Annotated in this window: 107 protein-coding genes and 1 pseudogene (2 of these 108 running past the window's edge); 49 read left to right on the top strand and 59 right to left on the bottom strand. The window is 70.9% G+C overall.

Translation table 11 applies throughout. The features are described from left to right. The 18 genes and pseudogenes from ACIBSW_RS12120 to ACIBSW_RS12035 form a co-directional block, all read right to left on the bottom strand. A protein-coding gene (locus ACIBSW_RS12120; RefSeq protein WP_354717735.1) for a YcaO-like family protein crosses the window boundary here: on the bottom strand, positions 1–117 show its start. 1092 nt of this gene lie to the left of the window's left edge; 117 of the gene's 1209 nt are visible here — the first part of the coding sequence; it begins with the start codon at positions 115–117; the stop codon falls past the left edge of the window. Positions 118–134: 17 nt separating this feature from the next. Then, on the bottom strand, positions 135–950 hold the full coding sequence (locus ACIBSW_RS12115; protein WP_354717737.1) for an ABC transporter permease: 816 nt from the start codon (positions 948–950) through the stop codon (positions 135–137). Then, on the bottom strand, positions 937–1902 hold the full coding sequence (locus ACIBSW_RS12110; RefSeq protein WP_354717738.1) for an ABC transporter ATP-binding protein: 966 nt from the start codon (positions 1900–1902) through the stop codon (positions 937–939). The genes ACIBSW_RS12115 and ACIBSW_RS12110 overlap by 14 nt, the downstream gene beginning before the upstream one ends. Continuing rightward, positions 1832–2194, bottom strand: coding sequence for a PqqD family protein (locus ACIBSW_RS12105; protein WP_354717739.1), 363 nt, complete (start codon positions 2192–2194; stop codon positions 1832–1834). Before ACIBSW_RS12105 ends, ACIBSW_RS12110 begins: the two co-directional genes overlap by 71 nt. 194 nt (positions 2195–2388) lie before the next feature. Further along, positions 2389–3627 (bottom strand): annotated as a pseudogene (locus ACIBSW_RS12100) (radical SAM protein); the annotation flags it as partial. Positions 3628–3727: 100 nt separating this feature from the next. Next, entirely contained in the window at positions 3728–4048 is a 321-nt protein-coding gene (locus tag ACIBSW_RS12095; protein WP_354717743.1) for a hypothetical protein, read from the bottom strand. 83 nt (positions 4049–4131) lie between these two features. Then, positions 4132–4473 carry an aroma-sacti cluster domain-containing protein gene (locus ACIBSW_RS12090; protein ID WP_354717745.1) on the bottom strand — a complete coding sequence of 114 codons (342 nt, stop codon included), beginning with the start codon at positions 4471–4473 and terminating at the stop codon, positions 4132–4134. Positions 4474–4631: 158 nt separating this feature from the next. Further along, positions 4632–5243 (bottom strand): GAF domain-containing protein, encoded by a 612-nt coding sequence (locus ACIBSW_RS12085; protein WP_354717747.1) that lies wholly within the window; start codon positions 5241–5243, stop codon positions 4632–4634. Continuing rightward, entirely contained in the window at positions 5224–6108 is an 885-nt protein-coding gene (locus tag ACIBSW_RS12080; RefSeq protein WP_354717749.1) for a S8 family serine peptidase, read from the bottom strand. Before ACIBSW_RS12080 ends, ACIBSW_RS12085 begins: the two co-directional genes overlap by 20 nt. Next, a complete protein-coding gene (locus tag ACIBSW_RS12075) occupies positions 6099–9011 on the bottom strand; it encodes an AAA family ATPase (RefSeq protein ID WP_354717751.1) in 2913 nt (970 codons plus the stop codon). Before ACIBSW_RS12075 ends, ACIBSW_RS12080 begins: the two co-directional genes overlap by 10 nt. Beyond that, a complete protein-coding gene (locus tag ACIBSW_RS12070; protein ID WP_354717753.1) occupies positions 9008–9190 on the bottom strand; it encodes an aroma-sacti cluster domain-containing protein in 183 nt (60 codons plus the stop codon). Before ACIBSW_RS12070 ends, ACIBSW_RS12075 begins: the two co-directional genes overlap by 4 nt. 2 nt (positions 9191–9192) lie before the next feature. Beyond that, positions 9193–9468, bottom strand: coding sequence for a LuxR C-terminal-related transcriptional regulator (locus ACIBSW_RS12065; RefSeq protein ID WP_354717754.1), 276 nt, complete (start codon positions 9466–9468; stop codon positions 9193–9195). Beyond that, positions 9465–10406, bottom strand: a complete 942-nt coding sequence (locus ACIBSW_RS12060) for a hypothetical protein (protein ID WP_354717756.1) — start codon at positions 10404–10406, stop codon at positions 9465–9467. The genes ACIBSW_RS12065 and ACIBSW_RS12060 overlap by 4 nt, the downstream gene beginning before the upstream one ends. Before the next feature lie 95 nt (positions 10407–10501). Next, positions 10502–11269, bottom strand: a complete 768-nt coding sequence (locus ACIBSW_RS12055; protein ID WP_354717758.1) for an AfsR/SARP family transcriptional regulator — start codon at positions 11267–11269, stop codon at positions 10502–10504. Positions 11270–11338: 69 nt separating this feature from the next. Then, entirely contained in the window at positions 11339–11890 is a 552-nt protein-coding gene (locus tag ACIBSW_RS12050; RefSeq protein WP_354717914.1) for a GNAT family protein, read from the bottom strand. A 46-nt stretch (positions 11891–11936) separates the two neighbouring features. Continuing rightward, complete coding sequence (locus ACIBSW_RS12045; protein WP_354717760.1) at positions 11937–13862, bottom strand: RiPP maturation radical SAM C-methyltransferase; 1926 nt, start codon at positions 13860–13862, stop codon at positions 11937–11939. After that, positions 13849–14106, bottom strand: a complete 258-nt coding sequence (locus ACIBSW_RS12040; RefSeq protein ID WP_354717762.1) for a hypothetical protein — start codon at positions 14104–14106, stop codon at positions 13849–13851. Before ACIBSW_RS12040 ends, ACIBSW_RS12045 begins: the two co-directional genes overlap by 14 nt. A 55-nt stretch (positions 14107–14161) precedes the next feature. Then, on the bottom strand, positions 14162–17107 hold the full coding sequence (locus ACIBSW_RS12035; protein ID WP_354717764.1) for a BTAD domain-containing putative transcriptional regulator: 2946 nt from the start codon (positions 17105–17107) through the stop codon (positions 14162–14164). A gap of 170 nt (positions 17108–17277) precedes the next feature. On the opposite strand from ACIBSW_RS12035, the gene ACIBSW_RS12030 reads away from it, so the two are divergent. From ACIBSW_RS12030 to ACIBSW_RS12010, 5 genes are all read left to right on the top strand, one after another. Next, positions 17278–18342 carry a cellulose-binding domain-containing protein gene (locus ACIBSW_RS12030; protein WP_354717766.1) on the top strand — a complete coding sequence of 355 codons (1065 nt, stop codon included), beginning with the start codon at positions 17278–17280 and terminating at the stop codon, positions 18340–18342. 133 nt (positions 18343–18475) lie between these two features. Then, entirely contained in the window at positions 18476–19288 is an 813-nt protein-coding gene (locus ACIBSW_RS12025; protein WP_354717768.1) for a hypothetical protein, read from the top strand. Positions 19289–19359: 71 nt separating this feature from the next. Continuing rightward, positions 19360–21618 (top strand): tetratricopeptide repeat protein, encoded by a 2259-nt coding sequence (locus tag ACIBSW_RS12020; RefSeq protein WP_354717770.1) that lies wholly within the window; start codon positions 19360–19362, stop codon positions 21616–21618. Between the two features lie 145 nt (positions 21619–21763). Beyond that, positions 21764–22867 carry a phospho-N-acetylmuramoyl-pentapeptide-transferase gene (gene mraY, locus ACIBSW_RS12015; RefSeq protein ID WP_354717772.1) on the top strand — a complete coding sequence of 368 codons (1104 nt, stop codon included), beginning with the start codon at positions 21764–21766 and terminating at the stop codon, positions 22865–22867. A gap of 87 nt (positions 22868–22954) precedes the next feature. Continuing rightward, positions 22955–23770: a hypothetical protein gene (locus tag ACIBSW_RS12010; RefSeq protein WP_354717774.1), complete on the top strand. Its 816-nt coding sequence runs from the start codon at positions 22955–22957 to the stop codon at positions 23768–23770. A gap of 1 nt (position 23771) precedes the next feature. Here the strand turns inward: ACIBSW_RS12010 and ACIBSW_RS12005 are convergent, their stop codons facing one another. Genes ACIBSW_RS12005 through ACIBSW_RS11995 form a run of 3 tightly spaced genes read right to left on the bottom strand, consistent with a single transcriptional unit; the run spans position 23772 to position 25458 of the window. Further along, positions 23772–24356 (bottom strand): NIPSNAP family protein, encoded by a 585-nt coding sequence (locus ACIBSW_RS12005; protein WP_354717776.1) that lies wholly within the window; start codon positions 24354–24356, stop codon positions 23772–23774. After that, entirely contained in the window at positions 24353–24778 is a 426-nt protein-coding gene (locus tag ACIBSW_RS12000) for an Rrf2 family transcriptional regulator (RefSeq protein ID WP_404799305.1), read from the bottom strand. Before ACIBSW_RS12000 ends, ACIBSW_RS12005 begins: the two co-directional genes overlap by 4 nt. Positions 24779–24822: 44 nt before the next feature. Further along, entirely contained in the window at positions 24823–25458 is a 636-nt protein-coding gene (locus ACIBSW_RS11995) for a hypothetical protein (protein WP_354717780.1), read from the bottom strand. Between the two features lie 442 nt (positions 25459–25900). On the opposite strand from ACIBSW_RS11995, the gene ACIBSW_RS11990 reads away from it, so the two are divergent. From ACIBSW_RS11990 to ACIBSW_RS11980, 3 genes are all read left to right on the top strand, one after another. After that, positions 25901–26086, top strand: coding sequence for a hypothetical protein (locus tag ACIBSW_RS11990; protein ID WP_354717782.1), 186 nt, complete (start codon positions 25901–25903; stop codon positions 26084–26086). A 95-nt stretch (positions 26087–26181) separates the two neighbouring features. Next, complete coding sequence (locus ACIBSW_RS11985) at positions 26182–26700, top strand: SigE family RNA polymerase sigma factor (protein WP_354717784.1); 519 nt, start codon at positions 26182–26184, stop codon at positions 26698–26700. Further along, the gene (locus tag ACIBSW_RS11980) at positions 26700–27290 is read left to right on the top strand and encodes a hypothetical protein (protein ID WP_354717786.1); all 591 of its coding nucleotides are present in this window, start codon (positions 26700–26702) and stop codon (positions 27288–27290) included. The genes ACIBSW_RS11985 and ACIBSW_RS11980 overlap by 1 nt, the downstream gene beginning before the upstream one ends. 23 nt (positions 27291–27313) lie before the next feature. On the opposite strand, the gene ACIBSW_RS11975 is transcribed toward ACIBSW_RS11980, so the two are convergent. Continuing rightward, positions 27314–28294, bottom strand: coding sequence for a hypothetical protein (locus ACIBSW_RS11975; protein ID WP_354717788.1), 981 nt, complete (start codon positions 28292–28294; stop codon positions 27314–27316). Positions 28295–28455: 161 nt separating this feature from the next. Here ACIBSW_RS11975 and ACIBSW_RS11970 point away from each other — a divergent pair, with 161 nt between their 5' ends. Beyond that, positions 28456–29019, top strand: coding sequence for a hypothetical protein (locus ACIBSW_RS11970; protein WP_354717790.1), 564 nt, complete (start codon positions 28456–28458; stop codon positions 29017–29019). Positions 29020–29130: 111 nt separating this feature from the next. Continuing rightward, complete coding sequence (locus ACIBSW_RS11965) at positions 29131–30090, top strand: TIGR03557 family F420-dependent LLM class oxidoreductase (RefSeq protein WP_354717792.1); 960 nt, start codon at positions 29131–29133, stop codon at positions 30088–30090. 9 nt (positions 30091–30099) lie between these two features. On the opposite strand, the gene ACIBSW_RS11960 is transcribed toward ACIBSW_RS11965, so the two are convergent. Then, complete coding sequence (locus ACIBSW_RS11960; RefSeq protein WP_354717794.1) at positions 30100–32100, bottom strand: catalase; 2001 nt, start codon at positions 32098–32100, stop codon at positions 30100–30102. 228 nt (positions 32101–32328) lie between these two features. Between ACIBSW_RS11960 and ACIBSW_RS11955 the strand changes: the two genes are divergently transcribed. Continuing rightward, on the top strand, positions 32329–32724 hold the full coding sequence (locus ACIBSW_RS11955) for a DUF6582 domain-containing protein (protein WP_354717796.1): 396 nt from the start codon (positions 32329–32331) through the stop codon (positions 32722–32724). A gap of 22 nt (positions 32725–32746) precedes the next feature. Here ACIBSW_RS11955 and ACIBSW_RS11950 read toward each other — a convergent pair whose 3' ends face one another. Next, positions 32747–33703 (bottom strand): class I SAM-dependent methyltransferase, encoded by a 957-nt coding sequence (locus tag ACIBSW_RS11950; protein ID WP_354717798.1) that lies wholly within the window; start codon positions 33701–33703, stop codon positions 32747–32749. Positions 33704–33705: 2 nt separating this feature from the next. After that, entirely contained in the window at positions 33706–34671 is a 966-nt protein-coding gene (locus ACIBSW_RS11945) for an iron-containing redox enzyme family protein (RefSeq protein ID WP_354717799.1), read from the bottom strand. A gap of 73 nt (positions 34672–34744) precedes the next feature. Between ACIBSW_RS11945 and ACIBSW_RS11940 the strand changes: the two genes are divergently transcribed. Further along, positions 34745–34960, top strand: coding sequence for a CDGSH iron-sulfur domain-containing protein (locus tag ACIBSW_RS11940; protein WP_354717800.1), 216 nt, complete (start codon positions 34745–34747; stop codon positions 34958–34960). 34 nt (positions 34961–34994) lie between these two features. Here the strand turns inward: ACIBSW_RS11940 and ACIBSW_RS11935 are convergent, their stop codons facing one another. Next, positions 34995–35639 carry a hypothetical protein gene (locus ACIBSW_RS11935; protein ID WP_354717802.1) on the bottom strand — a complete coding sequence of 215 codons (645 nt, stop codon included), beginning with the start codon at positions 35637–35639 and terminating at the stop codon, positions 34995–34997. Positions 35640–35761: 122 nt separating this feature from the next. Here ACIBSW_RS11935 and ACIBSW_RS11930 point away from each other — a divergent pair, with 122 nt between their 5' ends. Then, entirely contained in the window at positions 35762–36205 is a 444-nt protein-coding gene (locus ACIBSW_RS11930) for an Hsp20/alpha crystallin family protein (protein WP_354717804.1), read from the top strand. A 55-nt stretch (positions 36206–36260) separates the two neighbouring features. On the opposite strand, the gene ACIBSW_RS11925 is transcribed toward ACIBSW_RS11930, so the two are convergent. Further along, positions 36261–37445, bottom strand: coding sequence for a zinc-dependent alcohol dehydrogenase (locus tag ACIBSW_RS11925; protein ID WP_354717806.1), 1185 nt, complete (start codon positions 37443–37445; stop codon positions 36261–36263). 161 nt (positions 37446–37606) lie between these two features. Here ACIBSW_RS11925 and ACIBSW_RS11920 point away from each other — a divergent pair, with 161 nt between their 5' ends. After that, positions 37607–38107 carry a hemerythrin domain-containing protein gene (locus ACIBSW_RS11920; RefSeq protein WP_354717808.1) on the top strand — a complete coding sequence of 167 codons (501 nt, stop codon included), beginning with the start codon at positions 37607–37609 and terminating at the stop codon, positions 38105–38107. A gap of 25 nt (positions 38108–38132) precedes the next feature. On the opposite strand, the gene ACIBSW_RS11915 is transcribed toward ACIBSW_RS11920, so the two are convergent. Continuing rightward, entirely contained in the window at positions 38133–39209 is a 1077-nt protein-coding gene (locus ACIBSW_RS11915; protein ID WP_354717810.1) for an NAD-dependent epimerase/dehydratase family protein, read from the bottom strand. A gap of 64 nt (positions 39210–39273) precedes the next feature. Between ACIBSW_RS11915 and ACIBSW_RS11910 the strand changes: the two genes are divergently transcribed. Both ACIBSW_RS11910 and ACIBSW_RS11905 read left to right on the top strand, forming a co-directional pair. After that, positions 39274–39894: an ElyC/SanA/YdcF family protein gene (locus ACIBSW_RS11910; protein WP_354717812.1), complete on the top strand. Its 621-nt coding sequence runs from the start codon at positions 39274–39276 to the stop codon at positions 39892–39894. Between the two features lie 54 nt (positions 39895–39948). After that, positions 39949–40653, top strand: a complete 705-nt coding sequence (locus ACIBSW_RS11905; protein WP_354717814.1) for a glycosyltransferase family 2 protein — start codon at positions 39949–39951, stop codon at positions 40651–40653. Here ACIBSW_RS11905 and ACIBSW_RS11900 read toward each other — a convergent pair. Beyond that, on the bottom strand, positions 40640–41569 hold the full coding sequence (locus tag ACIBSW_RS11900; protein ID WP_354717816.1) for a hypothetical protein: 930 nt from the start codon (positions 41567–41569) through the stop codon (positions 40640–40642). The two genes, ACIBSW_RS11905 and ACIBSW_RS11900, sit on opposite strands and share 14 nt — an antisense overlap. Before the next feature lie 56 nt (positions 41570–41625). Between ACIBSW_RS11900 and ACIBSW_RS11895 the strand changes: the two genes are divergently transcribed. After that, complete coding sequence (locus ACIBSW_RS11895; protein ID WP_354717818.1) at positions 41626–42375, top strand: TIGR03089 family protein; 750 nt, start codon at positions 41626–41628, stop codon at positions 42373–42375. A gap of 25 nt (positions 42376–42400) precedes the next feature. Here ACIBSW_RS11895 and ACIBSW_RS11890 read toward each other — a convergent pair whose 3' ends face one another. After that, complete coding sequence (locus ACIBSW_RS11890) at positions 42401–44770, bottom strand: bifunctional diguanylate cyclase/phosphodiesterase (RefSeq protein WP_354717820.1); 2370 nt, start codon at positions 44768–44770, stop codon at positions 42401–42403. A gap of 215 nt (positions 44771–44985) precedes the next feature. On the opposite strand from ACIBSW_RS11890, the gene ACIBSW_RS11885 reads away from it, so the two are divergent. Genes ACIBSW_RS11885 through ACIBSW_RS11875 form a run of 3 tightly spaced genes read left to right on the top strand, consistent with a single transcriptional unit; the run spans position 44986 to position 47392 of the window. Continuing rightward, positions 44986–45795 carry an oxygenase MpaB family protein gene (locus ACIBSW_RS11885; RefSeq protein ID WP_354717822.1) on the top strand — a complete coding sequence of 270 codons (810 nt, stop codon included), beginning with the start codon at positions 44986–44988 and terminating at the stop codon, positions 45793–45795. A gap of 14 nt (positions 45796–45809) precedes the next feature. Beyond that, positions 45810–46421, top strand: coding sequence for a DUF6230 family protein (locus tag ACIBSW_RS11880; RefSeq protein WP_354717824.1), 612 nt, complete (start codon positions 45810–45812; stop codon positions 46419–46421). A 14-nt stretch (positions 46422–46435) separates the two neighbouring features. Then, positions 46436–47392: a DUF6114 domain-containing protein gene (locus tag ACIBSW_RS11875; protein WP_354717826.1), complete on the top strand. Its 957-nt coding sequence runs from the start codon at positions 46436–46438 to the stop codon at positions 47390–47392. Here the strand turns inward: ACIBSW_RS11875 and lepB are convergent. Both lepB and ACIBSW_RS11865 read right to left on the bottom strand, forming a co-directional pair. After that, the gene (gene lepB / locus ACIBSW_RS11870; protein WP_354717828.1) at positions 47325–48011 is read right to left on the bottom strand and encodes a signal peptidase I; all 687 of its coding nucleotides are present in this window, start codon (positions 48009–48011) and stop codon (positions 47325–47327) included. The genes ACIBSW_RS11875 and lepB overlap by 68 nt on opposite strands. Beyond that, complete coding sequence (locus ACIBSW_RS11865) at positions 48004–48873, bottom strand: oxygenase MpaB family protein (RefSeq protein WP_354717830.1); 870 nt, start codon at positions 48871–48873, stop codon at positions 48004–48006. Before ACIBSW_RS11865 ends, lepB begins: the two co-directional genes overlap by 8 nt. Positions 48874–48990: 117 nt before the next feature. On the opposite strand from ACIBSW_RS11865, the gene ACIBSW_RS11860 reads away from it, so the two are divergent. The 5 genes from ACIBSW_RS11860 (at position 48991) to ACIBSW_RS11840 (ending at position 54004) form a co-directional block, all read left to right on the top strand. Beyond that, positions 48991–49830 (top strand): oxidoreductase, encoded by an 840-nt coding sequence (locus tag ACIBSW_RS11860; protein ID WP_354717832.1) that lies wholly within the window; start codon positions 48991–48993, stop codon positions 49828–49830. 13 nt (positions 49831–49843) lie between these two features. Continuing rightward, positions 49844–50440: a TetR/AcrR family transcriptional regulator gene (locus tag ACIBSW_RS11855; RefSeq protein ID WP_354717834.1), complete on the top strand. Its 597-nt coding sequence runs from the start codon at positions 49844–49846 to the stop codon at positions 50438–50440. 83 nt (positions 50441–50523) lie between these two features. After that, positions 50524–52560 carry a GGDEF domain-containing protein gene (locus tag ACIBSW_RS11850; protein WP_354717836.1) on the top strand — a complete coding sequence of 679 codons (2037 nt, stop codon included), beginning with the start codon at positions 50524–50526 and terminating at the stop codon, positions 52558–52560. Positions 52561–52592: 32 nt separating this feature from the next. Further along, positions 52593–53555, top strand: a complete 963-nt coding sequence (locus tag ACIBSW_RS11845; protein ID WP_354717837.1) for a pyridoxal-phosphate dependent enzyme — start codon at positions 52593–52595, stop codon at positions 53553–53555. 116 nt (positions 53556–53671) lie between these two features. After that, positions 53672–54004 carry an STAS domain-containing protein gene (locus ACIBSW_RS11840; RefSeq protein ID WP_354717839.1) on the top strand — a complete coding sequence of 111 codons (333 nt, stop codon included), beginning with the start codon at positions 53672–53674 and terminating at the stop codon, positions 54002–54004. A gap of 6 nt (positions 54005–54010) precedes the next feature. On the opposite strand, the gene phoU is transcribed toward ACIBSW_RS11840, so the two are convergent. Then, the gene (gene phoU, locus ACIBSW_RS11835; RefSeq protein WP_354717841.1) at positions 54011–54652 is read right to left on the bottom strand and encodes a phosphate signaling complex protein PhoU; all 642 of its coding nucleotides are present in this window, start codon (positions 54650–54652) and stop codon (positions 54011–54013) included. Between the two features lie 290 nt (positions 54653–54942). Between phoU and ACIBSW_RS11830 the strand changes: the two genes are divergently transcribed. Both ACIBSW_RS11830 and ACIBSW_RS11825 read left to right on the top strand, forming a co-directional pair. After that, positions 54943–55572 (top strand): sugar O-acetyltransferase, encoded by a 630-nt coding sequence (locus ACIBSW_RS11830; protein ID WP_354717843.1) that lies wholly within the window; start codon positions 54943–54945, stop codon positions 55570–55572. A gap of 126 nt (positions 55573–55698) precedes the next feature. Beyond that, the gene (locus tag ACIBSW_RS11825; RefSeq protein ID WP_354717845.1) at positions 55699–56136 is read left to right on the top strand and encodes an ATP-binding protein; all 438 of its coding nucleotides are present in this window, start codon (positions 55699–55701) and stop codon (positions 56134–56136) included. Between the two features lie 2 nt (positions 56137–56138). Here the strand turns inward: ACIBSW_RS11825 and ACIBSW_RS11820 are convergent, their stop codons facing one another. The 6 genes from ACIBSW_RS11820 to ACIBSW_RS11795 are packed head-to-tail and all read right to left on the bottom strand — an operon-like array spanning position 56139 to position 61856. Beyond that, positions 56139–57710, bottom strand: a complete 1572-nt coding sequence (locus ACIBSW_RS11820; RefSeq protein ID WP_354717847.1) for a SpoIIE family protein phosphatase — start codon at positions 57708–57710, stop codon at positions 56139–56141. Beyond that, positions 57707–59062: a sensor histidine kinase gene (locus ACIBSW_RS11815; protein WP_354717849.1), complete on the bottom strand. Its 1356-nt coding sequence runs from the start codon at positions 59060–59062 to the stop codon at positions 57707–57709. Before ACIBSW_RS11815 ends, ACIBSW_RS11820 begins: the two co-directional genes overlap by 4 nt. Further along, on the bottom strand, positions 59059–60126 hold the full coding sequence (locus tag ACIBSW_RS11810) for a SpoIIE family protein phosphatase (RefSeq protein ID WP_354717851.1): 1068 nt from the start codon (positions 60124–60126) through the stop codon (positions 59059–59061). The genes ACIBSW_RS11815 and ACIBSW_RS11810 overlap by 4 nt, the downstream gene beginning before the upstream one ends. Further along, the gene (locus ACIBSW_RS11805; RefSeq protein WP_354717916.1) at positions 60114–60545 is read right to left on the bottom strand and encodes an ATP-binding protein; all 432 of its coding nucleotides are present in this window, start codon (positions 60543–60545) and stop codon (positions 60114–60116) included. Before ACIBSW_RS11805 ends, ACIBSW_RS11810 begins: the two co-directional genes overlap by 13 nt. A 19-nt stretch (positions 60546–60564) precedes the next feature. Next, the gene (locus ACIBSW_RS11800) at positions 60565–60999 is read right to left on the bottom strand and encodes an STAS domain-containing protein (RefSeq protein ID WP_354717853.1); all 435 of its coding nucleotides are present in this window, start codon (positions 60997–60999) and stop codon (positions 60565–60567) included. Continuing rightward, positions 60999–61856 carry an STAS domain-containing protein gene (locus tag ACIBSW_RS11795; protein WP_354717918.1) on the bottom strand — a complete coding sequence of 286 codons (858 nt, stop codon included), beginning with the start codon at positions 61854–61856 and terminating at the stop codon, positions 60999–61001. The genes ACIBSW_RS11800 and ACIBSW_RS11795 overlap by 1 nt, the downstream gene beginning before the upstream one ends. 175 nt (positions 61857–62031) lie before the next feature. On the opposite strand from ACIBSW_RS11795, the gene ACIBSW_RS11790 reads away from it, so the two are divergent. Next, positions 62032–62394: a metalloregulator ArsR/SmtB family transcription factor gene (locus tag ACIBSW_RS11790; protein ID WP_354717855.1), complete on the top strand. Its 363-nt coding sequence runs from the start codon at positions 62032–62034 to the stop codon at positions 62392–62394. Continuing rightward, entirely contained in the window at positions 62391–62891 is a 501-nt protein-coding gene (locus ACIBSW_RS11785; protein WP_354717857.1) for an SRPBCC family protein, read from the top strand. Before ACIBSW_RS11790 ends, ACIBSW_RS11785 begins: the two co-directional genes overlap by 4 nt. 28 nt (positions 62892–62919) lie before the next feature. On the opposite strand, the gene ACIBSW_RS11780 is transcribed toward ACIBSW_RS11785, so the two are convergent. Continuing rightward, positions 62920–63489: a TetR family transcriptional regulator gene (locus ACIBSW_RS11780; RefSeq protein ID WP_354717859.1), complete on the bottom strand. Its 570-nt coding sequence runs from the start codon at positions 63487–63489 to the stop codon at positions 62920–62922. A 47-nt stretch (positions 63490–63536) separates the two neighbouring features. Here ACIBSW_RS11780 and ACIBSW_RS11775 point away from each other — a divergent pair, with 47 nt between their 5' ends. Next, positions 63537–66698 carry a cytochrome P450 gene (locus tag ACIBSW_RS11775; RefSeq protein ID WP_354717861.1) on the top strand — a complete coding sequence of 1054 codons (3162 nt, stop codon included), beginning with the start codon at positions 63537–63539 and terminating at the stop codon, positions 66696–66698. 44 nt (positions 66699–66742) lie between these two features. Here ACIBSW_RS11775 and ACIBSW_RS11770 read toward each other — a convergent pair whose 3' ends face one another. Next, positions 66743–67606 (bottom strand): SCO6745 family protein, encoded by an 864-nt coding sequence (locus ACIBSW_RS11770; protein ID WP_354717863.1) that lies wholly within the window; start codon positions 67604–67606, stop codon positions 66743–66745. 125 nt (positions 67607–67731) lie between these two features. Here ACIBSW_RS11770 and ACIBSW_RS11765 point away from each other — a divergent pair, with 125 nt between their 5' ends. Beyond that, the gene (locus ACIBSW_RS11765) at positions 67732–68979 is read left to right on the top strand and encodes an MFS transporter (protein ID WP_354717865.1); all 1248 of its coding nucleotides are present in this window, start codon (positions 67732–67734) and stop codon (positions 68977–68979) included. A gap of 43 nt (positions 68980–69022) precedes the next feature. On the opposite strand, the gene ACIBSW_RS11760 is transcribed toward ACIBSW_RS11765, so the two are convergent. Then, the gene (locus ACIBSW_RS11760; protein WP_354717867.1) at positions 69023–69508 is read right to left on the bottom strand and encodes a hypothetical protein; all 486 of its coding nucleotides are present in this window, start codon (positions 69506–69508) and stop codon (positions 69023–69025) included. A gap of 425 nt (positions 69509–69933) precedes the next feature. On the opposite strand from ACIBSW_RS11760, the gene ACIBSW_RS11755 reads away from it, so the two are divergent. Beyond that, on the top strand, positions 69934–70290 hold the full coding sequence (locus ACIBSW_RS11755; protein WP_404799304.1) for a hypothetical protein: 357 nt from the start codon (positions 69934–69936) through the stop codon (positions 70288–70290). A 94-nt stretch (positions 70291–70384) separates the two neighbouring features. Here the strand turns inward: ACIBSW_RS11755 and ACIBSW_RS11750 are convergent, their stop codons facing one another. The 4 genes from ACIBSW_RS11750 to ACIBSW_RS11735 form a co-directional block, all read right to left on the bottom strand. Continuing rightward, positions 70385–70516: a hypothetical protein gene (locus ACIBSW_RS11750; RefSeq protein ID WP_354717871.1), complete on the bottom strand. Its 132-nt coding sequence runs from the start codon at positions 70514–70516 to the stop codon at positions 70385–70387. Positions 70517–70583: 67 nt separating this feature from the next. Continuing rightward, entirely contained in the window at positions 70584–70931 is a 348-nt protein-coding gene (locus ACIBSW_RS11745; protein ID WP_354717874.1) for a lipopolysaccharide assembly protein LapA domain-containing protein, read from the bottom strand. A 35-nt stretch (positions 70932–70966) separates the two neighbouring features. Next, positions 70967–75859, bottom strand: a complete 4893-nt coding sequence (locus ACIBSW_RS11740; RefSeq protein WP_354717876.1) for an AAA family ATPase — start codon at positions 75857–75859, stop codon at positions 70967–70969. A 302-nt stretch (positions 75860–76161) separates the two neighbouring features. Further along, positions 76162–77361: a cellulose binding domain-containing protein gene (locus ACIBSW_RS11735; protein ID WP_354717878.1), complete on the bottom strand. Its 1200-nt coding sequence runs from the start codon at positions 77359–77361 to the stop codon at positions 76162–76164. A 250-nt stretch (positions 77362–77611) separates the two neighbouring features. Between ACIBSW_RS11735 and ACIBSW_RS11730 the strand changes: the two genes are divergently transcribed. Then, on the top strand, positions 77612–78385 hold the full coding sequence (locus ACIBSW_RS11730) for a cellulose binding domain-containing protein (protein WP_354717880.1): 774 nt from the start codon (positions 77612–77614) through the stop codon (positions 78383–78385). A 22-nt stretch (positions 78386–78407) separates the two neighbouring features. On the opposite strand, the gene ACIBSW_RS11725 is transcribed toward ACIBSW_RS11730, so the two are convergent. Together ACIBSW_RS11725 and ACIBSW_RS11720 are read right to left on the bottom strand one after the other, a co-directional pair. Beyond that, positions 78408–80228, bottom strand: a complete 1821-nt coding sequence (locus ACIBSW_RS11725) for a family 43 glycosylhydrolase (RefSeq protein ID WP_354717882.1) — start codon at positions 80226–80228, stop codon at positions 78408–78410. A gap of 15 nt (positions 80229–80243) precedes the next feature. Next, positions 80244–81878, bottom strand: coding sequence for a glycoside hydrolase family 27 protein (locus tag ACIBSW_RS11720; protein ID WP_404799303.1), 1635 nt, complete (start codon positions 81876–81878; stop codon positions 80244–80246). Positions 81879–82131: 253 nt separating this feature from the next. Between ACIBSW_RS11720 and ACIBSW_RS11715 the strand changes: the two genes are divergently transcribed. From ACIBSW_RS11715 to ACIBSW_RS11690, 6 genes are all read left to right on the top strand, one after another. After that, positions 82132–84216 carry an RICIN domain-containing protein gene (locus tag ACIBSW_RS11715; protein ID WP_354717884.1) on the top strand — a complete coding sequence of 695 codons (2085 nt, stop codon included), beginning with the start codon at positions 82132–82134 and terminating at the stop codon, positions 84214–84216. Positions 84217–84242: 26 nt separating this feature from the next. Continuing rightward, complete coding sequence (locus tag ACIBSW_RS11710) at positions 84243–85010, top strand: class I SAM-dependent methyltransferase (protein WP_354717886.1); 768 nt, start codon at positions 84243–84245, stop codon at positions 85008–85010. Between the two features lie 73 nt (positions 85011–85083). Then, complete coding sequence (locus ACIBSW_RS11705; RefSeq protein WP_354717888.1) at positions 85084–85470, top strand: DUF6394 family protein; 387 nt, start codon at positions 85084–85086, stop codon at positions 85468–85470. A gap of 11 nt (positions 85471–85481) precedes the next feature. Further along, entirely contained in the window at positions 85482–87239 is a 1758-nt protein-coding gene (locus tag ACIBSW_RS11700) for an NAD-binding protein (protein ID WP_354717890.1), read from the top strand. 40 nt (positions 87240–87279) lie between these two features. Further along, positions 87280–88593 (top strand): PQQ-binding-like beta-propeller repeat protein, encoded by a 1314-nt coding sequence (locus ACIBSW_RS11695; RefSeq protein ID WP_354717892.1) that lies wholly within the window; start codon positions 87280–87282, stop codon positions 88591–88593. 76 nt (positions 88594–88669) lie between these two features. Next, positions 88670–91765: a DUF3427 domain-containing protein gene (locus ACIBSW_RS11690; RefSeq protein WP_354717894.1), complete on the top strand. Its 3096-nt coding sequence runs from the start codon at positions 88670–88672 to the stop codon at positions 91763–91765. A 12-nt stretch (positions 91766–91777) separates the two neighbouring features. Here the strand turns inward: ACIBSW_RS11690 and ACIBSW_RS11685 are convergent, their stop codons facing one another. Continuing rightward, positions 91778–94048, bottom strand: a complete 2271-nt coding sequence (locus ACIBSW_RS11685) for an ATP-dependent Clp protease ATP-binding subunit (RefSeq protein WP_354717896.1) — start codon at positions 94046–94048, stop codon at positions 91778–91780. A gap of 201 nt (positions 94049–94249) precedes the next feature. On the opposite strand from ACIBSW_RS11685, the gene ACIBSW_RS11680 reads away from it, so the two are divergent. After that, complete coding sequence (locus ACIBSW_RS11680) at positions 94250–95029, top strand: hypothetical protein (RefSeq protein ID WP_354717898.1); 780 nt, start codon at positions 94250–94252, stop codon at positions 95027–95029. Positions 95030–95048: 19 nt separating this feature from the next. Here ACIBSW_RS11680 and ppk2 read toward each other — a convergent pair whose 3' ends face one another. Then, on the bottom strand, positions 95049–95942 hold the full coding sequence (ppk2, locus tag ACIBSW_RS11675; protein WP_354717900.1) for a polyphosphate kinase 2: 894 nt from the start codon (positions 95940–95942) through the stop codon (positions 95049–95051). A gap of 73 nt (positions 95943–96015) precedes the next feature. After that, on the bottom strand, positions 96016–97470 hold the full coding sequence (locus ACIBSW_RS11670; protein WP_354717902.1) for an AbfB domain-containing protein: 1455 nt from the start codon (positions 97468–97470) through the stop codon (positions 96016–96018). A 375-nt stretch (positions 97471–97845) separates the two neighbouring features. Between ACIBSW_RS11670 and ACIBSW_RS11665 the strand changes: the two genes are divergently transcribed. After that, the gene (locus ACIBSW_RS11665; protein ID WP_354717904.1) at positions 97846–99072 is read left to right on the top strand and encodes a cellulose binding domain-containing protein; all 1227 of its coding nucleotides are present in this window, start codon (positions 97846–97848) and stop codon (positions 99070–99072) included. Positions 99073–99132: 60 nt separating this feature from the next. Here the strand turns inward: ACIBSW_RS11665 and ACIBSW_RS11660 are convergent, their stop codons facing one another. Further along, positions 99133–100458 (bottom strand): PHB depolymerase family esterase, encoded by a 1326-nt coding sequence (locus ACIBSW_RS11660; protein WP_354722244.1) that lies wholly within the window; start codon positions 100456–100458, stop codon positions 99133–99135. A gap of 253 nt (positions 100459–100711) precedes the next feature. Here ACIBSW_RS11660 and ACIBSW_RS11655 point away from each other — a divergent pair, with 253 nt between their 5' ends. Then, a complete protein-coding gene (locus tag ACIBSW_RS11655; protein WP_354722245.1) occupies positions 100712–101665 on the top strand; it encodes a PaaX family transcriptional regulator C-terminal domain-containing protein in 954 nt (317 codons plus the stop codon). Between the two features lie 33 nt (positions 101666–101698). Here the strand turns inward: ACIBSW_RS11655 and ACIBSW_RS11650 are convergent, their stop codons facing one another. Continuing rightward, entirely contained in the window at positions 101699–103090 is a 1392-nt protein-coding gene (locus ACIBSW_RS11650) for a non-reducing end alpha-L-arabinofuranosidase family hydrolase (protein WP_354722246.1), read from the bottom strand. Positions 103091–103602: 512 nt separating this feature from the next. Here ACIBSW_RS11650 and ACIBSW_RS11645 point away from each other — a divergent pair. Further along, entirely contained in the window at positions 103603–105027 is a 1425-nt protein-coding gene (locus ACIBSW_RS11645; protein WP_354722247.1) for an endo-1,4-beta-xylanase, read from the top strand. Positions 105028–105088: 61 nt separating this feature from the next. Here ACIBSW_RS11645 and ACIBSW_RS11640 read toward each other — a convergent pair whose 3' ends face one another. Both ACIBSW_RS11640 and ACIBSW_RS11635 read right to left on the bottom strand, forming a co-directional pair. Beyond that, a complete protein-coding gene (locus ACIBSW_RS11640) occupies positions 105089–105268 on the bottom strand; it encodes a hypothetical protein (RefSeq protein ID WP_354722248.1) in 180 nt (59 codons plus the stop codon). Then, positions 105268–105423 carry a hypothetical protein gene (locus tag ACIBSW_RS11635; RefSeq protein ID WP_354722249.1) on the bottom strand — a complete coding sequence of 52 codons (156 nt, stop codon included), beginning with the start codon at positions 105421–105423 and terminating at the stop codon, positions 105268–105270. Before ACIBSW_RS11635 ends, ACIBSW_RS11640 begins: the two co-directional genes overlap by 1 nt. Before the next feature lie 238 nt (positions 105424–105661). Here ACIBSW_RS11635 and ACIBSW_RS11630 point away from each other — a divergent pair, with 238 nt between their 5' ends. Further along, positions 105662–105985, top strand: a complete 324-nt coding sequence (locus ACIBSW_RS11630; RefSeq protein ID WP_354722250.1) for a plasmid stabilization protein — start codon at positions 105662–105664, stop codon at positions 105983–105985. Positions 105986–106088: 103 nt separating this feature from the next. Next, entirely contained in the window at positions 106089–106433 is a 345-nt protein-coding gene (locus ACIBSW_RS11625) for a DUF6325 family protein (protein ID WP_404799319.1), read from the top strand. Between the two features lie 11 nt (positions 106434–106444). Here the strand turns inward: ACIBSW_RS11625 and ACIBSW_RS11620 are convergent, their stop codons facing one another. Further along, positions 106445–107323 (bottom strand): CBM35 domain-containing protein, encoded by an 879-nt coding sequence (locus ACIBSW_RS11620; protein ID WP_354722251.1) that lies wholly within the window; start codon positions 107321–107323, stop codon positions 106445–106447. Between the two features lie 147 nt (positions 107324–107470). Between ACIBSW_RS11620 and ACIBSW_RS11615 the strand changes: the two genes are divergently transcribed. From ACIBSW_RS11615 to ACIBSW_RS11605, 3 genes are read left to right on the top strand one after another with little or no spacing between them, the layout of a single operon-like run. After that, positions 107471–108277 (top strand): class I SAM-dependent methyltransferase, encoded by an 807-nt coding sequence (locus ACIBSW_RS11615; protein WP_354722252.1) that lies wholly within the window; start codon positions 107471–107473, stop codon positions 108275–108277. Continuing rightward, complete coding sequence (locus ACIBSW_RS11610) at positions 108274–108447, top strand: hypothetical protein (protein WP_354722253.1); 174 nt, start codon at positions 108274–108276, stop codon at positions 108445–108447. Before ACIBSW_RS11615 ends, ACIBSW_RS11610 begins: the two co-directional genes overlap by 4 nt. Positions 108448–108456: 9 nt before the next feature. Beyond that, the gene (locus ACIBSW_RS11605) at positions 108457–108972 is read left to right on the top strand and encodes a hypothetical protein (protein ID WP_354722254.1); all 516 of its coding nucleotides are present in this window, start codon (positions 108457–108459) and stop codon (positions 108970–108972) included. Here ACIBSW_RS11605 and ACIBSW_RS11600 read toward each other — a convergent pair. From ACIBSW_RS11600 to ACIBSW_RS11590, 3 genes are all read right to left on the bottom strand, one after another. After that, positions 108965–110251 (bottom strand): MFS transporter, encoded by a 1287-nt coding sequence (locus ACIBSW_RS11600; RefSeq protein WP_354722255.1) that lies wholly within the window; start codon positions 110249–110251, stop codon positions 108965–108967. The two genes, ACIBSW_RS11605 and ACIBSW_RS11600, sit on opposite strands and share 8 nt — an antisense overlap. Then, on the bottom strand, positions 110252–110848 hold the full coding sequence (locus ACIBSW_RS11595) for a PadR family transcriptional regulator (RefSeq protein WP_354722256.1): 597 nt from the start codon (positions 110846–110848) through the stop codon (positions 110252–110254). A gap of 135 nt (positions 110849–110983) precedes the next feature. Further along, positions 110984–111427 carry a cupin domain-containing protein gene (locus ACIBSW_RS11590; RefSeq protein ID WP_354722257.1) on the bottom strand — a complete coding sequence of 148 codons (444 nt, stop codon included), beginning with the start codon at positions 111425–111427 and terminating at the stop codon, positions 110984–110986. Positions 111428–111539: 112 nt separating this feature from the next. Here ACIBSW_RS11590 and ACIBSW_RS11585 point away from each other — a divergent pair, with 112 nt between their 5' ends. Next, a protein-coding gene (locus ACIBSW_RS11585; RefSeq protein WP_354722258.1) for a polysaccharide deacetylase family protein crosses the window boundary here: on the top strand, positions 111540–111604 show its 5' end (the start). It continues 817 nt past the right edge of the window; the window shows 65 of its 882 coding nt (coding positions 1–65); the start codon lies at positions 111540–111542; the stop codon falls past the right edge of the window.

The raw sequence follows: 111604 nt of genomic DNA, 5'->3' as shown, positions 1-111604 counted from the left end.
AATCGCCCGGTCGGTGCCGGGCAGGGCGATCTTCGCCCGGTCCGCGCCGGTGATCCGGTCCGCGATCCCGTCGAGCGGACCGGCGGACGATTCCCGCCGAGTGACAATGGACGTCATGGGTGTTCCTTTCGGGCTCACATGCGGGAGGCGCGCCGCAGCAGCGCCGCGCTCGCCGCCATGTAGCTGACCGGGGCGAGGACGCCGAGCACGAGCAGTGACTGTCCGATGGCGCCGAAGCCGAACGCGGTGGCGTCGCGCATGCCGGTCACGCCGTAGGTGACCGGGTTGACGACCGAGATCCAGCGCAGCAGCTGGGGCATGTCGTCGACCGTGTACAGCGATGGGCTGGCGAACAACAGGACCGAAAGCGAGGTGTTGGTGATGATGTTGAACAGCTGGAAGTCGCTGATCAGCAGCGCCACGATCAGGTAGAACGCGTTGAAGGCGGCGGCGGTGACCACCAGCATCACGCCCAGGGCGATCCAGTTCGAGAGGTCGAGCGAGACGCCCAGCACGAGGAGTCCGACCACCAGGGCGAGGCCCGCCTGCAGCACGACCACCCCGACCCCGACCAGGATCTTGCCGGCCAGGTAGCTGGAGCGCCGTAACGGGTACGACCACAGCTCGGTCGAGACGCCGCTCATCTCCTCCTGGAACAGGGCCATCCCGGAGATCAGCGACGCGCTCAGGATCGCCGACATCAGCACCATCGGCAGCAGGAAGACCTCGTACGCCAGGATCTGACCGCGGTAGCTGATCTCGCCGACCAGGTTGCTCAGCGAGGTGTTCATCAGCAGCAGGTAGACCAGGGTCGGCATCAGGGACAGCACGAAGTTGACCCGGTTGCGGGTCAGCAGGGCGAACTCCCGGAAGACCATGCCCTTCAGGTCGGTGCCGGCCGGGATCTCGCGGATGGTGGCCGGCGGATGCCGGAAGTCAAGACTGGACATTCGTCCTCTCCTCGGTGCGGGTCAAACTCATGAAGACGTCCTCCAGGGAGTCCGTCTCGACCGAGATCCGCTGCAGGGCGATGCCCGTGGCGCGGCACTGCTCCGCCAGGCGGGGCAGCAACGAGTACGCGTCCTCGTCGGCGCCCGGGTGCACGTGGACGTCGAGCCCGGTCCGCTCCGCCTTGCAGCCCTCGGCCACCGCCCAGGTGGTCACGGCCTCGGCGGCCCGCTCGTCGAGGATGGTGACGACGACGTGCGCCGCGCCGAACTCGTCGACCAGGTCCCGTGGCCGGGCGAACCGCAGCAGGCGGCCCTTGTTGATCACCAGCACCCGGTCGCAGTTGCGTTCCAGCTCGTCGATGTTGTGGCTGGCCCACAGCACCGTGACCCGGTACTCGCTGCGCAGCCACTCGACGAGTTCCCAGATCATCCGGCGGCCGGCGACGTCCAGCGCCGCGGACGGCTCGTCGAGTATCAGCAGCTGGGGCACGGCGAGCAGGGCCCGCGCCAGTTGCAGGCGCTGCTTCTGCCCGCCGGAGAGCTGGAAGGCGAGCTGGCGCATGGAGTCCTTGAGCCCGAGGAACTCGGTCAGCTCGGCCACCCAGGGGCCGACCTCCCGCCAGGACAGGCCGCGGAAGCGGGCCGCGATCCGCAGGCATTCGATGCTCGGCAGCATCATGTCGAGCGGGGCGCCCTGGTGCATCGCGGCGATCCGGGCCTTCGCCCGCATCGGCTCGGCGACCGGGTCGAACCCGAAGACCGCGACCGTGCCGGCGGTCGGCTGGGAGACCCCGCAGATCATCCGGATCAGCGTGCTCTTGCCGGCGCCGTTGGGCCCGAGCAGGCCGACGACCTCCTCCGGTTCGATCGCGAACGAGACGTCATCGATGGACGGGGCCGGCGCCTTCGGGTATGTCTTCGTCAGTCCGTCCGCTACCAGCGCGCCGTCCATCTGCCCTCTTCTCGGTGTCAGCGATCACCATGTTCTGCTTGGCCAGCCCGTACAGGAAATGCTCCACGTCGCCGCGGATCGCCCGGTACGCGGCCGGATCGCCGCCGGCCAGCCGGTCGGTGAGCTCTCGCGCGATCTGGTGTGTGTCCATGCCGCTTGCCATCAGCGACCAGATGGAGGAGCCGGTGCCGTTGAGCGACTGGAACTGTCCGGCGTCGACGTGGTAGATCCGAATCGTGTCGTCCCCGGCCCAGACGACGCTGTCGGAGACGGTGAAGCTCACCCCGGTCATGCGCTCACTCCCACGATCGGCAGAAGCGTGAGCGCCTGTTCGCCGCGCCAGTCCTCATAGGCCGGATGGACGGAGCCGTCGCCCGGTCTGATCGGTATGAAGGCGCCCGGGTCCTGGATCAGGTCCCGGTCGGCGCCCAGCGCCCGCCAGATGGTCGAGATCTGCGAGTGCCGCAGGATCCGGCACAACGCCCGGGAGTTGCGGCGCAGGTCGCCGGAGCGGGCCATGTGGAAGGCCCGGCAGCCGCCGCCGCAGGCGCCCTTGATGTAGCAGCGCTCGCAGTCGGTGTGCACCGAGCCGCCGAAGACGGAGCTGTCGCGCAGCTCCTTCATGTTCGGCGCCTCGAAGAGCTGGTCGAGCGGCGTCTCGCGGATGTTGCCGGCCAGCTCGCCGAGCCCGGTGACCAGCTTGCACGGGTAGACGCTGCCCAGCGAGTTCACGTAGATCTCGTTGCCGCCCATGCCGCAGTTGCCCTTGATGTTGCACGGCTTGACGGCCTTGAGCGAGTCGTCGATGAGGTACTTGGCCGTCGGCTCCGTCCACATGAAGGTGTCGGTCTTCAGGTAGTCCTCCCACTCGAACGACAGGTTGTCGTCCTTGCCGCGGCCGAGGTCGCTGTGGTGCTGGACCCGGATGTGCTTGATCCGGAACCGGTCGCCGAGCGCGGCGACCTCGTTCATGTGGTCGACGTTGTCGGAGGTGATCACATGGTTGATCACGGGGGTCACCCCGGCCGCGTTGAGCAGCGTCAGGCCGCGGATCACCTTGGCGAAGGTGCCCTTGCCGCGGGTCGCCTCGTGGCGCTCCATGGTGCCGCCGTCGACGCTGATGGTGACCCGGTCGAAGATCTCGGCCATGGTCTCGGCGATCTCGGCCGTACGGATGTAGGTGCCGTTGCTGATGATGTTGGTTTTGAGCCCTAGCTCGCGGGCCCGGCGCACGACGTCGAACAGGTCCCGGCGCATCATCGGCTCGCCGCCGGTGAAGACCACCGTCTTGGCGTCGGTGGCGGCGATCTGCTCCATCAGGAGCATGGACTCCTCGTGCTTCAGCTCGCCGGGCAGCTTGCGCAGCGACGAGTCGTAGCAGTAGGGGCACCGCAGATTGCAGCCGTCCGTGATCGCGTAGTAGACGACGTTGAGCCGGGGCTGGGGGGCGATCTCGCCGGGTGTCCAGCCGGGCAGGTAGACCAGGTAGTTCAGTACGAGGTGGGCCAGGGCCCGGTCGAGGTCGCGCTCGGTGGGAAACGGCCCCGAGCCGGAGACCTGCGGCCGTACGCCCCGGGCGAGGTCGCACAGCAGTGCGTCCTGCTCGGCGGTCAGCAGCGTCCAGGAGGCGAGGTGCGCGTTGAGGGCGAAACGGCGGGTGGCTGTGCGGAAGAGGACGACGTCGTCGGGAACCGTCAGGTCGTCGATCTGGTCTGCGATGTGCATTGCGTCCGGCACCTCCTGCGAGTGCGACGTTCGGCGGTTGGGGCGGTCAGGTTCCGCGATCGGTGGGGAAGGCGGCTGCCTTCCCCACCGTCACCGGTGCTCAGGCGCTGCTGCCGGACCCCCCACCGCCGCCGGTGCAGAGGCAGGCGCACTCGGCCACCGGCGGTAGCGACATGCCCTCGACCTCGGCGGTCTCCTGGGCCCGCGGGCTGTCCCAGCCCATGGCGCGGACCATCGCGCTGGAGAAGCCGCGCTCGTCGAAGCTGTGGCCCTGCACCTCCGGGGAGGTGCGCACGTCGATGAACGCCTGTACCTGCTCCGGGGTCAGGGTGTTGATGATTTCTTCGGTCGCCGGCGAGGCACCGCCGGAGTAGATTCCGTGCCGGCGGAGTTCCTCGACCGGCTTGAATACATCGGTCATGCGAGACTCATTTCCTGAAACGGCCTGAGGAAAGGGCGTGACACCATTTCCGTCCGGGCTTTTCGACGGGCGGGAAAACGCGTTCAGTTGCTGCTGCCGCCGCCACCGCCGGAGCCGGTGCACAGGCAGGCGCACTCGGCGACCGGTGGCAGCGCCATGCCCTCGACCTCGGCACCGACGTGCTCCACCCGGGGCTGGTCCCAGCCCATCGCGCGGGTCATCGCGAGCGCCAGGCTGCCGTCCTCGACGGGCTGGGACTGCACGTCAGCGGCCTCGAGCGCGTCCACGCGCTGCTTGACCTTGATGAACACGTCGACCTGTGGCGGGGTGAGCGTGTTCAGGACCTCCTCGGTCGCGGCCGGCACCGTGGCGCCGATCAGCCCCTGGCGACGGAGTTCGTCGACCGGGCGGTAGACGTCTGTCATGGGAACACCTTTCTCGTTGGCGGATGGCCCGTCATAGCGGGCCGTTTGCCTCTGCGAGAATCATTGTGTTGAGCGGGATCCCGGGTCGACAACCCTGCGAATCTGGGGTCCTTGACATCGCGTTTACATTCTTTTCCCGGGTCGTGTGAAAAAAGGCTTCATGGCCGGTCGAGAAGGTCCACGGAGGCCGCCAGCAAGGTGAGCGCGAGCGGGTCGACGGCCGAGCTCACCGGCCGGCCGGCCCAGCGGGCGACCAGCGACTCCAGCCGCTCGGCGGGACGACCCGCCCGCTCGTGCCGGCGCAGCAGGGCCAGACCCAGCGCCGCCTGGACGGCCACCAGCCCGAGCAGTTCCATGTCGTGCAGTTCCCGCCCGGGCGCCGGCGGCGTCAGGGAGTAGCGGTCCAGGACCTCGAGCACGCCGATGCACTCGCCGTCGGCGATCAGCGGGGCCGCCATGATGGTGCTGGGTACGAAGCCGGTGGAACTGGCGGCGTCGCGGGCGAACTGGTCGGAGCCGTCCAGGTCGTCGGCGATGACCGGCTGGCAGCTCGCGACGACCCAGCTGGCGATGCCGGTACCGGCCGGGAAGCGGGTGCCGATGAGCTGCTCACCGCCCGAACCGGTGACGGCGGCGAAGATCAGCTCGCCGGTGCCGGGGTCGACCATGAATACCGACGAGGCGGCCGCGCCGTAGACGTAGCGAGCGACCTCCACAATGGATTGCAGTAGTTGGCGTTCGGTCACTCCATCAGCGAGGTCCTGCGACATCGGCTCCTGCCTCCTTCACGACGTTGGCGGCACAGTGGTACAGCACGCTCTTGAGCTGGAACGGGGTGAGCCACGGATGCTTGCTCAGGATCCGGGCGCAGATGCCGGCGATGTGCGGGGCGGCGAAGCTGTTGCCGGTGCTGCGCCCCTGTAGCCCTCCCGGCCGCGGCACCGGCACCCGCGCCCCGCGCGCGTGGAAGTCGACCGGCGGGCTGGCGTTGTAGTAGTAGGTCATCGGATCGTCGTCGTCGTGACTGGCGACCGAGACGACCGAGGAGAAGTTCCACGGGTAGCTCTCGACCGGCAGGTTGTGCGCCGACACCACCAGTAGGCACCGGCGGAAGTAGGCCCGGTCGGCGAGTTCGGCCAGCCGCGGCCGGAATTCCGGCCGGGTGGTCGACAGGCTCATGTTGATCACGTCGAAGCCCTGGTCGATGGCGTGGTCGAGCCCGGCGAGCAGCGCGGATCCGCTGCCGAACCTGCCGTCGGTCAGCACTCGCACGGAGGAGATCTCGGCGCCCGGCGCGATGCCGCGGATGATCCCGGCGCAGGCCGTCCCGTGTCCCGCCGTGTCCACCGGCACGCACTCCTCCAGCCGGAGCTGCCCCTCGTCGCCGCTGGCGACCTGCCACCCGCGGGCGATCGGCGCCACCAGCTCGTGGGTGCCGTCGACGCCGCTGTCCAGCACGGCGACCGTGACGCCGCTGCCGTCGGCGCCGCCCCAGGCCCACTCCGCGTCGATACCGGGAAACGCGCTGATCGAGAAGGACTCGCTGCGCGCGGCCGTCGCCGGCATGCTCCACGCGGGCAGCCCCGGGAACTGCAAGGGCCGCCGGCGACGCCACTGCGGTTCGGTCACTGCCATGCCCGGATCCTTCGCAGCGGGAGCAGGGCCCCGATCGCGGCATACCGGTCGGCCGCGAGGCCGGCCAGGGTACGGGCGGCGACGTCGTCACCGCAGCGGCGTTGTGCCATCGCGAGATCGGTCAGGACGTCGGCGCACAGGCAGGCGTCGTCGGTGCGTTCCAGCAGCGCGCGGATCCGTGCGACGTCGACGTCGATGCGCCGGCCGGTACGGGCGCCCGCCAGCACCTCGTTCGCCCCGCTGATGATCCGTCCCCGTAGGTCCATCCGGTCGTGGTCATCGCCGAGCGCGCGGACCTCCGCCATCGCCCGGTCGTCGGGGCCGCGGCGCAGGCGCTCGCGGACCGCCAGCGCCCGCAGGGTCAGCGCGGCCGGGCGGTGCCCGGCGGTCTCCAGCGATCGCGCCGCCGCGGCCAGGTGGCGCTCGGCCCGTTCGTGCTCGCCGGCCAGCGAGGCGACCATCCCGGTGCCCTGCTCGACCAGGACCCCGGTCATCGTCAGCCGCAGATCGTCGGCCGCCCGGCGGGCACCGGCCAGCGCCGCCCAGGCCCGGTCCAGCTCGTCCACCAGGGCGAGCAGTCGCGCCTGGACGACCTGTACCGGCGCGAGCAGGCTGCGGTCGGCGGCGAACAGCAGGGCGACGTCGTCGACGAAGGCGAGCCTCTCCCGGACCGGCATCGGCGACCACTGCGCCAGCTCGCAGATCGCCGCCCGCAGCCGGTCGCTCTCGTAGTCGTCGGCCATCGCCTCGGCGTGTGTGAGCGCGCTGCGCGCCGAACGTTCGGCGTCCAGGAAACGGCCGTCGGCCACCTCCAGGAGCATCCGCACCTGCTGGAGCCGGCTCCAGCCGAGGTGGTCATCCTGCTCCCCGCCCAGCTCCTGCGTCAGTTCGGCCACCGATTCCCCGGCGGGCTCGCCGGCCCGTACCGCCAGCAGCGAGCGGTGGACGCGGTGCAGCCGGTCGGGTGATCCGTCGACCACCTCCCGGGCGCCCGCCAGATCCCCGGCGAGCAGCAGCGCGTCGCTGAGCCGGATGGTCGCCACTCGGCGGTGCGGGTCGTCGTCGCTGGTCGGCAGCCGCTGGGCGCGCCGGAGCAGGTCGAGCGCGGTCGGCAGGTTCCGGCGGCGCAGCGCGAGGGTGCCCTCGGCCAGCAGCACCTCGGCCGCCTTCGCGGCGTACCCGGCCAGCTGCGGGTCGTCGGGGCGCAGGTCGCGCAGCAGGCCCACCACGGCGCCGAGGTGCACGGCCGGGTTGACGTCCTGCTCCGCGAGCCGGCGGTGGAACTCCAGCCGTTCCCGCTTGTCGAGCCGGCCGTAGACCACCCCGTGCACCAGATGCTGCTCGAACCGGTAGCTGCCCGGGCGCGCCCCGGCGAGCACCATCTGCCGGCCGATGAGGTCGTTGAGCAGGTGCGGCGCCGGCGCGCCGCCGAGCACCGCCAGCTGTTCCAGCGTGAAGTCGGTGCCGATCACCGACGCCATCTCCAGCAGCCGGGCGCTGTCGGCGGGCAGCCGGTCGATCATCGCGCCGATCAGCGCGACGATCGACGGCGGTACGTCGCCGGGCGCGTAGCCGAGCGCCAACGTCTCCACCATGAGCTCGGCGTAGAGCGGGTTGCCGGCGCAGTCGTCGACCACCCGGTCGAGTACGTCCATGCTCTGTGCCATGACCTCGGCCGACTCGGTGGCCGTCATCAGGTGGCCGACCAGGTCGACCGTCTCGGGCTGGGACAGCGAGGCGATCTCCAGCAGGCTCCAGGGGACGTCGTCCATCGGCAGCCGGGGCAGCTCGTGCCGCGACACGCAGATCGACAGGACCGGCTGCCCGCGCAGGCTGGTGATCAGGTCGGTGACGATGCCCAGCAGGGCCGGCTCGGCCCAGTGCAGGTCCTCCCAGACCAGCACGGCGGGGCGCGGCGCGATGTGGGCGAGCGCCTCCCGCATCGCCCAGGAGATCTCCTCGAGGCCGGGCCCGGTGCCGCCGTTCACCGGATGCGCGGGGGCGTGGATGAACGACAGCACCTCCAGCAGCCGTCCGCCGCGCACCCCGGCGACGCGGTCGGCCAGTTCGCCGTCGTTGAGCAGGGTGTCCAGCACCTGGCCGAGCGGGCCGTACCCGCCGGGTTCGGCGTGCGGCAGGCACCGCCCCACCGCGGCCAGGGTGCGGCCGTCGCGTCGCCGGATGTGCTCGACGGCGTCGCGGACGAGCCGGCTCTTGCCGACGCCGGGCGGCCCGACGAGCAGCACCGCCCGGGCGTGACCGGCATCGGCCACCTCCCGGAAGGCGGCCAGCAGCCGGGTCCGTTCCGGCTCCCGGTCGACCATCGGCACCCGGGCACGCTCGACCGGCGGCCCGCCGGGCAGGGCGTACGCCCGCCACGCGGGCGTCGGCTCGCGTTTGCCCTTGAGGGTCAGCGGCGGCAGCGGTGCGACGGCCGCGTGCGGCTGGACCAGCCGCGCCATCGTCTCGTTGACGAGGATCTCGCCGGCCGGGGCGGCGCTCTGCAGGCGGGCGGCCAGGTTGACCACGTCGCCGACGATGCGTACGCCGGCCCGGGCCGAATGGGTGACCAGCGCCTCGCCGGCGGCGAGCCCGCAGTGGATGGCGGGATTCACCCCGCCGCTGCCGGCCACCACCAGCCGCGACACCTCGTCCCGCATGCCGAACGCGGCGCTCAACGCGCTGAGGGCGTCGTCCTCCCGGGCGCGTTCCACACCGAACACCGCCATCACCGCGTCGCCGATGAACTTCTCCACCACGCCGCCGTGACGCTCCACGGCGGTGACGCAGATGTCGTAGTAGCTCTCGAGGAACAGTTGCAGCGGCTCGGGGTCGAGGCGCTCGGCAAGGGAGGTCCAGCCCACCAGGTCGGTGAACAGCACCACCACGAGCCGCCGGCTCACAGGAGCTTCAACTCCTGCCCTTCGACCTCCGGCTGCGTCGCCCGGAGCCGCTCTTGCACCTTCACCAGTACCTGGACCTCGTCCTCGGTCAGGGTCGACAGCACCTCACGCTGCGCGTCGGTGAGGAGCTCCACGGGCTGACCCGCTTCCCTGAGGGCTGTGATGGCGTCGAACGACATTGCTACCCACCTCCTGATGACGTGTTGTGCGCGCACTGGCACTGGCACCGGCGCGGCGGCCAGGCCAGGACGGAGAGGTAACCGTGCACGTAGCAGTAGGCGACCAGCTCGGCGCGGTTCTTGCAGCCGTACCGTTCGAGCAGCAGGCTGATCCGCTCGCTGACGGTGTGGGGGCTCAGGTACAGCTCCCGGGCGGCCAGGGTCGTGGTGTAGCCGCGGGCCAGCATCGCGATCAGCCGCAGGTCGCCGTCGGACATGAGCTTGCCGGCCGTCGTCATGCCGCGGCCCTTTCCCGCAGGGCCCGGGTGTGCAGGTCGCTCACCATCGCCGCGGCCAGGAACGTCACGCCGCCCGGCCAGGCCGCCCGGCCCTCGAACCAGAGCCAGTCGCCGTCCGCGTTGACCTCGAGGAAGACCAGGTCGCCCCCGGCGGTCTCGAGCAGGTCGAACGCGCCGTAGCGCAGCCGCCAGGCGGTGGCGAGCCGGTGCACCAGCCGCGCCACCGCGCGGGAGGTCCGGGTGCGGGCGACCACGACCCCGGCCGGGTCGCACCAGATCGCCGCGGGGGAGCTCTTGCGGACGTCGAAGGAGCACATCGCGCCGTCGAGGTAGTAGACGCGCAGCTCGCGGGCGTGGGGCACGTACTGCTGGACGATCACCGGGGTCCGTCCGCCGACCCACCCGGGTGGCTCGTCGCGGCGGCCGACGATCTCGGCGGGGTATGGCTCGGCGTCGTCGGCGAAGTGCGGTCCGACCGCCTTGACCGTGGTCGCGGACGCCGCGCGGCGCAGGGGCGCGGCGGCGGGGTCGGTGGTGACGGTCGTGCGGGGCACCGACACCCCGCGGCGCTCCGCGTCGACGAGCTGGTCGACGTGCCCCGGTTCCCGGCCCGGGAGCGCCACGGCCGCCACGGCGGCGATCTGCCCCAGGAAGGACGACCAGGACCGCAGATCAAAACCGTTTCCCGTGTACGCCCACAGCACCGGCGCGCCGGCGTGCCGGATCCAGGCGACCGTGGGACGGACCCGCCGGTGCCCGACGGTCAGTACGCCGGTCCCGAGCTCCATGGTGATGGTGGTGGTGGACAGCTCCGCGGCCGAGATCCGCACCGTGGGAATCCCGAGCGCGCCGGCGAGCAGGCCCGCCACGGCGTCCAGCTCCCGGCAGGCGCTGGCGTCCACCAGCACGACGGCGGACACCACCCGATCCTGTCCCATGAGCCCACCTCAAGTAGATGACCTTTTCTGAAAGCTAACGACCGTCACTCAGAGGCCGCTCATAGAACACTCATAGTCATGAATGCCCTGGCCGGTCAGGCGACCTCAAGGGGCGCCCAGCGGTCGAGGGCGGGGTCTCCGCGCAGGATGGCGAGTTCGAGGGTCCGCAGATCGGCGCCGGGGGAGATGCCGAGATCGACGTCGAAGCGCACCCGGGCCCGGCGGTAGGCCTCCAGCGCCTCCGCGCTGCGGCCGCTGCGATGCAGGGCGAGCATGTACAGGCTCAGCAACCGCTCCCGCAGCGGATGCTCGGCGACCAGCCGGGGCAGCTCCGCCAGCAGCTCCCGGTGGTGCCCGAGCTCCAGGCCGGCGGCGAAGCGGTCCTCCACCGCCGACATCCGGGCCTCCTCCAGCCCGCGGCACAGCGACTCCAGCGTCCGTGGCGACGCGGTGCCGTGCAGCGCGGGGCCGGACCACAGGCCGAGCGCGTCGTCGAGCACCTCGATGCGGCGACGAGGATCGGCGTCGGACCGGGCCCGGCGCAGCAACTCCCGGAACCGGTACACGTCGAAGTCACGGGCGTCCGCGTGCAGGACGTACCCGGCGCCGGCACCCTCGAGCTCGGCCGACGCCCGGCCCTCGGTGAACACGTTGCGCAGCCGGGACACGATCACGTGCAGCGCGTGCCGGGCCGTGCGCGGAGGGGACTGTGACCAGATCAGATCGGTGAGCCGGTCCACCGGGACGATCTGGTTGAGCTCGAGGGCCACGATGGCGAAGAAGAGACGTTGCTGGCGAGGGCCGAGACACACCCGGCGGCCCTCGTCCCACGCCCCGACCAAGCCCAGCAACTGGAATTCCACGGCGCCAGCATGGGCCGGGGGTTGGATCGACCGCTGAACAGCCGCTGGAACGAAGCCTGGAAACCGCGGTCAGACCGGGCCCGAGGCGCCGGGGTCGGCGCGCAGGAGGCCGTACATCAGCATGTCCCGCCAGGCGCCCTCGCGAAACCGCGCGCCGCGCAGCACACCCTCCCGGCAGAATCCGACCCGTTCCAGCGTGTGCTGCTCGGCGATGTTGTCGGCGTCGGTCTGCGCCTCCAGCCGGTGGGCGAGGGTGCAGCCGAACAGGTGCCGGACGATCGCCTGGTGCGCCAGGGTGCCGATGCCGTGTCCGCGATGCTCCGGAAGCAGCGCGAGCCCGATCTCGTAGCAACCACCGGGCGGGCCGCCACGGTCCTTCGCCTCCCAGCTCGCGATGCCGAACACGGACTCCACGCCGGTACCGGGGTCCTCGCCGACGACCGCGAGCGCCGTGGAGTCGGTACCGACGTACCCGTCCTTCTCCCAGCGCTGGCGCCGGACCCGCGGGTCCCGGAAGCCCGCCCACACGTAGCGCCCGGTGACGCTCGGATCCGAGCCCAGCCGTTCGAGAAAGGACAGATCCCGCTCGCGAAACGGGCGCAGCGTCACCTGATCTTCCATAACCACCCCCGTACGGTAAAAATCTCAGCATCGTCGGTCGGCCCGGTCACCGGATCGCTCCCGCCGGGAGCGCCAGGGCCAGGGCGGACGAGCCGTCGCGGAACATCAGGCCCCGCTCGGCGAACCCGTCGAACGCCTCCTCGATCGCGTCGACGGGCAGCCGGCGACCGATGCGCTCCCGTACCGCGGTCGCCCCGATCGGCCGGTCGACGCAGGCCAGGTATACCTCGGCGAGCTCGCCCTCGAACGTGTACGTGCCCTCCGCCCCGGGCCGGCGGCCGTCGTAGATCTGCAGGTAGCCCGGCGCCGAGAAGTAGGTGAGCGTGGGCGGCGTGGGGCGTTCCCAGGCCTCCCGCCAGGCCGCGGTCGCCGTCCGGACCCCGGCGTACGCCTCGTCCGGGAGCGGGTCGGCGAGCGCGTACTCGAAGAAGTAGGCGACCTTGTCGAGATCGAAGCTCTCCGGATAGACGTACCGGTAACCGCGCTCGGGACCGCGTTCCTTCACGCCGGAGTCGGGATCGGTGAAGAGCGGGCTGAACCGCTCCAGCCAGACCCGGCCGGCGCCCACCGGGGGCCGCAGGTGCACCAGGTGCGGGATGACGTCCGCCTGCCGGCGGTAGTCCTCGGCGGACTCGCCGGGAAAGCCCCAGAGGATGTTCCAGGAGATCACGATGCCGTAGTACTGCCCCCAGCGGAGCACGTTCACGTTCTGCCCGGCGCGCACGCCCTTGCGCATGAGCTCGAGCACCCGGGTGCTCAGTGATTCCAGGCCCGGCTGCAGGTGTGTCACGCCGCCCTGCCGGAGCAGCCTCAGCTGGTCCCGGCTCAGATTGGCCTTCACCTCGTAGAAGATGTCGTACGTGGTGCCCGCGGCGATCAGCTCGGGGAAGAGCTTCGACAGGTACGCGGTGTCCAGGATGTTGTCAACCGCCTCGAACCGGAAGCTGTGGTACCGCCGCGACTGGGTGGCCAGCTCGTCGGCGACCCGGCCCGGCGACTTGGCCCGGAACGCCATGCTGGAGCCGTTGAGCCCGCAGAACGTGCAGTGGTGCTTCGCGCCCCACCAGCAGCCCCGCGCCGACTCGAACGGAATACGGACGGTGCGGCGACCGGCGCGCGGATGGATCCCCAGCGCCTCGGCGTGCGCGAAGTACTCGTCGTAGTTCGGCGACGGCGACTCATCGAGGCGACCGTACGGCGCTCGCGCCGCGCAGGCCGACACCGTGCCGCCGCTGCGGCACACGACGCCGGGCACCGCGCCCGGATCGGCGCCGGTGGCCAGGGCGGCGAGCAGCTCGGGAAAGGCCACGTCGCCCTCGCCGGTCACGGCGTAGTCGATGCAGCCGGCGCGGCGAACGTACTCCTGGCCCATCTCGCCGTCGAAGTTGGCTCCGCCGAACACCGTGACGACGTGCGGGAACTCGCCCTTCAACCGGCGGGCCAGCGCGAACGAGGCGGCGTTCTGCTGGAAGGTGCAACTGAAGCCGACGACGCGGACCTCCTGCCACGGGAACCCGTCGACCAGCTCGTCCAGGTACGCCGGCACGTCGAAGTCCCGGATCCGCAGCAGCTGGTCGCGGCTCACCGTACCGGATTCGCCGGCGAGGTCGAGGCCGGCCGAGACGTCGTCGAGCAGGGCGCCGTCCGGGTCGGGGGCCGCATCGCCGAAGGCCGCCACGGAGAAGAGCCAGTCGCCGATCATGTGCCCGCGCTGCTCGCACAGCGACCGGTAGGTCTCGCCACCGATCCGGTGCGCGAAGTCCAGGTTGGCGTGCAACGTCCGCGCGGCGTATCCGTGCCCGGTGGCGATCGCCTGGAGCAGTCCCAACTGGATCGACGGCCGGTCGGCCACCATGAACGGCATCGACACGATCACCACCGGCCAGGCGGCCCGCTGTGCGGCGGTCGGCGCCGCCTGCGGTGCCGGCCGGGTCAACTCCAGCGGGACCGGCTCGGTATCAGGACGTCTCACAGATGACCGGAGTCGGAGGCGATACCGCCTCGGCAACGGCGCCGGGGGTGAACGACGCCTCGAACTGCTCCCGGATCGACGCCACGGCGCTCTGCACCTCGTCGCCCGCCGATGAGCAGTCGCGGACGGCGCTGCTGCCGGCGGCGAGCGCCGCGGAACCCGCGGCGACGGCCGGGGCGCCCAGGATGGCGCCCACCGCCAGCCCGCTGAGAATGACGCGCGATGCACCAGACCTGTCGGACATCTGTTCCTCCATTGGCCGCGTCCCCGCCGCGGTTCGGACGCTACCACGACGACCGTCAATGCTTGCCCGGTGCGGCCTCCGGGGCGCCAGCCGAACGGTCCATTCTGGTACCCGCCAGATGGTCGAGTTTCGACCGTACGGTGACGGCTTCCGGGTGCCCCAGATCGTCGAAGATCTCGATCGCCTGCTGCCAGACCGCCCGCGCCGCGTCGCCCTCGCCCTCGCCGGAGGCGCGGTGGGTGTCACCGAGCCGCAGCAGCGTCATCGCCACCTGGTACCGGTCGCCCAGGTCGTGCCAGAGGGCGAGCGCCTGCGCGTAACAGGCGGCCGCCTCGTCGTAGTGGCCGAGCTGATGGTGTGCGTAACCGAGGCTGTCCCAGGTGTCGGCGTGACCAGGCCAGTCACCGGAGTCCTCGTGCAGGGCCAGCGACTGGTGGCAGTACTCCAGGGCCTGCTCGTGATAGCCCAGCTGGCTGTGGTACCAGCCCACCCAGTTCAGCGCGTCCGCCTCCCCGGCCGGATCGGCGGCGAGCCGGAACAGCTCCAGCGCCTGCCGGGCCTGCTCCAGCGCCTGCTGGAAGTGGCCCTGGCGCTCGAGGACCCGGCCGAAGTTGAGGTGGATCCGGGCCTGGCCGGGCAGGTCACCCAGCCGTCCGAAGAGCTGGAGGGCCTGCCGGGCGTGCGCGCCGGCCAGCTCCAGCCGGCCCAGCTGGAGATTCGCCAGGTTGAGCAGCCGGTGCGCCTGGGCCTGACCGCCGAGGTCGCCCAGCCGCCCGGCCGCCTGCAGGGCCGCGCCCATCGTCGCCGACCAGTCGTGCCAGTGCCCCTGGTAGTTCAGGAAGGCGGTCATCGTCCAGGCGAGGCGGTACACGTACGTGTCATGACCGGTCGCGGTGGCCAACGTGATCACCGACAGCAGGTTCGGATGGGCCGCGACGAACCAGGCCATCGCGCGGTCCGAGTCGGCGAACTCGACGGTCACCACCGCAGGCGAGGGCGGGTCCACCTCCAGCGGTGCCCGGTACGGGTAGAGCAGCCGGTCGGCGGCGTGCGCGGTGTGCAGATAGTGCTCGAGCATCCGCAGCAGGGCCGCCTCGCGTTCGGCCGCCTCGCCGGGGGCGCGGGCGAGCTCGGCCGCATAGGCGCGCAGCAGGTCGTGGAAGGTGAACCGGCCCGGGGCGCTCTCGTCGATCAGGTGGGCGCTGCAGAGCGCGGCCAGCAGCCGGCGGGCCTCGGGCACCGGCACGCCGGCCAGGCTGGCGGCCGCGGCGACCGAGATGTCCGGCCCCGGATGCAGCCCCAGCAGCCGGAACAGCCGGGCGGCCGGCTCGGCGAGCAGATGGTACGACCAGGACAGCACGGCCCGGGCGTCGACGGTCGCGTCCTCACCCACGAACGCGTCCAGGCCGCCCCGCGCCTGGCCGAGGTCGCCGGCGAGCGCGGCCAGCGAGAACCGCGGCTGGGCCACGGCCCGGGCGGCCACGATGGCCAGCGCCAGCGGCAGCCTCGCCGAGGCGGCGACGATGTCGTCGACCGCCTCCGGCTCCACCTCGACGCGTGGCGGACCGAGCCGCCGCCGCAGCATCTGGCGGCCCTCATCGGCGGTGAGCAGGTCGACCGGAACCGCCGCGGCCCCGGCGGCGACCAGCCCGGACAGCCGGTTGCGACTGGTCACCACGACGAGGCAGCCGGCCGATCCGGGCAGCAGCGGGGTCACCTGGTCGGTGTCCCGGGCGTTGTCCAGCACCACCAGGACCCGGCGCCCGGCGAGCAGGCTGCGGTAGAGGGCCGCCTGCTGCTCGATGGTGGCCGGCACGCGGCGGGCCGGCACGCCGAGCGCGTCGAGAAACCCGCGCAGCGCGTCACCGGGCTCCAGGGCCGAGCGGCTCGGGTCGAAGCCACGGAGATTCACGTAGAGCTGACCGTGCGGGAACCGGCCGCTGATCCGGTGTGCCCAGTGCAATGCCAGCGAGGTCTTTCCCACCCCGGCGGTGCCGGTGACCACGGCGATCACCATTCCGTCGCCGGCGCTACCCCCGCTGCCGTCGGCCAGCGCGTCGAGCCGGCGCAGCTCGTCGACCCGGCCGACGAAGTGCGGCGTCGCGTACGGCAGCTGGGCCGGGACCGGCGCGCTGGGGACGGGCTCCGCGGCGGCCTCGACCGCGGGCCGGCCGGCGACCGGTGCGTCGACCCCGGGATCGTTGGCGAGCAGGCGTTTGTACAGCTCCTGCAGCTCCGCCGACGGGTCGACGCCCAGCTCCTCGCGCAGGTGCCGGGCCAGCGCGTGGAAGGCGGCCAGCGCCTCGCCCCTGCGCCCGCTGCGGTACAACGCGGACATCAGCGATCCCCGCAGGCGTTCCCGCAACGGGTACTCGGCGACCAGGCGGTTCAGCTCCGCGACCAGGTCCTGGTCGTTGCCCATGACGAGGTCGATCTCGATGCGCTCCTCGAGCAGGCTGATCCGGCGCTCCTCGAGACGCGTCCGCTCCGCCTCCAGCGACGGGCTCGCCAGGCCGTCGAACGCCGGGCCGCGCCAGAGCTGTATCGCGGCGCGCAGGGCTTGTAGGGCCCCGGGGATCTCGCCGGCCGCCTTGGCGGCCCGGGCCCGTCCGACCTCCCGGTCGAACACCTCGAGATCGAGGCAACCGGGCGGCAGCGACAGCCGGTATCCGACATCGGACCAGGTCAGCAGCGACGGCGAGCGGACCGAACGGACCGGCTCGAACGCGCGGCGCAGGCCGGAGACGTACTTCTGGACGAGGTTCACCGCGTAGGCCGGCGCGGCCTCACCCCAGACCGCCTCGATCAGCTGCTCGCGGCGCACCGGCCGGTTGGCGTGCAGGGCGAGCAGCGCCAGGACGACCCGCTGCTGGACCGGGCCCAGGGCCAGGCGGGTGTCACCCTGCCAGGCCTGCAACGGGCCGAGGACCTCCACACGCAGCGCCGGGCCCGCCGGGACGCGGGCCGGCGTCCCCTCGTGATCCTCGTCCGGCGCACCCAAGGCCGCCCTCCCTGCATCGACGATGTCCACAGTCTACGAACGATCCAGACCATTCCAGCCGTCGAGCGACTCCACTCTGGCCGAAACTTGCCGAAACCGATTTCGTAAGTCAGAGTGAGGCGCAATAAATGGATGACTATCGATTCAATCCAGTCCGGAAGGAGACCGGGATGCTGCAACGGGTACGCCGTACCGTCGTGGTCGCGCTCGCCACCGTCGCCGCCGGAGCGGCGATCGGCGGGGTGACGTCCGCGCAGGCCGCCGCGGCGGGCTGCCGGGTGAGCTACACCGTCGGCAGCCAGTGGGGCGGTGGATTCAACGCCGATGTCGCCGTGACCAACCTCGGCGACCCCCTCACCGGCTGGACCCTGCGGTGGTCGTTCACCGCCGGTCAGGCGGTGACGCAGGCATGGAACGCGGTAACCACGCAGAGCGGCTCCACGGTCACGGCCGTCAATGCCGCCTGGAACGCGAACCTCGCCACCAACGGCACCGCGACGTTCGGCTTCAACGGTTCATGGAACAACGGCGGCAACCCGGTGCCGGCGAGCTTCACCCTGAACGGAGTCGTCTGCACCGGCGCCACCACGCCGGGACCCACCGCCACGCCGACCACCCCGCCGACCTCCTCGCCGCCCACGTCCACACCGCCGCACCGCACCGTGCGCGCCTACTGGCTGCGGCCCACCGACGTTCCGTACGACCAGCGGTACGTCGACGGCATCGCCACCGTGATGCGCGAGGCCCAGCGCTACTACCGGCAGGAACTCGGCAAGACGTTCACCCTCAACAACCCGGTCGTCGAGGTCGTCAACGGCGACCACCCCCGCTCGTGGTACGAGAACACGCCGAACGGCAACGAGTGCTACTGGTGGGTCGTCTTCAACATGCAGCAGGAGCTCCTGCGCAAACTCTCCCTGCGCGCGCCGGACAGCCGCTGGATCAACGTCGGCGAGATCAGCGCCGAGGCCTCCTGCTCCGGCGGCGGGGGAGGCGGCGGCTGGGTCATCCTCAGCGGCCACGACGCCGACGGCGCGGCCGGCATCAACGGCCCGATGAACCGCTGGTACGGCGGCATGGTCCACGAACTCGGGCACGCCTTCGGCCTGCCGGACTCGACCTCGACCGACGGCACCCCGATGTCCGCCTCCTTCTACAGCTACCCGAACACGCACTTCAGCCAGGCGCAGAAGCAGGGCATCCTGAACGGCCCGTACGGCAGTTTCCTGTCCTGACCCGGAGACCAGGGAATCGGCGGCCCGGGGGATGCCCGGGTCCGCCGATCTACTGAGTGTCCACGACTCACGCGTGTCCAATCCGTCGCTATCGTGTTGTTTCCACCAAATAGCCACGGAACCAGGGGATCCCATGACGAAGCTGCGGATCGGCCTTCACCCGACTCCTTCCGAGTACAAGCGGTGGCTGCCCAAGCTGCCCACCCCGTGGTTCACGCGGGTGTTCCACTCCGGAGGCAAGGGCCTGCCGTCCTACGACGCGATCTCCGGCCTGCCGGACCGCACGATCCGGCACATCAGCTACAAGGACCGGGTCGGCCCGGCCGCGATCACCGCGTTCCTCGACTCCATCCCGGCCCGGACCAAGGTGTGGCTGACCTGGCATCACGAGGGCGACATCGACTGGGCCGACGACATCGACGGCTACGTCGGCTACTGGAAGCTGCTGCGCCGGACGGTCGACGCCCACCCGGCCCGGCCGAACGTCACCCTGATCAACGTGCACACCCTGTACGCCTCGCGGTACAAGCGCCGCGAGATGGACTGGCGCCGGTTCATGCTGCCGGACCTCGCCGACGTCGACAGCTGGGACTGTTACCGGTCCGCCGGCGTCAACGCCTACGAGGCTCCCGAGGCCCTGCTCGGCCTGCCCATCGCGGCGCGACACGAGTTCGGCGTGCGCACCCACATCACCGAGTTCGGCACCCACCCGACCGACTGGGACACCGACGGCCGCTGGCAGGCCACGTGGTACCGCGAGGCGTGCGCCTACCTGGACCGGGCCGGCGTGGAAGCGGTCGGATTCTGGTGCAACGCCGACGGTCAGTTCGACTACCGGCCGACCAAGCCGCGGGTGCTCGAGGAGTGGAGGGCGCTGATGAACCACTACAACTCACCCGCTGCGGTGGCCCCGACCAGCCCGGTGAAACGCTTGATGACCGCGTAGTAGTTCCACGGCGCGGGTCGCGCACTGTCAGAATCAGGCCATCAGCCTGTGGCGACAGGAGGAGTACGCCGGTGTCGACACACTCTCCTGACTGGCCGACGTCAATGGAGAATCCCGCGCAAGGACTGGACGTCAGGATCGCCCAGGGGTGGCAGGTAGGTGATCACAATACTCAGCACAACCACTTTCACGGCCTGAATGCGATCTCGTGGCCGCACCGCATCGGTGCCCTGCCACCTCTGGCAGATCGCCGCCTTGACCGTCAGGCCGACCACGCTCTTGCCGCTGCCGGAGCAGGGTGCCAGGTTCTCTCGGGCTTGGGCGGGGTCGGCAAGACGCAACTTGCTGCCGACCTGGCCCACCGGCTGTGGGACCAAAAGAGCGTAGATCTTCTGGTATGGGCGAACGCAACGTCCCGCACCAATGTCGTAGCCCGCTTCGTACAGGCTGCCTTTGACATTCTCGGCATCGAGGATCCAGACCCGATCCACGCAGCAGAACGGTTCGTCGCCTGGCTGGCCGGCACCGATCGTCGATGGCTGATCGTATTCGACGACCTCGCCGATCCAGCCGATTTGAATGGCCTGTGGCCACCCACCGCACCGACGGGGCGCACCGTTGTGACCACCCGCCGCCGTGATACGGCCCTGCTCGCCGGGCGGCACCTGATCGACGTCGGCGTGTTCACACCGACCGAGGCCGACCGGTACCTGCGCGACAAACTCGGAGATCAACCCGAGAGGTTGACCGATGCTGATGCCCTCGCGGCCGATCTCGGCTGTCTGCCGCTCGCGCTGGCCCAGGCCGCCGCCTACATCACCGACCGGGGCCTGGACTGCGCCGGCTACCGCCGTCGCCTGGCCGACCAGCGGCGGCAGTTGCCCGATCTCGCGCCGGACGTGCTACCGGACGAACACCGAGCCTCGGTAGCAGCGACCTGGACGATTTCGATCAACACGGCCGACCGGTTGCCGCCCAAGGGAGCGGCGAGGCAACTGCTGCAGCTGGCCGCGATGCTGGATCCGAACTCGATACCTCTCACCGTGTTCAGCACTGACTCGGCCACCGGCTACTGCGCCCGATATCGGGGCGTGCCGTGCGACGCCGACGATGCCCTGGACGGGATCCGGCTGCTGCAGCGGTTCAACCTGGCCACCGTCGACGACGCCGCAGGCATCGTGCGGGTGCACGCCTTGGTGCAACGCGCCGTACGCGAAGACATGGACTCGGCCCGCCGTTGCATGGCGGCGAACAGCGCTGCGGATGCCCTCCTGCAAGTGCCGATCGTCGCCCAGCACGAAAGAACATTCGCGCAACTGCTGTGGTCCAATACCGCGGTGCTGCGCACGGTCGCCGGGACATGTCTCGTGGACCCCGTCACGGGCGTACACCCGATCCTCGTCCGCGCCGCTCACCTCATCGGTAATACAGGTCAGGAAACCACCGCGCTCGATTACGTCCGCCAACTTCATCCAACCGTCGCAGCGAGCCTCGGCGACACCCATCCAGATGTTCTGGTGATTCGCAAATGGATCGCCTACTGGACCGGACACGCCGGCCACTGGGCCGACGCCAGGGACGCCTACAAGGAGCTGCTCCCTGACGTCGTCGAGGTCCTGGGAGCCTCGAACCCGGAGGCCTTCGATGTCCGTCTCAGTATCGCGTGGTGGCAGAGTATGGCGGGCGACGCCGCAGGCGCGGTCGACGCGCTCAGCGAACTCCTTGCCGACCAAGCACTCATCCAGGGCCCGGAACACATCGACACCCTTCGGACCCGGACGCAGCTGGCTCGTTGCCGTGGCCAGGCCAATGACCCGAGCGGTGCCGTCGCCGAACTGGTGGAACTCTTCGCCGTTCAGACAAGGGTCCTGGGCCCCGACGATGTCTACACCCTTATCACCCGGAACAACATCGCCCGCTACCGCGGTGAGGCAGGAGACATAGCCGGCGCTCTCGCTGAAACCCAGGAGGTCGTAAACGCGCGTTCACGGACCCTCGGCCCAGACCATCCACACACCCTCGCCAGCAGGGAGGGTGCCGCCATCTGGCAATGGAAGTCTGGTGCCCGAGACAGCGCTACCGCAGCACTCAAATCGCTTCTCGATGACAGGGTTCGAATTCTAGGAGCCGATCACCATCACACCCTGCTCACTCGCCACAAGCTTGCCCGTTGGCGAGCCGAGATCGGAGACTCCGACAGTGCCGTCGCGGCATTCCAACAGCTATTCGCAGATCAGGTGCGCGTACTCGGCCCTGACCACCCCGAGACCCTGGCCACCGAGGCTGAACTCGCGCACCTACCGAAACGGGCCGCCGATCCGGCCGAATAGACCGTCAAAGGCGTCCTAGCGCGGCGGATCCAGGCTGTGGGGTCTCGGTCTGCCCGGTTGCGGTCGGATGGCAAGATCCGCCCGTGATCGATGACGCTGACTTGTCCGACGCCATGACCAGTCCGGATCTCACGGAGGCCCGCCCGTGAGGGCGGTCATCGTCGCGGCGGCGGTCGCGTTCGTCGTCTCCCTGTTCGGCACGCCGGTGGCGATCCGGGTCTTCACCGCGCTCAAGGCCGGACAGCCGATCCGTTCCCTCGGGCTCGCCTCGAACGAGGGCAAGACGGGCACCCCCGCGATGGGTGGCGTCGTGTTCATCGTGGCGACCCTCCTCGCGTACGTCGCCGGGCACTTGGCGCTGACCACGCTGCCCAAGCGGCAGATCGCGCAGGAGTTGCCGACCATGACGGCCCTCGTCCTGCTCGGCCTGTTCGTCTTCTGTGGGGCGATCGGCTTCGTCGACGACTTCCTCAAGGTGCGCCGGCGTAACTCCGACGGCCTGTCCGCACGGGTCAAGCTGCTCGGCCAGGCGATCGTCGGCGGCGGGTTCGGTGTCGCCGCGCTCTACGAGGCGAGTACCAACGGACAGACCGTGGCCAGCGAGCACATCTCGTTCATCCGGGACATCAGCTGGCTGGACGTCGGCAAGGTCGGCTCGGTGATCGTGTTCGTCTTCGTGATCACGGCGATGTCGAACGGCGTGAACCTCACCGACGGGCTCGACGGCCTGGCCACCGGCGCGTCGACCCTGGTGCTCGGCGCGTACGCGCTGATCGGGTACTGGCAGTACCGGCACTGGTGCGCCGACGAGACGTACGCCCGCGCGAACGACTACTGCTACCAGGTCCGCGATCCCCTGGAGATCGCCATGATCGCGGCCGCGGCGGCCGGCGCCTGCGTGGGCTTCCTGTGGTGGAACACCTCCCCGGCGCGGATCTTCATGGGTGACGTGGGCGCGCTCGGGCTCGGCGCCCTGATCGGCGGGCTCGCGGTGGCGACCCGGACCACGCTGCTCTCGATCCTGATCGGCGGGCTCTTCTTCATCATCACGGTCACCTGGGTGATCCAGATCGTGTCGTTCCGGACCACCGGCAGACGTGTCTTCCGGATGGTGCCGCTGCACCACCACTTCGAGCTGGCCGGGTGGAGCGAGGCCAACATCGTGGTCCGATTCTGGATCGTGGCCGGCGTCTGCGTGGCGGTCGGCCTGGGCCTGTTCTACTCGGATTTCCTGGCGGCCGTCGGATAGGCCACCGAACGTCAGGGCAGTTACAAGCATCGATCACCTGGTAACGTCGACGCCCGCAATCATCCATAAAGGATCTACGGGGGATCGATGTCGAGGATGCGAGTACTGGCCGCCCTTGTCGTCACGGCGGTCGTCGGGGTGATGCTGCCCGCGGCGGCGGCCTCGGCCGCGACGCCGCTGCGGGCGAACATCTCCTGCGACGCGGAGACCGGCGAGATCTCCACCTGGGTCTCCGGCACGTTGTTCGCGCCGGGCCCGGCCAAGCCGGTGGCCGTCGAGTTCCAGCGCCGCACCGGCGTGCGGGTGACGGCCACCGCCAAGACGACCCTGTCGCCGATGGCGCAGCCCTTCAAGGTCACCGCCACGTCCACGACCGCGGGCGACATCAGCGCGGTCGGCTACACCGGCGCCTTCGACCCGGTGACCGCGCTCTTCTACCGCGAGCAGCTGACCGTGACCTTCAAGGACCCGGCGACCGGCGCCTACTACACCACCCGCGAGGCCACCTGCGACTACGATCAGCGGACCACGGTGGCGCTCACCTGCGACCCGGTGGCCGGGACCGTGACCGCCGTCGTCAACGGCGTCAACGGTAGGGCGGGCGACACGATGGGCGGCGGGTCCGCGTCGCGGGTCTCCTACCACATCGTGACGATCAGCCAGGCGCGGCCGAACGAGCCCGGCTTCCGCGGCGAGTCGCTCGGCGGCGCGTGGGACGTCGAGCACCGGGTGACCAAGGCCGCCGACGGCAGCTGGGCCGACACGGGTTACGTGCACACGATCACCAGCAACCCGTATCGCTACGCCGAAGAGGTGACGGTCGGCGTCTTCGACGCGTACGGCGCCCGCGTCGGCACCGCCACCGGTGCGTGCACCCTGTTCGACGGTTCGCAGACTCCCTGAGTCAGCGAAGGCTGGAGCGCTCAGTCGGGGAGAGGCGGAGGTGTTCGGTCCTCGTCACCTCCGCCGGGACGTCCACGTGCAGGGGTGACCGGGTGAGCCACAGGAGAGCGTGCTCACCCTCGCGGACCGGCAGCGCGGGGAAGTCGTTCGCGGCGTACTCGGTTCGCAGCACCGCCACGGTATCCGGCGGGCGCGCGGCGGGGTCGGGGAACGGGCCGGACCAGTACCAGATCGTCGCGTGCAGGATCGAAGCCGGGCCGGCGTCGCCGCGGTCGGACACCGGGACCGCGACGATCTCGCGGAGCAGCAGGACGTCGTCGGAGTCGAGCATCGTGGCGTTCGCGGCCGGCCCGTGCTCGGCCCACACCGGGCCGGTGTAGAAGGCGGTCAGGCCGGCGCGGCGTGAGCGCATGTCGGGGAATCCGCGCAGCCAGACGAACTGGTCGGGCCGGTCGAGATCGCGGAACTGGCCCAGTACCGCCATGCCCAGCTTCTCCTGGGTCTCGACGAATTCGCGGTCGAACAGGTCGATCAGCTCGTCGCGGCGGCCCTCGCGCAGGGCGTAGCGGCGCAGTTCGACGATCACGTCAGGATCCTTTCGAGGACGTCGTGGATGCTCCGGCGCGCCAGCTCCGCCCGGAACGCGTTCGTGGCGTCCTCGTAGAGGTCGGTCAGCACGGGCCGGATCCCGTTTCCGACCGGGCACTGAAGGTTGGGCTCGGAATGGTGGAGAGCGAGCAGCGGCTCCGGTGAGACGGCGAGCCAGACGTCCAGCAGGGTGATCTCGGTCGCCGGTCGCCCGAGGGAGAAGCCCGCGCCGTTGCCGCGGCGCGCGGTCACCAGGCCGGCCCGCTGCAGGTCGCCGAGGCTGCGCCGGACGATGACCGGGTTGGTGTTGACGCTGGCCGCCACCTCTTCGGAGGTGAGGACGTCGCGGCCCCGCCGACGGGCGAGCTCCAGCCACGCCAAGGCGTGAGCCGCGATCGTCACTCTGCTGTTGGCCGCCACTGCGCCAGTGTCGTCCAACCGCCTCGCGAAAGCAACAATCTTTGTTACATCGGTTGTCCGGTGACGGGGGTCGCGCAGACGGTCACATCCGTCTGCTCGCCGGCGGCCAGGCCCGCCTCGCAGAGCCGGCCGCCGTCCTCGCGCAGGTCGAGGTAGAAGCGGGTGGCCTCGCCCTCCTGCCTGAGGCCGTGGATGCGCTCGTCGATGTAACCGAGGTCGTTGAGGGTCTCGCGGACCTTGGCGGGGGTGGGCTTCGAGACCGCCTGCAGCGCCTCGATGATGCGCTGTTCGTGCTGGACGCTCAGGCACCGATCGCGGTCGTTCAACTCCGTCTCGGGCCCGGTCGGGGCGGCGGGCTCGATCGGGTCGGTCGGGGGAGTCTCGCCGGGGGCGAGGCTGTGCTGCCCGACCGGACCGGTCGGCTTCTTGGCGGTCGGTCGCGGCGCGGCCCCGGCGGTGGAAGGGCACGGCTGCGCGACCTCGTCGAGCATCGCCGCGAACGCCGCCTGCTCGGGCGACGCCGATGCGGCAATCGCCTCGGCGTCGACGCTCCCGCCCGGCCCGCCGCCACTCGGCTGGCCGCCGGCGCAGCCGGAGAGCGCCAGAGCGGCAAGGGTGGCGACTGCCAGGACGCGGCCGCGGTGGGTGAGAGCGCCGTTGAACGCGGGGAAATGTGTCATGCACGGAGTCTCCGGTCCGCGCCCGGCACCCCGCATGAGCATGCCTGCTCAGGTAATCGGACGCCCGGACTGAGTACTGGCCTCAACGTCCGGAGTGGATGGTGGCCGGCGCGGGAACTTCTCGAGATTTCTTTTGGCCGGCGGCAACCTGCGGGCCGTGTATCGCATGTACCCGGGTGTAAGCGAAGAGCGCCACGATCCGGGGGACCCTGAAATGCCTGCACGTCACCGTCTTCTGCTGCCCGTCACCGCCATCCTGTTCGGACTCGCCGCGTGCAGTTCCACACCGAATCCCGCTCCGCTCTCGGCCGCTCCGCCCTCAGCTGCTCCCGCCCCAGCCTCATCCGCTCCGGCCCCGGCCACTTCGCGGGCCACGGAGGTCGGCTGTCCCTCGGCGAAGACCCTCGAGGAACTGGTCGACCTGCCGAAGGGCTGGCACTTCGTGCCGTCGAGCGTGGAGTGCTGGAAGAGCTGGGCGACGGCCGACCCGGAGGGTCCGACCCCCGGCGACGGCGTCTACCTGTTCCACTACAAGACCGGCACGGGATGGCGGTACCACAGCCAGGGCAGCGGATACGACTGCGCGGATCTGGGGATCACCGCCGGTGACCCGCCGTTCTGCCACTGACCGTGACGGCGGTGACCGGTGCGGCGCGCTGGTCCGCACCCGCTACGGTGTGCGGCCTGGACGAATCTTCGGCACAGGAGGAGCGCGGGCGGCGCATGTCGAACTCCGTTGACGATCTCTTCTGCGACTTCGTCCGGACCAGGTCGCCCGCGCTGCTGCGGACGGCGTTTCTGCTGACCGGTGACCGGCACCTGGCCGAGGACCTGGTCCAGGACGCGCTGGCCCGCACCCACCGGGGCCGGCACCGGCTTGGCGATCCCGGACACTTCGAGGCGTACGCCCGAACGGCCATGTACCACCAGCATGTGAGCCTGTGGCGACGGCGCAAGCTTGCCGAGTTCATGCCGGGCGAACTGGCCGACGTGGTCCAGCCCGGCAGCGACCACGCGCGCCGTACCGATCTGAAGCTCGCCTTGCATGAGGTCCTCGCCCAGCTCACCCGGCGGCAACGTGCCGTGCTGGTGTTGCGGTTCTTCGAGGACCGCAGCGAGTCCGAGGCCGCGGACCTCCTGCACTGCTCGGTCGGCACGATCAAGAGCCAGACCAGCAAGGCACTGGCCCGCATCCGGAAGATGGCACCCGAGCTGCTCTCGGCCGTGCTGGAGGACGCCTGATGACCGACGACTTCGGGCCACTGCGCCAGGCCATGTCCGACCTGGCCGAGCACGGCGGCGGCACCGACCTGTACGAACGATCCCTGCGCAAGTCGCGGCAGTCGCAACGGCGTACGGCGGCCGCCGCGGGTGCGGCGGTGACGTTCGCCGTCACCGGCACGGTCGCGGTCGTCTTCGCCGGCGTCGACGGGCCGGGTCCGTCGGCGCTGGCGACGAGTCGGGCGCCGCAACCGAGCGTCACCACGACTTCGGCGGCACCCACCGCCGCACCGACCTCCGCGTCACCGAGCACGAAACCGCCGTCATCGCCACGGACCAGCAGCCGTCCCGCCACATCCGGCTGTCCCACCGCGAAGACCCTCGAAGGGCTGGCCGACCTGCCGAAGGGCTGGCATTTCGTGCCGTCGAGCGTGAAGTGCTGGAACGGCTGGGCGACGGCCGACCCGGAGGGCCCGACGCCCGGCGACGGCATCTACCTGTTCCACTACAAGACCGGCACGGGATGGCGGTACCACAGCCAGGGCAGCGGATACGACTGCGCGGATCTGGGGATCACCGTCGGTGACCCGCCGTTCTGCCAGCTGGACTAGGGATCGCAGCTGCCGGAGCCCGGCTACGGCCGGGTGCTGCCGCGCCGCTGCGCCGGCCCGCGACGGTTCCGGTCGTGGCCTGAAGTGCGCTGTCGTGGCTCGCTGTTGGCCAGGGCGCGCTGCCGCAGCTCGTCGGCGGCCTCAGGATCACCGAGCGCGGCGGCTCGGCGGTACCAGGCGAGTGCGCCGCGGTGGTCGTCCAGCTCGTCGCAGGCCACCGCCGCGCAGTAGGCGGATTGCCCGTCGAGGTTCTCGGCATCGGCCTCCCACGCGGTCAACGCCTGCCGGTACCGGCGTTTCGCCTCGCGGAGGTCACCCGCCTCCTCCAGCTCGATCGCGAGGTTGTACGCACAGTAGGCGTGACCGCTGTCTGCGCCGGCCACCCACATCACCAGTGCCTCCGGGCTACGCCCGGTTCGACCCAGTAGCAGGGCGAGGTCGTTGCGTGACTCGAGGTCGCCGCAGGCGACAGCCACCCGGTACCAGTATTCGGCCTCGTCGTCGTCGCCCGCGCACTCGTGTCGATCGGCGAGGACACTTGCGCTGATGGCGTGACCGCCCTCCGCCGCGGCGACGAGCAGGGGCCGCGCCTCCTCGTAGCGCTCTGTGCGGACGAGCAGGTGGGCGAGCCAGGCCCCGCCCAGATGGTCGCCGCCCGAGGCCGCCGCCCGGAACCAGCGCTCGGCCGCCTCATCCTCGCCGCGTTTCTCGTACAGCACCGCGGCGTTGCGGGCGCCGAAGACGTCCCCGGCCTCCGCCGCGGCCACGAAGAACGTCAGCGCCTCCTGTTCACGACCCGCCTCGTGGAGGAATGCCCCGAGGTTGTTCAGCGCCTGCGGATCACCGGCGCTCGCCGCCACCCGGTGCCAGCGCTCCGCCTGAGCGTCGTCGCCCACCTGCTCCAATTCCAGGGCCAGGTTGTACGCGTCGACGAGGTCGCCCCGCAGCGCCCCGGCCTGCAACCGCTGGATCTTGCGACGCTGCGCCTTCGGAAAGCGTTTCATGCTCGCACCGACATGGTCCGCGCCGACCGGACACCCGCGGCAGCGGCTTGCCGGATCATGAAGACACCTGGCTCACGTTGCGCATGATGCCGCACAGCGGTACCGGAGACAACAGCGCGGCGTGCTTGTGCCGGGCAGGTAGGCATTCCATGATCAAGCTGATGGGGAAGCACAACGCCCGCGGCGGAGGTCTGGTGCCGCTGGTCCAGGTCGTGGTGGTGCTGGCCCTGCTCGGCGCGGCGTATGCCGCCCACGTCTGGGTGGCACCGCGGATTCTTCGTCTGGTCTGCCAGGCGACGGACTGTGCACCCCGTGCCGTCGCGGTGGCCGGCTGGGCGACGATCGCCGCCGTTCCCGCCGCGATCGGCCTGGTCGTTCTGGCGGACCGCTACACCGACGGATGGCGGCACTGGCTCACCATCGCGATGGCGGCGCTGCTCGCGGCCCCGGGCGTCTGGCTGATACCGGGTCGCCGTGACAGCGGGTACGCCTGGGACGCCTTCGCGGACGCGCCTGGTCTGGACACCTACCGCGCGGGCGTGCACCTCGCCCGCACGGTCCTTGTCGTCGCCGGACTTCTCTACGGGATATGTAGCCTGCTCGCGTTGTTCGCCGAATCGACCCATCCCGCCCGGCATCGTTGCTACGTACTGGCCGGGCGGACCGTGATCGGCCTCGCGGGTGCCGGAAGCCTCGCCGCATTGCTGGTCTGGCCTCCCGCATGACAGGCGCAGCCGCGAGGCGGGTGATGCTCGTGTGGCCCTCTGCGCGCAACAGCTCTTCAAGGCGAGAGGGCGACCGGTTTAGCCGTCCGGCGGCCGGGAAGCCAAGTGGTCATGCGGATCGGATACAAGCTGATGGCCGAGGCGTTCGGCCCGAAGGAACTGATCGACCAGGCGCTGCGAGCCGAGCGAGCCGGGTTCGACTTCGTCGAGATGAGCGACCACTTCCATCCCTGGCTGGACGTGCAGGGGCACTCGCCGTTCGTGTGGGACGTGCTGAGCGCGGTCGCCGCGCGTACCCGTGATCTGGGCTTGGCGACCGGCGTGACCTGCCCGAGCGTGCGTTACCACCCGGCGATCGTGGCCCAGGCCGCGGCCACCCTGGCGATCATCTCGGACGGCCGGTTCACCCTCGGCGTCGGTTCGGGGGAGCGGCTCAACGAGCACGTGATCGGGCAGGGTTTCCCGAGCGTGCGGGGCCGGCAGGAGCGCCTGCGCGAGGCGTTGGAGATCATCAACCTGCTGTGGCAGGGCGGCTATCGGTCGTACGAGGGCAAGCATCTGCAGCTCGAGGACGCCCGCGTCTTCGACCTGCTGCCGGACCGGCTCCCGGTCATCGCCGTCGCCGCCGGCGGCAAGGAGGCGGCCAAGCTGGCCGCCAGCCACGGCACCGGCCTGTTCGCGACCGAGCCACGCAAGGACCTCATCTCGGCCTACACCGACGCGGGCGGTGCCGGTCCCCGGTACGCCGAGGTGGCGATGGCCTGGGCCGCCGACCCGGACGACGGGGTGAAGGCCGCGTTGAGGACCGCGCCGTGGGCGGTGCTCGGCTGGAAGGTGATGACCGAGTTGCCGAACCCGGCGAACTTCGAGGCCGCCGCCGCGCCGGTGACCGAGGAGGACATCCGCGCGCAGTTCGCCAACGGCGCCGACCCGCAGATCTACGTGAACGCCGTGCGAACCTACGCGGACGCCGGATTCGACCACGTCGTGCTGATGAACGCGGGCCCCGACCCGGACGGCTTCATCGACTTCTACGCCGAGAAGCTGCGCGACCAGCTCAGCACGCTGTAGGAGAAGTCGTCAGGTGCTGAGCCGGTCCCAGTAGCGCAGCTGCCCACACCGGTCGAGGAAGGCTGCGGCGGAGTGCCCGCCGGCGCCGATGCGCAGGAAGCCGTCGTCGAGGGAGTCGGAGAGGCCGGCCGCGGCGAACAGCGGCGCGGCGTCGTCGGTGTAGGCGACGAACTTGGCGTGCGCGTTGGCGTCGCTGACGAAGTCCCGGGCCACCGGGAGGCGTGCCAGTTGCGCGGCGGCGTCCTTGGTGGCGAGGATCGCGACGGCGTCGTAGAGGACCGAGGGCGCGCCGTCGAGCTTCTGGTCGGCGACCACGTGTGCGCCGTCGCTGAGGTCGGCGCCGCCGACCACCGGCGCGATGATCTCCACGGTGACTCCGGCGGCCTCGGCCGCCGCGCGTACCTCGGCGAGCAGGGCGGCGTCGGTGCCGTCGGTGATCAGGACGCCGAGCTTGCGTCCGGCGAAGTCGTGCGGGCCGTTGGCGAGAATGGACAGCGCGGGCGACGGGGCCAGGTCGCGGACCGGTTCGCGTGCGGGCGCCAGGCGGTCCGGCAGGCCGGACAGCCCGAGCCCACGGGCGATCTCGGCGGCGAAGTCCTCGTCGACGTTGCGCAGCCCGGCGACCATCCGGCTGCGGATGTCCACCCGGTTGACCTTGCTCAGTTCGAAGACGTACGCGTCGGCGATGTGCCCGCGCTCGGTCGGGGTCTGGCTGAGGTAGAACTGGCGTGCCTGGCTGTAGTGGTCGGCGAAGCTCTCCGGGCGCAGCCGCCGCTTGGCGCCGCCCGGCGTACCGGGGTAGCTGGCGAAGCCGCGGTCCGGGTCCTCCCGGGGTCCGCCGGTCTCCGCGGGCCAGGAGTTGGGTTCGTAGTTGGCGCGACCCGGTGGGTTCGCCAGGGCCATGTGGCCGTCCTGCTGGAAGTGCGCGACCGGGCACCGGGGCGCGTTGACCGGCAGGCTGGTGAAGTTCGGGCCGCCGAGGCGCTTGAGCTGGGTGTCGAGGTAGGAGAAGTTCCGGCCCTGCAGCAGCGGGTCGTCGGTGAAGTCGATGCCGGGCACGATGTTCTGCGTGCAGAAGGCGACCTGTTCGGTCTCGGCGAAGAAGTTGTCGACCACCCGGTCGAGCACGAGCCGGCCGACCCGCCGGACCGGGACTTCCTCCTCCGGGATGATCTTCGTCGGGTCCAGGACGTCGAAGGCGAACCGGTCGGCGAAGTCGTCGTCGAACAGCTGCAGGCCGAGTTCCCACTCGGGGAAGTCGCCGTTGCCGATGGCGTCCCAGAGGTCGCGGCGGTGGAAGTCCGGGTCCGCGCCGTTGATCTTCACTGCCTCGTTCCACAGGACCGACTGCAGGCCGAGCTTCGGCTTCCAGTGGAACTTGACGTAGGTGCTGCGGCCGCCCGCGTCGACCAGGCGGAAGCTGTGCACGCCGAAGCCCTCCATGAACCGGAAGGAGCGGGGGATGGCCCGGTCCGACATGGTCCACATCAGCATGTGTGTCGACTCGGGCATGAGCGAGACGAAGTCCCAGAAGTTGTCGTGTGCGGTCTGCGCCTGCGGGAAGCCGCGGTCGGGCTCCGGCTTGGCGGCGTGGATGAGGTCCGGGAATTTGATCGGGTCCTGGATGAAGAAGACCGGGATGTTGTTGCCGACCAGGTCCCAGTTCCCCTCCCGGGTATAGAACTTCACGGCGAAGCCGCGCACGTCGCGGGCGAGGTCGGCGGAGCCCTGGCTGCCGGCGACGGTGGAGAACCGGACGAACGCCTCGGTGCGTTCCCCCGCGCGCTGGAACAGGTCGGCCCGGGTGAGGTCGCTCAGCGACTCGTACGTCTCGAAGAAGCCGTGCGCGCCGTACCCGCGGGCGTGTACCACCCGCTCCGGGATGCGTTCATGATCGAAATGGAAGATCTTCTCCCGGAAGTGGAAGTCCTCCAGTGCGGCGGGCCCGCGCTCACCGACCCGCAGCGTGTTCTGGTCGTCGCCGACCACCACACCCTGCTGCGTGGTCAAACTCGGTCGTCCCGCCCCGGCCACCTGATGCGTCTCGCCGCCGGAACCTCGGACAGTGCGCTGCTCGTCCATCGAAGCCATCCCTCCGCTTCCCTCGATCTGGCGAGCTATTTACCCCGCTCCTGGCGTTATCCACGCAAAAGCACAACTTTCCTGCAGCCGGCCGGGCGCGGCGGTGATCAAGGTTCGAAACGCATACACCTCCCGCCGTGCGGGTATCCGGCGCCCATGGCTACGAAAAAGGGGCATCCCCTGGATGCCGGAGACCGCAACAAGATGTCGGGCAGCACCTTCGCGTTTCCCCGGGTGCGCAAGGAGCCGCTCAACGACGCCCGCCACGTGCGGAACGCGATCGCCCGCTTCGACCAGGTCCAGGACGTCAGCGACCGGGAACGCGACGAGGCGTTCCGGCGGATCAAGAAGGCCGCCGCGAGGTTCGGCGTCGAGGTCACCGAGTCGAGCTGGCGTGAGCTCGGCAAGCCGACCAGGAGCATGAAGTCGTCGAGCAAGCCCCGCGACGGCGCGTCCAAGGCCGACCTGTACGCCGAGGCCAAGCGCCGCAACATCGAAGGCCGCTCCTCGATGACCAAGGCCCAGCTGCAGCACGCCCTGCGAAATCAATAGAGCTCGGCGCGGTTCCGACGGCTCAGGCCGGGCGGGTGGCCGTGAGAAGAACGGCCGCGATGCGCTCGGCGTGCGCGTAGGCGGGGCCGTCGAGTTCCTCGCCGTAGACGTCGGGATCCACCTCCCGATACGTCCAGAGCAGGTCGGTGCCGGCGAGCCGTTCCTCGGCCGCCCGCAGGAGCGGGTCTCGCCCGCCGATGATCGGAGTTCCGCTGAACAGCACCAGCGAGCCCGCCGGTTCCAGCCGGGCGACCGCCGCGTCGACGATCGCCAGCGACAGCCCGTGTCCGTCCTTCCCGCCGCCGTCACGGTAGGCGCGCCCCGCCGGGTCGATCATGAACGGCGGGTTCGAGATGATCAGGTCGAAGCGGCCGTCGACCCCGTCGAGCAGGTCGCCGTGTGCGGCCCGCACGCCGCCGGTGCCGGCCAGCGCGCTGTTCACCCGCGTGAACCTCAGGGCGACATCGTTGATGTCGACGGCGAGGACCTCGGCGTCGGGGGCCCGCTTGGCCACGGCGATCGCCCCGGCGCCGGTGCCGCATCCGATGTCCACCACGCGGCGCGGCGGCAGGTCGCGGGCCCGGACGTGCGCGATGGCGGCGTCCGCCATCCGGTAGGTGTCGGGACCGAAGAACACCGCGTCCCGTGCCGTCGTCGGGAAGGCCGAGTGCACGAACAGCTCCGAGTCGAAGCAGGAGAAGCGGACCAGGCTGCGCCAGTCGTCGCCGTCGCGGACCAGCACGCCGGCGGTGTCCATCAGCTCCGTGACCCGCTCGGGCAGCACGCCGGGTCCGAACGGGCGGCTCCAGCCCAGGACATCGCGCAGGCTTTCGGCGTGGGCGTTCTCCGGACGGCGGTTGACGCGGGCGTGTGTGGCCGGCGTGACGGTGGTGAAGGTGTAGCGCCGTTCCCGCAGCAGAACGCCCAGCCCCAGCAGTGCGGAGTCGGTCTCCGGCCGCACGGTTTCCGTGGTCGTCATGATCAGGGCCGTAGTGAAGATCTTCCGGCGTGCCACGAATCGAGCACGGCCCGCGCCCAGCAGGCGTCGAGGGCCAGGGCGGAGCGGGCACCGAACAGCACGTCGCCGGCGAGCTCCGGCTCCGCCCGGGCGAACGAGCCGCAGAGGTCGTGCGCGGCGATCTGTGCGTGCACCGCGTCCGCCTCGACGTGTTCGTCGTAGTACGCCGTGGCCCGCGGGTCGCCGCCGAGGCGGCGCAGCCCGTTGCCGTAGGCCCGGTTCGGCAGGCACGACGTCATCTCGTACGCGGCGAGGTGGCCGATCAGCGCGCCCCGGTGGCGGCGGTGCAGGCCGAACAGGGACATGAGGTTGTTGGTGGCGAGCGTGGCGGCGCCGACGGTGTCCACGTACGCCCCGTAGGCCAGGTCGAGGTCGAACCAGCGCATGGTCTGCTTGAACAGCTCCTGGTGCATCCTGTCGACGGCGCCGCCGCCGTACTCGTCGAGCTGGATCTCGATGAGCGCGGCCTTGGGCCGACCCTCCAGCCGGGGAATGGCCCAGCTGTGCGGATCGGCCTCGCGCAGCTGATAGATCGAACGGTGGGTGACGAACTCGCGGAACTGCGCCCGGGTCGCCCGCCCGCGCAGATATCCGGACAGTGCCGGCCCGTCGTCGGCGGCGACCAGCGCGGCCAGCCGCGCGGGCACGGTGGCCGGGTCGATCGGCGATGGCGGCCTGACGAGCGCGTGCAGCATGTTCTCGAAGTGTGCCTCGGCGGCGGCGCGCAGTCGTAGCAGGTCCGGATCCCACTCCCAGGCGTCGTCCACGCCGTCCCAGCCGCGGTAGGCCAGCTCGTAGCAGACGAACAGGGTCAGCTGGAGGTCGTCCTCATCGTCGAAGACCGGCGCGACGGGAAGCGCGGCGCCCTCGCCGCCGATCTTGTCGATCAGGGCCGCGGAGACCTGGCCACGGGCACGAGGGAGCTTCATGTTTCATGACTTGCCCGGTATATCAGCACGTAAACGATGTTTCCGCCCCGCGAACCGGGGGATGCCGATGGGTATGTCAGCCACCATCGTGCCTTACCAGGACGGACCCTTGATCGTGCGCGGCGACTTCGAACTGCGCACCCCGGACGGCGAGCGGATCGATCCGGGCCGCGCAAGCGTCGCGCTGTGCCGCTGCGGCAAGTCCGCGATCAAGCCGTTCTGCGACGGTACCCACACGGTGATCGGCTTCCGTGCGGGCACCGAGCGGGACACCCCCAGTCCCCGATGACCGTGCAGTGACGACAGATCAGGCCGGTGTGGTTTCAGGGGGTGTCGCCGCGGCGGGTGGGCCTGCGCCGGATCCGGTCGGTGTCGGCGGTGACGGCGTCGATCTGTGCGGCCAGGTCGGGGTGGTGCGCCAGGTTGTGGTGGATGGCCGCGAGCAGGGCCGGCAGGGCGGAGGCGTCCGGGTCGCCGAGGGCCTCGTGCAGTCGGACCAGGGAGGCGGAGGCGGCCTCGCCGAGGTCGGTCAGGGCGGTGATCTGTCCGGCGAGGCGGCGCAGGTCGGCGGTGTTGTCGTTGGCCCACCGTGCGACGGCGCGGTTCGCGGCGCGGCGGTCGCGTTCCGCCTGTACGCGGGCATCGCGGGTGTCGTCCGGCCCGTGCGTGGCGGCGGCCGCGCCGCGCAGGTAACGCCGTTCGGCGGCCTGGCGGCTGGCGACACCGAGCGCGGGGGCGAGGGCCTGCCAGGAGATCCCGGTGGCGCGGGCGGCGGCGACCAGGATCGGCTCCAGGCCGGCGAGTTCGGCCTGGGCCCAGCGCAGCAACACCAGGGCGTTGAGCAGTTCGGCCGCGGTCACCGGGGCGCTGTCGGGGGAGGGGTGCGCGGCGGCGTGGGCGGTGGCGGCGATCGCGGCGGTGACGACGGCGAGGTCTCCATGCTCGGGATCGGAAGGTGTGTCGTCCATCGGTCGGCCCCTCTCCATGTGTCATCGGTTCGATGACGAACTACTTGTCATCTGTACGATGACGTGATAGAAAGACGGTATCGCGCATTGACCCTGAAGTCGAGACCGTAGGAGGTGGCACCATGTTGATGCGCAGCGAACCCTTCACCGAGGTCAACCGGCTCGCCCAGCAGCTGTTCGGGACGCCCGCCGGGACCTGGTCACGCCCGTCGACGATGCCCGTCGACGCGTTCCGCAACGGCGACGAGTTCGTGATCGCCTTCGATCTGCCCGGTGTGGACGCCGAGGCGATCGACATCGACGTGGAACGCAACGTGCTGACTGTGCGCGCCGAGCGCCGCCCCATCGACCTGGGCGAGCAGGCCACGGTCCAGCTGAGCGAGCGTCCGCTGGGCATGTTCTCGCGGCAGCTGTTCCTCGGCGACGCCCTGGACACCGACCGGATCGACGCCGCTTACGACAACGGCGTGCTGGTGCTGCGGATCCCGATCGCCGAGAAGGCCAAGCCCCGCAAGATCACCGTGGCCGGCCGGCAGCAGGCCGACCAGAAGGTGATCACCGGCTGACGGAAACGGACGTGGCGGGCGGTGATCGGCGCCGGTTCCGCCCGCCCCGTCCGGGTCAGGGCTTGAGGACGACCTTGACGCAGCCGTCCTTCTTCTTCTCGAAGATCTCGTAGCCGCGCGGGGCGTCCTCCAGCGGCATCCGGTGCGTGACCAGGTCGTCCACGCCGAGCGGGTCGTCGTCGCCGGTGAGCAGCGGCATGATGTCGTCCACCCAGCGCTTCACATGTGCCTGACCCATCCGCAGGGTGACGCCCTTGTCGAAGAGGTCCATCATCGGGAACGGGTCGGCGTTGCCGCCGTACACGCCGATGATGGAGACGGTGCCCGCGCGACGGACGCTGGAGAACGCGGTGCGCAGGGCCGCCATCCTGTCGACGCCCATCGTCTCGGTGGCCTTGCGGGCCAGTGGATCGGGGAGCAGGCCGGCGGCCTTGATAGCCGCACCCTGCCACGGAGAGCCGTGTGCCTCCATGCCGACGGCCTCGATGACGCTGTCGGCGCCGCGGCCGGCGGTCAGGTCGAGGATCGCGGCCGGTACGTCGTCGACCGTGCTGTCGTCGACGACCTCGATGCCGTTGCGCCGGGCCATCGCGAGGCGCTCGGGGACGCTGTCGACCGCGATCACCCGTTCCGCGCCGAGGTGGCGGGCGATCCGGGCGCTCATCTGGCCGATCGGGCCGAGGCCGGTCACCGCGACCGTGCTGCCGGGTGCGATGTCCGCGAACTCGGCGGCCTGCCAGGACGTGGTGAGCACGTCGGAGAGGAAGAGGTAGCGCTCGTCCGGGTGGCCGTCGGGGACCTTGATCGGGCCGAACTGCGCCTGCGGTACCCGCAGGTACTCGGCCTGGCCGCCGGGGACCTGGCCGTAGAGCTTGGTGAAGCCGAACAGCGACGCACCCTTGTGCTGGTCGGTGACCTGGGTGGTCTCGCACTGGGCGTAGTAGCCGCGGGTGCACATCCAGCAGTGGCCGCAGGAGATGTTGAACGGGATGACCACCCGGTCGCCGGGTCTGATGTGGGTGACCTCGGCGCCGACCTCCTCGACGATGCCCATCGGCTCGTGCCCGAGCACGTCGCCCTTGTCGATGTACATGCCGAGCACGTTGTACAGGTGCAGGTCGGAGCCGCAGATGGCGGTGGAGGTGATCCGTACGATGGCATCGGTCGGCTCTTGGATCTTGGGGTCTGGCACGGTCTCGACGGACACCTTCGCGGTGCCCTGCCAGGTCAATGCGCGCATGGCCGCACGCCTCCCGTCAGAAATGTGTCGTCCCTGCATCCATGCCCCGAGATCCGCCGACTATCCCTGCGTTCGGAGGCATTCGTCGGGAACTGTGCTGTTTATTCAGCCGTGACAGGGGTATGCCGGATCGTCGCCCGCCCTTTCTGTCGGAGGAACTCATGTCCACGGACGCCATCGTCATCCTCAAGAATGACCACAAGACGATCAAGAAGCTGTTCCGCGAGTTCGAGAACGCCGGCGAGAACGCCGCCGCGGCCAAGGGCCGCATCGTCACGCGGATCATCGAAGAGCTGACGGTGCACACCTACCTCGAGAACGAGGTCATGTACCCGGAGGTCCGCAAGCTGCTGCCGGATCTCGAGGACGACGTGCTGGAGTCGTACGAGGAACACCACGTCGCGGACGTGCTGTGCGCGGAACTCGCCGCGATGGATGCCGGCGACGAGCGGTTCGACGCCAAGACGACGGTGTTGATCGAGAACGTCACCCACCACATCGACGAGGAAGAGCAGGACTGGTTCCCGAAGGTGCGCGAGGGGCTCGGCCGCAAGCAGCTGCAGGAGCTGGGCGCCCGGATGAACGACCTGCGGGAGAAGGCCCCGCGCAGCCCGGCGCAGCCCTCAGCGCTCAAGAAGGCCGTCGACGCCGTCGTCGCCTGAGGTCAGCGCCGCGTCGGCGTCCGGCTCAATAGGGATCGCCGGTGCCGGGTAGCCGGCCGTGCGCCAGAGCGAGGAGCCGCCCGGGCAGCCGCGGATCCGGGGAGAGCGGCGGGCTCGGCGCACCCGCCCGGTCGGCGATTCCGGCGACCAGCTCGCGCAACGCCGTCACGGCGTCCCACCGCGGCCGCCACCCGAGCTCCGAGGTCGCCCGGCCACACCACATCAGCGGCGCCTTCAGCGCCAGGTGGACCCAGCCGGCGTCGATCGGTTGCAGCCGTAGCCACCAGCTGAGTGCCGCGGCGCCGGTCAGCGCGGGCCCGGGCACCGGCACGCGTACGCCGTGGAAGACCCGCGCCGCCAGGTCGGCGTCGAGCACCGGTCCGGCCGCGATGTTGAAGGCTCCCCGGACGTCGGTGCGGAGAATCCGGGCGTACGCGTCCGCGACGTCATCGGCGTGCACGGCCTGCAACCGTAGCCTCGGGTGCGCGGGGATCACCGGGACGCGCTGGTGGCGCAGCAGCGGGGCGGGGAGCAGCGGCCCGGCGAAGTACCGCGCGATCTCGGTGCCGGCCGCCCGCTGGAAGATCAGGCCGGGACGGACCCGGACCACCCGCAGGCCCGTCTGCTGCGATTCGACCTCGTCGAGGGTCCGCTCGACGAGTGCCTTGTGCCGGCTGTACGCGGAACGCGGGATACCTCCGCGCGGATAGCTCTCGGTGACGAAGGCGTCCTTGGGGCCGGCCGAGTACACACCGACCGAGGACGCCTGGATCAGCGAGCCCACCGAGGCCTTCAGGGCGGCCCGGACGACCTCCCGGCCGCCGAGCACATTGGTGCGGAACAGGCGCCGGGCGTCGTGGCTGGGCTGGATCTGCCAGGCCAGGTTGACCACCGCGTCCGCGCCGCGGAAGGCGCTTGCCAGCCGCTCGGCCGCTCCGGGGGCCGCGACGTCCACCGAGTGCCACTCGACTTCCCGGTACACGCCGGCCGCTTCCGGAACACGCCGGGCGACACCGACGAGCTCGAGATCGGACTCCGCACGCAGACGGCGCAACAGCGCCGTTCCGGCGTTGCCCGTCGCTCCGACGATCACGATGCGCATGATCTGGAGGTACCCAGCGGGTCGCGACCGAATCCGCCTGCGCGGACCCTCGTAGGGTTGCGGTATGGCACCGGCACGCGTCCTGCTGGTCTTCGGCCGCGGTGTCGTCCGGACGGGCGACGCCTGGGAGCTCACCCCGAGCAGCGTCGCTCGGGTGGACGCGGTCGTGCGGTACGTCGCCGCGCAGGCCTCGCCGGGCGAGATCCGGCCCCGGGTCATCTTCAGCGGCGGCTGGCCGGAGGCGAGCGAGGGTGCCGCGGCGCCGCCGGCCGGCGCGCGCGAGGGCGCACTGATGCTGCGTGCCGCCCGCGCCGCCGGCCTCCATGAGCATGCGGACCTGTACGCCGAGACCCGTTCGCGCAGCACGCTGGAGAATCTGCTACACACCGTCGAGGACGGCTTGCTCGCCGGGCAGGTGTTCGGCCCGTCCCATCCCCTCGGCCTGGTGTCACACGCCTGGCACCTGCCCCGGGTCCGTTTCCTCGCCGGCCGGGTGCTCCGCCTGCGTGGTGCGGCGCTGGTCGACGTGCCGGCGACCGGCGGTGAGGAGCATGGCGACCGGGGACTGTTGCTGGCTGCCCGGTTCGGTTTCCTGTGTGCCCGGCGCGGCGCCGCGCTGCTGCGCAGGGAGCGCCGGATGGTAGCCGTGGCCCATCTCGTACGGAAGCTGAGTCGCCGCCCGTGAGAAACCGGCGTTGAGCGGGTAAGGGACGGTCAACCGACGAAAGTGGGAGGCGACGTGGGCGCGATCGTCCTATTGCCGGTCTACCGGCCGGGGCGGCGTCTGCTGACCCTGATCACCGACTTGCTGGCGGACGGCCGGGATCCGACGGGTGTGGTGGTCGTCGACGACGGCAGCGGGCCGTCCGCCGACCGGGTGCTGGCAGCCGTGCGCGATCTGGGTTGCGTCGTGCTGCGCTACCCCGGCAACAAGGGCAAGGGCGTCGCGCTCAAGCATGGCTTCCGCCACGTGGCCGCCCTGCATCCGGGTGTCGACATGGTGACCGCCGACGGCGACGGGCAGCACCGGGCCGCCGACATCCGCGCCGTGGCTCAGCGGTCCGGCCGCGGCGGGGTCGTGCTCGGCGCGCGGCGCTTCGACCGGATGCCGCTGCGCAGTCGCGTCGGCAACGTCGTCGTCGACATGCTGTTCCAGCGCGTCACGGGCCGTGCGCTCGCCGACACCCAGACCGGGCTGCGCGCGTACCCCGCGGGCCTGCTCACCTGGCTGTGCACGCTGCCCGGCGAGCGGTTCGAGTACGAGATGAACGTGTTGCTGGCGGTCGTGGGCGGTGGCGTGCGCATCGAGGAGGTGCCCATACCGACCATCTATCTCGATGACAACGCGGCGTCGAACTTCGCCGGCCTCGCCGACTCGGCGCGTGTCCTGCGCAGCCTGGCCCGGCACGCCACGCGGCCGGTGCCGGTGGTCAGGTCGTCATGAGGTGTCGGCGTTCGCTCTGCAGCGCGCTCCAGTGGGTGCGGACCGCCTCGGCGCGCAGGGCGACGTCTCGGCGTACCCCGTCGACCAGCTGGAACGACGCGGCCGCGTCGTGGATCGCCCGGTTGAGCTGCTCGCGAATGAGCATGTTGGAGAAGAACACCGCCTGCAGTCCGCCCGGCCGCGCGATCGCGCGCGGGATGTTGCCCAGCGGCTGGGCCAGACCCACGTCGGTCAGCTCGATGTGCAGCACGGCCAGGCAGCGGTCGGCGTTCGACGCCGCCTGACCCACGCCGTCGAGCCAATTCGGCCGGCCCACGCTCAGCGCCCCGCCGAGCAGGTTGTCGGTTGTCTGGCGGCTGGACGCGAGAGCGAGCTGACGTCGCAGCTCGCCCAGGGCGCCGAGCGCGACCTCGGCCGCCCTGCCCGCCTCGTGGAGTTCGCGCAGCTCCGCCTCGGCCCGGCCGCGCTGCTCGGCCAGCGCCAGCAGGCGGGCGGCCTGGGGGCCGCCGCTGCCGAGCAGGTGGCGCTCCTTGTCGTCGACTGCCGCGGCGAACCGGGCCGGCACATCGGCCAGGGCGGTCAGCCGAGCCTCGACCGCCTCGCGTTCCGCCTGGATCGCGGCCAGCCGGCTCTCCCCCTCGGCGACCCGGTAGCGGGCCGCGTCCGCCTCGGTCCGCTCACGGGACAACTCCTCGGCGTACGCGCCGCGCAATGCGGCCAGGGCCCGGGACAGCGAAACGCCCTCCAGCCGCTCTACGTCGCGGAGCTCGCCGGCCCAGCTCTGCCGCAGCTCGGCGACGGCGGCCGCGAGCTCGGCGTGACGCCGGTCCAGCTCGGCGCGCCGGCCCCTGAGCGACTCGGCCTCCCGGAGCAGCCCGGCAAGCTCGACGAGACGCGATTCGATGTTCTCGATCATTGCCCTATCTGAGCAGGTCAGGGCAAGCAGACCCGCGGTTGGACTAGGGTCGGCCGATGCAGTCCACCACCAACGCCGACCTGTCCGTCCTGCTGACCGGTGCGGGTCGGCCGTTGCTGACCTACTACGACGACGCCACGGGCGAGCGGACCGAGCTCAGCGCCGCGGATCTGGGCGGCTGGGCCGCGCGGACCGCGGGTCTGCTGCGCGATGACTGCGGGCTGGCGCCCGGTGCGCACGCCGGGGTCCTGCTGCCGCCGCACTGGCAGACCGCCGCGGTGCTGCTCGGCGCCTGGTCCGCGGGGATCGCCGTCTCATTCCGGCCGTGGGCGCGGGCGGGCCTGCAACCGGCTCCCGATCGAACCCTGGACGCGGTCTTCGTCTCACGCACGCGGCTGGACAGCTGGCTCGAGGAGGTGCCGCCGGCCCGGCACCGCTACGTCCTGAGCCTGGCGCCGGACGGCGAGCGGCCCGACGACGTGCCGGCCGGCTACCTGGACTTCGTCACCGAGGCGCTGCGCCACCCGGAGGACGCCCCGGCATACCTGCCCGTCCGGCAGGATGACGCGGCCGACACCGACGGCACGAGTTATGCGCAGTGGGGCGAGATCGCGCAGGGCGTCGCGGCTTCGCTGAACCTGCGGCCGGGTGACCGCGTGCTGATCGACGCGTCCCAGCGGGAGGAGCCGGTGGGCTGGCTGCTGGCGCCGCTGTCGGCGGGCGCGTCGATCGTGCTCTGCGCCAACCTGGACCGCGGCGTCCTAGACGACCGGATCGCCGCCGAGGGCGTCACCCGCGTCCTGTGACCCGCCGTCGGGATGACGGCGTCGATCACGCCGGCGTCGGCGAGTGAGCCCAGCGTGCGGTCTCGGCGAATTCGGTCAGCTCCGCCGCGGGCAGCGGACGGGCGTACAGGTAGCCCTGGCCGATGCCGCAGCCCAGCGTCCGCAGCTCCGCCGCCTGCGCCGTCGTCTCGACGCCCTCGGCGACCGTGGTCAGGTGCAGCACCTGGCCGAGCCGCAGGATCGCCTCGGCGATGGCCGAGCCCTCGGGCGTGCCGTTCAGCTCCGCCACGAAGCTGCGGTCGATCTTGAGGATGTCCACCGGCAGCCGGGTCAGGTAGTGCAGCGACGAGTAGCCGGTGCCGAAGTCGTCGATCGCCACGCGCACGCCGCGTTCGCGGAACCTGTGCAGCGTGGTGATCCCGGTGTTCTCGTCGACCAGCGCCGACTCGGTGATCTCCAGGACCAGCCGGTGCGGCTCCAGTCCGGTGCGCGCCAGCACATCCAGCACGTCGCGGACCAGCGTCGGCTCCTGTAGCTGCCGTGGCGACAGGTTGACGCTGACGTAGAGACCGTCCCACTCCGCGACCTGGCGGCACGCCGTCTCGAGCACGAACAGGCCGATGTCGGCGATCGCGCCGGTGTGCTCGGCGACCGGGATGAACTCGGCCGGCGACACCACGCCCAGCCTCGGGTGCTGCCAGCGGACCAGCGCCTCGACGCCGACCGGGCGGCCGTCCGCGAGGTCGACCAGGGGCTGGTAGAGCACGTGCAGTTCGCCACGCTCGAGAACGCCGGCGAGGTCCTCCGCCAGCGGGGAGTGGGACGTGCGCCGCTCGGTCATCGACGGGTCGTACAGCTGCACGCCGTGCTTGCCCAGGTGCTTGGCCCGGTACATCGCGATGTCGGAGCGGCGCATCAGCTCCTGTGGGGTGTCGCCGACGCGACCGGTCGAGACGCCGATGCTGGCCCTTACGGCAAGGGTGTCCTCGCCCATGCGTACCGGTGTCGCGGCCGCGCAGGCCAGGATGCGCTCTGCGGCGGCAACCGCGCTCGCCTCGTCGGGCACGTCGATGGCCAGCACGACGAACTCGTCGCCGCCGAGGCGGGCCACCACGTCACCCGTACGCACGCTGGCGCGCAGGATCCGGGCGAACTCGGTCAGCATCGCGTCCCCGGCGGCATGCCCGTACACGTCATTGACCGTCTTGAAGCCGTCCAGGTCGATGAGCAGCAACGCGATGTGCGTGTCCCGGCCCACCAGCTCGGTGAGCCGAGCGTCCATCCCGGACCGGTTGTGCAGGCCGGTCAGCGGGTCCTGCAGCACCATTCGCTGCAGTTCCAGCTCGCGTTCGCGCAGCCGCGTCTCGACCCGCTCGCGGCGTTCGATGTCGTCGCGCAGGGCGGCGGTCGCGGCGTCGACCTTGCCCATCGCCCGGTTCCGTGCGCCCGCCAGCAGACCGACGATCAGGGTCAGCAGCGCGGTGATCGTCATCGCCACCCGGAACGTGGTGCCGCCGACGCCCTGCCGGGTGCCGCGAAGCAGCGCGTCGGTCGGGTACGCCTTGAGGGCCCAGGTGCGCACGCCGGTGGTGACACCCGTGATCCGGTTCAGCGCGGGGGAGTAGTCCCGGGACCGGCCGGCGGAGGCGGAGGCGACCGGCTGCTCGAGGGCGCTGCGCGACTCGAGAAGATCGGCGGCGACAGCGCCGTGCGCCTGCGCCTCGAGCGTCGCGGTCAGCAGGTCGTGGCCGTGCACACCCATGGTGAGCCAGCCGCGGAACTGGTTGCCGGTGCGGTACACCGGCACCGCGAGCCGGAACGAGAGCTGCTGCTGCGCGGCCGGCAGGGCGCGATCGGACAGCAGCACGAACGCGCGGCTGACCGCGAAGCCGCCGAAGGTCCGGGAGTTCTGCAGGGCCTCCACCGCCTCGGGAACGGCGTACTGGTCCGTGCCGGTGGGCCGGCGCCGTCCGTCGAACGAACGCCTGAGGACCGTGAACGCGTGCTCGCCGCCGAGGGCCACCGGTTTCAGCGTCAGATCGCGCGCGCCGCGCTGGCGCCAGTACGACTGCAGGGCGGCGACACCGGAATCGGTCGAGTGCACGACCAGGTCGAGTGAGGTGGCGCCGGGCAGCCGTCGGTTGCTGACCGTGTTGGTGATCCAGGTGAAGTCGGCGGCGGTGAGGTCGGGCTGCGCCCCGACGGCCACCGCCACGTCGGTGAGCATGTCGCCGTACCGTTGGATCTCGGTGCTGATCGCCCGGCTGAGGTCACCGGTGTAGCGGTCCATGAGATGGGCCGCGTTGCGGTGTTCGTCGGCGCGCTGGGCCGCCCACGAGGCGGCGGACCCGGTCAGGGCGACCACCAGGACGAGAGCGACGCCGGTCCAGCGTCGCCGTTTCGGCCGGGCAGGCATCCGCAGCATGCTCAAGAGATCGGTCGAGCGCCGCCCGGCTGAAGGATTGGCGCCCCAATGGCCGGTTGCCGGGCCGCACGTCGTGGCGCGGGTCGCCTGACCGCCTGGTGATCGATTCCCAAGAAGTTATCTACGATTCTCGGCCGAGCCGTCATTCATCGCTATCTGAACGAAAAATCCTTCACTAGAAGTTAATCGAGGTTTACAGTCGTGTCATGGATGAAGGTCTATTTGACGACGCCGCGGTCATCCGTCGCGTTGCTGGCGAAGGGCTGCTTTTAGCTGGCGGCGGGCGCGCGACCCTCCTGCAGATAGCCCACCCGGGCGTCGCTCAGGGCGTGTACGAGCACAGCACCTTCGCCGAGCGCCCGCTCGACCGGCTGCGCGCCACGATGAGCTACGTCTACGGGGTCCTGTTCGGCACGAGAGCCGAGGCCCGCGCGGTGAGCCGCGCCGTCCACGCCATGCACACCAAGGTCGTCGGCGCCGGCTACCAGGCCAACGACCCGGACCTGCAGGTCTGGGTCAACGCCACCCTCTACGACACCGCGATGGTGTTGTACCAGCGGATTCTCGGCCCGCTCTCCGCGGCGGACGCCGAGGCCTGCTACGCGCAGTACAGCGTGCTGGCGACCGCGATCGGGTGCCCGGAGCGGGCCTGGCCCGCGGACCGCGCCGCCTTCGCCCGGTACTGGCGCCACACCATCGACACGATCCAGGTCAGCGACGAGGCCAAGGAGATCGCCGCCGCCCTGCTGTATCCGCGGAGCCTCCCGGCGGCGCTGCGACCCGCCATGCCGTTCAACCGGTTCGTCACCGTCGGCCTGCTCCCGGCGCCGGTGCGCGCCGGCTACGGCTACCCCTGGTCGGCTCGGCGGCAACGCCGCCTCGACCGCGGTTTGGCACTCGCCGCGGCCGTCTATCCCCGGCTGCCCGGCCGCCTGCGGCAGGCCCCGAAGGATTACTACCTCAGGGACCTGCGCCGGCGGGCCGCTCGCCGCCGCCCGCTGACCGCCAACGGCTGATACAGGAGGTCTCCATGTCAACAGAGCTGGGGGAGGGGCGCACCCGCTGGGGCCGGGCCGCCTGGCTTCTCGTGCCCTCCGTGGTCGCGCTCGCGGGTGTCACGTTCGCCATCGCCGAGGGCGCGCTCGCCGCGTCGTTCGGAGTGTCCGGCCGGGCCTTCAAGGTCAGTGCCGGCACCGTCGAGGGCACGGACGTCGCCGCCTATCTCGACACGGTGCGTAGCGTCGACGGGCGCCACCATCCGGTGATGCTGGCGGGCGTGCAGCAGGCGAGCCTGCGCAACGTCTGCACCTCCGCGGTCGTCACCGTCCCGGTGGTCGGTGAGATCTCGCTCAAGGTGCTCGGCGGCCGGACCGAAGCGATCACCGGTACGAATGTGACCGCCGACGCCGATGCCCTGCTCGGTGGTGGCGGCGTCGTCACCGACGTGGAGGCCGGGCGTGACGCGTCCACGCTGAACCGGGTGCCGGGGGTGGCCGGCCCCGCCGGACGGTTCGGGTTGCAGGCACGCACGCTCAAGACCGAGGACGTGCGCAGCACCGCCTGGTCGGCGAACGGCGGCACCATCAAGCTCGCCGGCGACCTGGACGTCAAGGTCACCGCCGGTCGCCACGAGTGCTACTAGCAGCGGGCGACCCCGTGTCCAACGCTCTGCGCGCGGCCGGCGTACGGCTCGACGAACTCCTGCCGGCCCGGCGTCCGCGCCGCGCGTTTCGTCACTGGCGCCGGACCCGCCCGTTCTGGGGCGGCGCCGCGGTGGTGACGGGCGGGGCGGTGATCCTGCTGATCCCGCTCGCCCCGCTGCCCGTCATGATCCACGTCGGGACGGCCGCCGTCTCCGGCGCGGCGATCGGCGTCATCCTGATCTCGGCCGGACTCTTCTTCTGGTTCGCGCCGGCGCAGCGGGCCTTCGTGGCGGTGATCACCACGGTCTGCGCGCTGGTCTCCGTGGTCACCACCAACCTGGGTGGTCTCGGCGTCGGGGCGTTGCTGGCGCTGCTCGGCTCGGCCATGGCGTTCGGCTGGCGACCACACCGGAACCCGGCGCAGGGTCGCCGTGGCGGGTACCTGACGATCCTTCTCTCGGCGGTGCTCATCGTCGAGGCCGGGCCGGCGGCGCGGCCGGCGTCGGCCGAGGAGTCCGCCCCGCCGCGTCCCGGCGAGCACGTGCCGCAGGTCCGGGCCGACAAGCTGCTGGCGACCGGCTTCACGGTCAAGGGCGCCGTCAACCTGCCCACCGTCGACGGCGGCACGATCAAGGCGCTGGTCTTCCACGCCGACAACCTCAAGGCCGACAACTACCGGATCACCACGACCGACCCCGGGCCCCGTCTCGAGCTCGGCATCGACCTGGACATCGACGACGTCGACATCTACGCGACCCGGCTGAGCGGCGTCGTCACCGTCCCGTACCTCGACATCGAGGTGCTGCCGATCGAGATCACCGCCGGCCTGATCCCGACCTGGCTGCCGCTCGACCTCACGTTGCCGGTCTTCTCCGGCAACGACGTGCGGGCCGGCCAGGTCTTCATCCGCGCCCGTACGGTCCGGGGCAGCGACCTCTCCGCGGACGTCGGCGCCCGTTCCCGGCGATAGCCGCCAGCACGCCGGCGGCGAGGACCAGCGCGAGCCCGGCCGCGGCGGCCCCGCAGACGCGGCGCAACGCCGCGGCCGAGCGGTCGGGCAGCGTACGGGCACCGCCCGGCAGCCGGACCACCGCGACCACCCGCCCACGGACCAGGCCGGCGTCGACGGTCCCGTCGCCGTCCGCCGGGTCACCCGTCGACGCCGCCGCCCGGGAGTCCACCGATACGGCCGGATCATCGCCGAGCAGGAACAGCCGTCCGGCCGGCACCCGTACCGCGAAGGGCGGCCCGCCCGCGCCCGCGGAGCCCGGCGCGGGCACCCCGTCGACCAGCACCCGGCCGGCGTCGTCGCAACAGCCGATGCGGTCGCCGGCGACCGCCGCCACCCGCTTCACCACCTGCGCCTCGCCGCCGCCCGGCACCGCCGCGGCGTCGGCCAGCACGATGTCGCCGCGGTCGGCGCCGCGGGACCAGGTGTCCACGACGATCCGGTCGCCCGGCGTGATCACCGGCGCCATCGACCCGGTCGGCACCGCGTACACCCGGTAGCGGACCAGGAACAGGCCCGTCGCGCCCAGCAGCAGGAGCAGCCCGGCGGCCAGGGCGGCGTTGCGGAGACGGTCAGCCACGACGCCGGAACTCGGTGGGCAGGTCCGCCGGGGGAGCGGCCGGGCCGAGGTCGGCCGGACGATAGCCGTCGGGATACCCGGGATAGCTGCGGTTGCGTGGCGCCACGCCGAGCACCGAGCGGCGGCGGGGCGGCGCGAACCGCAGCGCGCCGGCCCGGGCCCGCAGGGCGGCGTGCGCCAACCGGGACACCCAGCGCGGGGCCGGATCGAAGCCGAACGCGCGCAACATCGGTTCGTCGAGCATGCCGCGCACACCGAGGCGGGCGGCGGGCCGCAGCGGCCGCGGGAACCAGGAGGCGAACAGCTCCAGGGTGTACTCGCCGATCTCGCGGTTGGTCGGTGCGTAGACGAAGGTGAGCCGCTCGTACTCCCGCTTGAACGCCTGGAACTCGGCATAGCCGGCCGGGATGTCCCGGATGCCCATGCGCCTGCCCACCTCGCGGTAGTAGTGGAACGCCGCGAGTCGTTCGTTGTCGTGCGGCGCGCGCCAGCCGTAGCGGTCGAGCCAGTCGATCGGGTCGTAGACGAAGGTGGAGAGCACGTACAGCATGTCCTCGTTGCTGATCGTGTAACGGCCGTGCGCCTGGTTCACCACCCGTAGCGCCTCCCGGCCGCGCGGCGAGTCGTAGCCGTGCGCCGCGATCTCGGCCATCAGCAGCAGCGTGTCGTCGTAGCGCCGCTGGGGCCGGTCGCGGAACTCCCCGGTCGCCGCCAGCAGCCGCGAGACGCTCGGCACGCAGTACGTGCGGAACAGCGCGAACTCCAGCGCGCGGGTGTAGTCCCAGGGGAACTCGAGCCCGGCCGACAGCTGGTAGATCTCCAGGTGGTCGCGCTCCGGGTCGAGACCGGCGATCCGGCGCAAGCGGCGATAACGGCCCATCATCCCTCGCACGGATCCGTCGGAGCCAATACTTGATATTTGATAGATTACGACGCCTGTCAATGCCCGCCCTTGACGGTGTACGGTACCGTTTCGTACATGACGGAGAAACTTGCGATCGTGACCGGCGCGTCCGGCGGTATCGGCTTTCACACGGCACGCGAACTCGCGGCCCGGAACTGGCGCGTCGTCGTCGCGTCGCGGCATCGCAACGACGGCATTCCGGGGGCCGGGTGGTGGGAGCTCGACCTCGCCGACCTCGGCTCGGTGCGGCGCTTCGCGCACAGATTCCTCGATGGGTACGGCCGACTCGATCTGTTGATCAACAATGCCGGGGTGATGGCGCTGCCGCGGGCGGTGACCGTGGACGGGTTCGAGCGGCAGTTCGGCGTCAACCACCTCGGCCACTTCGCCCTGACCGGCCTGCTCCTGCCCGCGCTCCTGGCCGGCGACCGGGCCCGGGTCGTCACCGTGACCAGCGGGCTGCACCGGCGCGGCCGGATGAACTTCGACGACCTCATGGGTGAGCGCCGCTACTCGAAGTTCGGCGCCTACACCCAGTCCAAGCTGGCCAACGTCCTGTTCGCCCTCGAACTCGGCCGCCGGACCCCGCTGACCAGCGTCCTCGCGCACCCCGGCGTCGCGCACACCGACCTGGCCCGCACCGGCAACCCGGTCCGGTCGGCGCTCATCGCGCTCGCCCGGCTGTCGGCGCAGTCGGCCGAGGCGGGCGCCCTTCCCTCACTGCACGCGGCGACCGACCCCGAGGTCAAAAGCATGGAGGCGTACGGGCCGGACGGCCCCGGCGAGCGCAAGGGCAACCCGACCCGGATCGAGGTGTCCGAACGCGGACGCGACGAGGGAGATGCCCGCCGGCTCTGGACGATCTCCGAGGAGCTCACCGGGGTGCGATACGGTACGGTCACCGTCGCCGACTGACCTGGAGGGCCGGTTGCCGCAGTCACCGGCCACCACGCAGTACCGCCTCGATCCGGCACGTGAGCAGGCCATCCTCGACGCCGTCCGGGAGCTGCTGGCCGAGCTGGGTTACGACCGGATGTCGATCGACGAGGTGGCGCGCCGGGCCCGGGCCAGCAAGGCCACCATCTACCGCCGCTGGTCCGGCAAGCCCGCCATGGTGGCCGCCGCCCTGCACGGCATGATGCTGGAACACCCGCCGCTGGCCGACACCGGCTCGCTGCGTGGCGACCTCGTCGCGGCGCTCAACGCCTTCTGCCGCGTCTACGAGCGCAAGCAGCCGATCGTGCTGAGCCTGCTGTCGGCGATCCGCACCGATCCCGGCCTCGGCCGGCTCCTGCACGAGCACGTCCTGGAGACCGGTGTCGCCGACGCGGAGTTCGTCTTCGCGCGCGCGGTGGCCCGTGGCGAGCTCGCCGGCCCGCCGGACGCCGGCGCCGTCATCGAGGTCTGCAAGGCGCTGCTCTGGCACCGGCTGCTGCTCAGCGGGCAGCCGCTCGACGAGCCGTGGGTGCTCCACGTGGTCGACCGCATCCTCCGGCCGATGCTGGGGCTCCGAAACCTTTCCTGACGAACATCCACTCAACATCCGCCGTGCGTGGGCGATAGAGAACCCGTAGCGCCACCGCTACCCCCGGTTCTGGATGGTCGCCGATGCACGCCGAGGCAAGCGCCGAGCCGCCGCGTACCCGCCGGGACTCGCGCGCGGCCACCGTGCGTATCAGCGGCGCTCGCGCCATGCTCGGGCCGGCCGCCGTCGCCCTGTACCTCGCGGCCACGCCGCACGGGTCGCACCGTCCGCTCATGCTCGCCGTCGCCGCCGTGATGTGCGCGGCCGCGGGCGCCGTCTGGCGCGCCGCGCCGTGGATCGCCCGGTCCCGGGCGCGCGTGACGGTGCAGGCCCTGGCCGTGCTCGTCAGCATCGCCGGATCGGCAACGCTCAGCCTGCTCGACGGCGGCATCACCGGCCCGCTCGGTGCGCTCGTGCCGATCTCCGTCGTCTTCTACGCGATCATGATGCCGCCCCGGGCGTTCGCCGTGACCGCGGTACTCGCCGCGGTGGCGTACTGGGTAGTGGCCGTGCTGGGCGAGCCCGCTCCCGCCGGGTACGCCGTGGTCTACACGCTGGGCCTGGGCGGAGTCTCGATCCTGTGCCTGCGGCACGCCGCGGCCCTCGCCGCGCTGCGGCGCCGGCTGGCCGAGGTGTCCCGCCTCGACCCGCTCACCCGCAGCCTGAACCGCCGCGGCTTCGACGAGCACCTGGAGCGCGCGGTGGCCCGGGCGAGCCAGGGCGGCGAACCGGTCACCCTGCTCCTCGCCGACCTGGACAAGTTCAAGATCATTAACGACACCTGGGGTCACCGGGCGGGCGACGACGTGCTGGCCGCCACGGCCCGCACCATGAGCGGCGCGCTACGCGACACCGACCGGGTCGGCCGGCTGGGCGGCGACGAGTTCGGCGCGCTGCTGACCGGAACCGGTCCGCAGGACGCACCCGCGATCGTCGACCGGCTGCGCGCCGCGCTGGAGCACGGCGCGCCGGCCAGTCTCGGCTACGCGAGCTGCCCGGCCGAGGCGGGCACGGTCGAGGAGCTGCGCCGGCTCGCAGACGCCCGCGCGTACGCGGACAAGACCACCCGCGCCGGCCGCGTCCCCGTCGAGCGGCATGTCGAGCAGGCCCGTGAGCGGACGGCCGGGCCCAGGGCGACCCGTGTCACCCGCACGGAGCGCCGGCGCCGAGCCATCGCCGACATGGGCCGGATCTGCGCCGCCGACAGTTTCGTCGGCGCCGTGTACGCCGTCGGGTTCGCCACCCAGTCGCCGCACCGGCTGGCCCTCGGCGTGGTGTGCGTCCTGGGGGTGCTGTACGGCCTGGGCGTCATCGCGATCGCCGGGCGGCTGAGCCGCTCCGCGTATGTGCGGCCGCTGATGGCGCTCAATGCGGTGCCGCTGCTCGCCCTGGCAATCGGCGCGCCGGTGCTGGACGGGGGCGTCTCCTCGCCGACCGGCGTGGGCATGCTGGCGCCGATGACGTTGTTCGCGCTCGGCGCGCGCCTGCGGGTGGCCGTGCCGATCATCGCCCTGGACGCCGCGGCCTACCTGGTGCTGGCGGCCACCGTCGGCGACACCGACCCGGCGTACGCGATCATGCATCTGCTCTCCTTCGGCGTGGTCGCCGCCGTGTGCGCCGCCCAGGGGCGCGCCAGCGCCCAGCGGCGCCGACGCCTGATCGACCTCTCGCAGACGGACGCCCTGACCGGCCTGCTCAATCGCCGTGGCATCGACGACCGGATCGCCGGCCGGCTGCGCGCGGGCCGGCCGATGGGTCTCGTGCTGTTCGACCTGGACGGCTTCAAGACGCTCAACGACACGGCCGGGCACGCCGCGGGCGACGAACTGCTGGGCTGGGTGGCGACCACCCTGACGGCGAACGTGCCGTCCGGGTCTGTCGTCGGACGCCTGGGCGGTGACGAGTTCGTGGCGCTGATCCCCGGCGCCGAGGTCAAGGCGGAGGCCGAGCGGCTGCGCGCCGCGCTCGCGTCGCGCACCGCCGCCAGCATCGGTGCCGCCGAGTGGAACACCGACGGCGCCGACTTCGCCACGCTGTACGCGCACGCCGACGCCGCGCTGTACGCGGAGAAGACGGCACGCCGGGGCGGCCGCGCCGCGGCCGGCGTGACAGTGGCCTGACCTACTACCCGGAGCGCGGTACGTTGCGGGACATGATCACGACGCGCCTCGATCTCGCCCGGATCCGCGCGGCCCGGAGCGACATCGACCCGATCTTTCTGAATACTCCGCTCTATCGGTGCGACGCGCTGGGGCGTGAGCTCGGCTGCACGATCAGCATCAAGCTGGAGACGGCGAACCCGGTGCGCAGCTTCAAGGCACGCGGCACCGAACTGGTCGCGAACCTGCTCGCCGGCCAGGGCCGCACCGCGGCGGTGTGCGCCAGCGCCGGCAACCTCGGCCAGGCGCTGGGCTGGTCCGGTCGCCGCCGCGGCCTCGACGTGACGGTCGTGGCGTCACGCGGGGCGCCCGCCGTCAAGCTCGACCGGATCCGCGCGCTGGGTGCCGAGTTGGAGCTGGTCGACGGCGACTTCGAGGCGGCACGCGAGCGGGCCGCGAGCATCGCGCTGCAACGAGGCATCCGGCTGGTCCAGGACAGCGTCGACATCGAGACCTGCGAGGGCGCGGCGACCATCGGCCTGGAGCTGGCGGCCGCGAGGTCCTCCTTCGACACCGTCCTGATCGCCCTGGGTGGCGGCGCGATCGCCACCGGCGTGGGCTACGCCCTGAAGAGCCTTTCGCCGGACGTCGAGGTGATCTGTGTGCAGCCCCTCGGCGCACCGGCGATGACCCGCTCCTGGCACCAGCGCCGGGTCGTCACCACCGACACAGCCGACACCATCGCCGACGGCGTCGCGGGCAGGTTCCCCATCCCCGCGGTCCTCGACGACCTCCTCGCGGTCGCCGACGACGCCGTCCTGGTCCGGGAGTCGTCCATCGTGGCGGGCATGCGGATGCTCCTGGAGCAGGCCGGCCTGGTGGTGGAACCCTCGGCGGCCCTCGGCGTCGCGGCCGTCCTGGAGGACCGTGACCGCTTCGCCGGCCGCCACGTGGCCACCATCATCTGCGGAGGCAACGTCGACCTGGACGCCTACCACCGCTGGATCCGCACGTGAGTGTCCCCATCGTCGGATGAGCTGTCAGATGGAGCCGATGACCTGATCGACCCGATGCGGCCGCGGTCGTACCGTTGTCTCGGAGCTGAACAAAGAGGTAGCGAAGGGTGAACCGAATGGATGCGCCCGAGGTCGAAGTGCGCACGGAACCCGACGACACGGTCGTCATCCGACCGGCCGGCGTGATCGATGCCGCCGCCCTGGTGCAACTCCAGCGCATTCTGGTCCACACGGTACGCAAGGTGCGGCCGCCCCGGCTCATCCTCGACCTGTCCGCCGTGTCCCACCTCGACCCGATCAGCGCGGGCACCGTGTCCGCGGCCTGCGAACTCGGCGACGATCACCAGGTCGCGATGTGCGTGCACGACGCCTCCAGCCGCATCTCCGACCAGCTCACCAAGGCCGGCGTGCCACGCCAGCGCCTGCACCGGACCGACGTCGTGGCCTGACCGGCGTCAGTCGCCCTTGCCGGTGAGCAGGGCTACGACGTGGTGGCCGACGTTGACGGCGTTGTCGGCGTAGCGCTCGTAGTAACGGCCCAGCAGCGCGCCGTCGACGGCCGCCTCGATGCCCATCGGCCAGTCCGGGCTGACCAGGACGGCGAACAGGCGCTGGTGCAGGTGGTCCATGGCGTCGTCGTCGCGGTCGAGCTGGGCGGCCAGGACCGCATCGTGGTCGGTCAGCGCCGTCACGATCTTGCCGGCGAGCCCGTCGGCCACCGTACCCATCGATTGGAAGAGCTCGGCCAGCTCGGGAACGACCGCGGGCGCCGGGTGGCGGCGCAGGACGGAACGGGCCACGTGTACGGCGAGGCCACCCATCCGCCGGAGATCGGCGGCCACCTGGATCGAGGTCACGGCCTTGCGCAGGTCGTCGGCGATCGGCTGCCGGCGAGCGACCAGGTCGTAGGCCCGGTCCTCGGCGACGCGGTAGAGCACGTCGATCTCGGCGTCGCGGTCGGTCACCTGCTGGGCGACGGTGTGATCGGAGGTGATCAGGGCGTTGCTCGCCTGCCGCATCGTCTCCCGCGCCGCCATCGCCATGGTGACCAGCGTGCTGCCGACCCGGTCGAGCTCGGCCTGAAAGTCCTCGCGCATGGCTCTCCCTTGCTTGCCGTGGGCCCGTAGCCGTGCTCCGCCACGTCGATGCGGTCTGCCGTCGAATCCTTTCAGACCCGCCGCCAGCCTCGCACGGCGACAGAGCCGCGGGCGTAAGGCGGCGAGGACTTACGCCAGCAGCGCGTCGCCCGGCGGGAACGAGGCGTGGCGGCCGGGCATCGCGCCGACATCGGCCCGCGCGACCTGCGCGTTCAGTAGGCTCCACCGGGCCTGCGCCGGTAACGGGCGGGAGTCCCACCGATGACCATCCGGATGTCGAGCGAGGAGCCATGTTGGATCGTGACCAGGAGGTGCTGCAGAGGATTCGGCAGGGCCGGCTCTACACGGAATCGGAGGCGTCCTTCCAGGGACCGCTGCGCCGCTCGGATCTGATCTTCGACTACAACCAGACCCGCCCGAGCGATACGGAACGCCGCCGGTCGCTGCTCGAGGCGATCCTCGGGTCCGTCGGCGCCCGCACCGTGCTGCTTTCACCGTTCCATGCGGGTTTCGGCAGCAACGTGCACATCGGCGACGACTTCTTCGGCAACGTCAATCTGACCTTCGTCGACGATGTGGAGATCCGGATCGGCGACGGCGTCATGATCGCGCCGGGTACCACGCTGACCACGACCGGGCACCCGGTCCACCCGGACCTGCGGGTGGACTTCCGGCGGTTCTCCGAACCCATCGTGATCGAGGACAAGGTCTGGATCGGCAGCAACGTCGTCGTGCTCCCCGGCGTCCGCATCGGGTACGGCGCCGTCGTCGGCGCGGGCAGCGTCGTGACCCACGACGTCCCGGCGATGACCGTCGCCGTCGGGGTGCCCTGCCGGGTCGTCCGGCACATCACGGACGAGGACCTCAGCACGCGGACGGCGGCCATCGAAGAGCCGACGGGCGAACCTGCTGGGCAATGACTGGTCTGGGCCGTAGTGTTCCAGCAGGTTGCTTGACACCTCGAGCGGTCGACGGCGACGGACGGGATCGGCGATGGCGACAACGACGATCATGACCCGGCCGGTGAGCTGCCCGTCGGGGGCCAGATGAGCGGGTTTCTCCATTCCACCTACCCGCCCGATCCCGGTGCGGAGATTCGGCGCTGGGTCCTCGACGATCCGACGCAGCTGCTGCCGCTGCGCGGCGACCTGAGGATCATCGCCTCCGGGCGCCTCGCCCCGCAGGACGCCGACGACGGCATGCTGGCCGAGGGCCTGATGCTCGTCGCAACAGAGCTGGCCTCCAACGTCTTCAAGCACGCGACGCCGCCGGCGACCGTGCTGCTCCGGCACGCCGCCGGGTCCGTCGTCCTGGACGTCGCCGATCACGATCCGCTGGTCGAGCCCGCCTACGCCGTCGCAAGCGGCCACCGTGGTCACGGAGGGCGTGGCCTGCACCTGGCCCGGCGTCTCGCCACGGACCTCGGCTGGTACGCCACCGACGACACCAAACATGTCTGGGCCCGGTTCGCCTTCCCCGGGTGATCCTAAGGCGTGCGGCGGAGGGCGACGATGGCGACGTCGTCCTCGTTGGGTCCGGTGACGAACGTGCTCAGCAGCCGGTCACACAGCTCCTCGAGATCCGGGCCGGTGTTCGTGATCGCCTGCCGGAGCCGTTCCAGGCTGTCGTCCAAGGGTTCGGTACGCCGCTCGATGAGCCCGTCGGTCACCATGACCAGGGTGGCGCCCGGGGGCAGGTGAAGGGTGACGCCGGGCGTGCGGTTGATGTCGACGCCGAGCAGCGGTGTCCGGCCCTCGATGAACCGGGCTTGGCCGTCGGCCGTGAGCATGATGGGCGGGAGGTGGCCGGCGTTGGCGAGGTGGCCGTGCCCGGTGCGGGGGTCGATCTGGAGCAGGCACAGGGTGGCGGTCTCGTCCGGCAGCAGCCGCCGCATCATGCTGTTGAGCCGCTTGACGACGGTGTCGGGCGGGTGCCCTTCGGCGACGTACGCGCGCAGGACGTGCCGTAGCTCCGCCATGACGGTCGCGGCGCGCAGGGAGTGCCCGGCGACGTCGCCGAGGGCGGCGATGAGGGTGTCGTCGATGGCGAGCAGTTCGTAGAAGTCGCCGCCGATCTCGGCGTGGGTGCTCGCGGGCACGTAGCGCACGGCGAGGTCGATGCCGGCGACTCTCGGGATGGCGCGCGGCAGCAGACTTCGTTGCAGGGTGAGTGCGGTGCGACGGTCCTCGTCCTGCGCGCGCATCGCGTCGATGGCGAGCGCGACGGCCTGCCCGAGCTGGGTCAGGACGGTGGCGTCGTCGGCGTTGAGCCCTTCGGCGGGCACGATGATGTGTGCGGCGGGACGCTGGGGGCGGTGCCGGGTGGAGACGACCCACAGCGGCGTGCCGTCGGGGACGCCGGCGAGGCCGGGCCAGGGCGGGGCGGTGCCCGGATGCAGCGTCGACCCGGGGCTGGCCGGCGTCGCCGGTGTGCCGTCCCGCCAGGGGCGGGTGTCGGGGTCCGCGCCGGGCCCGGCGCTGCCGGCGACGAGCGGCTCGCCTTCGGGGGTGACGGCGGTGATGGCGGCCGGCCGCCGGAACATGTTCGCGGTGCCGGCGGCGGCGGCCTCGAGGAGCACGGCGAACGTGGTGGCCTGGTTGACGTGCAGCGTCGTCTCGGCGAGGTCGGCGAGCCGCTGGGCGAGGTGTTCGGCACGTTTGCGGGCGCGGAAGTAGCGCAGCAGGGCGTGGACCGTCGCGATCAGCTCGTCGGGGTCGATGGGTTCGGCGAGGTAGGCGTCGGCTCCGCGGGTGAGACCCTGGGTGCGGTCACTGACGTCGACCGCCGTCGCCGAGATGTGCACGACCGGCAACGACCCGGTGGCCGGGTTCGCCTTGATCCTCTCGCAGACCTCGAAGCCGCCGATGTCGGGCAGGACGACGTCGAGCACGACCAGATCCACGGTTGTCGTGGTGGCGAGGCGATCGAGGGCCTCGGTGCCGGTGGCGGCCTCGACGACGGTGTGTCCGGCACGCCGCAGCCAGCTGGATATGACGTACCGCTTCGTCGGATTGTCGTCGACGACGAGGATCGTCGCCGCGTAATCCTCGGCGCTCATGCCGGGCTGTCCGTCGGGGTGCGCGGCACCGACAGGGTGAAGGTGCTTCCGCGGCCGGGGACGCTGGTCAGGGTCAGTTCGATGCCGAGCAGGATGCACAGCCGGCGGGCGTAGGGCAGGCCGAGGCCGGTGCCGGGCGCGGCGTCGCGTTGGGCGTCGCGTACCTGGTAGAACTCCTCGAAGATCCGGTCCTGGTCGGCGGGGGCGATGCCGATTCCGGTGTCGGCGACGGCGAGGACGGCCCGGCGGGTGTCGGGGTCGTAGCGGGCTTCGAGGCGGACCTCGCCGTGCTCGGTGAACTTCAGCGCGTTGGTGAGCAGGTTTCGCAGGATCTGCACCAGCATCGCCTCGTCGCTCACCAGCGACGGGACGCCGGCCGGCTCGTCGACCGTCAACTCCACCGAGGGCCGGGCCAGCGGCCGGAGCGTGCCGCGCAGCTGCGCGAACACCGAGGCCAGGTCGACGGCCGCCCAGCGCGGTTCCATCCGGTTCGACTCGGCCTTGGCGAGGTCGAGCAGCTGGTTGACCAGCGACAGCAGATCGCGGGCCGAGGACTGCATCAAGGACAGCTGGTAGGTCTGCTCGGCGGTCAGCGGCTCGGAGCCCGGGTCGAGGGCCAACCGGGTCATGCCGAGGATCGCGGTCACCGGAGCCCGCAGTTCGTGGCTGACGTTACGCAGGAAACGGCTCTTGGCATCGTTCGCCTCGCGCAGCTGCGCGGACCGTTCGTCCAGTTCGGCGTAGAGGGCGACCACTCCGCTGTTGGTCTGCTCCATCTCGTCCGAGAGCTGGGCGTACAGGGCCATGACGCCGCGGTTGGTCTCCTCGAGTTCGGAGTTGAGGCCCAACAGTTCGTCGCGGTGCCGCTGCGCCTGCTCCAGCGCGGCGATCAGCTGCGCGTTCTGAACGCCCAGCTCGTCCAGGGCGTTCGTCGGGCCGGAGCGGGCCAGTTCGGACCGGACCCCGGAGACGGCCTCGGGGTCGAGGTTCACCGTCGCCGGCAGGCGGCGGCCGAGCCGTACGGCCACCGTCGCGTCGCCGTCGACGAGCTCGGCGGTGTCGAGCAGACGGGCCGCGGCGCGCATCCCGTCGGCGAGGCCGGAGTTCGGGCCGCTGGCGACGGCCCCGGACGCCTCCAGCGTCACCTCGATCCGGCCGTCGAGGAGGGTGAAGGTGACGACGGCGGAGCGGGCCGCCGGCAGCAGATGGCGGCAGACCTCACTCAGGGCCGTGGCCAGCCGGACCTGGTCCGGCTGGTCGAACCCGATCGCCTCGGCGACCTCGCGACCGCGTTGACGGACCGCGAAGACGTCCCGTTCGCCGCGGGCGGTGAACCGCAGCAGCTGCGTCACGGCAGCGTCTCCGGTGGCATTGCGACCAGCACACCCGCGTCGTCGCGGCGCACGCCCGCGTCGCGCAGCAGCGTCGCGGCGACGACGAGCGCCGAGCGGCCGAGCAGGCCGGGGTAGTCGTCGATGCGCCACCGGTCGGTCAGCCCGTCGGAGTGCAGGACCACGGCGGCGTCCGGCGGCAGGTCGTAGGTGAACTCGCGGACGGTCCGGCGCTGATGTCCCGCGATGCCGGGCATCGACACCATGAGCTTGCGTTCGCCCGGACGCACGACGTGGGCGGCGATGTTGCCCAGGCCGGCGAAGCGGGCGGTCCGCGCGTCCCGGTCGACGGCGGCGACGCCGATCGCGGCGCCACGGGTATGCCCCATCCGTTTGTGCAGCCATTCCACCATCGCGGCGGGCGACTCGTCCGGGCCGGTATGGAAGGCCTCGACCGCGGCCGCTGACGCCCCGGCCGCCAGGACGCCGTGGCCGAGGCCGTCGCTGAGCAGCAGCAGTGGACCCCTGGCGGTACGGCGCACGGCGTATCCGTCCCCGCACGCCTCTTCGCCGGTGATGGGCCGCACGATCCCGCCGACCTCGGCGACGTCGGCCTGGCCCGGCCGGGCCGGATCGGCCCAGTACTCCGCCGCCACGACCGTGCCCCGGCCGGGCAGCGAGTAGGCGTCGTAGCGGGTGGCGAGCCGTTCGATCGCGCCCAGGCCGATGCCCAACGTGCCGGCCGTGGAGTAGCCGTCGCGCCCGCTGCGGGCCGCGTCGACCATGCCGGGACCCGCGTCGACCGCCACCAGCAGCACCCCGCCGACCCCGTCGCGGCGCAGGCACCGCACCAGCATCGTGCCGTCGACGGCGTGCTTGTGCAGGTTGCTGGCCAGCTCGGTCGCGGCGATCGACAGCTGCCCGACCCGGGCCTCATCCAGGCCCAACCGCCGACCGGCGTCCGCCGCAGCCCGGCGGACCGTCCCCGTCGTGGCCGGCTCGGCGATCCGGAACCAGCCGACGTCCTCCGCCTCGCCATCGCTGACCGGGGCGGCGCCGCCGGCTCGCCCGGTCAGCGGGCCCACTTGGTCACCGAGATCCGGGTACCCTGGCCGACCGTCGTGGCGATGTCGAATTCGTCCGTCAACCGGCGGGCGCCGGACAACCCGAGCCCGAGGCCCCCGCCGCTGGTGTATCCGTCGGTCAACGCCAGGTCGAGGTCCGCGATGCCGGGGCCCTCATCGATGAACACGAGCCGCACACCTCGGCGACGCTCGTTGCTGACCGATTCGATCTCCACGTGGCCGCCGCCGCCGTAGATCAAAGTGTTCCGGGCCAGCTCACTGGCCGCCGTGACCAGCTTGGTCTGGTCCACCAGCGACAACTTCACCGCAACGGCCGCCGCCCGGACCGCCTGGCGGACCCGGACCACGTCGTCGTCCCGCACGATCGGGAGCGTGCCGTCGGCGCCATCGGCCCGGCCGGTCACCGTCGGGCCACCCATCGTCACCGCAGCATCGCGCTCATGAGGTCAGCACTCCATCCCCGACAGAGTCGTCGTGGTGGTCGTCATCCGCCTCATCGAAGATCGCGTCCGCCCGCGCCGGCGCGGTCCGCGCGAGCAGATCCATCCCGCGCTCGACGTTCAACGCCGTGCGTACCCCCGGCAGCGACAGCCCGAGCTCGACCAGCGTGATCGCGACCGCGGGGCGCATCCCGACGACGACGGTCTCCGCGTCCAGCACCCGGGACACCGACGCGATCGTCGACAGCATCCGGCCGATGAACGAGTCGACGATGTCCAGCGCCGTGATGTCGATGATCACACCGTGCGCTCCGGTGTCCACGATCCGCTCGGTCAGGTCGTCCTGCAACGCCAGCGCCGTGTGGTCGTCCATGTCGACCTGGATCGACACGAGCAGGGTGTCGCGAATCTTGAGGACGGGGACCCGTTCCATCAGGAGGCCCTGCGCGTCCGGCGTACCACGTCGGAACCGCTGGCCCGCAGCGTGTGCAGCAGGGCGTCGGCGAGGCTCGCCTTGGTGACGATGTCACCGAATTCGATGCCCAGCGACACCACGGTCTGCGCGATCTGCGGCCGGATGCCGGAGATGATGCACTCGGCGCCCATCAGCCGGGCCGCCATCACCGTCTTCAGGATGTGCTGCGCGACCTGCGTGTCCACGGCCGGCACGCCGGTGATGTCGAGGATCGCGTACGCCGAGCCGGTGTCGACCAGCGCCTGCAGCAGGCTCTCCATCACCACCTGGGACCGGGCCGAGTCCAGGGTGCCGACCAGCGGCACGGCCAGCACGCCGTCCCACAGCTTGATCACCGGCGTCGACAGCTCCAGGAGCTGATGGTTCTGCTCGACGATCACCTCTTCCCGGGTTTGGACATACGTCTCAAACGTGAAGAGTGCCAGCTCATCGACGAAACGGGAGAAATTGACAAAATCGCTCAGCACCGTCGAGTCGGCCCCGTCGAGCCCCTCGAAGACCGCGTCCTTCAAGGACAGGATCGTGCTCGCGGTCTCGCCCGGCGTGAACCCGCGCCGCGCCCGGGTTCCGGACAGTTCGGCAAGCGTCGCCCGCAGCTCGGCCGCCTCCTCCGCCTGCAGGTCGGTTTCCGCGTCGGCGCGCAGCGCGCTCAACAGGGCCGCGTGGAGGTCGGTGATCTGGGCTACGAGTTCGGCCTCCGTCGCCCGGCCGCGCCCGCCCCGGAGGGACAGCGTGGCCCAGCGCTTGAGCAGCTGATCCTGTTGGTCCGTCAGAAGCTGCGCGAATCGCGCGCTCGACCCGGCATTGAGCACGATCACAACCTCCCAGACCGCTCGGCCACCCGGCCGAACGCGGCGACTTTACCAGCCAACATTCGCCAAATCCGGCGATGTGGATACGGCTGGGCGCCAGGCTTACACAGAGCCACCGTAGACGTACGCGGAGACAGATGTCCTTGCTAATGCGTAACACGATGGTTACGCTTCTCGGGTGGACGACGTGGCCGCGGCGATCGCCGACCCGGTGCGGCGGGAGATCCTGGTGATGCTGCGCGAGCAGCGGCTCGCCGCGGGGGAGATCGCCGACCGGTTCGCGATCAGCCGGCCCGCCGTCAGCCGCCACCTGCGGGTGCTCCGGGAGAGCGGGCTGGTCCGCGACACGCTCGTCGGCCGCCGGCGCCTCTACGAGGTCGACGGTTCGCGGTTCGCCGGCCTGATCGAGTGGCTCGGCCAGTTCGCCCCGGCCGCCGGCTGGGAGCGCCGCCTGGACGCGCTGGAGACCGAGGTCTATCGGACCCGGCGCGAGCGCCGCCGGCGCGACGCGACGGATCAACGACAGGAGAACACGGCATGAGCAGCGCACCGACCGGCCGGCTCTTCCCGGCCGCCGACGGCACCGACCTCGTCGTCAGCCGCGTGTTCCGGGCCACTATCGAGGACGTGTGGGCCAGCGTGACCGAATCCGATCGCACCGCCCGGTGGTTCGGCGCGTGGCAGGGTGATGCCGCACCCGGCCGCACGATCAAGGTGCAGATGGCCTACGAGGAGACGGCGCCGTGGTTCGACGTGCGGATCGACGCCTGTGAACCACCGCGGCGGCTGGCCGTGTCGACGAGCGACGAGGCCGGCGGCTGGCGGCTCGAGCTGCTGCTGTCGCACGCGGACGGCAAGACCGAGCTCCGGCTCGTGCACCACCTCGACACCGCCGACGGGGTCGGCGAGATCGGTCCGGGCTGGGAGTACTACCTGGACATGCTGGTGGCGGCGCGTGACGGCCTGCCCACGCCGAGTTTCGACGACTATCTCCCGGCGATGAAGCCCTACTACGAGGCCCTGCGAGACCCGGCGTGACCCTTAGCTCACCCTGAGCAAGCAGGCCCTAGCGCCGGGCGGCCACGCCGTCGATCAGCAGCCACACGGCCAGGGAGAACCCGGTGTCGTCGGAGTCCTCGTCGCCGATCAGCCGGCGCATCGTCCCGTTCACCTCGGTCAGCAGCAGCCCGCCGACCAGCGCGGCGAGCACCGCGCCGACCCGCTCCGACTCGGGCTCGTCCAGCCCGGCGGTGCGCAGGATCGCGCAGAGCGAGCGCCACATCGGACCGTCGCGCTGCACGAAGTCGTCGCTGGTGAAGGCGTGCCGGATCAGGTTGCGGTGGCCGAGGCTGAGCGTGCGGAACCGGTGCGCGAGCTCGTAAAGCTGTTCCTGCCAGGTGCCGGGTCCGACGACGACGTCGCGTGCACCCTCGGTGACCATCCGTGTCAGACCGTCGAGCAGGGCCGCCTTGTTGTCGACGTGGTGGTAGAGCGACATCGGATTGACGTCGAGTTCGGCGGCGAGTTTCCGCATGCTCAATGCCTCGACACCGTCGGCGTCGACCATCTTCAGCGCGGTGTCCAGGATGCCCTCTCGCGTGAGCCGTGTCTCTCGGGGCTTCGCTGCGGCAGGCATACGCCGTACGGTAGCAGCCCTACACCGTATGGCTCAGGAGGTTCCCATTGTCCGAACCGATTCCCGCCCCACGTGGCCTGCCGATCGTCGGCAATGGACTACAGATTCCGGTCGAGGGAACCCATCGGTTCTTCGCCGACCTTGCGGCGCGGCATCCGGAGGGCATCTTCAGGTTGAACCTGGCCGGCCGCCATGTGGTGCTGGTGTACGACCCGGACCTGGTCGCCGAGGTCTGCGACGAAACGCGGTTCTACAAGCCGATCGACCCGCCGCTGGCGCACGTACGGGACTTCGCGGGTGACGGACTCTTCACCGCCCGTGATGGTGAGGAGAGCTGGGGTCAGGCACACCGGATCTTGCTGCCCGCTTTCAGTCAGCGGTCCATGAAGGCCTACTTTTCGGACATGTTGGACGTCGCGCAGGCGCTCGTCGGCTCCTGGGAGACCAAGACCGACGTGGACGTCACCGACGACATGACCCGGCTGACCCTGGACACCATCGCGCTCACCGGGTTCGGCTACCAGTTCCGCTCCTTCGAGCAGCCCGAGCTGCACCCGTTCCTGCAGGCCATGGGCCGGGCGCTGACCGAGGCGATGGACCGGACCCGGCAGCTGCCCGCGATCACCGGGCTCAAGCGCCGGGCAGATGCGGCATATCGGGCGGACATCGCCTCGATGCAGGACCTGGTCGACGACGTGATCCGGGCGCGCCGCGCGGCCGGGACCACGTCACAGGACCTGCTCGGCCTGATGCTGGAGGCGGCCGACCCGGTCACCGGCGGGCGGCTGTCCGACGAGAACATCCGTAACCAGGTGCTCACGTTCCTGATCGCCGGGCACGAGACCACCAGCGGCACCCTCGCCTTCGCCCTGCACCTGCTGCTGCGCAACCCGCACGTGCTGGCACAGGCGTACGCCGAGGTCGACCGGATGCTGCCCGGCGAGACGGTGCCCAGCTACGACACCATCATGAAGCTGGACGTCATCCCGCGGATCCTGGACGAGACCCTGCGGCTGCTCTCGCCGATCCCGGCGATCGGCCTGATGGCCCGCGAGGACACCCTGCTCGGCGGCCGCTACGCGCTCCCCGCCGGGCAGAAGGTGGGGATCCTGATGAAGCCCCTGCACACCGACCCCGGCGCGTGGCCGGACCCGGAGACCTTCGACATCGACCGCTGGCTGCCGGAACGCAAGGCGCAGCACCACCCGCACGCCTACAAGCCGTTCGGCAACGGCGAGCGGGCCTGCATCGGCCGGCAGTTCGCGCTCACCGAGGCGCGGCTGGCCCTTGCGCTGATCCTGCAGCGCTTCGCGATCTCCGATCCGCACGGGCACCGCCTGACGATCAAGCAGACCCTCACCATCAAGCCCGACGGCCTGGTCCTGCGGGTCCGGCCGCGCCAGCCGCACGAGCGGCTCAGCGTCGCGGCACCCGAGCAGGCCGCGCCGGTCGCCGTCACCGCGGACCTGCAGGCGGCGGGGGTACGGCTGCGCGTCGCGTACGGATCGAATCTCGGCACTTCGGAGGAGCTCGCGCAGCAGCTGGCTGAGCGGGCCCGCCGGGCCGGCTTCGACGTCCGCGTGCAGACCCTCGACGAGCTCGCCGCCGACCTGCCCGGCGACGGCCTGCTCGCGGTCGTCACCTCCAGCTACAACGGCAAGGCCCCGGACAACGCCGGCCGGTTCGACGCGTGTGAGATCCCGGCCGGCGCGCTGACCGGCGTCCAGTACGCGGTCCTGGGCAACGGCAACACGCAGTGGACGACCTACCAGGCCTTCCCGCAGCGGGTCGAAGCCGCCCTGGCCGCGGCCGGCGCGACGGCGATCGTGCCGCGCGGCGAGACCGACGCCGCCGGCGACTTCGACGGCATGGCCACGGCCTGGTTCGACCGCTTCTGGGCGGCGCTGGCGCAGGCGTACGGCGCCACCGGCGAGCAGGCCGCCGGCGCCCGCTACCAGGTCGAGGTGCTGGGCGAGGACCAGGTCCGCCCGGCCGTGGTGTCCGACCAGGCCTACCCGATCATGGTGCTCGGGGTCGACGAACTGGTCGACGACGCCACCGCCTGGTGGGACTTCCCCGGCGAGGCGCCGCGCCCCGGTGTGAAGGCGCTCACCGCCCTGCTGCCCGAGGGTGTCGGCTACGCCGCGGGCGACCACCTCGCCGTGTACGCGAAGAACGACCCCGAGCTCGTCTCCTGGGCGTTGCACACCCTGCGGGTGCCGCACGACCAGGTGATCCGGCTGGCCCAGGACAGCGAGCGCCGCACCTCGCTGCCGATCGGCGTGCCGGTCTCGGCACACGTGCTGCTCACCGAGTTCGTCGAGCTGCAGGAGCCGGTGACCCGCAGCCAGCTCGGCGTGCTCGCCGGGTACACCCGGTGCCCGTGGACCACCGGTCAGCTGGCGGGCTGGTCCGCGGACACCGACGAGGCCCGGCGCTCCTACGCGGACGAGATCCTGGCCAAGCGGGTCAGCCTGCTGACTCTGCTGGAGCGGTTCCCGGCGATCGAGCTGCCGCTCGCGGCGTTCCTCGAGCTGTGCGGCACGATCCGCCCGCGCTTCTACTCGATCTCGTCGGCGCCGCTGGACAAGCCGCGTGAGGTGACCTTGACCGTGGGCCTGGTGGACGGCCCGGCGCTGGCCGGGCAGGGCCGGTACCGCGGCATGTGCTCGCAGTATCTCGCGCGGCTGCAGCCCGGCGACACGTTCTTCGGCCAGGTGCGGGTGCCCACGCCGGAGTTCCGGGCGCCCGCCGATCCGGCTACGCCGATGATCCTGATCGGCCCCGGCACCGGCTTCGCCCCGCTGCGCGGCTTCCTGCAGGAACGGGCCACCCAGCAGGACCGGGGACCGGCGAAGCTCTTCTACGGCTGCCGCCACCCGGAGCACGACTGGCTCTACCGCGACGAGATGCGGCAGTGGGCCGCGGACGGCGTGGTGGACCTGCACGTGGCGTTCTCCGCGGTGCCGGAGCACCCGTACCGCTTCGTGCAGGAGGCCCTCGCGGCCGACGGCGACGCGGTGTGGGAGCTGCTGGAGCAGGGTGCGCACATCTATCTCTGCGGCGACGGCGCCCGGATGGCCCCGGCGGTCCGCGGCGAACTGGCGGCGCTCTTCCGGCGGCACACCGGTGCCACGGCGGAGCAGGCGGACGTCTGGCTGCGGTCGCTCGAGGCGGCGGGCCGCTACCAGCAGGACGTGTTCGCCTGATCGGTGCGCCCGCCGGGCCCGGCCACGCCCGGCGGGTGCTCCGATCAGACCACGCTGGAGACGTTCAGCAGGCCGGCCTCGGATACCGCGCGGCTGATCGGCCCGGCGAGCTCCGCGAGCCGCGTGCAACCGGCGCTGCCCAGCACCGCGTACGCCGGCGCGGCCAGCAGGTCGGTCCGGTCCTCGACCCACTGTCGCTGCGCCCGGCCGGCCTCGGTCAGCGCCGGCTCGTCGCCGGCCTCGACCAGTCCGCCGGAGCGCAGACGATCGGCGGCGGCTTCCCACTCGTCGGTGCTCCAGCCGCGGGTCCGCCGCAGTACCTCGGGCGCGACTCTGCCAGTGGCGGCGTGCAGGACGAGGGCCTCGATCCCGGACCGTCCCGTGAGGAGCAGGGCGGCGACGTGGCCGTCGCCCCGGTACTCGCGGAGCAGCGTCTGCGCATGCCAGAGCACCAGATGCGGCTCCTTCGGCCAGGGCAGCGCCGAGGTCGCCGCGAACAGTGGTCGCCCCTCGGGGTGCTCGCTCGCCGACTCGGCCGCCCGCCTGGCCAGGCTCGCCGCCTCGGCCATCTCGGGCGAGGCGAGCAGGTCCGGTTCGCAGGCCCGCCGCAGCGCGGCATCGGCCGCCTCGAGACGCGTACGCAGGATGTCGTCCGGTGTGGCGATCCGCCAGGCCGCCGGAATCGCGGCCCGTACCAGCGCGGGGTTGAAGTTGAAGAACGTGGCGATGACGGTCTCCGCGCCGACCGGCCCGAACGCGGCGGCCCGAGAGGCGAAGTAGCCCGTCCGCCCCTGCAACCCGAGTGCGGCATAGCGCTGGTGAGCCTCCGGCGCGAAATAGATCATGCCGTGGATGGGCTCGGCGGTCCGCCAGGCCGTACGGACCAGCGCCGGTTCGAGCTCTGTCATCCCGTCTCCCATCGATAGACAACGATGCGTCACGTCACCATTTGACGCCCTCGGCCGGACGAAAGCCAGGTGGGAGACGCATCTCACGACCCCTGACACGTGAACGCGACCTAGAGTCGCGCCTCGTGGATCAACTGAGCCGTAACCTGCGCTGGGGCGCACTGGGAGCCCTCGCCATGGGCGGCGTCGCGATCGGTTTGACCGAGTTCGTGGCGATGGGCCTGCTGCCGGAGATCAGCCGTGGCCTGCTGCCGCAGGCCTACGCGGAGTCGCCGGCCGACGCGGTGGCGCAGGGCGGTTGGACCATCACCGCGTACGCGCTGGGCGTGGTCGTCGGCGCGCCGGTGATCGCCGCCGCGACCGCGCGCGTGCCCCGCCGCAAGCTGGTGCTGGGGCTGCTGGCGCTCTTCGTCGCCGGCACGGTTGCCTCCGCGGTCGCGCCCACCTTCGGCCTGGTGCTGCTGGCCCGGTTCGTGGCGGCGCTGCCGCACGGCGCCTACTTCGGCGCGGCGGGGCTGCTCGCGGCCACGCTGATGGGGCCGGGCAGGCAGGCCCGCGGGTACGCCGTGGTGCTCAGCGGTCTCACCGCGGCGAACATCGTCGGCGTACCCCTGATCACCCGGCTCGGGCAGGTGGCCGGGTGGCGGGTCGCGTACCTGGTCATCGCCGCGGTCTTCCTGATCACCCTGGCCGCGGTCCGGATGCTGGTGCCCGAGGTCGCCGCGACGCCGGGCGGCTCGCCGGCGGGCGAGCTGCGGGCCCTGCGCACCCCGCGGGTCTGGCTGGCCGCGGCCACCGCGACCGCCGGGTTCGCCGGCTTCTTCGCCGTGTACAGCTACCTCGCCCCGGTCACCACCGAGGTGGCCGGCCTGGGCGCGGGCACCGTGCCGTGGGTGCTGGTGGCGATGGGGCTGGGCATGGCCGCGGGCAACGCACTCGGCGGCTGGCTGGCCGACCGGGACCTGCGGCGGGCCATGCTCGCCGGGTTCACCGCGTCGATCGCCGCCATCGTGGCGTTCGCGTTGATCGCCGACACCACCGCGGGGCTGTTCCTCGGCGCGTTCCTGGCCGGCGGGACCAGCCTCTTCGTCGGCCCGGCGCTGCAGGCCCGGCTCATTCAAGTCGCGCCGAGCGCCCAGCTGATGGGCGCGGCGGTCAGCCAGTCGGCGCTGAACCTGGCCAACAGCCTCGGCGCGGCCCTCGGCGGGCTGGTGATCGCCCGAGGCCTCGGCTACCTGGCTCCGGCGTGGGTCGGCGTGGCGCTCGTCGCGGTCGGGCTGGCCCTGGCCGCGGCCGGCTTCGCCGGCGAGCGACGACGCTCGCCCGGAACCCCGAATTCGAGTCCGGATTCGGCTGCGGCGCTAAGCCGATGAGGAACGCCTCGCGCAGGCGCCGGCGAGATTCAGCGGGACATCATCAGCAAGACCTGCGGCCACTGAGCCCGGCGGTCGTCCGCCGCATGCCCAGGGGTGGCGGGTGACGTCGTCTGAGTAGTCCGGCGAGTTCCACCTCGACGCCCGGCGCCCACGGCGCGCCGAGCAGGCCCGGGCCGGGCGAGGTGGTGGGCCGGCTTTCCGCGGCGCGCCGCCGGCTGATCTCGTCGATCCACATCATCACATCGGTGTCCGGATCGACGTGGCATCCGGCGAGCCACCACACCTCGACGAAAGTGGCCGCGAGGACGCCGGCGACCTGATGCCGTTCCGGCACCTGATGACCTAAACGGCGCGACACGAGGAATGCGCATTGGTCGAACAGCTCGGAGAACGCGCCATGGTCGTCATCGCCAATCCGGCGGATCAACCATCGCAGTCGCTCGGGGCCACCGGGCGGGCCGGGCGACGCGGATTCGGGCAGGCGGACGGCCCGACAGAAATTGACGTGATCGGTCAACGCTGACACCGGGACTCCTCGGGGGCGACGTGAAGACGTGCGCCGCCCGGGGACCGAAGCGACAGATCGCGAGCATTGGACTCGCGTCAACGGAAACGCTACGACATCACCCACATGTGCGGAAGGGCGCCACGAACGAGTGAACAGCCCTTTGCTCAGCCGTGTCCCGGGTCGACGTCGGTGTGCAAGATGCCCGCGGGGTCGATGCCGAGCATGTGGAGCAGGGCGGCGTTCTTGTACGTGTCGACGAGCTCTGGCAGATCTCGTTCCACCCAGTCGGCCCTCGCGTTCAGCCCTCTGGATCGTAAGACGGAGGTGATTTCAGATCTGTCGATGTGCATGGCATTTCCCCATTTTCATTGTGGCGGCTTTGCGGATTTGCGTGATCGCGGATGCGTGATCGGGGCCGATTCCGGCGAGGATCCACGGCTGGCGTGGTGAATGTGGGCGTCGTGATCGACGGCGTTCGGCGGCTGATCCTGGCGATGCGCGCCGACGTCGGGCCGGGTGGATGCGTGGTGACGGATCTACCCCACGACCCTGATGTCGAGTCTACAGTCCGAAATATGGCGACGGTTGTGCTGCGCGCTCGTCTCATGGGCGGCGATCGGATGGACGTGACTTTCGAGGAACCTGACGCGGACACCGAGGAGGAGGTCATCGACAATGTGATCTCTATCCTTGCCCAGGATGCCGGTGTGCTTCGATGCAGGCACGGCGACCGCCTCGTAGTGCTGTACGGCCGAGGCGTCGCCGCCCTCGAGGTGGCACCCCGTGGTGCGGTCTTGTGATCAGGCAGCGCACCTCGGGACGGACGCGCGCCGGCATACCGCTCCCGTCCCTGGCGGGCCCGTGTGCCGTCGTCCGACGCGGTGCGATCCGACCTCACCGGTCACCCCACCAGGCGCCGTCGAGCAGGGCGCGTGGGGAGCCGGTGGGTTCCAGGCGCAGCCGCGGGACGGACGGTGGCGTCGCCGAGGTGATGGTCATGTAAGTGGTGGCAGTCGCGACTTTCATGTCGGCTCCTTCCGCCGCCACTGATGTCAACGGCGTCAACGGCGTCGAGACCATGCGATGGGGTGGTCTAGCGCTGGCGGGACAGGCGGCGGCGTAGCTGGGCGATGCGGACCGTGCCGACCGCCATGATCAGGATTGCCGTGCCGGCGGCCGCGATCAGCAGCGCCAGGGCCAGCGGCAGGCTGCCCTCCAGGCCCAGGAAGTTGACCTGCACGCTACGGGTGTTCTGCCCGATGAAGATGATCAGCACCACGGAGAGCAACGCGGCGGCACAGATGCCGAACCACGCCGAGCCGGCGCGAGTGCGGGGAACCCGGCCCGGCGGCGACGCCGCCGGCGTGCCGCTCGAGGCCTGCGGCGTCGAGGCTGAAGGGTCAGCAAGTGCGATTGGGGTGCGATACCGGTCGTCGGACATGACATTCCCTGGGGTGGGCCGGTGTGGCGGGCACCTCAAGGATGGATGTCGTCGATTCCGGGATGTCTCCATCGTACGCCTGTTCGGCCGGGCGGCTGGTCGAGGACTCCGGTCGCCGGCGGAAGTGAGACGACGAAGGTCGATCCGCGCACGGGCGAGGGGCGGTAGCGCACGTCGCCGCCGTTGGCGCGGGCCAGTTCGCGGACGATGTACAGGCCCAGCCCGGTGCCGGTGACCTTCCTGGCGGTGCTCTCGGCGCGGGCGAAACGGCCGAACAGCCGGTCGCGGAACTCCGGCGGGACGCCCGGGCCCCGATCGGCGACGTCGATGGTCACGGCGCCGCCGGCGGAGCCGTGCGCGTCGATCGCCTGGACCCCGCCGCCGTACTTGTCCGCGTTGCTGATCAGGTTGGTGAGGATCTGGTCGAGGTGGCCGGGCTGGACGGCGGCGACGAGGTCGGGCGGGCAGGAGACGGTGACCGCGGTGGTGGCGGTGGCGCCGAGCGCGGCCTCGATGTGATCGGCCACCCGGACCGGGCGCGGGGTCGCGGTGAGCCGGCCGGCGTCGATGCTGACCAGCGCGAGCACCTCCTCGACGATGCCGGCCAGCCGCCGGGTGGCGCCGTGCGCCTTGGCGACCAGCTGGTCGGCCGGCGACGGCAGGGGATCGCCGGTCAGGGCCAGGTCGAGGCTGCCGAGGATGGTGCCGAGTGGATTGTTGATCTCGTGGCCGAGCATGCCGATCAGGTCGGCCTTGAGCTGGTTGGCGGCCTCCAGCTCGCGGTTGCGGTCGGCGATCTCCGCCGTGCGGGCCCGGACCTCGCCCTCCAGGGAGTCGTAGTGCAGGGCGTTGTCCAGGGAGACGGCCAGCTGACCGGCGATCAGCTCGACGGTCTCCAGGCGGCCGGTGGAGAAGACGCCGGGCTGCCGCTGGTTGGCCAGGACCAGGACGGCGTCCTCGGCGCTCTGGCAGGGCACCGGGATGACCAGCAGGCTGCAGGCCTCGAGACCGGCCAGGTACGGATCCTGCGAGAACCGGTCGTCCCGGGTCGCGTCGGCGACCAGCAGCGGGTGGTGGGTGCGCTGGACGTAACGGACGGCGGACGCCGGCAGGTCGGTGGTGGAGAAGCCGGAGACGGTGCGGCCCCGCAGCGACAGCTGCACGTCGGTTGCCCCGGTCATCGCGCACAACTCGTCGATCACCTGCGTGGTCAGTCCGGCGAGGGTGGTCTTCGAGCTGAGCGCCCGCGACGCGCGCAGAATCGCCATCAGGTCCAGCTGGTCGGCGCCGCCGCCCGGGCCGCTGCCGGCCGTGTTCCGCAGGAACGGGTGCTCAGACTCGAGGCGTGCGACCGGGCCGCCGGCACCCCACGCCCGGTACGCGTCGCGCGCCTCGACCAGCAGCCGGCGCCCGGCGTGCGTCAGACCCTGCTCCAGGTGCAGGCGGGCGGCCCGCTCGGCGAGCAGGGCGTGATGCCACGGGCGACCGGTCACCTCGCGAAGGCCCTCGTCGAACAGCCGGATCGCGGCGGCGGCGTCACCGCCGGCCCGGGCCATCTCGGCGTCCACGAGCAGCAGCAGCGGCCGGAAGTTGCGGGGCGCGTCGGCGGCCCGGCGGGCCAGCCAGTCCCGGGCGTCCGCCGAGGCGGGGGAGGGGTCGCTGAGACAGCGGGTGACCCGGGCGAGCGCGCTGGAGTAGAACCCGCGGATCGCCTTGGCGCGCGCCATCGCGGCGGCCGAGTGCTCCGCCAGGGCCGCGGTGTCGTCGCTGAGCAGCGCCGCCAGCGCCCGGTCCAGGTGATGGTCGGCCAGCAGGGCCGAATTGTCGCCGATCTCGTCCAGGTAGGCCGCCTCGTCGAAGCCCTCGGCGGGTTGCCCGAGCAGCACCCGGAACAGCTGCCGGTGTCCGAGTGCGATCAGCCGGGCGTACCAGTTGCCGGTCCGTTCCGCGAAGGCCAGCACCGCCGCGGTCTCCTCGGCGCAGGTCTGCAGCGAGTCCTCGGTCTCCAGCAGCATGACCAGCAGTCGCGCCGAGTGCCATCCGGCGATCTGCACGTCGCCGACCGCGAGCAGCTCGTCGCGGGCCTGCCAGCAGCCCTCGACGACCTCCTCCAGCGGCTCGAACCAGGGTGCGGCCAGCATCAGGTGCTGGTAGGCGGCCACCGCCGCCGCCGCGTGGTAACCGTGCTCGCGGGCGGCCCGAAGCGCGTGCGCGGTCAGCAGGTATCCGGTGCGGTGGTCGTCGAGCAGCCAACTCGTCACACGGATGGCCCCGCCCAGGGTTCCGGTCAGCGGCGGGCACACCCCGTTCTGTTGCCACAGCACGTGTGCCCGTAACACCAGCCAGGCGTGCAGGTCCGGGTCGGCCACGAAGGTGGGCACGAGCATCCGCTGCAGGATCCGGGCCACCGCGACGATCCGCGGATCGCCGCACTCCCGCGTCGGGTAGGCCGTCCCACGGTCGGCCACCCAGTCCCGGAGCTCGAGCACGGCGCGCTGGTTGTCCGCGGCCAGGTCCGCCGGCGGGGCGATGCCGAACCGCCGCAGCGCGTCGAGCCCGAGCGCGATCGCCGCCCGGCACTCGTCGCGCTGGGTCAGGCTGTTGATCTGCACGGCGGTGGCCGTGACCAGGACGAGCGGGTCCGGGGAGCGAGCGGCGAGATCACGGTAGATCCGGTCGGCCTCGGCGTGCCGGCCCAGGCAGAAGAGCGCCGTGTGCCGGTCCACCGCGATCGCGTCCCGGTCCGTGGCGTCGCCGGCGGTGAGGACCCGGTCGGCGGCGGCCAGCAGTTCGTCGGCGGCCGGATAGTTGGTCATCAGTGCGGCGCGGCGACCGGCCTGGTGCAGCAGCGCCGACGCGGTCCGGCGCTCGCCGTCGTCGCCGATGAGGCCGGTCGCCGCGAGGTACTGCTCGGCGGCCTGCTGCTCGTACCCGCCGTGCGCGGCCAGGCGACGGGCCATCGCCAGCCGCGATCGATCCATCTCGGCGGCCGGGAGCAGATCCCGGGCCGCCTGCAGTACCAGGTCGTGGCAGAACTTGACGGTGTCGTCCGCGGTGATCAGTCCATCGGCGACGGCCGGAGCGAGGTGTGCCGGGAGGGCGGCGGGCGGGATCGCGGTGGCGGTGGCGAGCAGTTCCGCGCGGACGCTGCTGCCGAGACAGGTCAGCGCCACCAGTAGGCGCCGGGTCGTCGCCGCCTGCTGCGCCAGGCGGGCGGCGAGCAGCTGCGGCAGGCGGTGGCGGGTGACGAAATTCCGTACCGGTTCGGGGTCCCAGTCCCAACCGCCCTCCGCCGGCGTCAGCAGGCCCTCCGCGCGAAGCCCGTTGATCAGTTCCACGGTGGCGTACGGATTCCCGGAGGTTGCCGTGCCGATCAGGTCGGCGAGCGACCTCGCGGCCGAGGGATCGAGCCGCAGCACCGCCCCGGTCAGCTCGGCCAGCCCGGCCCGGTCCAGCCCGGCCAGCCGCAGCCGCGGCTCGGCGAGTCCGTCGCGCTCCCAGCGCGCGGCGAGGCCGGCCACCGTCTCCTCGTCCCGGTAGGCGCAGACGACCAGCAGCCCGGGTACCGGCCCGGCGGTCACCAGCTCGTCCAGCACCCGCAGCGATCTGCCGGTCGCCCACTGCAGGTCGTCGACCACCATGACCAGCGGACGGTACGCCGCCACGGTGCGCAGCAGCGTGACCGTGGTTCCGCCGGCCCAGGTCGGCGGGGTGACCAGGTCCAGCGGTTCGGCCGCCACCCGCCCGCCGAGAAGTATGTCCAGCTCGGGCACCGCGCCGGACATCATCTTGCCGAGCGGACTGAGCGCGGCGACCAGCCGCTCCCGGTGGCCCGACAGCTCCGCCTCCGGTAGCGCGAGTAGCAGCCCGGCCAGTTTTCTGATCACCTGGCCCGTGCCGCCGGCGTCGACACCGGTGCGGAACTGCTCGTACTTGCCGGCGAGAAACCAGCCGCCGCGAGCGGCGATCAGCGGTCGCAGCGTCTGTATCAGCGTGCTCTTGCCGATCCCGGCCGGGCCGCTGACCAGCACGGCCCGGCCGTCACCACGCAGCGCCCGGTCCAGGGCCGCGGCCAGGGCGCCGACCTGCGGGTCCCGGCCGACCAGAATGGGCGGTGCCGGCAGGAACAGCGGGAAGTCCCGGTCGCCCGGCGTCCAGTCGCCGTCGGGGTCGGCCGTCCAGCGGGCGAGATCGTGGGCCAGGCCCTCGGCGCTCTGATAGCGCCGGTCCGGGTCCTTCTCCAGCAGCCGCATGATGATGTCGCCCAGCCGAGATGGCAGCCCCGAGGCGCACGGGGTGCCGACCAGGGTGTCGCGTACCAGATCGAGCGGGTCGTGGCCGGTGACCGGGGGAGCGCCGGTGGCGAGGGTGTAGAGGGTGGCGCCGAGGCCGTAGAGGTCGGCGCGGCGGTCGGTGCTCAGGCCGATGCGGCCGGTCTGCTCGGGTGCCAGGAACCCGAGAGTGCCGACCGGGCCCTCGTCCGCCTCCGGGTCGCCGGTCGGGCCCTCGTCGGCTTCCGAGGCGCCGGTGAGCGCTAGGTCGAAGTCGATGAGCAGCGGGGGAGCGTCCGGGCGCAGCACGACGTTGGCCGGGGTGATGTCGCGGTGCAGGACGCCGGCGCGGTGGACCGCGGCGACCGTCGTGGCCAGGGCGTGTGCGATGCGGACCAGGTCGGGCAGGGGCATCGGCCCGGCCGGCGGCGGTGCGCCGCCGTCGTCCTGCAGGACCAGGGTCCGGCGGGCCTGGTCCGCGGCGAGGCGGGGGACGCCGGGCAGGCCGGCGAGCTTCTCCAGTACGGCACGTTCGTGCTCGATGCGGCGGATCGCGCCGGCCCCGGTGGCGTGTTTGCGGATCACGCCGGGACCGTCGGGCGGGGTGCGGCGGGTGACCTGCGTCCGGTCACTCAGGTACAGCAGCTCCTCGCCCATATATCGGATAATGCTACGTTTGACATGATTTTTCTCAGTGACCGCCAGCGGTCTGACCAAAGGGCCGCGCTCGCCCGCGAATCGTCAGCTCGTTCGATCACGCTCAGGGTGCGGCCGCTCATGTGCTGCCGACCCTCTCAACGTCCCCAGTAGAACGATTCGACGTCGCGCGCTATCAGCGTGCGATCGGCCATCGGCGCGACAAGCTTCAGCCCCCGGGCCGGTCGCAATGGACCGGCCCGGGGTATGGGGGAGCCGAATCAGGCTGGTTGGCATGAGCTACCGCGACGTGCCGGCCGGCCTCAGCTTCCGGCGCAGCCGGCGGTGACACCGCTGCCGGTTCCGATGCCCTGGAAACCGAAACTGGTGGCTTGGCCGGGGGCCAGCCGCCCGTTGTAGCTCTGGTTGGTGAGGGTGACGGCGCCGCTGCTGCCGCTCGGGACGGCGTTCCAGGCGGAGCTGATCGACGTTCCGCTCGGCTGGGCGACGGTGACACGCCAACCGTCGAGTGCGGTGGCTCCCGCGGTGACGTTGACATTGGCGACGAATCCGCCGTTCCACTGACTCTGCACCGAGTAGGCCGCGGTGCACGTGGGGCTTCCATCGCCGGGCGGCGGGCTGGACGGCGTGACCGGGGGAGTAGTAGGTGGAGTGTCGCCGTCGAGGGTCAGGTTCTTCTGCTGGACGGTCCACTGACTTCGGCACAGGCCGCAGTCGGCGCCGACGAAGTTGGCGCCGGCGGTGATGTCGCCCTTCAGGCGCCACTTGAGGTAGAGCACCGCCACGCGGCCGAACTCGCCGCCGTTGGCCTGGTCGTAGGTGCCGCCGTGGCCGACGTTCAGGTTGCCCATGAAGGCGGGCAGCCCGGCCGGGAGCTTGCCCCAGTCGTCCATCGCGTTCGGGTAGGCGATGTCGCCAGGCCCGCCGATGAAGTACGCGATCGGCTTGGTCAGTCTCCTGAGCTGGTAGTCATCGGCGTCGTTCAGCAACCCGCTGCTGAAGATGCCGGTCGTGCTGACGCGCGGATCGTTGGAGACGGCGTAGGCCTCCAGGCCTCCGCAGGAGAAGCCCGCGACGGCGATCTTGCCGGTGTCGAGCCTTCCGTAGTACTTGCCGCCCTGCCGGGAATTCTCCGCGACGGCCCAGTCGATGGACTGGGTGAGCATCTGGGACGTCGTGGAGCCGGATCCGTTCGGGTTTCCGTTGGCGATGGCGAGGAAGCCGTGCGAGGAGATCTCGCGAAGGAAGTTGACCTGTGCGGTGCCGCTGGCCGCGCAGCCGCCGTTGCCCCACACGAAGACGGGTAGCCGCTCGGACGGCAGGGTCTGTGGCCGGTAGATGGTGTGGTTGGGCAGGCCGGTCGAGGTTTCGTAGTCGGCCGGATAAGGACCGGAGCCGCCGGGCGCCGCATCGGCCGGTGTCCCGCCGAGCGCCATGATGGCGGCGGCGAGCGGAACGACGACGGCCGCCAGTCCGGCGCTGATCCTCGATCTTCTTCTCATTCGACCCTCCACGGGCGCAGTCACGGCGCTCCCCCCGGCGACATAGGGATGACCGCGGCAACACCCATTGATAGTCGACGATGCTGCCAGAGTATTTCGCCGATCTCAATGCGGATGGACGGCGAAAAGATCGGGTGATGAAAAGCGTTATATCGCGTCGGTCGGCAGAGTCGTCCGGGGGTGTTTCATTGACGTTCATCCATTGAAGTCTTATGTTTGCTGAAATCGTCGACGGGAAAGGTGCGACGTCATGGCGTTGTCCAGACCATCGGTCCTGGGCCTGTGCGCGGCGATCGGCGGCACGGCCGCGGCCGCCGCCCTGGCGATGTCACCGGCCGCCGCCGACGGCGGCCCGGTGGCGTCGCCGGCGGGCGGATGCGGCGCGATCGCGCGGGTCGAGGCGCAGTGGGGCAGCGGGCCGAACGGGGGTCAGATCCTCGCCGTCACGGTCACCAACACGTCCGCGGCCACCACCACGAAGTGGGCCGTGTCCTGGGCGTTGGGCGCCGGCCGGCGGATCGTCTCGGCATGGAACGCCGCGGTGAGCACCTCGGGTGACACGGCGACTGCGATCAACGCCTCGCACAACGGCATCCTGGCGCCGGGCACGTCGGCCACGTTCGGGACGCAGCTGTCCGGCGTCGGCCCGGCTCCCGCACTGAGCTGCGACAACGGCGCCACGACGCCGACGAGCTCCGCGCCACCGAGCGGCCCGGCCGGGCAGACGGTCACCGTCTCCGCGGCCGACAACCGCAGCACGGTACGCCTGCGCGTCGGCGACGCCCTCGTGGTCAGCCTGGCGAGCAACTACCTGCCGCCGGCGCTCTCCACCGTCGGCGTACTCGTGGCGCGCGACAGTGCCGGCGGCTACCCGACCGGCCAGCCGCTCGTGGCCCGCTACCTCGCCGCGGCGGCGGGCACGGTCGAGGTGTCCACGCTGACCGACATCGCGTGCAACCACCAGCCGACGCCCTGTCCGTCGCCGCAGGTCCCGTGGGCGGTCACCGTCACCGTCACGGACTGAGCGACGTCCGCACGGGCGGTGGCTACCGGAGTGAGGCGTCGTCCAGGTACAGGTTGTCGGTTCCCGCAGTGGTTTCGACGTAGAGGACCGCCCTCGTCAGCGTCCCGCTCCAGGACACCGTCGCGGTGCCGGACAGCTGCGTCCAGCCGGTCGCGTTCACCGTCGCGGCCGGGGTGAGCTGGAGGTAGCTGGTGGTGCCGTTGGCCGTCAGCGCCATGGTCGCCTTCGCGGCGGGCGTGCCGCTCTGCGAGCGCACCCACACGCCGGTGGCGTAGGACCTGCCGTTGGTCATCCGGGACGTCACGTCCTGGCCGGGGCCGTTCCACGCTGATGTGCGGCCGCTGATGGCCAGAGACCGCGTGCCGCCGCGCACGACGCCGGTGGCGGCCGAGAGCGTGCCGCTGCCGTTCACCTGCCAGCCGGTGAGGCCGTCCTCGATCCCGGGGTTGGTGAGCAGGTTCCCGCCGGTGTCGGTGCCGGTGAACTGCCACCAGTTGACGTTGAAGAGGTAACCGCTGCCGCCGGCGAACCTGAGGTACAGATCCTGTGTGCCGGTCAAGCCGGTCACCCCGCAGGTGACGGAGGTCCAGGCCTGCCAGCCGCCGGTGCCGGGGACGGTGCAGGTGCCCGCCAGCGTGCCGGTGGGGCTGCCCAGGCGCAGTTCGATGCGCCCGCCGCTCGTCGCCGACGCGACCCTTGCGGTGAACGAGGTGGCGCCTGTGCCGAAGGCGACGCCCTTGACCTTGATGTAGTCGCCGTTCTCGACGTTGGCGACGTTCATCGCGCCCTCGGACGCCGGTTCGGTCTCGACCCCGGACGACCAGGCGATGGTCTCGGCCTCCTGCCGCTGGAACGGATTCACGGTGGCGATCTGCGCCGGGCCGGCCGTCGTCATGTTCATCGTCGGAATGGTGCCGCCGGAGCCGTAGGTGAAGCGTTCAACGGCGACCGAGCGCGTGAAGCCGCCGCCGCCGGGCAACGCGCCGTTGTGGTAGAAGAAGTACGAACCGCCGTTGAAGTCGACGACGCCGGGGTGGTTGGTGAAGCTGCCGCCCTGGGTGGGCATGACGGTTCCGCGGTAGGTCCACGGTCCGGTCGGCCCGGGCGAGGTGGAGTAGGCGATGAACTCCGAGCAGCACTGCGCGGCGAACACGTTGTAGTACAGCCCGTTGCGCTTGTAGACCCAGGGCCCCTCTTCGTACAGGGTGGGCCGGTTGGCGACGTTACCGGGGCGAGTGCCGAATCCCGCGGTGGTCAGCGGGATCTGGGTCGGACCGCCGGAGTACGAGATCATGTCGGTGTTCAGCCGCACGTACCACAGGTTCGGGTTTCCCCAGTACAGGTACGCCTGCCCGTCGTCGTCGATCATGACGCTGGGGTCGATCTCGCCGTTCTCCACCAGCGGCCTGCCGAGGGCGTCGGTGAACGGACCGGTGGGGCTGTTCGACACGCCGACCCCGATGGCCATCCTTCCGGTGCTCCGGTTGGTGACGGGCACGTACCAGTAGAACTTGCCGTTGCGGTAGGCGACCTGACCGGCCCACGCGTCCTTGCTCGCCCAGGCGAAGGTGGCCAGGCTCATCGGGGAGCCGTGGTCGGTCCAGTTCACCATGTCCGCGGACGAGTAGACCCGCCATTCCCTCATGGTGAACCACGTCGAGGCGTCCTCGTCGTGGCCGGTGTAGAGGTACACCCGGCCGTTGTGCACCAGGGGTGCCGGGTCCGCGGTGTAGATGGTCTGCACGATCGGGTTGTCCGCCCGGGCGGTCCCGGCGAGGACCGGAATCAGCGCGAACGCGCAGAGCAGGGCAGTGATCCAGGTGATGACGCGCCGTTCGGTCATGATGTGCTCCAGGGGTCAGCGTCGGGTCCACTGCTGGTTGGCGGCGCCGGTGCAGGTCCACAGCAGGGTCTGTGTGCCGTTGGCGGTCTGGTTGTTGTAGACGTCCAGGCAGAGGCCGGACTGGTTGCCGCGGATGGTGCCGTTGCTCTCGAAGGTCCATTGCTGGTTGGTCCCGCCGTTGCAGTCCCAGAGCTGTACCTTCGTCCCGGCGGTGGCGCCGATCGGCGCGTCGAGGCACTTGCCCAGCGCCTGCAGGGCCTGACCGGACACGGTCCACCTCTGGTTGGTGGCGCCGTTGCAGTCCCAGATGACCGGCTGGGTGCCGTTGGCGGTATTGCTGTTCGGCACGTCCAGGCACCGGCCGGACGCGGTGCTGACCAGGGTGGTCGATGCCGGTGGCTGCGGCTCGCCGGTGGTGCCGCCGCTCACCCGGTACACGACCGTGCCGTGCGCGGGCACGCTCGCGCTGATCGTGCCGCTGGTGGTCGTCGTGGCGCCGGTCCCGGCGTCGACCAGGGAGTACGAGGACGCTCCGGTCTTCCCGATCGCCGCGGCCGTGGTGGAGATCGTCCGGGTGGCGCCGCTCTGGTTGAACAGGGCCACCGCGACATCGCCGTTGGCCAGGCGCTTGGCGAGTACCCGCTGGTTGGCGTCGCCCGCGACCTGGACACCCTGCCGGCCGAGGCTGTCCTGGTTGACGGCGATGAGCCGGCCGTTCTTCAGGATCGACTGGGTGGCGGTGCTCATGCCGCGGATGTCGTTGCCGGCGATCAGCGGCGCGGCCATGATCGCCCACATGGCGAAGTGGGAACGCTGCTCGGTGTCGGTCAACGTGCCCCGGCCGACCTCCATCATGTCCGGGTCGTTGAAGCCGCCCGGTTTCGCGTACCCGGCCAGCGGCACGTTGACGTTGATGATGTTCTGTACGCCCATCGGGTAGCCGTTGGTCTGATCGGTGTTCCAGACCAGTTGGATGTCCTCGGTGGTGCGCCAGATGTTCGCCACGTCACCCCAATTGCGTTGGGGGCCGGTCTTGGCGTGGATGCTGTTGGAGTTGATGCTGTACAGAATCGGCCGGCCGGTGGCGGCCAGAGCGTCGCGCATCTTCGCGAACGTGGCGACCTGATCGCTGATGCTGCCGCTGGGCGAGCACCAGTCGTACTTCAGGTAGTCGACGCCCCAGGCGGCGAACTGCCGGGCGTCCTGTGCCTCGTGCCCCTGGCTGCCGGTCGCGCCCGGGTAGGAGTCGAAGTACTGCGCGCAGGTCTGGTCGAGCGGCGCCTGGTAGATCCCGAACTTCAGTCCCTTGCCGTGAATGTAGTCGCCGAGCGCCTTCATGCCGCTGGGGAAGCGGGTCGGATCGCCCTGCAGGTTGCCGCTTGCGTCGCGGGTGGAGGCCATCCAGCAGTCGTCGACCACCACGTACTGGTAGCCCGCGTCACGCATGCCGGAGCTGACGATGCTGTCGGCCATGCCCCGGATCAACGTCTCGTTGATGTTGCAGAAGAACGTGTTCCAGCTGTTCCACCCCATCGGCGGCGTACGGCCCACCCCGTTCTCCAGGGCCTGCGCCGGCGAGGCGGTGGAGACGAACGTGGTGCCCGACAGCAGCAGAAGTCCCGCGGCGAGCATGGTCCTGAGACGTCTCATGGGTATCGACCTGTCAGAGAGAGTGAACGTTAACATCGCGATTCGCAAAGGTTGCCAGAATGCTCTCGGACATTCAAGGGTGAGAATTCAATGCAGGGTCGATCGCCGCGCCGCTATCCATAACGTCTTTCCGGCAATAGAAAAGTGTTATCTCGACGTCCCGTAGAGGGTCGCAGACGCCCTTGAATGTATGGAAAAACTCTGGCAACATTGCCGTTCATAAATATGTGAGCGTTAACATGGAGGAGTGGCAATGAGCGCACGCGACACATCTCCCGGAACGCCGCGGCGGCGCGGGTATCTGGCGATCGCCGCCGTGCTGGCCCTGCTGGCCGGTGTCGCGGTCACGGTCGTGAACGCTCCTGCCGCGGCCGCCGCGACGATCGACACCGGCGCCTGGTACGTGCTGGTCAACCGCAACAGCGGCAAGGCCCTGGACGTGTACAACCTGGCCACCAACGACGGCGCCCGGATCACCCAATGGTCGCGTAACGACGGTAGCCAGCAGCAGTGGCAGTTCGTCGACTCCGGCGGCGGCTACTACCGGCTCCGATCGAAGCTTTCGGGCAAGGTCCTCGACGTCTACAACGGGTCGACCGCCGACGGCGCCGCGATCGTGCAGTGGACCGACAACAACGCCGCCAACCAGCAGTTCAGCGTCCAGGACGTCGACGGCTACGTCCAGCTGATCAGCCGCAACAGCGGCAAGGCCCTGGAGGTACAGGGCGCCTCCACCGCCGACGGCGGCAACATCGTCCAGTACGCCGACTGGAACGGCGCGAACCAGCAGTGGCAACTCGTCCGGGTCGGCTCCGGCACACCGACGACGCCGCCGGCGAGCGGCACCTTCACCAACCCGGTCGTCTGGCAGGACTTCGCGGACGGGGACATCATCCGCGTCGGGGACGCGTACTACTACTCGGCCTCGACCATGCACTACTCCCCGGGCGCGCCCATCCTTCGCTCCTACGACCTGGTCAACTGGGAGTTCGCCGGGCACTCGGTGCCGCGGCTGGACTTCGACTCGAACGCCTACGACCTCAACGGTGGCCGGGCGTACGTCAAGGGCATCTGGGCGTCGGCGTTCAACTACCGGCCGAGCGACAGCACGTACTACTGGCTGGGCTGCACCGAGTTCAATCGCACCTATGTGTACGCCTCGACGGCGGTCGGCGGCGGCTGGAGCAAGAAGGCCCGGATCAACAAGTGCTACTACGACGCCGGCCTGCTGTTCGACGGCGACACCCCGTACGTCGCCTACGGCAACTCCACGATCAGCGTCGCCCAGCTCTCGTCGGATCTGACCTCGGAGGTACGGTCGCAGACCGTTTACACCACCCCGTCGAGCATCGGCACGCTCGAGGGCGCCCGGATGTACAAGCGGGGCAGCTACTACTACATCTGGCTGACCCGGCCGGCGAACGGCCAGTACGTGTTGCGTTCGACCAGCCCGTGGGGGCCGTACGAGCAGCGTCAGGTGCTCCTGGACCTACCCGGCCCGATCTCCGGCGGCGGCGTGCCGCACCAGGGCGGGCTGGTGCAGACCCAGAACGGCGACTGGTGGTACATGGCGTTCACCGACGCGTACCCGGGCGGCCGGATGCCGACCCTGGCCCCGATCAGCTGGAGCGGTGACGGCTGGCCCGTTCTGCAGACGGTCAACGGACGCTGGGGCGCCAGTTACCCCAAGCCCGCCATCAGCACGACCAGAACCGTCCAGCCGATGGTCGGGCCGGACACGTTCACCGGCACCACGCCGGCGCCGCGCTGGGAGTGGAACCACAACCCCGACACCACGAGGTTCAGCGTCGGCAGCGGCCTGCGGCTGTCCACCGCGACCGTGACCAATGACCTCTACAACGCCCGTAACACGCTGACGCATCGGATCCAGGGCCCCGCCTCCACGGCCACGATCCAGCTGAACTACTCGACGATGGCCAACGGTGACCGCGCCGGTCTGGCCATGTTGCGTGATCAGTCGGCGTGGATCGGCATCCGCAAGGACAACGGCGGCACCCGGGTGTCGATGACCAATGGGCTGACCATGTCGACCAGCGGGTGGACCACCACCGGCACCGGCGCCGAGGCCGCCGGCGCCACCGTCTCCGGCGGCACGATCTGGCTGCGGGTCAGCGCGAACATCCAACCCGGCTCCGGGCGTACGGCCACATTCTCGTACAGCACGAACGGCAGCACGTTCACGGCGCTGGGGCCGGCGTTCACGCTGCACAACGACTGGCAGTTCTTCATGGGCTACCGCTTCGGCATCTTCAACTACGCCACCAGCGCCCTCGGCGGCTCCGTCACCGTCAACCGGTTCGACCTGACGGCCCCGTAGCCCTCTCGGCGGTACCCTGGCGATCGATGCTTGATTCCAGTAACGAGATCGCCGTCAACCGCGCCCTGTGGACCGTCGTGAATGCGGACTTCACCGACGCGCGTGCGCATGAGGCGTGGGCGGCCGAAGACTTCACCTGGGGGCTTTTCGACAACCTGGAGAGGCGGATAGGCGCGCTCGGTGACGTCGCCGGCCTGGACGTCGTCGAGCTCGGCTGCGGTACCGCGTATGTCTCCGCCTGGCTCGCCAGGCTCGGCGCGAGACCGGTCGGCGTCGACCTGACACCCGCGCAGCTGGACACCGCCCGCCGCTGCCAGGAGGAGTTCGGCCTGTCGTTCCCGCTGATCGAGGCCAACGCCGAGGACGTACCCCTGCCGGACGACTCCTTCGATCTGGCCGTCAGCGAGTACGGTGCGTGCGTCTGGTGCGACCCCGAACGCTGGATCCCGGAGGCGGCGCGCCTGCTGAGGCCCGGTGGGCGGCTGGTGTTCCTGACCAACAGCGTCCAGGTGACGCTGTGCGTGCCCGAGGACGGGGGACACGCGGGCGATCGGCTGTTACGACCCCAGAAGGGGTCATCCCGGGTGCAATGGCCCGGCGGTGGGTTCGAGTTCCATCCCAGCCACGGTGAATGGATCCGCATCCTGCGCGAGAGCGGATTCGCCGTCGAAGCCCTCCACGAGCTGTACGCCGGTGACGAGGCGAAGACCCCCGAGTACTACGACATCGCCACGGCCGGATGGGCGGGGCAATGGCCGGTCGAGGACCTGTGGACCGCACGGCTGACCGGCTGAGAGTCCGGTCGTCTCGCAGCGGCTGACGCCGGACCGGGTTAGCGTGAATGGTCTTGAACCCGGGGAGTCGCGTATGAGTCTCGAGAAGGTGGTCTTCGGCTTCTTCGTGCTGCTGGCCGCGACGCTCAACTTCGGGTTCTTCATCGGTGACATGTCCGACCCGGCGTTACACAACGTGTACGAGCTGTTCGCCGCAATCGTGGTCAGCCTCATCGCGACCGTGCTGAAGTTCGGGGACCGTACCCAGATCGGCGCGGTGCACCTGGCCACCAGCCTCGTCGCCGACCTCCAGCTGATCGCCGCCGCGCTGGTCTGGGGATATGCGACCCAGATCGCGTCGAGCGGCCTGGACCCGGCGGCGATGGCCAGCGTGGTGTCGCTGTCCGGGGGCGCGCTACTGGCCAACCTCGTCTCGGTCGTACTCCTGGTGGTAGAGACCGTGTCCTTCCAACGCCGGTGATGGGGGAGGTCGTGGCTGGTTCGGCACGGCGGCGGAGGTTCTCCGCCCGGTCGGCGGAGACCTCGTCCACGGTCTTCCTGATCATGCGCCGGATGCGGGCACCGCTGATCGTCCTGATCACGATCTTCGCCGTCAGCGTGCTCGGCCTGACCCTCATCCCCGGCCGGGACGCCGCCGGGCAGCCCGCCCGGATGGGGTTCTTCGACGCGTTCTACTTCATGAGCTACACGGCGACCACCATCGGGTACGGCGAGATCCCCCACCCGTTCACCAGCGCACAGCGGATGTGGGTGACGGCCACCATCTACCTCACCGTGATCGGGTGGGCGTACGCCATCGGGTCGCTGCTGACGCTGCTGCAGGACCGGGCATTCCGGCAGGCGCTGCGGCTGCAGCGCTTCATCCGCAGCGTGAACCGGCTGCGCGAGCCGTTCCTGCTGATCATCGGGTACGGGCAGACCGGGCAACTGCTCGGCCACTCGCTGGACGCCATCGGCCGGCGCTTCGTCGTCCTCGACGCGTCCGGGGAACGCGTCGACGCGCTCAACGTCGACTCGTACCACGGCGACGTACCCGGGCTGGCCGGAGACGCCGGCAATCCGCACACCCTGGCCGTCGCCGGTCTCGAGCACCCCCGGTGCGAGGGCGTGCTGGCGCTCACCGACAACGACGAGGTCAACCTGGTCGTCGCGATGACCGCCGCCCTGGTGCGACCGGACCTGCCGGTCATCGCCCGGACCGTCTCGCCGGCGATCGAGCACCGGATGCGGGCCTTCGGCTCACCGGCGGTCGTCAACCCGTTCGACCGCTTCGGCGACCACCTGGCGCTCGCCCTGCGCGCACCCGCGTCGTACCAGCTGATGTCCTGGCTGGAGAGCGGTCCGGGCGCCGACCTGCCCGACCCGGGCCGGCTGCCGACGGCGGGCGGCTGGGTGCTGTGCGGCTACGGCCGCTTCGGCCGCAAGCTCACCGAGGACCTGCGCGCCGAGGGCCTGGACGTGACGATCATGGACCTGCAGCCGGACGCCACGGCGCAAACCACAGTCGTCGTCGGCGACGCGTCAGAGCCGGCCGTGCTGGCGCGCGCCGGCCTCGAACGCGCGGTGGGCTTCGTCGCCGGCACCGACGACGACATGACGAACCTGTCCCTGATCGCCGCCGCCCGCCGGATCAACCCCGGACTGTTCATCGCCTCGCGGCAGAACCGGCCGACCAGCGCGCCGCTGTTCGCGGCGATGGACGTCGACCGGTTGCTGGTGCCGACCGAGCTGGTGGCGCGGGAGATCTACGCGCAGCTGAGCACCCCGCTGCTGTGGCGCTTCCTGCAGGGCATGCCGGCGCGCGGTGACGAATGGGCGGCAGAGATCATCGACCGCCTCCGGCAGCAGTGCGGCCGGCGCCTCGGCAGCGTCTGGAAGGTCGCCCTGACCGGTACCGACGCGCCCGCGCTCGGGCCCTGGCTGCGCGCGGGCGACGTCCGGCTCGGCGACCTGCTGAAGAGCCCGCAGGACCGGAGCCTGCCCCTCGCCGCCGTGCCGCTGCTGCTGCAGCGGGACTCCGAGAGCATCCTCGGCCCCGACGGCGACACCACCCTGGCGCTCGGCGACCAGCTCCTGCTCGCCGGCCGACCCGCGGCGCGCCGGCACCTGCTCGACACCATGACCCACGACGCCGTCAGCGAATACGTCCTGACCGGGCGGTCCGTCCCGTCGGGCTGGCTGTGGCAACGAATGACCGGCCGGAGGCCACACTCCGCCCGGCGGGACTGAAGCTCACGGGCACCGGGCGTCCGCGTCCTAAGCTGCCCGCATGACCGTCATCGATCTTGGACGGGTCGATCACGAAGGTGAAGACCCACCGGCCGCCTCCCGTCCGCGCCCGCTCCGCCGGCGCGAGTGGCGCCGCCTGCTGGTAGCGGTCGTCGCGGTGTGTTGCGTGCTCACGGTGACGGGCTCGGCGCGACCCGAGCCGCGCGGACCGGTGCAGCTCTGGGACGTCCCGTTCGCACTGGAGGCCGACGCGTACGTGCTGTCCGGCGACGGCATCTTCGTGCTCGATGATTCCGGCGGCCGGCGGCTCACCGCACACGACGCCCGGACCGGCGCGGTGCGCTGGTCGACCGCGGCCGGCGACTCCTCCGGGCTCGCCGGCGTCGGGGACGGCACGCTGCTGATGCCGGCGGGTCTCACCGTGATCAACGACGTGGAGCCGGACGGCTCCCCGTCCTATCGGGAATTCAGCCGGGAAACGGTGGCCGTTGACGCGGCGACCGGCCGGCAGCTCTGGCGGCAGCCCGGTGAGATCATGTCCGTCGTCAGCGACCGCGCCCTGCTGCTGGAGTGGGACGAGACCGGCGAGCGGTCGCGCCGGATCCGCATGGTGCGCCTGCGCGACGGCGGCACGGTGTGGTCGCGGGATCGCACCGGCGCGGTCTCCTGGACGATCGACAGGACACCCGGCGTGCGGGCCGACCGCCTGTTGACCGTCACCGCACAGGGCCGGGCCGAGGTGATCGAGCCGGCCGACGGTTCCATCATCACGACCGGAACGTTGCCGCGGCCCGGAGATCATTCGGCCATCGCCTTGCAGGGCCGGCAGTTCTACCAGGATCAGACGGTGCGGGGCCGGACCACGATCACCGCCTACGACATCGACACGCTGCGGCAGCTGTGGACCGTCGAGCAGCCGTCCAGCGGCTCGTTCGGCTGCGGGCCGGTGGTGTGCATCAGCGACGGAGAGTCGATCTTCGGCCACGACCGGGCGACCGGCGCGCGGCTGTGGCGGCTCTCCGGAACCTCGGGCGTCTACCCGCTGACCGGCGGCCGCCTGCTGGCCGAGGACGAGCACGGTGCCCGGCACACCGTCCTGGACGGGACCACCGGGCGGCGCCTCGCGGAGCTGGGCCGCGGCAGGCCGGTGTGGGACTCGCAGGGCCGCGTGACGTACCTGATCGCGGGCACCCTGCAGCCACCCGGCCGGACGTCGGTCAGCAGCTTCGACCCGGCGTCGGCCGAGGTCGTGCTGCGCGGCACGGTCGCGCCGGCACAGACCTGCCGCAACGAGCGCGACCTGCTGACCTGCGTCACCGATGACAACCGGCTGACCGTCACGGACCTCGGCTGACGTCGGATTCCCCACGGACACACCGGGCGCCGGCGGAGTGCGTCGATGCATGCGAATCCTGGGGCAGACTGTGGCCGTGCCGAAGGAACTGCCCGCCGGGCTCTACGAGGTTGTCGTCACCGAGGCCCTGCACGGCCGGCTGGGGAGTATCGACTCGGACCTCGTCAAGCGTGACGGTCTCCGCTCGGCCGATGTCGCCGACCGGATAGCCCAGCTCCTTGCGCGTCAGGTCGAACGAGCTCTTGAGGCGGTACCCGAAGCGGACCGAATCGAGACGGGTGTGGAGGTGGCTCGCCGGCTGCTCGAGGCGCTCGGTACCCGCCTGCCGCGCACCGAGCCCGAGCTAGAAGCACCGCTGCCGCCGGGAGAGGTGCTGGCGGCGATCGGTGAACGGCGGCTTGACGGATCGATCCGCGCCGCGGAGCGCCCGCTCATTCCCCTGGTGGACACCACACTGCTCACCAACGCGCCGGGAGAGCCGAGGGTCGGCAGCCAGATTCTGACGGAGATCGAATCCGCCGACTCGATCGACGTCGTGATGGCGTTCATTCGCCGAAGCGGCCTTCTGCCACTGCTCGCCGCCCTGCGCGAGCACTGTGCGCGCGGCAAACGCCTGCGCGTGCTGACCACCACATACACCGGCTCCACTGAGGCGAAGGCGCTCGACGCGCTGGTCGAGCTCGGCGCCGAGGTTCGGGTCTCCTATGACCTGTCGACCACGCGCCTGCACGCCAAGGCCTGGGTTTTCCACCGGCAGACGACCTTCAGCACCGCGTACGTCGGGTCGTCCAATCTGACGCACTCCGCCCAGGTCGCGGGATTGGAATGGAACGTCCGTCTCTCCGCCGCCCGCAATCCGAGCGTCATCGGCAAGATCGCCGGCGTTTTCGAAAGCTACTGGCAGGGCGGTGACTTCACCGACTACGTGCAGGCGGACTTCTCCGCCGCGCTGGACCGCTCGCGGCGAGCCGGCCTCGACGACACAGACCTAATCAGCCCGCTCGAAGTGCGACTCGAACCGTTTCAGGAACGCCTCTTGGAACTCGTCGAGGTGTCTCGCACGCAGGGCCATCACCGCAATCTGCTCGTGTCGGCCACCGGCACCGGTAAGACCGTCATGGCGGCCGTGGACTATGCCCGGCTCCGCGAACGGCTCCCGCGGGCGCGGCTGCTCTTCGTCGCTCATCGTGAGGAGATCCTCGACCAGAGCCGCCGAACCTTCCGCCAGGTGCTGGCCGACCACGCGTTCGGCGAGACGTGGGTCGGCGGCGCGCGTCCCACGGCGTTCGAGCACGTCTTCGCCTCGGTGCAGAGCCTGGCGGCGGGCCGTTCGGAGCACCTGCCTGCGGACCACTTCGACGTCGTGATCGTGGACGAGTTCCATCACGCTGCGGCCCCGTCATACCGGTTCCTCATGGAGGAACTCCGGCCGCGGGAACTGCTCGGGCTCACGGCTACCCCCGAACGGGCCGATGGCCTGCCGATCCTGCACTGGTTCGGTGACCGTATCGCCTCCGAATTGCGCCTGTGGGACGCCATCGAACAGCACCGGCTCGTGCCGTTCGCGTACTACGGCATCCACGATGGCGTCGACCTCAGCGACGTGCCGTGGCGGCGCGGTCGCGGCTACGACGAGACCGCGTTGACCCAGGTCTACACCAGCGACAAGGCGTGGGCACGCTTCGTCTATCGCCAGCTCGAGCGGCACGTCGATGACATTTCCGCCATCCGGTGCCTGGGATTCTGTGTCAGCGTGGCGCATGCCCGCTACATGGCGGCTCGATTCCAGGACCTCGGTGTGGCCGCGGTGGCGGTCTGGGGCGAGACCTCCGAAGCCGAACGCCGATCGGCGCTGCGAGACCTGAGGGACGGAAAGGTACGTGTCGTCTTCTCGGTCGACCTGTTCAACGAGGGCGTTGATGTGCCCAGCGTCGATACCGTACTCATGCTGCGCCCCACGGAAAGCGCAACGCTCTTTCTGCAGCAACTCGGCCGGGGCCTGCGGACCGCCCGCGGCAAAACGATCTGTACGGTGCTCGACTTCGTGGGTGCGCACCGTCGCGAGTTCCGCCTCGACCTGCGCTACCGGGCGCTGTTGGGCGGAAGCCGCCGCGACCTCGAACGAACCGTCAAAGACGGCTTTCCCTACCTGCCCGCCGGGTGCCACATGGAGCTCGATCGGGTGGCGAGCGACATTGTGCTGCGCAACATCCGCGAAGCCATCCCGTCGCGGTGGCCGGCCAAGGTGGAGGAGCTACGGCGGCTGTCGAGCGGGCAGAGGCAGGTCACCCTGGCCGACTACCTGCGCGAGACGGGCCTCGAGGTCGGCGACATCTACTCCGGCAATCGGGGTTGGTCCGCGATGCGGGAGGCGGCGAGTCTGCAGGTGGCGCCCGCCGGTCCGCACGAGGCCGCGTTGCGGCGGGGGATCGCCCGCACCCTGCACGCCGACGATCTGCAGCGCCTGAACGAGTACGAAAACCTTCTGCGCGGCGCGCGCCCGCCGCAGGTTGACGCCATGGGTGACCTGGAGAGGCGTCTCGCACGGATGCTCGTCGCAAGTCTCACCGACCAGGTGATCAAGAACGACACCTCCCTGCAGACGGCCATCGACATCGTATGGGCCCATCCGCAGGTCATCGCGGAACTGCAGGAGCTGCACGACGTGCTGAGCGATGCGCGTACTCACGTGCAGCATCAGCCGTTGGCCGGCATCCCGCTGCAGGTGCACGCCCAATACACCCGCATCGAGATACTCGCGGCCGTCGGCGAGGGCACCGGCGCCAAGACGCCGCAATGGCGCGAAGGGGTGTACGACGCGAAGGGCGCCGGCGCAGACCTCCTCGCCTTCACACTGGACAAGACCAGCGGCGACTTCTCCCCGACTACCCGATACCGCGACTACGCGATCAGCCGGGACCTCATCCACTGGGAGAGCCAGTCCAACACCCCCGCTGACAGCCCTACCGGTCGGCGATACCGAAACCATGCGGCCCTGGGCCGATCGATCCTCCTCTTCGCCCGTACGCGCGCCGACGATCGCGCATTCTGGTTCCTCGGGCCCGCCAGGTATGTGCGGCACGAGGGTGAGCGTCCGATGGCGGTGACCTGGAGGCTGGAGACGCCCTTGTCAGGCGATCTCTTCGCCGCCTTCGCCGCCGCCGTCGCCTGACGGCCGCGACGTTCACGCAGGCCAGGTAAGCAGGCTCGCCTCCTCTTGCTCGTGGAACGTCAGCGCGGAGTCCTCGTAGTCGACCACGACGACGTGACCGGTGAGGAGGTCGCCGTGCAGGATGCGTTCGGCCAGGACGTCCTCGACCTCGCGCTGAATGGTGCGGCGAAGCGGACGTGCGCCGAGCGACGGGTCGAAGCCCAGCGCCCCGAGGTGCCGGCGGGCCGCGTCGGTGACCTCGACGCCCATGCCGCGGTCGCGCAGCCGCAGGTCGAGGCGGGCCAGCAGCACGTCGACGATCGCCAGCACGTCGGCCTCGGTCAGCCGGGGGAACACGATGGTGTCGTCGATGCGGTTGAGGAACTCCGGCCGGAAGTGCCGCTTCAGCTCGTCGTGGACCTTGGCGGCCATCCGGTCCTGCGTGCCGTCGGCGGTCCCGAAGCCGAGCGACAACGGCTTGGCGGCGTCGCGGGTGCCGAGGTTGGTGGTCAGGATGATGACCGTGTTCCTGAAGTCCACGGTCCGGCCCTGCCCGTCGGTCAGCCGGCCGTCCTCCAGGATCTGGAGCAGCGTGTTGAAGACGTCCGGGTCGGCCTTCTCGATCTCGTCGAACAGGACCACCGAGTACGGCTTGCGCCGCACCTTCTCGGTGAGCTGGCCGCCCTCGTCGTGGCCGACGTAGCCGGGCGGGGCACCGACCAGGCGGGACACGGTGTGCCGGTCGTGGAACTCGGACATGTCCAGCTGGATCAGCGAGTCCTCCGAGCCGAAGAGGTACTCCGCGAGGGCCTTGGAGAGCTCGGTCTTACCGACCCCCGACGGGCCGGCGAAGATGAACGACCCGCACGGGCGCTTCGGGTCCTTCAGCCCCGCCCGGGTACGCCGGATCGCGCGGGCGACCGCTCGGACCGCCTCCGTCTGGCCGATGATCCGCTTGTGGAGTTCGTCCTCCATGCGCAGCAGCCGGGACGTCTCCTCATCGGTCAGGCGCTGCACGGGAATGCCCGTCCAGTGCGCCAGGACCTCGGCGATCTGTTCGCCGCCGATGTCCGACCCGCCGCCCGGTCCGTCGCCCCGCGGCCGGACGTGCGCCCACGCGCCGGCCTCGTCGATCAGGTCGATCGCCTTGTCGGGCAGGAAGCGGTCGGCGACGTACCGGTCGGCCAGGGCGACGGCGGTCGCGAGGGCGGCGTCGGTGTACGAGACGCGGTGGTGCTCCTCGTACCGGTTGCGCAGACCCTTGAGGATCTCGACGGCCTCGGCGGAGGTCGGCTCCTCGATCGGGATCGGCTGGAAGCGGCGGGCGAGCGCGGCGTCCTTCTCGAAGTACGTCCGGTACTCCGCCGTGGTGGTGGCGCCGATCGTCTGCAGTTCGCCGCGCGCGAGCATCGGCTTCAGAATCGAAGCCGCGTCGATCGCGCCCTCGGCCGCGCCCGCGCCGACCAGCGTGTGGATCTCGTCGATGAACAGGATGACGTCGCCGCGGGTGCGGCACTCCCTGACCACCTTCTTGAGGCGTTCCTCGAAGTCGCCGCGGTAGCGCGAGCCGGCCACCAGGGCACTCAGGTCGAGGCTGTACACGTGCTTGGCGCGCAGCGTCTCGGGCACGTCACCGGCGACGATGCGCCGGCACAGGCCCTCGACGACGGCGGTCTTGCCGACGCCGGGCGCGCCGAGCAGGACCGGGTTGTTCTTGGTGCGGCAGGACAGCACCACCGTGATCCGGTCGATCTCGCGGTCGCGGCCGACGACCGGGTCGAGGCGGCCGTCCCGGGCGCGCTGGGTGAGGTTCTCGCCGTACTGGTCGAGCAGGGCGGAGGTCGCCGGCGGCGCGGCGGCCAGGGCGGGGTGCCCGGACAGCAGCACGAGGACCTTTTCGCGTACGCGCAGAGGGTCCGCACCCAGGGTGACCAGGATCTGAGCCGTCAGGCCGCGGTCGTCCCGGACGAGCCCGAGCAGGATGTGCTCGGGGCCGATGTGGTTGTGGCCCAGCTTGAGCGCCTCGCGCAGGGCGAGTTCGAGGACGTTCTTGGCGGCGGGGGTGAACGGGACGTGCATGCCCGGCGCCTCGCGGCCCTCGCCGACGGCCCGCGCCACCTCGGCGCGGGCGGCCTCGAGCGTCACGTCCAAGGCGGTCAGCGCCTGCGCGGCCGCGCCCTCGCCCTCCCTGATCAGGCCGAGCAGCAGGTGCTCGGTGCCGATGTCGCGGTGATTGAGGAGCCGGGCCTCGTCCTGAGCCAGGACGACGACCCGCCGGGCCTGGTCGGTGAATCGTTCGAACACGTCACTCACGTCCTCGCGGCGAGGGCCCCACGCACCCCTCCCGATCGGCGCACGTGGACGTGCGTACGGGTGGTGTGCGCTGAGTCAGAGCCTCTTGGCGTCGACGCGAGCCCGCGTGGGCGGCTCGCACGCTCGTGCAGGCGCGGCTGCCCCCTCAACGTACAACGGAGAACCTACGATGGCCCAAGGGGAGGGGCCGCCATGACCGGAACCGAACGTCGTCGCCAGGCCAACGACCGTGCCCGCAGGCGCGCCATCCGGGCCCTCGCCGCCCAGATGGGAGTGCCTTACTCGGTCGCGGCGCGGTTGATCGCCGACCCGCACCGCTCGCTGATGTTCGCCCACCGCGAACAACGTCCCTTCCACGCCCGGGTGCGCGACACCCGGGACGCGGCGGCCCCACCGCTGGGCCGCGCCGCCCACCTTGCGGCCCGCTTCCCGCGCCTGCACACCGCCGCGGGCCGGCTCTACGACGGCCGCGACCGGCAGACGGTGCTGGCGATGCTGTACGCGACGGTGGCGCACGAGTCGCCGGGTCTGCTGCCCGCTGTCGAGGAGCTGGCGTGGGTGGCCGAGCTCGGCGAGGAGACGGCGGTCGACATCACCTGCGCGGCCCTGGACCGGGCCGCCCGGCTCGTGCTCGACGGCGACCAGTGGCGACTGTGGACCAGGATCGAGGCCGCCCTCGACGCGGGTGACCGGCGCAGCGAGGCGACGATCACCCTGGGACGCGAACTACGGACGGTGAGTCTGCGGGGCTCGCTGGCGGGCGCCCGGCAGACCCTCGACGCGGTGCTGCTCGCGGCTCATCGGCTCAGGGCGCCGGGGGCGCCACTGCGCCTCGGTGGGCGGGCGGCCACGGTGGTGGGGGCACGCTGGCCGGAGAGCGGACCGCCGACGGCGTACGAGGTACGGCTCGACGGTGACCCCCGGGTCCATGTCGTCGATCTCGGCCACGAGCAGCAGCCGGCCGGCGTGTGACCGGAGCGCGGTGCCGTGGTTACGAGCGGCCCGCCTTCGCGCGTTTCTTGCGGGACTCTTCCTTGGCGGCCTTCGCCGGGGGCGACTCCGCGACCGCTGACCGGGTCGACAGCGACCCGGCATGGTCCGGTACGAACTTCTGCATCTCGCGTGGAGTTCGCCGATAGCCGCTTGACGGCGGTCGAGGCGGCAACGACAGGGGCACGCGTTGCACCTCATGGTAGGGAATCGTGGAGACCAGATGGGCGAGCATGTTTATGCGCGCCCGCCGTTTGTCCTCGCTCTCGACGACGTACCAGGGCGCCTCGGGAATGTCGGTGTGCAGGAACATCTCGTCCTTGGCCCGGGAGTAGTCCTCCCATCGGCTGATCGACTCGAGGTCCATGGGGGACAGCTTCCAGCGTCGCATCGGATCGTGCAGGCGGGAACGGAACCGTTCCTCCTGTGCGTGATCGCTGACCGAGAACCAGTACTTGCGAAGCAGAATGCCATCCTCGGTCAGCAGTCGTTCGAAGATCGGGCACTGGTGCAGGAAGCGCATGTACTCCTCGGTGCTGCAGAAACCCATCACCCGTTCGACACCGGCCCGGTTGTACCAGCTTCGGTCGAACAGCACGATCTCCCCGGCGGCGGGGAAATGCTCGATGTAGCGCTGGAAGTACCACTGCCCGCGCTCGCGCTCGGTCGGCGCGGGCAACGCGGCGATACGCGCGAGGCGGGGATTGAGATACTCGGTGACCCGCTTGATGGTGCTTCCCTTGCCGGCCGCGTCCCGTCCCTCGAAGACGACGACGACCCGGGCGCCTTCCACCTTCACCCATTCCTGCAGCTTGACGAGCTCACCCTGAAGGCGAAACAACTCTGCCTCGTAGGCCTGCTTCGGTAGTCGTTCGACCCGCTCATGCCTGGCCATCGCCGCCCACCTCCGAGTCGTCCCACCTCCGACTGTAAGGGCTGACGCGCCTCCCGCGCTGTTCTGGGGCGGATCAGGCCAGCGGGCCGCGGATGAAGAACGAGCTCTGCGCGCGGAAGTCGGCGCTCCCGTCGTACTGGTCGATCCACAACTCGGCGCCGAGGTGGCGTACGAAGAAGCCCGGGTAGTTCTTCGACTCCAGGGCGATCGACCCGGCGGTGAACCCGGCGCGGGGGCAGAAGGTCGCGTCCCGGCGGAACAGCACGGTGCCCTCGTCCGGGTTCATCCGCAGCCGGAACGACGAATGACGCAGGTAGCGACCGTCCTGCCCGCGGAACGACGAGCAGGCCGGGTCGGCGATCCCCGCGACCGCGAGCAGGGTGGCCTGCTGCCGGGCGGCGGCGCCACTCGACGGGCCGACCTGGGTGAGCAGTCCGCGGTCGCCGGAGGCCGAGACATAACTCCCAGCGGCCTCGGCCGACTCGAGGGACATCCGGCCGGCCGAGAGCAGCCCGGCCGGCCGGCTCGGCGCGGGCGAGATGGTCTGCCGGGGCTGCCCGGACGCCGTCCATCCGTTCGTCGGCACGACCACGCCGGCGGCGAGGACGACCGCGCCGACCGTGGCCACCACCGGGTGCGCCCCGATCGCCTGCGCGGCACCGCCGAGCCAGGTCGCCGCGCTCGTCGCGCCCGCCGTCGCGCCGTGACCCGCGCCGCCGGCGGCGAATGTCTTGGCGAGTACGGCGCCGGCCAGCGCCGCCGGGGCGGTGACGAGGGCAAGCCCGGCGAGCAGCCGCTCGACGGGCACCAGGTCGCCCGTGGCCTGGGCGCAGACCGGGCACGAGCGAACGTGCCTGCCGATCCGTTTGCGCCAGAACGCGCTCGGGACGCTGTCCCAGCCGGCGACGACGCCCTCCAGCTCGGTGCAGCCGGGCGAGGCCTCCAGCGCGGCGACGACCCTGCGGCTCAGCTCCAGCTGTTCCCGCATGCGCTGCACCCGTACGCCGGTGCTGGCCACGTTCTCGCCCATGGCCCTGGCCGTGTCCACGCGGGTCAGTTCGCCGACCGTCTCCAACGACCACAGTGAGTAGACGGCCCGCTCGCGCGTGCCCATCCACCGGGTCGCATGCCCGATCTGCCGGCGTTGCGTGGCCAGGTCCGCCCGCAGCAGCGCCGGGCCCTCCACCTCGGCGGCCGCGTCGGGCCGGCCGATGGCGTCGTCGAGTGGCGCCGCCCGTCCCTCGCGCCGGTTGCCCCGGGCCCGGTGGACGGCGATCTGCCGGAAGGCGGTGGCGGCGAGCCAGGGCCGGAAGCTCCCCGGGTCGCGCAGGCTGGGCAGCCGCTGGAAGGCGCGCAGCATGATGTCCTGTACGACGTCATCGACGTCCGGATCGCCGGGCATGGCCTGCCACACGAGGCGGTAGACGAACGGCAGGTGGCACCGGGCCAGCTCGCTCATCGCGCCGCTGTCGCCGGCGCGTGCCGCGGTGACGACAGCCACTTCCTCGGTACGGGATAGCTGGGTCACGAAACGTCCTGCCTCGAGCGCTCACTTTCAGCATCCGCATGTTACGAGCGCGTGTCCCCGGCGTTCAAGGAGCAAATCCCGCACACGGCTACCGGAAGTCCTTGCTGAAAAACCGTTATGAAGCGTACGGAGGTGCAGTGCGGTTTTCATACAATTCACTGGCATCTATTGAATGTTGATGTTTTCGCAATGCGGAAAAACGCTCTGGCGGAAAAGCGTTATGTCTGCATCGATGCCAGAAACCGCTGCTCAGGCCGGTTGCTTGAGTTCATGGGAGCGCTCCCGTAACATGCGGAACAATCCCCTTGTTAACGCTCACCTCCGCCAGTCAAGTCTCCTCTCCTGCCGCAATTCCCCGTCCCGAAAGGTTTCGTCATGTCCATTCGAAAGCTCGTCGGCCTTGCGGTAGCGGCCGGCATCGCCCTGGCCGCGGTGGCGGTGATTCCCGCCGTTGCCGCGCCGACCGCCGGGTGCGGCAAGGCGCCGACGCTGACCAGCGGCACCCGCACCATCTCCAGCGGGGGCCAGAACCGTACGTACATCCTCCGGGTCCCGGACGGCTACGACCGCAACAGACCGTACAAGCTGATCTTCGCCTTCCACTGGCTGAACGGAACCGCCGCCAACGTGGCCGGCGGCGGCTACTACGGACTCCAGCAGCTGTCGAACAACTCGGCGATCTTCGTCGCGCCGCAGGGCCTCGACAACGGCTGGGCGAACACCGGCGGCCGGGACCTGACCCTGGTGGACAACCTGACCGCGCTGATCGAGGGCGAGCTGTGCGTCGACACCTCGCAGCTGTTCGCCCTCGGCTGGAGTTACGGCGGCTCGATGAGTTACGCCGTGGCGTGCGCCCGCCCGGCGGTGTTCCGCGCGGTCGCGGTGCTCTCCGGCGCCAACCTCAGCGGCTGCGCTCCCGGCACGCAGCCGGTCGCCTACCTCGGGATCCACGGCACCCACGACAGCGTGCTGAACATCTCGATGGGCCGCTCGATCCGCGACACGTTCGTGCGCAACAACGGATGCATGTCGCAGAATCCGCCCGAGCCGGCGCAGGGCAGCCTCACCCACGTCGTGACCGCGTACGCGGGCTGCCGTGCCGGATACCCGGTGGTGTGGGCGGCGTTCGACGGCGACCACACGCCGGAGCCGGTGGACGGCTCCACCTCGCCCAACGCCGCCCGGACCTGGGTCGGCGGGGAGATCTGGAAGTTCTTCACGGCGCTGCCCGGCACCACACCGTCCTCGCCGCCGACCTCGCCGACCACGCCGCCCACACCCAGCTCGCCGCCCACCGCCCAGCCGGGTGCCTGCACCGCCGGGTTCCGGGTCGTCGGTCAGTGGCAGGGCGGATTCCAGGCCGAGGTCACCGTGACGGCCGGCGCGGCCGCGCTGACCGGATGGCGGGTCGGCTGGACGTTCGCCGGCGGTCAGTCGGTCACCCAGGTGTGGGGCGGCCGCCACACCTCCAGCGGCGGCGCTCAGCAGGTCGTCAACGAGACCTGGAACGGCAGTCTCGCCGCGGGGGCCTCCACCACGTTCGGGTTCCTCGCCTCGGGCACGCCGTCCACCCCGACGATGACCTGCGCCGTGTCCGCGTGACCCGGCGCACGCGGGGGTGAGCGGGGGTGCCGCCGGATCCACCGGCGGCACCCCTGCCTGTCAGGCCGTCGCGCAGCCGCTGCCGTTGAGGGTGAACGCGCCGGGCTTGCCGGTGTTGCCGGTGTGGGTGGCCTGGAAGCCGATGGTGACCGAGCCGTTGGCCGGGATCGCGCCGTTGTAGTTCGCGTTCCGGGCGGTCACCTGGCCCGAGGCCGGTGTGTAGGTGGCGTTCCAGCCGGAGGTGATGGTCTGCCCGTCCGGCAGGGTGAAGACCAGCGACCAGCCGTTGACCGCGGCGGTGCCGGTGTTGGTGATGGTGAGGCTCTCGGTCAGGCCGGTGTTCCAGGCGTTCACCGTGGCCGTCACGCGGCACGGACCCGAGGCCGGCGGCGAGCTCGGCGTGGTCGATGTGGGCGGCGTGGTCGGGGTGGTCGGCGGCGGCGTGGTGGTGCCGCCGGTGAGACCGAAGAAGCCGATCGCGTACGCGGCCATGCCGCTGCTCGGCAGGCTGTGCCCGGCGCCCTGGATGCTGTACGCCTCGACCTGCACAGAGCCGGAGGAGTCGGCGTAGCGGCGGCGGTTCCAGCCGGACTGCGGGGTGTCACTGGAGGTCGGCGTCTGGCTCAGCCCGAACACGTTGGTCCACTGCTCGATCTCCTCCTGCAGCAGCGAGTACGGCACCAGGGTGTCGTTGGTGCCGTGCCACAGCTGGACGCGCGGACGCGTTCCGCTGTATCCCGGATAGGCCTGCCGCACCGCGTCGCCCCACTGCTGCGGGCTGCGGTCCATGCTGCCGCCGGTGCACCTGCTGGCGCCGGGCGGGTAGTCGGCGGCGGAGGCGAAACAGTTGAACGGCACGCCCATGAACGCCGCGCCGGCCTTGAAGACGTCCGGGTAGAGGGCGAGCATCTCGTTGGTCATCATCCCGCCCGAGGAGCTGCCGGTCGCGTAGACGCGGTTCGGGTCGCCGCCGTACTGCCGCTGGGCGTAGGTGACCATCGAGACGATCGACACCGGGTCGCTACCGCCGCCGCGCCGCTTGGCGGCGTCGGACCAGGTGTCGAAGCAGTTGCCGAACCCGGCCTGCTGGGTCGCGGTGGGGTAGATGACCAGGTATCCGTACCGGTCGGCCAGGCCGGCGAACTCGCTGCCGGAGTAGAAGCCCGGGCCGGAGCCGCCGCAGCCGTGCATGGCGACCACGATGGCCGGGTTGGCCGGACGGGTATCCGGGACGTAGATGTGCATCCGCATCCCGCCCGGGTTGTCGCCGAAGCTGGTGACCTCGGTCAGTGACGCGGCGAACGCGGGTCGCGTCGCCGGCACGACCAGCCCGGCGACGGCCAGCGAGATGGCCGTGGCGAGCAGGAGTCTCCGTCTGATCTTCATCGCCTGTCTCCTTCGTTCCGCGCGTGCGCGGTTCGTGGTGGCGGATGAGGAGGGGAGGCACGCGCGGGTGAGCCGCTCGGCGAACGGGAAGTCGTCGAGGTGGCCGTCGTGCAAGGCCCGGTCCACATCGTCGTGTTACAGAAAGTCTTCACCCGGGTCAGGAAACTGTCAATCGACATCAGTCGATCGATTTGCCGGCTCGACCCTTATAGTCATATCGCCGTACGTCCGTCTTCTCCGGGAGCCCGTCGCCGTGACCAGCCCGTACGACATCGACGAGATCTTCCCCGAGGAGCCGGCCGGAACCGTCCGGCTGCCGCGGCGGCAGGCCGGCAACTCGCCGCAGGGTCTGGCCGTGACCCTGCTGGCGGACTACACGCTGCGAACCCGCGCGTGGCTGCCCAGCGCCGCGATGGTGGCCCTGCTGGCCGAGGCCGGCGTCAGCCCGGCGGGAGCGCGGACGGCGATCAGCCGGCTCCTTCGCCGCGGCGTCCTCGAAGGACATCGCCAGGGCCGGCGCGGCTTCTATCGCCTGACGCCGGCGGCCGCCGCGTTCCTGACCATCGGCGGGAGCGCGATCGCCGAGGCCGCCGGGGCGCCACCGTGGGACGAGCACTGGACGCTCATCGCCTTCTCCCTGCCGCAGCAGCAGAGCACGCTCCGGCGCGCGCTGTGCAGCCGGCTGCGCTGGATGGGCTACGCGCCGCTCTACGCCGGCCTGTGGATCTCCCCGCACGACCTCAGCGAGAAGACCCGGGCCCGGCTCGCCGAGGTCACCCTCGGCACGGTGACCGTGTTCCGCGCCCGGCACGTCGAGCTGGACACGACGGTCCGCCGAAACCCCCTCGACGCGTGGGACACCGCGGAGATCGCGCGGCAGTACGAGTCCTTCATCCGGCGCTGGAGCCCGGCGCTGCCGAAGACCCGGGCCGGCGCGATCCTCGGTGCGGACGCGGTCCGCGCCCGCACCGAGGTCATGGACACCTATCGCCGCCTGCCCATTCTCGATCCGCATCTGCCGCTGCGGCTGCTGCCGCGGGGCTGGTTGCGCGAACCCGCCCGTGAGCTGTTCAGGGCCGTCTACGACGGCCTCGCCGACGCCGCCCAGGCCCACGTGCGCGCGGTGGCGGGCCCGTACGCCGGCGACGACGGCGCCGGCATCCGGGCACACACCGTCGCCGAACTGGCCGCCGGTCTGGGCCGGTAGGTGGTGCCGCGTCGATCGGCACCGGTCCGTCGGCTATCGCCGCAGGGTGAGCAGTCCCGGCCGCCATGGCAGGTTGTTGTAGTCGCCGCCGGCACTGGGGTCCTTGCCCTGGTACAGCATTTGCAGGTTGCAGGCATCGACGGTCTTGGTCTGATCCGGATTGGTACGGACCAGGTCGCCGTGGCTGATGTCGTTGGTCCAGGTGGCGCCGCTGTTGGCCTTGCCCGCGAAGGGGTTGCTCTCGCTGGCGGCCTGCGGTGTCCACGAGCCGTTCAGGCTGTTGGAGGTGAACGAGCGGAAGTAGCGGCCCTGGCTGCCGATCGCCTCGACGATCATCAGGTACTGGTTCTGGCCTTGGACCTTGTAGACCTCGACCCCTTCGAACAGGTTGTTCGTCGAGTCGCTCATGATCGTCGTGTAGGACGAGCCGAAGCTGCCGGGGAAGTTGCCGATCGGCATGCTTGCCCGGTAGATCTTGCCGTTGTCGCCGGCGAAGAACAGGTACATGTTCGTGTCGTCACCGATCAGGGTCTGGTCGATCACCCCGGTGTTGGAGCCCGAGATGCTGCCGGTGAACAGGGTCTGTACCGCCGACCAGCCGTTGGCGTTGGCCGGGTCGGTGGAGGTCTTGTAACTGAACGCGGTCGGGCCCCACTGGTAGGCCAGTACCCAGATGTTCTTCGGGGCGAAGTAGAGCAATGTCGGCGCCACCGTGCCCTGGCTCATCCCGTTCTGGCTCGCCGAGGCCATGTCGGACCAGTTGGTGAAGAGGCCGAAATTCATCGACCCGTACGACCCTCCCGCGACGTTCGACGCGTAGACCAGGTGCTTGCCGTTGTAGACGACGTTGGTGAAGTCCTTCAGCGAGACCCACCCGTTCTTCGGGTTGGCCAGCGAACCCGTCGACGTCCAGCGGTATGTCGACGGCAGCGCGCACGTGCCCCCCGGCGTCGAGGGTGAGGTGGGGGGTGAGGACGGGGGCGGGCTGGACGGCGTCGTCGGCGTGGTCGCTCCGGTGCAGCTCACGCCGTTGAGGGCGAAGCTGGTCGGCGCGGGGTTGCTGCCGGTCCACGACCCGTTGAAGCCGAACGACACCGTGCCGTTGGTCGGGACCGAGCCGTTGTAGCTTGCGTTCGCCGCGGTCACCGCGGAGCCGCTCTGCGTCAAGGCGGTGTTCCAGGCCTGGGTCACTGTCTGCCCGGCGCCGTACGACCACGTCAGCGTCCAGCCGGACAGCGGATCACCCAGGTTGGTGATCGTCACGTTGGCGCCGAACCCGCCCTGCCACTGCGACGACACGGTGTAGCTCACCGCGCAGCCCGCGGCGGCGGCGCCGGCCGGCGGTGCCAGGCCGACGGCCGCGGACGCGACCAGCACGACGCCGACCGACGCCAGACCGGCGGCGGTCGCTCTGAATCTGGACATGGACGCTCCTGATGGGGGAAGGGGCCTTGTGTAGTGAACGTTAACAACCTGCTTTCGGCATGCTACGGGAGCGCTCCCACGCTCTCAATGGCGTGCGCTGCAGATTCTTTCTATCGATCAGTTATCGATGCTCAAATCGGGTGCTGAAAATGTGTTATCTCAATGCCGCCGATGGAGTCGCTCTCGGTGTTTAATCCGCCTGATGCGGTGCTCTGACGGGGTTTGACCATAGAAACTTTCGGACCGACACCGCCTGGCCAGGGCGCTGTTTCGCGCTTTCACTCACCTGGGCGGCGCCTTCGCGAGCAAACATCGCAGCAAGTTCCGGAAGTTTTCCGGAAGTATTGTTTCGACACTGTTGCCCGTGCCAGCATGCGCAGAGCATTGAAGGCTATCGCTCTCGATCCCGAGTTGTGCGATCCAATGCCGGGCGCCGTACGCGAATAGAGAAAGGCGGCATCGTGACAACCATTTCCCCCATCCCCTCCGCCGGCTCCTCGAGGAGCCGATCATTGCGGATTCGTCTGCTGGCCGGCGGTGCCGCCGCCGCCCTCACGGCGGTCGGCGTCGTGCTGGCGATGCCGGAGGCGAACGCGGCGGCGTCCACCCTCGGCGCGGCGGCCGCGCAGTCGGGCCGGTACTTCGGCACGGCGATCGCCGCCGGACGGCTCGGCGACTCGACGTACACCACGGTCGCCGGGCGCGAGTTCAACATGATCACGGCCGAGAACGAGATGAAGCCGGACGCGACGCAGCCCCAGCGCGGCCAGTTCACCTTCAACTCCGGCGACCAGATCTACAACTGGGCGACCCAGCGCGGCCTGAAGGTCCGCGGCCACACCCTGGCGTGGCACGCACAGCAGCCCGGCTGGATGCAGAGCCTCAGCGGCAGCAACCTGCGCCAGGCGATGATCGATCACATCAACGGCGTGATGGCGCACTACAAGGGCAAGCTGGCCGCCTGGGACGTCGTCAACGAGGCGTTCAACGAGGACGGCAGCCGTCGCGGCTCCAATCTGCAGGGCACCGGCAACGACTGGATCGAGGTGGCGTTCCGCACCGCGCGCAACGCCGACCCGTCGGTCAAGCTCTGCTACAACGACTACAACATCGAGAACTGGTCCTACGGCAAGACGCAGGGCGTGTACAACATGATCCGGGACTTCAAGTCCCGCGGCGTGCCGATCGACTGCGTGGGCCTGCAGACCCACTTCACCGGCGGCAGCTCGCTGCCGGGCAACTTCCAGACCACCCTCTCGAGCTTCGCCGCACTGGGTGTCGACGTGGCCCTGACCGAGGTCGACGTCACCAACGCCTCGACCTCCCAGTACGCAGGGCTGACCCAGGCCTGCATCAACGTGCCCCGCTGCATCGGCATCACCGTGTGGGGAGTGCGGGACAGCGACTCGTGGCGGTCCAGCGAGAGCCCGCTGCTGTTCGACGGCGGTGGCAACAAGAAGGCGGCCTACAACTCCGTACTCAACGCCCTCAACGCCGCCGGCCCGACCACGCCGCCCCCGAGCGGTGGCACCAGTTCCCCGACACCCTCGGTCCCGCCGACCGGAACGAACCGGATCCTCGGCGCGCAGTCCGGCAGGTGCATCGACGTGCCGAACGCGTCGCAGAACAACGGCACCCGGGTACAGCTCTACGACTGCAACGGCCAGACCAATCAGACGTGGACGCTCACCTCGAGCAGGCAGCTGACCGTGTACGGCAGCAGGTGTCTCGACGCCGCGGGCTCCGGAAACGGCTCGGCCGTGCAGATCTACAGCTGCAACGGGCAGGCCAACCAGCAGTGGAACGTCAACTCCAACGGAACCATCACCGGAGCGCAGTCCGGGCGCTGCCTCGACGTGTGGGGCACCGGCAACGGTCAGCAGGTCCAGATCTACGACTGCAACGGGCAGGCCAACCAGCGCTTCAGCCTGAGCTGACCTCGACGGTCGATCACCGGTGTGGCGGCGACACCCCTCGCCGCCACACCGGTCCTCGCCGTCATCGCGGGGCCAGCCGCAGCGCTCGCGTGTCCAGCACATCGTCGTGGCGGGCGATCTCCCGCCCGTCCTGGTAGACGGTCACCCCGCCCCGCCACGGACAGTAGGAGACCCCCTCGTACCGGCTCACGGTGTCGTCGTGATGCCTGATCTCGAGGACGTCCGCGGGAGTGTGCGCCATCAGCCGGCCCGCCGATCCCGGCCCTCGGCCTGCGCCGTCCGGGCACGGGCGGCGATCTCGTAGTTCGCGCGGGCGTCGGTGTACGGCCAGGCCTCCCGTACCGCGGTGTCGCGGATGGCGCGGTCCTCGTCGGCAATCGGGCTACGCTGGCGCATGTCGCGTTCCTTCCTCGAGATGGGCTTGCGGCAGGGGGTGGGTTCGGCTTTCCACGGCTGCGAACCCGCCCCACAATTCGTTGTACGGTGCGTATCGGTCCGATTACCGGCCCACCGGCCAGCGCGGCGCGATTCCGGGAGACACACGCGTGCCGCCGCGACTGGTTTCCCGGCTCGCGGGCCGGGTACAACGGTCGGCGCGGCCGGATGGTGTCCTGAATCCCGGAAGGAGAACGCCATGCCCGCAGGATCGAGCCCGAAGAGGGAACGCCAGTACCAGCACATCAAGGCCGGCGCCAAGAAGCGCGGCGAGTCCACCGACCGCGCCGAGGAGATCGCCGCGCGCACGGTGAACAAGGAGCGCGCCCGCTCCGGCGAGGCCAAGACCGCCAGCCGCTCCTCGCTCAAGGACGTGTCCTCCGGGCACCGCGGCGGCAAGCGCTCACACACCGGGGCGCAGGGGCCCACCAAGGAACAGCTCTACAACGAGGCCAAGAAGCGCCACATCGCCGGCCGCTCCACCATGAGCAAGGCCGAACTCGCCAAGGCCCTCTCCCACTAGGCGGGCTGATCCTTAACGGTCTGCGGGAGTTGTTCGCCGTTCTTCGGCCGACGGATGCGTGCGCCGGGCCGATGCGCGACAATAGCGACATGGCGTTGGCAGGCTGACCGAAATCGGTCACGTTCGCGTCGTTGATGCCTTGGTCGTCCGCAGCGACGCCGCCGGCAGGGCGTGCTCGATGGAGATCGATGACGTGCCCGACCTCGCTGACGGCCGCGACCGCTTCGGTGGCCTGACGTCCGGGCTGATCACCGGTACGGACGTCGACGATGTCGCCGCCCTGGTCGGCCGCGGCACCGATGCGCTGGCCGTCCTGGTCCAGCTGCAATGGGTCAATGACCTGGCCGACCTGGTGGCAACCACGAACGGCTCCGTGGTGGCACTGACTCCCGTGCACGCGGTGCACGCGGTGCCGCCCGGCACCCTGGCCGTCCTGGACCGAGGCTAGGGCCGGGACCCTCAGCGGGTCAGGTCGATGCGGTCGAAGTCGGGCGCGTAGTCGGTGTCGTTGCGTACCTCGATGGTGTTCGCTCCTGCCTTCAGGGTCAGGGGCAGGACCAGGGCGTCCACGGTGTACCAGTCGGGGCTGGCCGGGAACGTGAGGTTCTCTACGAGACGGCCGTTGACCAGTACGGTCGCCCCCCGCGGCTCGCCGGATATGTAATGCACCCGGACGTTGTAGGTGCCGGAAGCGGGCACCGTCAGCCCGGTGAAGCGCAGGAAGTTGGCCTCGCCGTTGCCGACGAACCGCACGACGAGGCCGTCGGAGGCGTCGTCACGCGGCAGCGGCCGGGCCTTTCCCCCCAACACGTTGCGCGGTGACTCCGCCTCGTAGGACGCCTGGAACGGTGCCGGCCGCGCGGACTCGGTCCCGGCCCCGGGGGCGGGCGTGCCTCCCGTTGCCGACGGCCGGCCGGTGCGGGCGTGCGAAGCCGGGGCCGTCGCCGAACTCCGTGATGGGGACGGCGAGGAGTCGGACGGGCGGGCCGCCTGCGACGGAGCCGCCGCGGCGGGCAGCGGCGGCTGGGCGATCGCGGCCGGGGGTTCGGACGGCGAGATGACGGCGACCAGGACCCCGGCCACGCCGAGGACGGCGATCGTGGCGGCGGCGCCGATGACGCCGCCTCTGCGTTGCGCCAGGGCCAGCGCCCGGCGCCGCGCGGCCCGCGTGCCCGCTCGGCCGGCGGTCGACCACCGGCCGGCCGTCTCCGGTCCGGGAACCGACGTTGTCGCACGGGGTACGGAGCCCTGTGGCGCCGGGCCGCCGGCGCTGACCGGCGGCAGCCATCCACCGATGCGCAGTGGTTTGGCCGATGGCTCCGCGTCATCCTCTTGCATGAGCTTGACCGTCCTCAATCCATGGTCCGCCGAGGCTAACCTCGACATCACCGGGCCAGGCCACCCGTTCGGACGATCTTGATACGGCCGGTAGGCCGAGATCGCCATGGTCATGAAGGTGGGTGCCGGCGCGGGGAGGAGGAGACCGTGTCCATCCGCAAGTTCCTGTTGCTGCCCGGGCTGATCCGGGCGTCGCTCCGATCACGACGCCGCTCGCCGCGCGGCTGGGAGACGTTCTGGTCCGGCGTGCGCCGGACCGGTCCCGGCGGAGACGTGCTCTGGGACGTCGGCGAGGACTCCGAGCTGGGCTGGTGCCTGCGGCAGGCCGAGCGGCACTTCGACCGCGCACTGCCGGTGGTCGACGTCGGCTGCGGCAACGGCCGGTTCACCCGGCTGCTGGCCGAGACGTTCCCGGTGGTCGTCGGGATCGACGTGGCGGCCAGCGCGATCCGGCTGGCCGAGGCCGAGTCCGCCGGGCAGCCACGCGTCTCGTACCGGGTCCTCGACGCGGCGGACCCGGACGCGATGCGAGCCCTGGCCCGCGAGCTCGGACCGGCCAACGTCTTCGTTCGCGGCGTCCTGCACATCACCGCGCCCGGCAAGCGCTCGAGCGTCGCCGACGGAATCGCGGCCCTGGTCGGCGGCCCCGGCCGGGTGCTGCTCGTGGAGACCGCGTTCGAAGGGGACCCGCTCGGCTATCTCGAGTACGTCGGCGGCGGGCACGGCCGGATACCGACTCTGGTACGGCCGCTCGTCGGCGCCGGCATCCCGCCGCCGAGGCGGTTCGCCCGTCCCGAGCTGGACCGCACCTTCCCGGCCGGTTCATGGCCCCGGCTGGACGGCGGTGCCATCGAGATGTGTGTGATCGATCAGGACGGGCAACGTCCGTTCCTGGCGATCCCCGGCTTCTTCGCCGCGCTGGAACATGTCGGAACCGGTGACCGGAAACCGTGAGGCGGGGGAGTTGGCCGCTGATCGGACTGGCCCTGGGCGCGGTGATCGGTGCGCTCTGGGGCTGGTTCGGCAGCGGCGGCTACGAGGCGATCGACTCGGCGGTCGGCACCGCCCTGATGTGTGCGGCAGCCGGCCTGCTGATCGGTGCTGTGGCGGCAGCCCTCTCGTAGCCTTCTGGAATGACCCCCGGCGAACCCGAAGACCGCGACTCGCTTCGCGTGCAGATGCAGCAGTCCATCGAGACGTTCCGGCACCTGACGACGCTGTTCGTCCAGTGCACCGGGTTCCTGATCGCGGCCGGCGGGCTGCTGTTCGGATACGGTCTGGCCCAGCAGAAGGCGGCTCCGCTCCTTTTCGCGGGCCTGGCACCGCTGGGCATCATCGTCGTGCTGATGTTGATCCTGTCGCACGGGCTGCCCGTGGCGTTCGTCGCCATCAGGAGCGAGGAGAGGCTGCTTCCCGGCGAAGCCACTGTGGGCCGGACCTACTTCATGACCAAGTACCCGCTCGCCTACGCCTGGATAGCGCCCGCGCTGCGGATGGACGAGGACGAGCGAAACCGGATGCTCGCCCGCCCGCCGCTGCGCGGCATGGTGGGTGCGAGGGCCGTGGTGCTCTCGCTGGTGACCGGATCGATCGCGCAGTTCGTCCTGTTCTTCGTGGCGCTGATCTGGTTCGACTACCGGTTCATGTAAGAAGTGGACGCTGCGCGGCCTCCTCGGGCCAGCGTGCCTCGCGGATGCGCCGATCGTGAGCGGCCCAGGCGACCGTGACGGCGAGTACGCCCGCGAGCAGGACGACCGCCCCGGCCCCCGGCAGGTGTTGCAGCAGGAGCCCGGAGCCGAAGACACCCACCGCGGCGCCGGCGCCGAGCACGGTCATGAAGGCGGAGAACGCCCGGCCTCGCTGCTCGTCGGGAATCTGGCGGAAGATGAGGACATCGACCAGCACGCGCATCGACGGCCCGCCGAGTCCCAGCAGGAACAGCGTCGTCGCTGTCCACCACGGACCCCACGGGAGGGCCAGCGACGCGATGAAGGCGACCGCGGTGAATCCGAGCAGGAGCATCAGGGACCCCGGCGAGAAGGCCCGGTGCAGCGGCTTCACCAGCAGGGTGCCCGCGAGGCCGCCCAGCGCGAGGCCGATCGAGGTCAGGCCGACCATGGCCGGGGACGCTCCGGCGCGGGTCAGCAGCACGACCACGATCAGGATCAGCGGCGCGGTCACCGCGTTGAGCGCCGCGGCGAAGATCGTGCTGTGCCGCAGCAGTGGCGTGCGCCAGAGCATCGCCAGCCCCGCCGAGACGCGGGACAGCACGGTGCCCTGCGCCGCCGGACGGTTCTCGGTCGCCTGCTTCGGCAGCCGGACGAACAGGGCGCAGACGAGCGAGATGAGGAACGACAGGGCCGTGGTGACGAAGGGGAGAACGGCCGCCGCCGCGTACAGGAAACCGCCGAGCGGTGGACCGCCCAGGCCCGCCGCGTGGGTCCGGACCTCTTCCTGGGTCAGTGCCGCGGTGAGTTGCCGTGGCGGCACCGCCGCGCGGACCAGGAGCATCCGGGCCGAGCCGCCCAGCGGCTGCACGGCACCTACCGCGGCTGCCACCAGGAGCAGGTGGGGAAGGGTCAGCGCGTCGGTCAGCACGGCGATGAGGACGCTGAGTGAGGCCAGGACCCGGACGCCCTCCATGGTGATGAGCATCGCGCGCCGGTCGTAGGTGTCCGCGAGCGCGCCGGCGGGCAGCCCTACGAGCAGGGCTACGAACAGTTGCATCCCGCCGAACGCGCCCGCCCAGGCGGCCGAACCGGTGACACCCAGAACGATCAGGGGATAGACCAGGTCGGTGACCTCCTTGCCCAGGAACGCGAAGGCGGATCCGCTCCAGAGCAGCTGGAAGTTCCTGTTGCGCCGAAGCGGCGGCAGGTCGGTGTCCGGTGCGGGCAGCGGGTTCGCGGTGCCGGCTCGCGCGGTCATCTACTCTCCTGAGGCAGGGGCGGACGGGAAGAGTCGCCGCAGGTCGTGGTGGGCCTGCTCGAGGATCGAGGCTGCCCGGGTCAGCCGCTCCGGCGGTTCCGCGTCGGTCAGCCGCGCCGCCGTGAGCTGCAGCTGATGGCAGATCTCGCGCACGCGGGCGGCGCCGGAGCCGCGCGGCGAGTGCACCGCCGGCCACAGCCCGCCGAACTCCGATCGCTGCTCGGCGGCCACGGCGCGGCCCGGCGGCGTCAGCCGGTGGCGGCGCTCCGGGTCCTCGCCGGTGCCGGTCACCAGGCCCTCGTCGACGAGCTGGGCGAGGGTGGGATACACCGATCCGGCGCTGGGGCGCCACCGCCCCCCGCTGCGCGAAATGATCGACTGCATCAACTGATAACCGTTGCTCGGCGCCTCGTCGAGCAGCCCGATCAGCGCGATGCGGACGCCACCCTTGCGCACCCGGAGGCCGGCTCGGCCGGGCGGTGCCGGGGGAGGGGGCGGCAGCGGAGGTTCGGGCGGCAGCGGTGGGCGCCTGCCCGGCTCGCCGGGGCCGATGTACACGTGGGTTCCGGGTTCGTCCGGGTCCAGGTCCATGGACATCTCCAATCCTCGATGCCCATAACGATATATCGTTATGTCGCGCCGGCTGCGAACGCGGCGGCGGATCCCATGGCGCGGTCCAGGCTCGACGGACGCAGGTCGGCCCAGTCGTCCTCGAGGTAGGTCAGGCAGGTATTACTGGAAGTCGCAGCCGGGGTTCGGGTCGTCGACCGACAGCGGGCTGCCGGTCGGCAGGACGTAGAGGACGTCGAGGACCACCGGGGTGGTGCCGAGGTTGCGGCCGATGTGCACGTTTCCCGGGCCGGACGGTTCCACGATGGTGGAGCCGGTCGGGTAGACGCCGTCGGACGCGCAGGTGGCGGCGAAGTGGCTCAGGGTGCCCTGGCGGACTCGCGCGTAGAGGGTGCCGTCGTGGTGGTGCCACCCCGTGGCCTGCCCGGCGGGAAGGGTGACTTCGCGCCGGATGAAGTCGGTGTCGCCGACGGTGCGCTGCCAGATGATCCGGCCGGACACTCCGGGGCCCGGCGGGGTGGCGTGCGCGGCGCCGCCGGCGAGCGTGCCGCCCGCGATGACGGCGGCGGCGAGTGCGGTCCGCGGGCCGTGACGCTTGATGGACATCTGGTCGGCAGGTCCTTCCGGTGTGTCGGCGCGGGCAGCACCGTGACCCTATCGAGACCGGACGGACATCCCGGACCGTTCGCTGTGGCTTGCGCATGCCATATTTGCGGCCATGTCGATCACGGGGCGGGTTGTCGCGTTCTGCGCGGTGGTGGTGCTGGCGGGGTGCGGCGGCGA

The organism is Actinoplanes sp. NPDC049668, from assembly GCF_044465445.1.
Classification (GTDB): domain Bacteria; phylum Actinomycetota; class Actinomycetes; order Mycobacteriales; family Micromonosporaceae; genus Actinoplanes.
Note: the sequence above shows the minus strand (reverse complement) of the source record. Positions and strands in the feature narration are given on the sequence as shown.

Bases quoted from the DNA above. Each gene is read 5' to 3' on its own strand.
- ACIBSW_RS11680 (WP_354717898.1), top strand. From the start codon at position 94,250: ATGACCGGAACCGAACGTCGTCGCCAGGCCAACGACCGTGCCCGCAGG.
- ACIBSW_RS11665 (WP_354717904.1), top strand. From the start codon at position 97,846: ATGTCCATTCGAAAGCTCGTCGGCCTTGCGGTAGCGGCCGGCATCGCC.
- ACIBSW_RS12105 (WP_354717739.1), bottom strand. From the start codon at position 2,194: ATGACCGGGGTGAGCTTCACCGTCTCCGACAGCGTCGTCTGGGCCGGG.
- ACIBSW_RS11590 (WP_354722257.1), bottom strand. From the start codon at position 111,427: ATGTCCATCAAGCGTCACGGCCCGCGGACCGCACTCGCCGCCGCCGTC.
- ACIBSW_RS11600 (WP_354722255.1), bottom strand. From the start codon at position 110,251: ATGACCGCGCGAGCCGGCACCGCGAACCCGCTGCCCGCACCGGACACC.
- ACIBSW_RS11730 (WP_354717880.1), top strand. From the start codon at position 77,612: ATGGCGTTGTCCAGACCATCGGTCCTGGGCCTGTGCGCGGCGATCGGC.
- ACIBSW_RS11720 (WP_404799303.1), bottom strand. From the start codon at position 81,878: ATGAGACGTCTCAGGACCATGCTCGCCGCGGGACTTCTGCTGCTGTCG.
- ACIBSW_RS11930 (WP_354717804.1), top strand. From the start codon at position 35,762: ATGTTGATGCGCAGCGAACCCTTCACCGAGGTCAACCGGCTCGCCCAG.
- ACIBSW_RS12110 (WP_354717738.1), bottom strand. From the start codon at position 1,902: ATGGACGGCGCGCTGGTAGCGGACGGACTGACGAAGACATACCCGAAG.
- ACIBSW_RS12080 (WP_354717749.1), bottom strand. From the start codon at position 6,108: ATGGCAGTGACCGAACCGCAGTGGCGTCGCCGGCGGCCCTTGCAGTTC.
- ACIBSW_RS11940 (WP_354717800.1), top strand. From the start codon at position 34,745: ATGTCAGCCACCATCGTGCCTTACCAGGACGGACCCTTGATCGTGCGC.
- ACIBSW_RS11955 (WP_354717796.1), top strand. From the start codon at position 32,329: ATGGCTACGAAAAAGGGGCATCCCCTGGATGCCGGAGACCGCAACAAG.
- ACIBSW_RS11975 (WP_354717788.1), bottom strand. From the start codon at position 28,294: ATGAAACGCTTTCCGAAGGCGCAGCGTCGCAAGATCCAGCGGTTGCAG.
- ACIBSW_RS11830 (WP_354717843.1), top strand. From the start codon at position 54,943: ATGTTGGATCGTGACCAGGAGGTGCTGCAGAGGATTCGGCAGGGCCGG.
- ACIBSW_RS11630 (WP_354722250.1), top strand. From the start codon at position 105,662: ATGCCCGCAGGATCGAGCCCGAAGAGGGAACGCCAGTACCAGCACATC.
- ACIBSW_RS11740 (WP_354717876.1), bottom strand. From the start codon at position 75,859: ATGGGCGAGGAGCTGCTGTACCTGAGTGACCGGACGCAGGTCACCCGC.
- ACIBSW_RS12040 (WP_354717762.1), bottom strand. From the start codon at position 14,106: ATGTCCGACAGGTCTGGTGCATCGCGCGTCATTCTCAGCGGGCTGGCG.
- ACIBSW_RS11745 (WP_354717874.1), bottom strand. From the start codon at position 70,931: ATGTCCGACGACCGGTATCGCACCCCAATCGCACTTGCTGACCCTTCA.
- ACIBSW_RS12070 (WP_354717753.1), bottom strand. From the start codon at position 9,190: ATGTCGTTCGACGCCATCACAGCCCTCAGGGAAGCGGGTCAGCCCGTG.
- ACIBSW_RS11595 (WP_354722256.1), bottom strand. From the start codon at position 110,848: ATGTCCATGGACCTGGACCCGGACGAACCCGGAACCCACGTGTACATC.
- ACIBSW_RS11970 (WP_354717790.1), top strand. From the start codon at position 28,456: ATGGGGAAGCACAACGCCCGCGGCGGAGGTCTGGTGCCGCTGGTCCAG.
- ACIBSW_RS11715 (WP_354717884.1), top strand. From the start codon at position 82,132: ATGAGCGCACGCGACACATCTCCCGGAACGCCGCGGCGGCGCGGGTAT.
- ACIBSW_RS12060 (WP_354717756.1), bottom strand. From the start codon at position 10,406: ATGGGACAGGATCGGGTGGTGTCCGCCGTCGTGCTGGTGGACGCCAGC.
- ACIBSW_RS11705 (WP_354717888.1), top strand. From the start codon at position 85,084: ATGAGTCTCGAGAAGGTGGTCTTCGGCTTCTTCGTGCTGCTGGCCGCG.
- ACIBSW_RS12090 (WP_354717745.1), bottom strand. From the start codon at position 4,473: ATGACAGACGTCTACCGCCCGGTCGACGAACTCCGTCGCCAGGGGCTG.
- ACIBSW_RS11710 (WP_354717886.1), top strand. From the start codon at position 84,243: ATGCTTGATTCCAGTAACGAGATCGCCGTCAACCGCGCCCTGTGGACC.
- ACIBSW_RS12085 (WP_354717747.1), bottom strand. From the start codon at position 5,243: ATGTCGCAGGACCTCGCTGATGGAGTGACCGAACGCCAACTACTGCAA.
- ACIBSW_RS11935 (WP_354717802.1), bottom strand. From the start codon at position 35,639: ATGGACGACACACCTTCCGATCCCGAGCATGGAGACCTCGCCGTCGTC.
- ACIBSW_RS11620 (WP_354722251.1), bottom strand. From the start codon at position 107,323: ATGCAAGAGGATGACGCGGAGCCATCGGCCAAACCACTGCGCATCGGT.
- ACIBSW_RS11915 (WP_354717810.1), bottom strand. From the start codon at position 39,209: ATGCGCATCGTGATCGTCGGAGCGACGGGCAACGCCGGAACGGCGCTG.
- ACIBSW_RS12050 (WP_354717914.1), bottom strand. From the start codon at position 11,890: ATGGAAGATCAGGTGACGCTGCGCCCGTTTCGCGAGCGGGATCTGTCC.
- ACIBSW_RS11995 (WP_354717780.1), bottom strand. From the start codon at position 25,458: ATGACACATTTCCCCGCGTTCAACGGCGCTCTCACCCACCGCGGCCGC.
- ACIBSW_RS11895 (WP_354717818.1), top strand. From the start codon at position 41,626: ATGCAGTCCACCACCAACGCCGACCTGTCCGTCCTGCTGACCGGTGCG.
- ACIBSW_RS11800 (WP_354717853.1), bottom strand. From the start codon at position 60,999: ATGGAACGGGTCCCCGTCCTCAAGATTCGCGACACCCTGCTCGTGTCG.
- ACIBSW_RS11825 (WP_354717845.1), top strand. From the start codon at position 55,699: ATGAGCGGGTTTCTCCATTCCACCTACCCGCCCGATCCCGGTGCGGAG.
- ACIBSW_RS11900 (WP_354717816.1), bottom strand. From the start codon at position 41,569: ATGATCGAGAACATCGAATCGCGTCTCGTCGAGCTTGCCGGGCTGCTC.
- ACIBSW_RS11925 (WP_354717806.1), bottom strand. From the start codon at position 37,445: ATGCGCGCATTGACCTGGCAGGGCACCGCGAAGGTGTCCGTCGAGACC.
- ACIBSW_RS11920 (WP_354717808.1), top strand. From the start codon at position 37,607: ATGTCCACGGACGCCATCGTCATCCTCAAGAATGACCACAAGACGATC.
- ACIBSW_RS12030 (WP_354717766.1), top strand. From the start codon at position 17,278: ATGCTGCAACGGGTACGCCGTACCGTCGTGGTCGCGCTCGCCACCGTC.
- ACIBSW_RS11910 (WP_354717812.1), top strand. From the start codon at position 39,274: ATGGCACCGGCACGCGTCCTGCTGGTCTTCGGCCGCGGTGTCGTCCGG.
- ACIBSW_RS11770 (WP_354717863.1), bottom strand. From the start codon at position 67,606: ATGACAGAGCTCGAACCGGCGCTGGTCCGTACGGCCTGGCGGACCGCC.
- ppk2 (WP_354717900.1), bottom strand. From the start codon at position 95,942: ATGGCCAGGCATGAGCGGGTCGAACGACTACCGAAGCAGGCCTACGAG.
- ACIBSW_RS11725 (WP_354717882.1), bottom strand. From the start codon at position 80,228: ATGACCGAACGGCGCGTCATCACCTGGATCACTGCCCTGCTCTGCGCG.
- ACIBSW_RS12095 (WP_354717743.1), bottom strand. From the start codon at position 4,048: ATGACCGATGTATTCAAGCCGGTCGAGGAACTCCGCCGGCACGGAATC.
- ACIBSW_RS11985 (WP_354717784.1), top strand. From the start codon at position 26,182: ATGTCGAACTCCGTTGACGATCTCTTCTGCGACTTCGTCCGGACCAGG.
- ACIBSW_RS12010 (WP_354717774.1), top strand. From the start codon at position 22,955: ATGTCGAGGATGCGAGTACTGGCCGCCCTTGTCGTCACGGCGGTCGTC.
- ACIBSW_RS11650 (WP_354722246.1), bottom strand. From the start codon at position 103,090: ATGTCCAGATTCAGAGCGACCGCCGCCGGTCTGGCGTCGGTCGGCGTC.
- ACIBSW_RS11640 (WP_354722248.1), bottom strand. From the start codon at position 105,268: ATGGCGCACACTCCCGCGGACGTCCTCGAGATCAGGCATCACGACGAC.
- ACIBSW_RS11880 (WP_354717824.1), top strand. From the start codon at position 45,810: ATGTCAACAGAGCTGGGGGAGGGGCGCACCCGCTGGGGCCGGGCCGCC.
- ACIBSW_RS11805 (WP_354717916.1), bottom strand. From the start codon at position 60,545: ATGGGTGGCCCGACGGTGACCGGCCGGGCCGATGGCGCCGACGGCACG.
- ACIBSW_RS11860 (WP_354717832.1), top strand. From the start codon at position 48,991: ATGACGGAGAAACTTGCGATCGTGACCGGCGCGTCCGGCGGTATCGGC.
- ACIBSW_RS12025 (WP_354717768.1), top strand. From the start codon at position 18,476: ATGACGAAGCTGCGGATCGGCCTTCACCCGACTCCTTCCGAGTACAAG.
- ACIBSW_RS11950 (WP_354717798.1), bottom strand. From the start codon at position 33,703: ATGACGACCACGGAAACCGTGCGGCCGGAGACCGACTCCGCACTGCTG.
- ACIBSW_RS12065 (WP_354717754.1), bottom strand. From the start codon at position 9,468: ATGACGACGGCCGGCAAGCTCATGTCCGACGGCGACCTGCGGCTGATC.
- ACIBSW_RS11605 (WP_354722254.1), top strand. From the start codon at position 108,457: ATGACCCCCGGCGAACCCGAAGACCGCGACTCGCTTCGCGTGCAGATG.
- ACIBSW_RS11750 (WP_354717871.1), bottom strand. From the start codon at position 70,516: ATGAAAGTCGCGACTGCCACCACTTACATGACCATCACCTCGGCGACG.
- ACIBSW_RS11980 (WP_354717786.1), top strand. From the start codon at position 26,700: ATGACCGACGACTTCGGGCCACTGCGCCAGGCCATGTCCGACCTGGCC.
- ACIBSW_RS11785 (WP_354717857.1), top strand. From the start codon at position 62,391: ATGAGCAGCGCACCGACCGGCCGGCTCTTCCCGGCCGCCGACGGCACC.
- ACIBSW_RS11890 (WP_354717820.1), bottom strand. From the start codon at position 44,770: ATGCCTGCCCGGCCGAAACGGCGACGCTGGACCGGCGTCGCTCTCGTC.
- ACIBSW_RS11735 (WP_354717878.1), bottom strand. From the start codon at position 77,361: ATGAGAAGAAGATCGAGGATCAGCGCCGGACTGGCGGCCGTCGTCGTT.
- ACIBSW_RS11840 (WP_354717839.1), top strand. From the start codon at position 53,672: ATGGATGCGCCCGAGGTCGAAGTGCGCACGGAACCCGACGACACGGTC.
- ACIBSW_RS11635 (WP_354722249.1), bottom strand. From the start codon at position 105,423: ATGCGCCAGCGTAGCCCGATTGCCGACGAGGACCGCGCCATCCGCGAC.
- ACIBSW_RS11885 (WP_354717822.1), top strand. From the start codon at position 44,986: ATGGATGAAGGTCTATTTGACGACGCCGCGGTCATCCGTCGCGTTGCT.
- ACIBSW_RS11845 (WP_354717837.1), top strand. From the start codon at position 52,593: ATGATCACGACGCGCCTCGATCTCGCCCGGATCCGCGCGGCCCGGAGC.
- ACIBSW_RS12115 (WP_354717737.1), bottom strand. From the start codon at position 950: ATGTCCAGTCTTGACTTCCGGCATCCGCCGGCCACCATCCGCGAGATC.
- ACIBSW_RS11660 (WP_354722244.1), bottom strand. From the start codon at position 100,458: ATGAAGATCAGACGGAGACTCCTGCTCGCCACGGCCATCTCGCTGGCC.
- phoU (WP_354717841.1), bottom strand. From the start codon at position 54,652: ATGCGCGAGGACTTTCAGGCCGAGCTCGACCGGGTCGGCAGCACGCTG.
- ACIBSW_RS11965 (WP_354717792.1), top strand. From the start codon at position 29,131: ATGCGGATCGGATACAAGCTGATGGCCGAGGCGTTCGGCCCGAAGGAA.
- ACIBSW_RS11695 (WP_354717892.1), top strand. From the start codon at position 87,280: ATGACCGTCATCGATCTTGGACGGGTCGATCACGAAGGTGAAGACCCA.
- ACIBSW_RS11850 (WP_354717836.1), top strand. From the start codon at position 50,524: ATGCACGCCGAGGCAAGCGCCGAGCCGCCGCGTACCCGCCGGGACTCG.
- ACIBSW_RS11780 (WP_354717859.1), bottom strand. From the start codon at position 63,489: ATGCCTGCCGCAGCGAAGCCCCGAGAGACACGGCTCACGCGAGAGGGC.
- ACIBSW_RS11820 (WP_354717847.1), bottom strand. From the start codon at position 57,710: ATGAGCGCCGAGGATTACGCGGCGACGATCCTCGTCGTCGACGACAAT.
- ACIBSW_RS11945 (WP_354717799.1), bottom strand. From the start codon at position 34,671: ATGAAGCTCCCTCGTGCCCGTGGCCAGGTCTCCGCGGCCCTGATCGAC.